A 114329-nucleotide genomic window follows, 5' to 3' on the forward strand; every position below is an offset into this window, starting at 1 on the left:
AGCGCATCAAATTATCACTGGGCTCACGCAGTCCCGTCGAGTATCAAGAAAGCCTTGGCCTAACAGTATAAATTAGTCCAACTTTTTATCCGCATCCCCGAATCCCATGCAAACGGCAAGGGCGCGCCCATCTCCTGGCTGACGGCCTGGGCGATATCCTCGAAACGCTCGTTGTAGCACGCCAGAATCCGCTTCAGGAGCGCCAGGCGCTCTTCCTTCGACGCCAGCGAAAAGCTCTCAAAGGCCTCCTTTGCCGCGGCGACAGCCTTGTTTACATCGGCAGCGGAACCGACAGATATGGCGGTATAGGCCTCCTCGGTGGAGGGGTCGATAACCTCGATCGTCTTCGGCACAACAGGATCGACCCAGGAACCGTCGATGAAGAATTTCAGGTGATTGTTCATGTGTTCTCCATTGTCGTTGGTGAGCTTACGCCGGAAGTATCGGGCAGGAAGTGCCCGGTCGAAGCGAGGCGAAGAAACGGTTGCCGGTCGTCATGGCAGCATGTTCCGATTGCCGGGGTAAGTCGGCCGCCAGGCTATATTTATCCTCTGAAAGAAGGTAGACGCGCAAGCTGCGCCCATGAAAAACGACGCCTTCCACAGTTAGGCCGGCCGAACCTTCGCTGTGTTCATGCGGGACGAAAATATCATCCGCCGGGGCGGTGCCGGAAACTGCCTTCAACAACGTTGGCAAGCGGCCATTTTTGGAATAGCCGAATGGTTTAAGCCGCCTGAACGAGATCCTGCAGGTAAATGCGGGATGTTCATCAAGGATTGAGGGATCGGTATTCCATGGGAGGAAGCAACATGCTGGCACGCGCGGTAATCTGCTTATGTTTGCTATCGACATCAACTGCCGCTGCTGATGGCAAGCTCTATAAAAACTCGAGATTTGGCTACTCGATCGACATCCCGTCCGCATTCAGGATCGTCTCGATTGCCGACAATGGCGACGGTATGAGCCTCGAGTCGGCCTCCGGATCGGCGAAGCTCCTGGTGTGGGGCAACAACATCATGCAGGAGAGCTTCAAGGCAGAGAGCGCCGAGCGACGCAAGTTTTACGTCGAGGAAGGGTGGCAGATCACCTACGAAAAGCGCGCTGCGAAATGGGCAAGCTTTTCCGGAACCCATGGCGAGCGCATCCTCTATGTGAGGCAGATCGGGCTCTGCGATGGCGCCATGGGCAATTTTTCGCTCGAATATCCTCAGAACGATCAAAAGCTTTATGGCGCCATAGTAGATGGTCTCGTGAAGAGCCTTGCAGCCGCTGGACCCTGCGAGTGAAATTGCCTATTCCGCAGCCGCTGTTGCTTCCTTCACCGCCAGTTCGGCCATGGCGAGCGCTGCCTCGCGGGTCTTGGCAGCAGCGATGAAGCGGCCATTGTGGCAGAAGGTTGCGCCCTCCACCCCGCAGGCAGACTCCAGGTCGCCGCCGGTCAGGCCAGCCCAGGCTGCAGGTAGATCAGCCCGCAGCTCAAACCCCTCTTCAGCGCGGCGAATGCCGGTGAGGCACCAGTCCTTCTCACGCGGGTGAACGACGAACAGCAGGTGATCGGCGCGTGCCTTCACGATGGCGGGCCGGAACGGCATTCCCATTGGCAGTTCCAGCACAAGCCCCTCGCCCGTTTTCACGATGGCCTGGTGCACAAGCGCCTCGGCACGCAATTTTGCGGCGCTTTGTCCGATCCTCGCCTCGACGAAACGGCGGGCGATGGCCAGAGCGTCGTGGAAGCTGCGATCCTCGGCCCCAGGGTCGGTTTCGTCGAAAACGGGCTTCAAGGTTTCCAGCAAAGCGGGCAGCGTCAACCCGGCCAGTGGCCCTGCAACGGCGGGGCTGAGCGCGCCATTGTCGACCAGATCGACCGGCAGCACGAACCTCGCATCGAAGGAAGCGTGGACCAACTCAATATCAGCTTTGGGAAGGCCATAGGCGGCAAGATAATCCCGCCCAAAGTGCTTCCAGATCAATCCAAACGAACTGAAGGGCTGACCGTCGTCGCGGAGCGGCGCACCACGCTGATGATGGTCGAAGATGCGCTCGGCTGCGTTATACTTCCCGCCGACGTCGTAGATGATGCGGTCTGCACCCGGCGTGATCCATTCCGGCGCCCTGCTGCGAACGATGCGAGCCTGCGGGAAAAGCCGGGTCAGGATGACGCTCGACAGCAGCTCATCGGCATGGAAGCCACCGGAATGGGTGACGAGGAAATCTGGATTCATGCCGGAACGCACCTTGTTGTTCGCGAAGTACCCTCTTGGGGTCGGCACCAGATAACTGCTGCGGGATGTCAGCTCAACCCACCATTCACTCATTTCGACGCAATAAAGGAATTCCAGCATCGGACGGTGAGTGCGGTGATCTCGGTATGAGCGGCACGAGTGAGCGGCTTTTGGCCTCACCTCCAGCAGGCACAGGCTCCGAGGAATAGCCGGCCTCGATTTGCCGTCGCGGAAGCCTTTACCGTCGACACCGCCATTTTCCAACTTGCTGTCATTTGCCTGTCAAGGAGCTCCTATATTGAACCGTTAAGCGGCGATGCACGGCTGTGCAATGGGGGTTTTCTTGGATCAAGGCGCGTTTTTGGAGCTTGACGGCATTGCGAGCAAGTATGGTTCGACATCCGTTTTGTCGGATATCAACCTGCGTATTGAACGTGGTGAATTCGTCGCTCTTCTCGGTTCTTCGGGATGCGGAAAGACGACATTACTCCGGGTGCTCGCAGGCTTCGTCAATCCATCTGCCGGGCGCGTGGTTGTGCGCCATCGCGATGTGACCGGTCTTGCGCCGGACAAGCGCGGCATGGCGCTGGTTTTCCAGTCCTACGCGTTGTGGCCGCATATGACGGTCGATCAAAACATCGGTTATGGGCTGAAGCTCAAGGGCGTGTCGAAAGCCGGGATTGCCGAGAAAGTTGCCGCGATGGAGACCCTTCTGGGTCTTAAGGGCCTGGGAGCGAGGAAGCCGATAGCGCTTTCCGGCGGTCAGCGGCAGCGCGTGGCGCTCGGGCGGGCGCTTGCGGTCGATCCGGAAATACTTCTGCTCGACGAGCCGCTCTCCAATCTGGACGCCAGAATTCGCCTGACAGTCCGCCATGAGCTGCGCGCGCTGCAGAAGCGCCTCGGCATCACTGCGATCCACGTCACGCATGATCGTGAGGAAGCGATGGTGCTCGCCGACCGGATCATCATTCTCGATGCCGGTCGCATCGCTCAGAACGGCACGCCGGAACAGGTATACAACCAGCCTGGCTCTGCCTTCGTTGCCGCCTTCATGGGTGCGGAGAACTCACTGCCGCTTAGCGGTGTGGTAAAGGCGGATACGTTCGTCATCGCCGAGAGTAAGATCAACGAGACGGCTCAGATTCCAATGCTGTGCTCGCCGCTTTCGGATGGAGAGGTGGAAGCGCGCTTCCGCCCTGAGGCAGCCCGCCTGTTCTCGATCACGGAATCCTGCCCCGATGACGGTATCCGCTTCAGGGGCACGGTCGCCACTGCAACCTATCCCGGCGGCTACTGGCGCCATTCGGTCCGCGTTGGCGAGCACGAAATTCTCGCAGACGGGCATCGCGCTTTCGAACCGGGCGAGGAAGTCATCGTGCATGTGGCGCCACAAGCGCTTTTTCTTTTCCCAAGCCGTGATCGGGCAAAGCCGGCCGATCACCAGCAGTAGATGGGAATATCGACCCCCGCAGCCTTAACCTGAACAATGGAGTAGTGTTCATGAAAAGATTGGCTTATGCAGCGTTCGCGCTGGCGCTTGCAACCATCCCCGTCAAAGCTGAAGAACTGACGGTCGCAACAGCAGGCGACCAGAACATGGTTGATTATATCAACCAGTACCTCGGCCCGTTGTTTGAGAAGACTTACCCCGGCAACACGGTTCGCGCAGTCGGCACTGGCCCTGGCGATGCCGGCTCGCAGAAGATCCTCGAGCGCTTCGATGCTCAGGCTGCCGCCAAAAGCCCTGTCTGGGATGTCGACGTCGCTGTCGTCCATGAAAAGTTCGCCGGCCCGCTGGTCGAAAAGGGCTATCTCGAAAAGTATCGCGGCAGCATCGACACGGGTACGTTCGTCACCCGCGACAACGCCAAGAATGCACTCGGCGCCAATGTCGACGGCTATGTCATGCCGATGTTCAACAGCCAGACGGCGATCGCCTACAATCCGGCCATGGTGCCGAACCCGCCCAAGACCTATTCGGAACTGGCAGACTGGGTAAAGGCGCATCCGAAGCAGTTCGGCTATAACGGCATCAAGGGCGGCGCTTCGGGCGTAAGCTTCGTCATGGGCTGGGTCTACGCATTCGGTGACGGTGATGCTCAGAACCTCATGGTCGGTCCCTACAAGGAAGAAGAGACAAAGAAGTGGGGCGGCGCCTTCAAGAGCCTCGCCGACTTCACGAAGAATGCGACGCTGACGCCGGGCAATGCCGGAACGCTCGATCTCCTGAGCCGTGGCGAGATCGCCATGGGCCCGGTTTGGGTCGACATGTTCTACAGCTGGCAGGCCAGCGGCCAGCTCCCGCCGGATCTGAAGCTCTTCCTCCCCTCGCCCGGCATGCCTGGCCAGCCGATGCACTACATCATCCCGGCAAAGACCGGCCACAAGGAACTGGCCGAAAAGTTCGTGGCGCTCGCGACGAGCCCGAAAGTCCAGGCCGATGGCATCGTCAAGCGCTTCAACTGGTATCCGGGCATCGATGCGACCCGCGTAAAGGCTGAGCTGGACGAGGCCACCTGGAACAAGCTGTTCGTGGACATCTCGCCGGAAGATCTGGCGACCAAGGGCAAGCCCTTCCCGATCGCCAAGTACAACAACGCCATTCTCGAAGCCTATGAGAACTCGGTGAAGTAACCAATGCCGCAAGGCTGGCTCCCCGCTCAACCGGCGGGGAGCTCCACACAAGTCAGACGGGCTGCCGATGCGAAACTATATGATTGGACTGTTGCTTGTGCTGCCGGCGCTGACGGTGATCGCGCTTCTCTTCATCCTGCCCATGGTCATGTCCGGCATCGGCGCCTTTCAGCTTGAAGGCGGCAACTATGGTCTTGGCAATTTCCAAAAGGCATTCGATCTCTACGCCAAGGACATCCTGTTCACAGTCGTGATCGTCAGCCTTTCATCGGCATTGGTCGGGATTATTTCGGTTGCCATCGGCGGCTATCTGACCCTTGGCGGCAATCCCTTGGCGATTGCCATCCTGCGCTGGCTCTATCGGTGGCCCCTGTTCATTCCATTCATCGTCGTGGGGCAAATACTTCGGACCTTTTTGTCGAAGAGCGGGTTGATGAACAGCACCGCCGTCAGTCTTGGATTGATCTCGCCGATCGATACAACGAGCTTTCTCGACTGGCGGGGTATCGTCTTCGCATTCGTTTGGAAACAGACGCCCTTCGTCGCCATGCTGGTCGCTGGCGCCATGGCCTCGATCAACCGCGACAATATCGAGGCGGCGCGCAATCTTGGTGCCGGACGGCTGCGTATCCTAGTCGAGATTCTCGTGCCGCAGGTCGCCGTCACGCTGACCGTCGGGCTTGTTCTCTCCTTTGTGACGATGATGTCCGTACTTTCGGTGCCGATGATGATCAACGCCCAGTCACCGACAATGCTCACCGCCGACATTGCCTTTCGCGTCAATGCCTATGGCGACTATGGCGTCGCCAATGCGCTGGGGATCATCTCGCTCGTGCTCGCATGCTCGGTCGCATGGATTTATCTGCGCCAAAATCTGAAGGCACGCGCATGACCCTCATCAACTCCAATATCCAGGCTCGACTAAGCCTTCTTTGGTGGGTGCCGCGTGGCATCGTCTTCGGCCTGATCGCTTTCCTGATTTTCGGACCGATTGCAAACCTGCTGCTGTGGACGGTGGCGGAGAAATGGTATTTCCCCCACGCCCTCCCCCTCCAATACGGGTTCAGCTCGTGGGTTCGCGTCTTCGCGCCGCGTGGTGGTGCGACGGAGTCGCTGGTCAACTCGCTCATCGTGGCAGTCCTGACCGTGATCGTTTCCCTGTTGCTGGCAATCCCGGCGGGTTACGCGCTGGCGCGCCTGAAGCTGCCGTTGCGGGGGTTGATCCTGCTTGCCTTCCTCATTCCGCAGGCCTTTCCCAATCTGACGATCTACGTCAACGTCGCCCGGATTTTCTACGAGCTTCGCCTGAACGGAACCATTCCCGGCGTGGTGCTGGTCCACGTCTCCCATGGATTGGTCTACGCCGTCTGGATCGCGACGGCCTCTTTCTCTGCGATCGAGATCGAACTCGAGCAGGCGGCGCGCTCCGTCGGCGCAGGCGCATTGAGGGCATTCTGGGATATCACCCTGCCCCTTGCCGCACCGGGTCTGATGGCCAGCGCCATATTCGTGTTTCTGGAAAGTCTGGACGAGTTTACCGGCAGCTATTTCGTCGGCGCCCCCGACGTCAACATGCTGCCATTGCTCCTTTACACGGCCGCATCAGGAGGAAACTATCAGATCGCCTCGATCACAGCCTTGTTGCTGCTCGTTCCTTCCTTGCTGTTCATGCTGATGGTAGAGAGGTTCCTCAAGTCGGACGTCCTTTCACGAGTGGGTCATTGATATTGGGCAGTAGCGAAAGCGAAGAACGGCAGAGGGAGCGGCGCTTTGTCAGCGCCGAGGACGTGGCCAGATTGGCGGGCGTGTCCCGATCGGCAGTCTCCAGAACCTTCACCCCCGGCGCCAGCGTGGCCCCGTTGACCCGTGACAAGGTCATGCGCGCGGCCGAGCATCTCGGATATCAGGTGAACGACCTGGCGAGAGCGGTGCTCAACAACCACAGCCGGTTGGTCGGGATCGTCGCCACCAATCCGGAGCTTGGCTTTCGCGCCCACCTTGCCGCGGCGCTCGCCAAGGCCCTCATTCAGCGGGGCAGCATCCCGATCCTGATCAATACGGGGCAGACCGAAGAAGAACTGCTGGCCGCACAGAAAACCTTGATCGGCCATCGCGCCGAGGCAACGATCATCCTCTCGGGATCGACGCCGAAGAACTTCGTGGACCTTGCCCATCGCAACGGCCAGTCGATCGTGGCGATCGGACGGTCAGAGCCGGGAGCGGATCAGGTGCGCGTCGGCAATACGGCTGCAGCGGCTAAGGCGGCGGAGATGTTTGTGCGGCGCGGTCATCGCCTTCTTGGGATAGCCGGGTCGCATTCCGGCACGCCAAGCATCACCGAGCGTGAGACAGGCTTCGTGCAGGCGGGAAAAGCGCTGGGAGCGACTGTCGTCGTCGCCAAGGGGCAAAATACGGATTACGCGGGCGGACTTGAGGCGGCACGCCAACTGTTGTGCGGCGACGATCGCCTGGAGGCGGTGTTCTGCGTCAATGATCAGATCGCATTTGGGCTGATGGATTTTGCGCGGAGCGAACTGGGATTGAGCATCCCGAACGATCTGGCGGTGATCGGGTTCGACGACGTGCCGGAAGCCAGCTGGCTGAGCTATCGCCTGACGACCTTTCGTCAGGATCCGGTCCTGATGGCCCGGCAGGCGGTTGATCTCATCGACCGAAGATTTGCCAATCCGGACGCGGCGCCGTTCACGGAGAGCGTCGTCCCCGAGCTTGTGACGAGGCTGAGCGCTACTTAATACGCTCCTGTGATTGCAAATGGGCTGATCGCACTCCGTGCGCAACATTGGACGGGAGGTTCGCGATTTCAATCCGCCTACAGCTCTGGGCAAGTCGCAACATATAGGCCTACCCCTGTAAATTGTAGCGGGGGTAGCAATGCAAATCCAATCGGTGTCGACGTCGCCAACGTCGAACAGTCTGATTTCGGCGAATGATGGCATCAAGAAGCAGCGCCAGGATCCGCGCCGGATACTCTTGAGCTCAAGCTCCGATGCCAGAGCCCGTGCTCAAAGCAAGATCGAAGATGCGAAGCAGGAACTTGATTTTCTGAAGCGCTATGGTTTCCCGCCGCAAGTCATCGCCGGGATCGCGGGGGAACTCGCGCGTTCGGTGGGCGCCGCTGCGCAACAATTCTCCCAGGCGATCGGAGCTGCCGGCGCGTCTTCCGCAGTGCCAAGTGCCCCCGTCGCCGACGCGGCGGCCAGCGCGGAAGCAGGCGCGGTGTTATCGGACGATACCGAGTCCAACACCACCAAGGATGCCAGCACGACGAATGACGGCCAGGCGAATGATGCCAAGGCGGACGACCCCGATGGCGTCGATGCAAAGCAGGCCAAGCTCGCCTACCATGCCATGGTCGAGGATGGTAACGCAGGCTCCGGTTTCTCGTCGGGCGATCAGAAGATCGTCGATCAGTTCAATGCGATACTGGCGGAGATCAAGGCGCTTCTCGACAAGGCCAAACGTGACATGCAGGCCGATAAGCAGGCGGCTTCCCAGCCTGCCTCGGCGGAGATGCCTGGTGACGACACAATGATGCAGCCACCGGCCGGCAGTGCAGGCTCGACGGCCCTGTTTATCTGATCCAGCCATCTATTGATGGCTTGGCGCATCGTTTCCAGTCCACAACTTATTGGCATGCCCAACTGGGTGGTTTGCTTGGTGACTCAAACCACCCGTTTGGGTAGCTTAGATATACCTAAAGTAGTGATATAATTCGAGCTACCGGGTTGGATGCCACCCCCGACCCGGCAACTGCAGCGTCCGACGAGGCCGTGCCCCCCGCTGGTTTCGTCGGACACGCTCCAGATGGTTTCCAGCCGATCTGGAAGCCTCGGCAATTGGCCACGGCGCGCTTTCCAAACGTAGAATACAGCCCACACGACATGCTTGCGCTCAGGCGCGTGCTGGTGACCTGACCAGGGCTGCCGTCCGCGAAATGCAGCGTGAAGCCGTTACCTGTCGGCCGGAATGCTCTCCAGAAAGTCACGAGTTTCCGCCACGACGCGATCCTGAAACGCGATTTCCCGCACTTGCGCAGACCCCTGCATCGGCTTTCCGACCTCGTCGAAGTAAACGCCCGTCACCTTTCCCGCATTCAGCAGCACCTTCACCGCTTCGCGGGCCGCCAGCTTCGGAGTGCTCCAGTATTTGATGTAGGGCGCGAGGGGCGAGAGGACGTACTTCATCAGAAGGCGCAGGAAGATATTGGCATCGCGTCCAAGGCCGCTGCCTGGACTGAAACCAGGCTCCAGGGCGTTGACGTAAAGGCGCGGGTTCTCGCGTGCCAGTGTGTAGACGGTTGCGAGGTTGCATTGTTTCGAGGTGGCGTAGGCGTCCGCACCGGGCATCTTCGACCCGTCCGCTTTCCACTCGCCCCGCGCGCTCGCCTCAACCGAAATGTAGCGACCACCTCGAAAACCCGCCACTCTGGCAGGCTTTCGCTCGGGGTCCTCCACGCCCGATGCGATGAAAACGACGTTCGCGCCATCGGGCAGATGCGGCAGAAGCGCTTCGGTGAGTGCAAACGGGCCGAGATGGTTGGTGGAAAAGGTCGTATCCCAGCCTAGTGTGTTCCTCGTCGCCTTTAGCTGCATGATACCCGCATTGTTCAACAGGCCCCCGATCGGAAGATTGAGGGCGATAATCTCCTGAACCGCGCGTTTGACGCTGGCAGGTTCCGACAGGTCGCAGACGATGGATGCGGCCTGTTGTCCTCGCTGTTCGATGAGCTTTTTTACCTCAGACAGCCTTGCGGGGTCGCGTCCGACGAGGACGACGTTTCCATGCCTGGCAAGTTCAAGCGCGGTGTCTCGGCCGATGCCCGAAGTCGGCCCGGTAACAATGTAGGCCCTGTCGTTGGGAAAAGTCATGATGTTCTCTTTTCAAGGTGTCAGATATGAACGCCGCCAGCCACTTCGATGCGCTGTGCGTTCACCCAGCCGAACTCTTCGGACAGCAGCCCGGCGATAACCTGGCCGACATCGTCGGGCAGACCGACGCGCCCGAGCGCCGTATGATCGGCGACCATCTGGTTGACCTGCGGATTATCCCTGACGATGCCGCCGCTGAAGTCGGTGGCGATAGCCCCAGGTGCGACGACATTGACGGTGATCCGGCGCGGGCCTAACTCCAGCGCCATATAGCGGGTGAGAGCCTCCACGGCGGCCTTCATCGGCCCGTAGATGGCGCGTCCATTCAGGGCAAATCGGGCAAGCCCGGATGAGATGTTGATGATCCTGCCGCCGTCATTGATGTGCGGCAGCAATGCCTGGGTGAGCAGGAAGACGCCTTTGAAGTGGACGTTAAACTGCGCATCGATCTCGGCCTCGGTGCCGTTCGCCAGCGTTGCGGCAGAGGAGGTGCCGGCATTGTTGACGAGATAGTCGAAGCGGTCGGCTTCCATTTTCGCGAGAGCGCTCCGGACGCTCTCGACGAAGCCCGCGAATTCAGCGGCGTTGCCGGCATCGAGCTGCAGGGCGATGGCCGTCGCACCCGCTTCGGCGGCAAGTGCTACGACCCTATCGGCTTCTGCCTGATTTGACTTGTAGGTGAATATCGAACGGACGCCGCGTTTTGCGAGGTTCAGCACCGTACTGCGACCGATCCCGCGGCTGCCGCCGGTGATGATGGCGATCTTTTGGGTTGATCCTGTTGAATTCTCAGATGTCATGATGGGCTCCTATATCCGGCCAATGGTCGATTATAGGCAGGAGCGGAGCCTCAGTTGAATGCCGAAACCATCCTGTTTCTTGCCTATTCCTGCTGATGGATCTATGGTGCGAGCTTGCGCGATGAGGATGAAAAAACATGCTCGAGGAATTGGCGGCGGCGATGCTGGACTATACGGATCGTCAGAAAGGCATGAGTCCCTACTTCACGCCGATCGACAGCATGGCCATTCTTCGCTCCGACCATCCGAAGCCGCCAGTCCACCGGATATCGCAGCCGGCCATGTGCATCGTGGCTCAGGGTGCCAAATGGGCGAGCTTCGGCGAGAACAAGCTGGAATATAAGGCAGGCGAAGCCCTGGTCGTCGGGGTGGAGGCACCGTCGATCGGACGCGTCACGGAAGCCAGTCCGGATAAGCCATGTCTCGTTCTGGCGTTCGAGCTTGACCTTGTGATCATGCGAAGCGTCGCCGAAAGCCTGGATGAGCCCCCAAAGGCAAGCGGAGATACTGGACGCGGCGTATTCGTCACCGACTTTCAAGGCCCGCTCGCCGATTGCGCGCTTCGCCTGGTTCGTTTGCTTGATACGCCAAAGGCAATCCCGACGCTTTACCCGGTGATCATGCGCGAGATCTGCTACTGGCTCCTGACCGGGCCTCACGGCGGGGATATCATCCGCATGGCTTTGGCGAACAGTCCCTCGCAGAGGGTGCTGGAGGCCATGCGTCGCCTGCGCGAACGTTTTGCGGAGCCCGTTCGCATCGACGAGCTGGCGGAAATCGCCCAGATCAGCGTCTCTGCCTTCCATCGCCAGTTCAAGGCACTGACATCCGTCTCGCCGCTGCAATACCAAAAGCAGCTTCGGCTTCTGGAGGCGCGCCGCTTGATGGTTTCCCGAGCAGTCAACGTCGAAGCCGCCGCGTTCCAGGTCGGCTACGAAAGCCCATCCCAGTTCAGCCGTGAATATGCGCGCATGTTTGGCGAGCCGCCAAAGCGGGACCTGAAGCGCCTGGCTTCAAGACTTCAGGACGATATCGTCCAAGGAGATCACAAGGCCATGCTTATGGGAGCCGCCTAGGCCGCCCCTATCCTGATGCCTGCCTGCTTGGAGTTGGGCGCCTTTCAGCGCCACTCTTTAGCGCTGATCCAGTCCGACGCTTCCGAACTGATTGCCGGCCGCCGCGAAACCATCGAGACCCGTCGCAACGACCGATACCCTGAACACGCCGTCAAGGTTCCGGTCAAAAATCGCACCGACAACGATATCGGCATCGTCAAGGACTTCATCGCGGATGCGACTGGCGGCCTCGTCGACCTCGAACAGCGTCATGTCCGTGCCGCCGGAGATCGAGATCAGCACGCCGCGAGCGCCCTTCATGCTCATGTCATCCAGAAGCGGGTTGGCAACGGCGGCGTCTGCCGCCTTCAATGCACGGCCCGGACCGCTCGCCTCGCCCGTTCCCATCATCGCCCGGCCCATGCCGCGCATGACGGATTTGACGTCGGCAAAGTCGAGGTTGATAAGGCCTTCCTTGATGATGAGGTCGGTGATGCAGCTGACGCCGGCATAGAGCACCCGGTCAGCCGTCACGAAAGCATTCGCGAAGGTGGTCGTGGCATCCGCAATGCGAAACAGGTTCTGATTGGGAATGACGATGACGGTATCCGTACATTCACGAAGCCGGTCGATACCCGCATCGGCTGTGCGCATGCGCCGGTTGCCTTCGAAGGTGAAGGGCTTGGTGACGACGCCGACCGTAAGGATGCCCGCCTGTCGCGCCACTTGCGCGATGACCGGTGCCGCGCCCGTGCCGGTGCCGCCGCCCATTCCGGCCGTGATGAAACACATATGCGTGCCTTGAAGGTGGTCCATGATTTCATCGATGGATTCCTCGGCGGCTGCACGCCCGATATCTGGCAAGGAACCGGCGCCGAGACCTTCGGTTACCTGCGCACCGAGCTGAATGCGCTTGGCCGCTTTCGAGGTCGCGAGCGCCTGTGCGTCTGTGTTGGCGGCGATGAATTCGACGCCCTGAAGCTCCTCGGCAATCATGTTGTTGATCGCGTTGCCACCGCCGCCGCCGACACCTACGACGGAAATCTTCGGTATCACCCCGGAAAGCGGTGCGCGGATGTCGGCCATGAAGGACTCCAATGGATCAATTTCAACGTCGCTCACGATCGCGTGCCACTATGGGCGGAGACCGTAGCGATTCGCGGAAGCATAGAGATCCTACCGAGGAACGTGTGCGCATTACGGCACGAGCCGGCGACTCTCCACAAGATAATGAGTTTGGCGGGATAACGATTCCAATCGTCATTCGAAACCGCTCGGATTCTAGGCCGGCATCAGCCGCTTTTCCGTTTTCGCATCAAATAGATGTACCTTGCCGAGGTCCGGAGCGATCACGATACTATCGCCAGCCCGCAGATCCAGCCGCTCCCTCACGGTCGCGATGAGGTGGTCCGAGCCGAGCTTGGCCGTCACCTGGGTTTCAGCGCCAGTGGGTTCAATGAGCACGACTTCGGCTGCAACCGGCCCTTGCCCGATGGTGAGATGCTCCGGTCTGATCCCGTAAATGATTTCCGCCCCCGGCTCCAACGCCGCTCCGACGGGTAAGGGCAACTGCCCTCCCCCGTCTGCAATGAAGGTGGGTGCGCCGGCAGTGCCGACTTTGCCGCGAATGAGGTTCATTCCCGGCGAACCGATGAAACCGGCGACGAAGAGATTTGCCGGGTGGTCATAGAGATCCAGGGGTGAGCCGATCTGCTCCACATATCCGTCCCGCATCACCACGATCCGGTCGGCCATGGTCATGGCTTCGATCTGGTCATGCGTGACGTAGACGATCGTTGTCTTCAGCCGCTGATGCAGCTGCTTGATCTCGGAGCGCATCTGAACGCGCAGCTTCGCATCCAGGTTCGACAATGGCTCGTCAAACAGGAATACCTGCGGCTGCCGCACGATTGCCCGACCCATTGCCACGCGCTGGCGCTGGCCGCCGGAAAGGTTTCTCGGATATCTGTCGAGCAGGTGCTCAAGCCCGAGAATCTGAGCGGCCTCCAGCACTCGCTGCCGCGTCTGTTCCTTGGGGGCTTTCGCCAGCCGCAGCGAAAACCCCATATTCGCCTCGACGGTCAAATGCGGGTAAAGCGCGTAGGACTGAAAGACCATGGCGATATCGCGCTCCTTCGGAGCGACATTGTTCACGACCTTGCTGCCGATGGAGATCCTGCCGTCGGAAATCTCCTCCAGCCCGGCGATCATGCGCAACAGGGTCGATTTTCCGCAGCCGGACGGTCCGACGAGGATGACGAATTCGCCGTCCTGGATATCGATATTGACCCCGTGCAGAACTTCGAAGTGACCGTAGCTCTTGCGGGCATTCGCCACGTTTACTGACGCCATAACTCTCTCCGGCTGGAATTCTTAAAGTTCGGTCTGCGGCCCTTCGCTGAAGATGGCCACGCTTCTGTTATCGGGCTGCCGTGGCAGCGGAATAAGGCGCCAGCGCCGCGTCGATCGCAGCAAGGCAGAGTTCTCTCGCCCGTGGGACGATCCGCTTCGACACCACATCGGGATAGAGCCTGGCCAGATATTGGCTGATCAGGGTCTCCGGGATATCACCTCGGAGCCGATCGAACACTGCATCGACGGCGGCGGATGCGCGCGCGTCTGGCCAGTAATAGCGAATACGGTCGCTATAGCTGAAATGTCGCTGCAGCCTCTGTTCCTCGGCTCTGCCGGTGTAGTGGCCGGTCCAATGTGTGGGTTGATCGAGCATAATTGCTTCCATGGTCGCGGCCAGACCGGTGTGCTGTGGCTTTCCGGCCATCACATCCGCGATTGCATCGAGACAGTAGAGCGCTTCCCGCAGGGCAAAGGTCAAGCCGGGTCCCACCTTCAGAATGGCAAAGCCACTGTCGACAAGAGCGGACAGGGCTTCCGTTGGCTGGTAGTCGGTCGAATGCGCTTCAAAAAGCAGCCCCGGCATTTCGTCCAGAGCAGAAATGAGGTTCCGGGCTCTCTCGGGTCTGTAGAGTGCCACATTGGCGTTGCCGAATTCCACGCCCGGCTGGACCACGATGCCGATGACGCGCTCCATTGCCGCCGCGACACCTGCCTCGGCGAAGGAGGAGCGATGAACCGCCAGCGTTTTCAAGGCTGCGTCGGCCCGTGTGATCTCGATCTCTTCGAGCGCATGCGTCGCTCCACCAGGCGGCGGCACTTCGGTTCCGACGACGTAAACTGGCGGACGGAAATCGGAACGCTTCGCCGCGTCTTCCGCGACTTTGGCAAGGCGCGCGGCCCGGGCCGCGGTCAACTCGTCGGCAAGTGCAACAGGCTCGCCGGCGCAGCCCATGGAGGTGTCGAGATGGAGCTTCTCGAATCCCGCCTCGACATAGGCGGCTACCATGGCCTCTGCCCGCGTCATCGCTTCCTCGGCGGGCAGCTTTCTCCACGGATTGGGGCCGAGATGATCGCCCCCGAGAATGATGCGCTCGGCGGGATAGCCGACCTCTGCGGCGATCCCTTCGATGAACCGGCGAAAGTCCGCCGGCTTCATCCCGGTATAGCCGCCCTCCTGATTGACCTGATTGCAGGTGGCTTCGATAAGCACCGCCCGGCCCTCGGCAGCTGCGCGGCGAAGCGCCGCCTCGATGACGAGCGGGTGAGCCGAGCAGACGGAGGTAATGCCGCGCGGCAGGGGCAGATCTCTCGCCCCGAAGAGCTTTCGAAGCGCGATCTGACGGTTCTCTTCGATCGACGTCATGCGAGTTTGACAACCTTGGTCAGGTGGCGCGGGGAAACGGTATCGATCTGATGGGCCTGGGCAACGCGTTCGCCAAGGATCTGCAACGCCGGGAGGACGACGAGACCGGCAAGCGAAAGATCGACATCCGTGGCGAGTTCGAGATCTCCCGGGCCACCAATTCCGATGACAACCGCGCCCTTTTCTCTCAGCTCATCCACCAGCTTCATCTCGGCCTCTTTCTGATCCGAGGTGTAGAGCACCACTGCGGCAGTCTTTTCGTCGACAAGGCTGATGGGCCCGTGGCGATATTCGAGCGGGTGGAAGGCTTGCGTCATCACCTGGCTCATTTCCATGAGCTTGAGCGCGCCTTCCAAGGCAATACCGAACAGCGGGCCACCACCCAGAAATACGAAATGCGAGCGGCCGGCGATAATCTGGGGAAGTGCTGCATCGAGGTCGCCGGCGAGCCGGCGGGCGGAACTGACCGCCGATTGCGGAATTTCCTGCCCGACCATCTGTAAGCCGAGAAGCACCATAAGGCTCGCCGACACCGTCATGACGATGCCTTCTTCCGGATGTGTCGCGGCGGCGATCATCCGATCGCAGTTTTTCGCGAGCGAGCTTTCCGGTTCAACGGTTATGGCCGTTACGAAGGCTCCGGCTGCGCGGCTTGCCTTGGCCGCGGCGACAGTTTCGGTCGTTTCGCCGCTGCGGGAGAGTGCGACCACATGGGTCTTTCGCCATTCGGGCCAGAAGGCCGACGGCCGGTTCTGCCATTCTGCACCAGGCACGGCGATTGCTTTGTATCCGGCCATATTCGAATAGGCAGCCAGCGAGAGCGCAAGATTGAAGGATGTGCCGCAGCCGACAAAGACGAGCAGCTCGGTGCTATCGATGGCTGAATTCGAGCCAATGGCCTTTTCCCAGTAAGGGTATTGCTCGAAAATAACCTTTTCGGTCGTGTTCATGGGGTCTCCGATTATTTGACCGAACCAGCCAGCAAGCCGCTGACGAGGTATCGGTTGAGGAAAATGACGACCAGGGCAGGAATGACGATTGCGATCGAGCCGCTTGCCGTGATCAGGCCATAGTCGATGAAGTTCTTGGTGACGAATTCGGGGATCAGAACCGTCAGAGGCTTCGTCGCCTGCGGCGAGAAGATGAGCGGAACGAGGTATTGTCCCCAGGCACCCAGGAAGGTCAGGATCGCGGCTGCCGTCAGCCCGGGTCCGGCGAGTGGCAGCACGATATTGAAGAAGATGTAGAGCTTGCCCGCGCCGTCGAGCTGCGCAGCCTCCTCCAGGGCGATCGGAAGGGCCTCGAAGACGCTTCTAAGCAGCCACAGCGACAGCGGCAGATAGGCCGAAACATAAATCAGTGCGACACCGACATAGGTATCGACCAGATGCAGCTTGATCATGATCTGGTAGAGCGGGATCAATACGGCATAGGCCGGGATCGCCAGCGTCGCCACGACGGCAATGAAGAGCGTCTTTCGGCCAGGAAATTGAAGCCGCGTAAACGCATAGGCACCGAGCGCGGAGACCGCGACGCAGAGCAGCGTCGCCGCTACCGAGGTCACCACGCTGTTGATCAGGGCTGCCTGAAATTGCTTGAACACTTCCACGCCGCCAATCCGGGCGATGTCGATGCCAAGCAGTCGAGAATAATGATCGAGCGTGAAGTGCTTCGGGAAGAAGTTGATCGGCCGCGTCGAGAAATCGTCTGTGGGTGTGACCGAGCTTGCAATGGTCCAGTAGATCGGCCCCAGGGACCAGATCAACAGGACGGCAACGCCGGTCCAAACCATGATTCTATATGGAATAGTGGTCTTCATCAGTCGAACCGTGTGTTGCGATAAACGCGAAGGACGTAGACGAGCGAGATGAGCAGAGACACCAGCGTGATGACCACCGAGAGCGCCATGCCATAGGAAAAGCGGAGGTTCTGGAACGTCTCGAGGTAGATCTGCACCAGCACGGGCCGCGTCTCCAGGCTTGCACCCGCAAGGACCCAGGCTTCGTCGAAGAGGTTGAAGGCATTCACGGTCGCATTCGTCATGGCGACGGCGATGGCGCTTCGAACGAGCGGAAGGGTGACCAATCCGAACATCTGAAAGCGCGTGGCTCCGTCGATGCGGGCGGCCTCATAGAGATGCGCCGGAATGCTCTGCATCGCCGCCAGAACGATGACAATGGTCAACGGCATCATCCGCCAAACATGAACAACGGTGACGGCTATGATCGCGCTGGTTCGATCGTTGAACCAGACGTGGTTTTCGAAGGGCAGCCCGAGTGCCGAGAGAATGCCGTTCAACAGGCCGGCGCCTGGCTGATAGATCCAGAGCCAGATCACCGAATTGACGACGCCGGGAAGAGCCCAGGGCAGAATTACTGCCGCAAGCACCCATTGCCGCCCGACCTTGATCTGGTTGATCAGCGCAGCCGCAAGGACGCCGAAGATGGTCTCGGCGGCCACGGCCAGAACGACGTAGATGAGCGTGTTGACCCATGTCGTCGCGAGCTGGCCGTCGGTCAGCATGCGGGTGTAATTCTCGAGGCCGACGAATGGAGTGCCCGCCTGCATGGGATTGACCCTGTGCAGGCTGTCCCACAGGGTCCGTCCCATCGGGTAGAAGACCAGGGCAGCCATGGTGATGACGATGGGAGACACCAGCAGCAGGCCCAGTGTGGTGTCGGCGCTGACGCCGACCCCACGCTTGCTCGTAACACCTTCTGACGTAACGGCTGTCATTGCGACATTGCCTGCTTGGCAGCATCAGCGATAGCCTGCATCGCTTGGTCGACTGTCATCTGACCCTTGGCGGCGCTGTTGATCGCCGTGTTCACGCCACTGGAGAATTGCGGATACCAAGGCGGAGTGCCCTGCGGGAACAGCGGTTCGACCGTCTTGGATTGTGCGACGAGGGCATCGCCACTGATCAGCTTTCCGGCCTCGTTCAGCTCGGATAGCGCCGAGGTGCGTGTCGGCAGGAAGCCGTTGGCGGCGTTCTTTTTCTGGAAATCCTTGCTTGTGAACCACTTCACGAAGGCGATCGCCGCCTCCTTGTTGGGGGAAACATTTGGAATGGCAAGGGCTTCCGGCAGGCCGAAACTGCGCGTGTTGCCGCTCGCCGTCGGTACCAGGATGGCTTCGACCTGGCCAGCGACCTTCGACTGCTTGGGGTCATTCATCTGGCTGAGGCGCCCCGGCTCGCCCGCGATCATGATACTGGCGATGCCCTGCGCAAACATGCTCTCATTGATCTGGCTGTCCTTCAGGCCGGTCGAGGCCGGATCGACGAGCCCTTCCTTGAGCAGCATCAGCTCGAAAGCGAGCGCCTTGTAACCCGCCGAATCCGGCGAGGTGAAAAGCGGATTGAAGTCCTTGTCGAAGAGTTCGCCGCCGAATGCCTTGGTCAATAGGTACCAGCTCGTCGACGCACCTTCCGTGGCCGAAACCGGCAGGCCGATCGGATATTGGGCAATGCCCTTTTCCTTGATCTTCTTGGCGGCGGCGACCAGCGCATCCAGCGTCTTCGGCATCTCGGTGATGCCCGCATCCGCAAAATGCTTCTTGTTGACCAGCATGACGCGGAAATCGTTGCTGTAGGGAACGCCGAGCAGCTTGCCGTCAACCGTAAAGATATTCGAAACGCCGATATCCTTGACGGTGTCTGCATCGATTACATCGTTCAGCGGCAGATACCAGCCGGCCGCGCTGAACTGGCCGGTCCACGACCAATCGAACTCGGTAACGTCGGCCGGTGCGGTTCCGGCTACGAGGGCTGTGATCAGCTTGGGGCGGATATCGTCCCAGGACAGCGTCTGCAGGTCGACATGAATGCCGGTTTCGGCTTCAAAATCGGCTGCGATATTTGCGCCTTGCGGCGATGGCATCAGTACGGTGATCGATTGGCCGGCCAGCGGCTTGGCATTCTGAGCGAGAGCGGGCATGGCGATCGCCAGGGCCGCTGAAGCGAGTAGAGGCAAGATGAATTTATGCATGTTCCCATCCTTGATTGTTCTTGAGCTCAATTCACTTGGATGCGCGGTCACCGCCTTTGGCCGTGGCCGCGATTTGCTCGCACCAGCCCTCTTCCAGGGGCCAGTCGAGAAGTTGGGCAGCGGCCAGGAGCGCGCCACCAATAGGGGGAAGTTTCGGCTGAGCCGGCGGCCTGCCAATGCGGCGCTCAAGCGCGCTCAGGAGGATGCGGCTCGAAAAAGTGCCGCCGGCATAGGTCCATTCGGCGCCCGGATCGCAATGTTCGGCAATCGCCCGATGATGTCTGGCGAGCTCGTCGGCTGCCTGTTCAAGCAGCCCCAGAGCGCCCTCGTCGCCACCTTGGGCAACCTCATCGACCAGCGCCGCCAGTGCGGCAATTTCCGCTCGTGGATTGGCAAGCCCGCTGACCCAATCGCCAAGCCCGTTCATCGGATCCGCCGCATCGAGATGAAGCCGGGAGAACAAGGCCTTAGCCAGCGCGGTCGCGGGAGCACGTCCGTCCAGGCTCTGACTGACGAGGTTGAGCGCCTTGCCCCCGATCCAGTGGCTGCTGCCTTCGTCCCCGATCACATCACCCCATCCGCCCGTGCGAGCAGAGGTGCCGGCGGCATTGCGTGCCCATGACATCGAACCCGTGCCGGATAGAATGAGAATGCCCGGTTGGCCAGCAAATGCACCGAGATGCGCTGCGTCAACGTCGTTGAGCACCTGACGGCGGATATGTGGAAATGCCCGTTCGATAGCATCGCGTTGAAGCGCCGATAGGCGCTCGACTTCGCCATAGGCAGGCAGGGCAGCGGCAACAGCCGCTAGTCGTGGTTCATCGCGAAAGGGCTGCAGATGCCGCTCCAGCTCTTGCAGCCAGTTCGGATTGTCCATGGGGTTGACGCCGCTGCCGCGGGATGTCCGCAAGATCCGGCCGGTTCGGTCTGCAAGGGCAACCAGCACCTTGCTTCCACCACCATCGATGCCAAGGATCAGCTCGTCGCTCACTCCTTTGCCCCCGCATCGGCGATTGTCGTATCGACGCCGAAGTTGACCAGTTCGTCGCGCCAGTGGCGCGTCAGCCCGGAGTCGGTGATGACTTTTGCAGCATTCAACGGCGCGACCTTGTAGGTCGCCATGGTCCCGAACTTTGATGAATCGGCCAGAACGAAACGATTGGCCGATCGCGCCAGCATGCGCTGGTTGAGGCTCGCCTCCGCGCTATCCACGCTGTAGATCGCGCCATCGGTGCTGATTGCGCTTGCGCCGAGGAAAAGCTGATCGAACCAAATTGTCTCGAGCATCGCCTCCGCCAGCGGCCCGACGAATGATGCATTCTCGCTGCGCAGTTGACCGCCGAGAAGCACCACTTCGAGGTTAGGAATATTCAGGAATTCCTGTGCAACCGTCAGCCCGTTGGTGAAGATCCTGAGCGGCATGGGGTTGATGCGAATGAGGCGGGCAAGCTGCAGGACGGTTGTTCCCGCATCGAGAAAGATGGCCGTGCGCGGATGCAGCAGCTCATAGGCCGCGGTAGCGATCGCCCGCTTGGCCGACAGATGGCGCTTTTCCCGCTCCTGAAACGCAACTTCGACCGATGATCCCTCGGCAATCCGCGCGCCGCCATGAACCCGGTCGATCGCGCCTTCCTGCTCCAGAATCTGCAGGTCTCTTCGAACTGTGGCAAGCGAAGCCCCGATCGCATCGGCGAGCGCCTGGATGGTCGAAAAGCCGTTCGCATAAAGATGGCTGCGAATAGCATCGAGACGATCGACCTTTACTCCAACTGCCTGGCTCAACGAAGAACTCCCATGGTCTTAGCCTTATTTTCAATCACATTTTCATCCAAAAAGATCATTGTCAATCAGATTTCTGATTTTTTATGATCAATTGGCGATGCGTTAAAACAAAAACGCGCCGTCAAATCGACGGCGCGCTCTGTGACAGGATCGCACTTGATTATGCATTGCCTTGCCGCCCGTTCCCCAGGCGGCTCCGCGTCAATGATAGCTGGGCAGGAGGTCGCCATGCGCCTCGATCAGATCGTCCACGAGCTTCCAGATCTGGTCCGGAGATAGTTCCGCGGAGGTATGCGGATCGAGGAGCGCCGCCTGGTAGATGCGGTCTCGCTTTTTCGTCAAGGCCGCCTCGACGGTCAGTTGCTGCACGGAAACGCTCAAATTCATGACGGCGGCGAGCTGCGAGGGGATGCGTCCGATCCGGATCGGCTGAATGCCGTTTCGATCGACATGACAAGGCACTTCGACGATGCATTCGGTCGGCAGATTGTCGATCAACCCATTGTTCGGCACATTGCCATAGATCAATGCCGGGTTGCCGGTGACTGCGGCATGGATGATGCCGGCGGCATATTCATTACTGCGGCAGACCTCGATCGGCTTGTCGCCTTCCAGTTCCTTCCGCAGAGCGTGCCATTCCTCTATCTGCACTTCGCAACGGCGGATATATTCGTCCAAGGGGATGTTGAGCTGGTCGACAAGATCCGCACGCCCCTCCTTGATGTACCAGGAGGTGTATTCGGAAAAGTGCTCGCTGGATTCGGTCACGAAGTGGCCAAGTCTTTTAAGCACATCGAACCGCACCTGATCGTCCGACGGAACGCGCCCTTCGGCGGCCAGCGCCTTGAGCCGCGGATAAAGATCCTCCCGTCGCCCATCGCCATGCACCTTCTCATACTTCAGGAAAAAGGCGACGTGGTTGATGCCGGCCGAAACATAGTTCACGTCGGCAATAGTCTCGCCGAGGCATTGAGCGAGGTGGGCGGCCGTGTGCTGCACGCTGTGGCAGAGACCGACCGTCCGGATCTCCGGGGCCAGTTCCTTGATGGCCCAGCAATTGATCGCCATCGGGTTGACGTATTGCATGAGGAGCGCTTGCGGGCAGACATCCTGCATGTCGCGGCAGATCGCCTCCAGCACGGGAATGGTTCGCAGCCCGCGGAAAATGCCGCCGATTCCCAGCGTATCGGCGATCGTCTGCCGCAGGCCGTATCTCTTCGGCACATCAAAGTCGGTCACCGTTGCAGGCTTGTAGCCGCCGACCTGCATCATCAGGATCACGAAGTCGGAACCGCGCAGCGCTTCGCGCCGATCGAGCGTCGCTTCGACCCGGACATTTGCAAGCTGGAGCGACGCGCAAATCCGCCGGGCTACGATCTCCGACGTCTTCAGGCGTTCCGGATCGATATCGAACAGGCTGATGACATAGTCACCGCCGCCCTGCGACGACAGGACGTCGCCCAGAATATTCTGCGCAAAAACGGTGCTGCCCGCACCCACCAGACAAATCTTCGGCATTGCAATCTCCCATCAGGTCATCCAATGCTAATGCGCCTTCCAAACCAGAATTTCTTCCTGCTATTGGCCTATTAATTCCGGAATCCGAGTCTGAAGCATAATGAGAAGCAATCACGAGCGCGGAGAATGGATCGGATCCAGAGGCCAGTTCCTGATCGAACGGCACACGGCAGACACGATGGCCGCAGCGCATTGGCACGATCATGTCGAGGTCAATCTGCTCATGGAGGGCGAGATGACCTATCTCTTCAATGGCAGGCAGGAACGGGTCGAGGCCGGGCGATTGGTCCTTTTCTGGGCCGCCATTCCGCATCAGACCATCGCGGTATCAGCCAACGCACCGCTTGTATGCGCCTATCTTCCCCTCGTCGATTTCCTTGCCTTGCCGATCGATGGAGAGGCCCGGCAGGCGATCATGCAGGGTCGGTTTCTGCGCGAGGGGAATCGCGAGACGCCAGACACAATTATGGTCCCGCGATGGGAAAAGGAATGGCGCACGGGTAATGCTGTCAGGCAGAGGCTGATCGTGGAGGAAGTGAGGCTGCGAATGAGGCGCCTTATCCTGGACAATTCAGAAAGGGCCGATTCCACCATATCCATCTCGCCGGTCTCGTCGGGCGGGCAGACGGTTCGTTATGTGGAGACGCTTACCAATCTGATCAATTCTCAATATGCAAACCCGATAAGTGTAACGGATCTCGCAAAGCTTGCGGGCATACACGCAAGCACCGCCAACAAGGCGTTCCGAAGTGTTCTCGGCATGTCGGTGAATGATTACCTCACGCGCTATCGGATCGCGAGGGCAATGCAGCGGCTGACGGATACCAACGATCCGGTGCTGCAGATCGGCTTTGACTGCGGCTTCGGCTCTAGCAGCCGCTTCTACGAAATCTTCAAGGAACGAACGGGGACAACGCCTCGTCAATTTCGAGAATCGATCGGCTCGGTCAGACCTACCTCGCCATGAGAGAGTTCGAGCTTCGGGCAACCATTTTTAGGCAAGCGCGGCAGCTCAATTTTAAACACCTAGCTTGATATCGCTACGCTCTCTATTCCACTTGGCATTGCACGCCCTTATTTTGCCCTCGCTTTGCGCCAGGCACAATGGCTGCATATCCCGCGATTCGATTCTGAAAGTGAAAGGCAAGGAAATGTTCGTAAAATTGGCTACCACCGCGCTGGTCCTGTTGGCCACGACTGCACAATCTTTCGCTTCGAGCGATGATGCCTGGAATGCGCTTTTCGCGAAGGTGAATGGGACGTGTATCGGCATGTCACGCATGAACACGCCTGAAGTTTCCGCCCCGATCGTCTTCGATGACGCAACCGGCAAGGTTGCGCTCCTGCTGCGCGGGTCGCTCGGAAAGGCCAAGGGGCGCGCCCAGACCGTGAACCTCATGTGCCTATACGACAAAAAAACCGGCAAGGCTTCGATTGCCGAATACCATTGGCTCGGGAAATGATTTGGAAAGGCTGAGGGAATGTGGCGGCTTTCGCCGCCACGACCAGCTTGGTTACTTCGGGAGCTGTGCCCCGGCCTGCACCACCGCATTTGCAATGGTTTCGCAGAACTGCTTCTCGGTGACGTTCTGCGCCTTTGCAGAGGCTGCAAGATTCTGAGTGATGCCCATCGCGGAAATCGTGCCTTTCTGGCCCTCTTCTTCCGCTGCATCTCCCTTTGCCTTGTCTGACGGCGGCGGGATGAGGGTGAGCATTTTCTGCTGCACATCAACGGCTGCGCCGTCTATGTGGCCCGAGGTCTGGCAATATTTCAGGATGCCAAGCTGATTGCGAGCCGAATTGTAAGCCATTTCCATCTGATCGGTTGTTGCCTGCGCAAAGGCCGGTGCGGCGAATGCCAGAGCTGCGATGCTTGTTAGGATAATTTTCCTCATATAAAACTCCCGATTGTTTCCACATGGTGCGATGTATCCTCAATCGGGCACAAGGCAATACTCAGAAACATTTCGATAGTCGTCTTTCAAGAAAACCATGGGTCGCTTGCGTTTAATCCGCTTCGTCTTCGAAGTCGCGCGGCGTAGAAGCCAGGGCGACGCGGATCATCCGAGACCTTCGGCGCCCTGCGCCATCGCGGGCAGGAGCGTTCAATGCAATTGGGCTGGATAATCCTCCAGCCCAAGGCAATCAAACGGGATCGATTCAGTCGATGACCCTATATCAGGCCATACTGCCGCGCCTTGTTGCGCAGGAACGGCAGGCCGTTGCCCATGACCTCTTCTTCGTCCTTGGCGACCGGCCGCCAGACCGACAATCCGTAGGCCAGTTCCGGCGGCATGTTGATGAAGCTTTCCATCGCAAGCCCGCCCTTGAAGCCGATCGCCGCAAGGGTCGCGAAGATTTCATCCCAGTCGCAGGTGCCGTAACCAGGCGTGCCGCGATCGCTCTCCGACAGGTGGATGTATTTGAGGTGGTCACGCGCTGCCAGAATGCCGTTGGCGGCGCCCTTCTCCTCGATGTTCATGTGATAGGTATCGAGGTGAACGAAGACATTGTCGGCGCCGACGCGCTCGATCATCTCGACCGCCTGCCAGCCGGTGTTGATCAGATGATTTTCGTAACGGTTGACCGCCTCAACCCCAAGCTCGATGCCAAGACCCTTGGCATGCTTGGCGGCGGCCGTCAGAACCCGGGCGACATTGTCATATTCCTTTTGCGTTGGAGGAACGCCAGTGCGTTCGCCGATACCGCCATAGATGACGCCGGAGAGCGCCTCGCCGCCAAGCTCGGCGGTCTTGTCGATTGCGACGGTGAGATGCTCGATCGCAGCCTCCGGGCGGACCGATGCCCAGGCGGGTTCGGGAAGACCCAGGGAGCAGACTGCCCGCAGCTTGTGTTTTTCAAGCAATGCCTTTGTGTGAGCTGTGTCGACCGCCGGAGGATTGAGCATCGGGATCTCGATGAAGTCGACCTTGTATTTGACAGCGGCGGCAACGGCCCGCTCCGCGCCTGACCGGTCCCAGTTCATCGTCCACATGCTGGTGTGAACACCAAAGCCTTCCATAGCTTTCATCCTTTTCTATTGGTGGGGAATTTGTAGTGCGATGCGACCCAGCGCAGGATCATCACGCCGACGAGGAGCAGGCCCCAAACAGCCGTCGCAAGGTGCTGATTGGCACCCATCAGGTTCAAGCCCGATGACAGGAGCTGCAGGACGACGAGCGCCACGAACACCGGAATGACGCGCCCGAAGCCGCCGAATGGATTGATGCCGCCGAGGAAACAGGCAAGCACCGTGATCAGCAGATAGGATTCGCCGTGGCCGACGCGAACGGAGTTGAAGCGGGCCAGCATGATGATGCCTGCAATCGCACACATGGCGCCTGAAAGGGCATAGACAAGCACCACGACCTTGCGCGTGTTGACGCCGGAGTAGCGAGCGGCCTCGATATTCGAGCCGATCATATAGGTGTTGAAGCCAAGCTTCGTGCGCGTGAGCAACAGATGCCACAGCACCACGCAGACAATGAAAACGATAAGCGGCACGGGTACACCGAGCAGCGTTCCTTGGCCGAGAGGCTGGATGAAGGCCGGAAAACCAGAGACGTCGCCACCGCGCGTCAGGAATTCGCCAAGACCGCGCAGGAAGATCATCATCGACAGGGAGACGAGGATCGGGTGGGCGCGGGTATAGGCGACGACGAAGCCCATCACCAAGCCGCTGGCCGTTCCAACAGCAACCGCCAGCATGCAGCCGAGCGCGAAGGCAAACGGACCGGCATCGGCCCCTCCATTTGCCAGCAGGACCCAGGCGACGGTAAGGCCGGCGATATTCGCCGTAAACGTAATTGCCAGATTGAGCCCGCCTGTCAGGATGGGCAGCAGCATGGCAAGCGTCAGCAGACCCAGCTCCGGAAGCTGGAAGGCAACCGAACCGAAGGTCGCAGCACTCAGGAATTGCGGCGACGCGATCCCAAAGAACAGCATGACCGCAAGGAAGGCGAGCGACGGACCGGCCATTTCGGCGCCAAAGCGCTTCTGGAAACTCTGCATGAGTGCGGTCATCACGCGTCTCCCTCTTTGCGCATAAATGGCATGAGGCGCTCGATCCGCGTATTCGACAGCGTGATGGCAATCAGAATGATGGCACCGATGATCATCTTGAAGGCGAAAGGCGAGACACCCATCAGGTTAAGTCCGTTCTGCGTGATGGAAATCAGGAGCACGCCGAGAACACAGCCGAACACCGATCCCTTGCCGCCGCCGAGGCGTGCGCCGCCAAGGACGACCGCCGCGAGAACATCGAGTTCACGTCCATAGAGCGCGTTCGGAACGACCTCCTGGGCATAGTGAGCCTGCACGAGGCCACCGATCCCGGCCATCAATCCCAGCCATCCGAAGGCGATGAACTGCATGGCGCCAATATTGATGCCGAAACGGCGTGCGCCTTCCGGATTGTCGCCAAAGGCATAGAGTTGCCGACCGATTGTAGTGCAGGTGATGAGTATCCAGGTGGCGACGACGCAGGCCACCATGACGAGGGCCGGAAGCGTGATTTCGATCCAGCTGCCGTCGGGCATTTCATGCTCGAACAGGACCACCTTGGTCGTCAGCCAATCCGGCAGATCATAGATCGAAACGCCCTTGGTGAAGAACATCAGGAGCCCGAAATAGATGTTGAACGTCGAGATCGTCGCGACGATGGAAATGATGCGAAAGCGGTGAATGAGAAAGGCGTTGATCGCTCCGAGCAGGATGCCGATCGACGCTGCGATCAGCAGGCCTGAAACCCAACCTCCCCCGCCGATCCAGCCAAGCGCGATCACGGTCAGATATTGGACGACTGAGGCGGCGACCGCGAAGGAGATATCGATCCCGCCGGCGATCAGGACCACGAGGAGGCCGACCGCGAAGATGATATTGACCGCGCTGGTATTCAGCAGGTCGAAACTGTTGCCGAGCGAGAAGAAAGTGTCGGTTGCGAAGGACAGGAACACGCAGATGACGATGGTCACCGCAAGCAGGGAGCTTTCCGTCGCGTGGGTGCTGATGAAATTACGCATAGACGGCAGCCTCGATATCGTGAAGGGAGCATTGCCGTGGATCGAAGGAGCCGACGATCCGGCCCTGTGCCATGTGCAGAACACGGTCGGCATTGAAGTAGACTTCCGGCACCTCGTCGGAAATCAGGATGATCGCGAGACCGCTCTTGGCAAGTTCTGCGACGATGTCGAAGATGCCTGCGCGTGCCCCGACATCGACGCCAACCGTCGGCGCATCAAGGATCAGCAGCTTCGGATCGGTCGCCAGCCACTTGGCGATGGCGACGCGTTGCTGATTGCCGCCTGATAATGTGGAGATCGCATCCTGCTGCCGGCCGATCTTGACCCCGAGTTCGCGGATCCAGTGGCTGACGAGGCTCTCTTTCTTCGCATCGGAGAGAAAGCCGCCGGCGAGAATTTTCCGCAAGGACGAGATCACCAGATTATCGGCGATCGATTGCGGCTGGATGAGCCCAAGCGACAGGCGATCCTCGGAAAGATAGGCAATGCCGGCCTTTATCGCGTCGCGATTGGACGAAAATTCTACCGGCTTACCATCGAGCGTGATCGTTCCGGAATCCGGTTTCGCCATGCCGAATAGCGCCAGAGCGAATTCCGTTCGCCCGGCTCCGAGCAGGCCGGTGATACCGAGCGTCTCGCCGCTTCGCACCGTCAGGGAAATGTCGTCGAATTGGCCACGGCGGCTAAGCGCTTTGACATCGAGGACAACGGGCTGTTGGTCCTTTGGCGTCGCGCGCACCTGATTGTCGAATGTCTTGCCGGTCATCAATTCGGTAATGCGCGACTGTGTCATGCCCTCGGTCGGATAGACACCGACCAGCGCGCCGTCTCGCAGCACCGTCAACCTGCTCGATATATCAAGCACCTCCGCAAGCCGATGGCTGACGAAGACGACGGCCACGCCGGAGGCGGAAAGATTGCGCACGATCTGAAGAAGATGGTCGGTCTCCGATTGCGTGAGCGATGCCGTCGGCTCGTCCATGAAGACGATCTTCGCTTCGCCAACCAGAGCGCGGGCGATGGCGACGATCTGTCGTTGGGCGATCGCAAACTCCTTGAGGGGCAGATCGACATCAAGCGTGACACCCAGCCGGTTGAGCGCATTGACCGCCAGCCGTCGCATCTGACGGTAATCGACGAGGCGCGGCCAGCGGCCAAGCACGGTCTGAAACGCGATATTTTCCGCAACGCTCATCTCGGGAAACAAGGCAAGATCCTGCCAGATCACCTGAATTCCCTTGGCCTGCGCGGTAACCGGCGACATGTGGCTGTAGACCTGACCGTCATATTCGATGACGGCGCCTGGCGCGGGCTGATAGACACCCGTGATGATCTTGATCAGAGTGCTCTTGCCGGAGCCATTTTCACCGGCAAGGCAATGAACCTCGCCCGGGCGAACCTCGAAGGCCACATTCTTGAGAGCCTTGACGCCACCGAAAGTGATATTGATGTCGCGCAGCGAGAGCAGCGGCTTGCCGCTCGCAATCGCGCTATCGATCTGAGACATCCAGATAATCCGTTCGATGCAAATTTGATTGGTGAACTGGCCGGGCCAGCCGAAGCCAGCCCAGCCTGCCGGGAGGAAATCGTCCCGGAATTAAAGGCCCATTGCGGCCAGGTCGCCCACGGTCTCTTTGTTGATCTGAACCAGCTGATCGACAATGATATTGTGGTTCTTGAAGTCGGGGTGGATCACACCGAGACCCTCGATGGTTTCGCCATCCTTGATCTCCTCACCTTTCATCAGTTTCTGCGCGAGCGTCACGAAGACTTCACCGGCCTGCTTGGGATTCCACATGAAGCCGCCGGATATGGCGTCGGACTTCAGCAGCTTCTGGCCCTGGCCCGGAGAGAAAGGCCCAAGCACGAAGATCTTGCCGATCTTGCGGCGTTCCTCGACGGCACGGCCGGCGCCGATCGGTCCCTGGCTTCCGAATGCAAGGAAGCCCTTGATATCGGGATGCGCCGAAATCAGGTCGAGCGCTGTGCTGCGGCTCTTGTCGACATCCTCGGCAACGCCGTAGCGGTCGCCGACGAGCTTCATATCGGGATAGTTCTTCTTCAGGTAAGCTATGGCAGCATCGGCCCAGGCATTGTGGAGCGGTACCGTCAGCGAACCGACGAACACGGCATATTCGCCCTTGCCGCCCATCTTCTCGGCCAGCAGCTTGCCATAGGCTTCACCGAAGCCGGTCGAGGAGGCCAGCTCGAAATCCCAGTCGGCGCCCTTCTGGCTCGGCGATTCATGGGTGATGACGATGATGCCCTTTTCCCTCGCCTTGCTCAGAACCGGTTCGAGCACCTTGGCATCATTCGGGACGACGCCGATCACCTTGACGCCTTGCGCGATGAGATCCTCGATTGCGCGCACCTGAAGCGCCGGGTCGGCACTCGTCGGGCCAATCATCGATGCATCGACACCGAGTTTCTTGCCCTGCTCCTTGATGCCGGCTTCCATGGCGTTGAACCACGGGATGCCGCCGATCTTGACGACGACGCCAACTTTTCCGGTGTCGGCGGCGTAGGCTGACATGGCGGTGCCAAGCGAAAGCGTTGCTGCAAGTGCAGCCAAAGCGAATATCTTCATGATTTCTCCTCCACTATTGTTGACCAGGAAAATCAACCTCGTCAGGCGCCCTCCTCCAGGGCGTGAAATGGCCTGCGACGCTCGCTCCCGGCGATCACCTTTATTGAACAACCCATCACATGCACAATCGATATTTCTTGTGTGCACAATCGATGGTGCAGAAAACATCGATCATAATTGCCTTTCCGTCAAGGGGGTTTGAAGGCTAAGAAGAATTCAAGGAGATGCGCATGAAGAAAGACAGCAGGAAAAAGGCGACGATCTACGACCTTTCGGTCCTATCCGGCAGCTCAGCGTCCACCGTGAGTGCGGTTTTGAACGGCACCTGGCGCAAGCGCAGGATCAAGGAAAGCACCGCGGATCTGATACGCAATCTGGCGGAAGAACAGCAATACACGACGAACCAGCAAGCAAGAGGTCTTCGCAGCTCCCGCTCCGGCCTTATCGGGCTGATGCTGCCGGTCCATGACAACCGATATTTTTCCTCGATGGCGCAGACATTCGAGGCGCATGTACGCAAGAGAGGGCAGTGCCCGATCGTCGTAAGCTCAAGCCGTGATCCGGAAGAGGAGCGACAGACCGCCGAAACCCTTGTTTCCTACTCGATTGACGAGCTTTTCATCTGCGGAGCGACCGATCCGGACAGCGTGCATGAAATATGCGAGGCAGCCGGATTGAAGCACATAAACATCGACTTGCCGGGAACCAAGGTGCATTCGGTCGTCAGCGACAACTACGAAGGTAGCCGCATCCTTACGGAAGCGATTATTCGTCAATTTCCCGCCGACAACCCCTTGAGCTCGGATGAGCTGTTTCTGTTTGGTGGCCGAAACGACGAAGCCAGCCGCGAGCGCATCCGCGGCTTCAGAGACGTCAAGCGTGAGCTGCTTGGAAGCGATTTCGAAGCGTCAATTCAGCCGACGAACTACTCGCCAAACACGGCGCGCGTCGCATTCGAGAAATTTTTCAACGAGCGGCAACGCTTGCCGCGCGCATTGTTCGTCAATTCGTCCATCAATTTCGAGGGACTTTTGCGATTCATGTCGAACCATCCGCGCGAGCTTTTCGCCGATCTGGTCGTCGGTTGCTTTGACTATGACCCATTCGCGTCTTTTCTGCCCTTCCCGGTGCTGATGATACGGCAGGACGTCGAAGGCATGATCACCAAGGCGTTTGAACTCATCAAGGAGCCATTGTCGACACCGAAGGTGTATTTTCTTCGCCCGGAACTCGTTGCCCCCCGCACCGCGCTGTCCGGACCGTTGGATGGCCTGAAAGACATCGTTTGAAAACGGCGACCGTTTCCCAGCGATCGGTCCAGGCCTGTGTGCAGCAGCGTGACGAAGTGCAGGCCCGTCACATTGCCTGACGGTGTTCGAACCTCCATGAAATCATCCATAACAAATGCACGCTCGTTCCAAGTTAGGAAAGCGTCTACAACCGGCTCATTCGAGAGTCGGGACGCATGCGCGCGATCGAGTCCTCGGCCTCACGGTCGGGCATGATTCGTGTGGACTGCAGAAATCACGGAGCAGATAGTTTCATGTTCGCCAATCGATCCAAAGCCAAGCTTAACCGTGTGATGATGGTGTTGCTGACACTCCTCGCGATAGGTGCCACGACGCCGGCCTGGGCCATCGATTGCAGCAAGGCAACGGATCCCATCGATGTCAGGATATGCGGCAATGCGAGCCTCAAGGCGGCCGATGCGGCAATGGGGCAGGCCTATAATGCGCTTCTGAAGACAGCGCCGGATGCGGATGTCCGGGCAATGCTCATCAGTAGTCAGCGCCGATGGATCGCAGCGCGCAACGCTACTTTGGGTGAAGATTCGCAAGGCAAGCCATTGCCGGTCAGCGAGCTTCGAAAGGCGATTACCGATCGGACCAGCCGCCTCAGCGATCGTTCGGACAAGGGGTTTGTGGCAGAGGCCGCAGCGCAGCGTCGCTTCCTGGCAAAATACAGCGGCGGCACCTTTTCCGGATTTGACGCCGGCTGCGAATTCATTCCGAACGACAAGAGCATGACGAGTTTCTCCTATCAGTGCTACGGCGCCATGCATGTTCAAAACAGGGACCGGCTCTGCAGCGCACAGACGGAATGGGCCACGTGGTCCCTCTACGAATATTATGGGGTCAGCACCGTTCAGGGCGATACCGCGAAGCTTTCGGCCGTGTGCAGCGACCAGTCCGGTGATATCTGCGCTGCGGGCAACGACAAAGGCGAAGATTCGAGCTGGAAGCTCAATCCTGACAAGGATGAGCACTTCTCATCGGCAAATCCGAATCTCCCCAAGCTTGACGTCGAAGGCCTCTGGCCTCTCGAGGAGGCCGATGCCACCTGGTTCGACCAATGCCTGACCAGCCCAACCTATCCGCCGGCACAATAGCAGGGTGTTCGCCGCCGGCGCGGGTGGCCACGATCATCCGCACCAGACAGGCGCACGATCTCTCGCATGCATCGCCAGGCACGGGGACTCTAGTCAAGCGCGGAGGTTGTCGTGCCCCTGATCACCAGATGGGTCTCCAGCACATAACGGACGTCGCGGATGCTGCGGTTATCCAGCATCTCCAGCAGCAACGAGACGGCCAGCTTGCCGGCTTCGTTGGAGCGATTGGACACGGAGGTAAGCCCCGGATAGGTGACGGCGCCGAGCACGTCGTCACAGCCGATCAGGCTGAAGGACACGGGCACAGAGACATGCTGTTCCGACAGTCCGGCCAGAACGCCCTGTGCCGTCAGGTCGTCGAAGGCGATTGCCGCGGTCGCGCCAGATGCGAGGATCGCGCCGACGGCATTGCGGCCGGAATTATAGCTTGCCAGCACGGCCGGTACGATCTCGATTTCCATGTTGAATTTTGATGCGGCGGCGCGGATCGCCGTGCGTCGCTGCTTGTTCGACCAGGAGTTCGACGGGCCGCTCACGTAAACGATCCTGCGGTGGCCGAGTTTTGCGAGGTGCTCCACGGCTTGGCGGACGCCGGAGCCGCTGTCGATCAGCACGCGCGGTATGCCCTCGATATCGCGATTGATGAGCACCAGGGGCAGCTGGGCCGCGTGCGCGCGAATACGTTCGTCGGTGAGGCGCGAGGAGGCGAGCACGAGACCCTCCACCTGACCGGCAAAACGCCCGACCAGCTTGTCTTCCTGCTTGGGATTTTCCTCCGTATTGCCGAGGAAGATGCAGAAATCCGAGCGATCGGCTTCGAGTTGAGCCGCCTGTATCAGCGGGGGGAAGAAGGGGTTGGCAATGTCAGGCACGATGAGCCCGATATTGCCGTGCCGCCCTGTGCTGAGCGCGCGGGCGGTATGGTTCGGCACATAGCCCAACGCTTCTGCCGCCTTCATGATCCGCTCGACGGTTTCCGGCGAGAGCATGTCCGGTCGGGTAAAGGCGCGTGACACGCTGGAACGCGCCACGCCGGCCGCATCCGCGACTTGGCTAATCGTGACGCCCTTGGTCCGCTTGATCATCGTGTCTTGAAACTCGCCCGTTCTGGACCCGCTTACCATAAAGTTCACAGCCTCATCAATCGACGCAGGCAGACTGCCATTCATCCACTTGACATGCAACCGGTTGCATGAAAGTCTCTAGCCAACAAGAACACGGGGAACTGCAACGGATGTGGCCAGGAAACATGGCTTCGCACCGCCGGTTTCCGCATGCCTGAATCTGGAGACCGCATTGACTCTCGCCACTGTCCTTCGCCCCTCGCCGAATACGCGGCGCATCTTTGATCAGCTTGTGGTCGAAAGCTTTGCAACGCGAAGCGATATGGGCGCTGCGGCAGCAGCGGATATCGCGAAGGCCCTTGCAGAGCGGCTTTCCACCCAGCCGAATGTGCGGATGGTCTTCGCCGCCGCCCCCAGCCAGGCGGATATGCTTGGCGTACTCGCTCGCACACCCGGTATCGACTGGAGCCGCGTCACCGCCTTCCATATGGACGAATATATCGGGTTGGACGCCTCCTCCCCGGCGCGTTTCGCCAACTGGCTCGATGCGCATGTTTTCACGCGGCTGCCCTTTGCCGCCGTGCATCGTATAACACCGGAGCCGGATGCCGATGCGGAAGTCACCCGCTATGCTGCATTGCTGGACCATGCGCCGATCGACTTTGTCTGCCTTGGCATCGGCGTCAACGGCCATATCGCCTTCAATGATCCGCCGGTCGCCGATTTTAATGACCCGTTGGACGTCAAGATCGTCGAGCTGGATGATATCTGCCGCCAGCAGCAGGTGGACGATGATTGCTTTCCTGACCTAAGATCCGTACCGCATCATGCGATCACCCTCACCGTACCGAGGCTGATGCGCGCCGACCGTCTGTTCTGTGTCGTGCCGGGCGCCATCAAGCGCGATGCGGTGTCCAAGACGCTCCATGCGCCGCTGAGCACGGAGTGCCCGGCAAGCATCCTGCGCACGCATACTGCCTGCACCCTTTACATCGACAAGGATTCCGATCCCGATGCCTGAGAAAACCGTCATCGATGCCGACGCACTTTGCGAAAGCTATCTCGCTGCCACCCAGGCGCTGATGCGCCGGGTTCTGGAGGAAGAAAAGACACCGTTGGATCTGGCTGCCTCCAGGCTTGCCGACCAGATCGCCGCTGACCGGCTGGTCCATATCTTTGGTCCCGGCGGCCATTCCAATCTTGCCGCGCAGGAAGTGTTTTTCCGCGCCGGCGGCCTGATGCATATCAGTGCGGTTCTTGACGAGGGTACGCTTCTTTCCAACGGTGCATTGCGTTCCATGGCCATCGAGCGCACGCCGGGTTACGGCAAGGTAGTCATCGCCAACCAGCGCATCGGCGCGGATGATCTTCTGATTCTCGTCAACGCCTATGGCATCAACGCAGCACTGATCGATGCCGCGCTGGAAGCAGGCAATCGCGGCGCCTTTCTCATCGGCGTCAGCTCGCGCGAACATGCCACCAATACCTCGCCAGATCACCCTGCCCGCCACTCGACCAAGCAGAACCTGCACGACATCGTCGACATCGCCATCGACTGCAAGGTGCCGATCGGCGACGCCGTTGTCAGTGTTCCCGGCATGGGCGAAAACATTGCGGCGATTTCGACTTTCGCCAACGCATTCGCGCTGAACTGTCTGGTGATCCGCACGGTTGCCAAGCTTGTCGAGCGCGGCATCGAGCCGCCCGTCTGGCGCAGTGGCAATGCACCGGGTGGCGACGAAGCGAACAGCCGTTTCATTGCCAATTTCCAAGGACGGGTAAAGGCGCTCTGATGGTTGTTGTCGACGGCATCGATCCCCGCACAGGCAAAGGTATGGCGATCGAGATCGCCGACGGGGTGATCGCCGCCATCCGGCCGGTGGAAACCACCGCCACCACCTATCTTTCGGCCGGCCTGATCGACCTGCAGGTCAACGGCTTCCGCGGCTTCGACCTCAATGCCGGTGCGGTGACGCCGGACATTCTGCTTTCGCTTTGTGAAGAGCTCCTGAGTGTCGGCGTGACGACATGGTTCCCGACCATCATCACCGCATCCGAGGCATCGATCCTCCAGGCGTTGCGGGCAATCGCCAAGAGCCGCGCTGACCACCTGCTGGTTGCCGAAATGGTGGTGGGTATTCATGTCGAAGGCCCGTCGATTTCCGAAAAGGACGGCCCGCGCGGCGCGCATCCTCTGGCACATGTCCGGCCGCCGTCGATTGCGGAATTCGAACGCTGGCAAGAGGCTTCCGGAAACCTCGTTTCCATGGTGACGCTCGCGCCCGAGCATGACGGTTCGATGGAATATATTCGGGGGCTTGCGGCGCGAGGCGTGCTCGTTGCCCTCGGCCATACGGCGGCCACGCCGGAAGAAGTGTACGCGGCGGCGGAAGCAGGCGCCACGCTCTCCACCCATCTCGGCAATGGTGCGGCATCGATGCTGCCGCGCCATCCGAACGTCATCTGGGCACAGCTCGCCGACGATCGGTTGACGGCAAGCTTTATCGCTGATGGCTGGCATCTGCCGGCCGATACCTTCAAGTCCATGCTGCGCGCCAAGGGCATGGAGCGAGCTATCCTCGTTTCGGATATGGTGGCATTGGCGGGAATGCCGGCCGGGCTCTATCAGCAACCGGTCGGCGGCAGCGTCGAGGTCTCGCCGGAAGGCCGCATCGGTGTTGCCGGCACGCCCTATCTCGCCGGAGCCAGCCTGCCGCTATCTGCCAACGTTGCGATTGCTACGGAAATGGCCGGAATTCCCCTCGCCGACGCTCTGCTGCTTGCCACACGGAATCCCGGCCGTTTTGTTGGCGGGCGCGGGCGACTGGAAGTGGGTGCGCGGGCCGATCTCATTCGTTTCGAATGGTCGCAAGGCGAGCGTGAGATCAAGGTTCGCGAGACCTGGATTGGCGGCGAAAAGGCATTCTGCAAATGATCGAAGCCGGCGCCGCCATCATCGATATCACACCGACGCCCGGGCTTTCGATGTCCGGCTTTGCGGCCCGTAGCCTGCCGGCCAAGGACGCGCATGACCCATTGACGGCGCGGGCGGTGGTGATCGGTGACACCGCGGTGGTCGTGGCTGATGTCATCGGCATCGATGCTGGCATGAGTGCCAGGATACGGCAACGCTGCGCCCTGCCGGCCGACAATATCGTGGTTGCAGCCCTTCACAATCATGGTGGGCCGGTATCCATGGCGGGAAGGCTCAGCCTTACAGCCGATCCAGCCTATCTCGAACGGTTGGAAGACGTCTGCGTTGCGGCGATCGACAAGGCAGTGGCCGCACGCCGGCCGGCAAGGATAGTGGTGAGTCAGGGAAGCGACCCGGACATAGCGCGCAACCGTCGCCATTCCGACGGGCCGGTCGACACCTCATTGACGCTTTTGCGGATCCGCGGCGAAGACGGGGCGATGATCGCCGTGGTGACGGCCTATGCCTGTCATCCGGTGGTGCTGGGCGCCGACAACCTGCTCTGGACTCCGGACTATCCGCATTTCGTGCGACAGTCGCTCGAAGAAACCTATCCCGGCGCGATCGCGCTGTTTATGACCGGCTGCGCCGGCGACGCGAATACCGGACACTCGGCGCATGCCTCGATCACGTTGGCCGCTGATCCCGAGCGAAGCTATGAAGCCGCCCAACGCATCGGTGGCAAGATCGCCGAGGCCGCGCTGACCGCAGACGAGGTACCGATTGCGGACGATATCTCCGCCCGTAACGGCACTGTCATGCTCGCTTTTGAGCGTCGCGAAACCGAAGCGCTGGATCTCCTCGAAGAACGCTGGCGCAATGAGGCTTTGACCGCCGAGCCTGCTCGTAAAAACCTGCTTGGCTATTGGGCCGATTGGGCGAAGAACATCGCGCCGACCGCGCCAGCGCCGCTTGCCGCCCGTGTTACGGTGCTGAATTGGGGCGGCATACCGATCGTGGCCTTGCCTGGCGAGATCTTCACCGAGACTGCGCTTGCGATCCGTGCAGCGCTTGGGCCTAAAAAGCCCGCTTTTGTCATTGGTTTTGCCGATGACAATCCCGGCTATATCCCGCCCGCCAGCGAGTTCGCATACGGTGGTTACGAGGTTGACGAAGCCCACCGCTATTACGGTCTACCGATGACATTCGCGCCGGGTTCGGCCGAAGCGCTGGCCGCCTGCGCCATCAAATTGGCGACTGAGGAGGACCTCGCCGCATGATCCGCACCTTCCTCAACGCCTATCCGATACTTGACACGCAACCGGTTGCATGAGAGCTTTTTACTAACAAGAATAAGGGAACAGAAACGTGAAAAACGCATCAGTGAAATTGAAGATCTCGACGCGCGCTCTGCTTATGAACGCGGCATTTGCTGGCGCACTTCTCTCCGGCATAGCTTCGGCGTCCGCCGAGACGCTGACCGTGTGGAGCGGCTATCCGGAAATGGAGCCGTTCTACCAACATGTCGCCGAAGGCATGAAGGCGTCTCATCCCGATTTGCAGGTAAAGGTCGAGGCTATTGCGCTGCGCGAGCATGAAAAGCGCGTGGCCCTTGGACTGACTGGCGGCGGTCAGGAAGGCGTGACCGTCATCGAGCTTTCCGGCTCCACGGCAACCCGCTACCTCGAAAACGACCTTCTTCCGAAGGCGCCAGACGATATCTCGGCTTTCGTCAAGGACAGCAAGAACTTCGACAAGTTCTTCATCGATAGCGCCAGCTATGACGGTACGGTTTACGGCGTGCCGCTTTTCCGCGGCCAGGGCGCGCTTTACTATAACACCGACATGTTCAAGGCTGCCGGCCTCAGCGCGCCGCCGAAGACCATGGAGGAGTTCTCGACCTATGCCGAGAAGCTCACCAAGCGTGATGCTTCGGGCAAGGCGACCGTCTCGGGCTGGAGCCTGCGCCTTTCCGGCGGCGGCCAGGGCATTGCCGAAAAATTCTGGCTCAACCTGCATCAGTTTGGCGGCGCCATACTGGTTCCGGCCGGTGACGGCAAATGGAAGACCGATTTCGCCAATGAAGCTGGTCGCAAGGCGCTGAAACAGTATCTGGCCAACATCTTCACCACCAAAACCGTGACGCCGGAAATGCCCGCTGATGCCGATGCCTTCGAGCGCGGTCAGACGGCCATGTTCATGCGGGAATCCTGGGTGATAGGTGACATCGCCAAGAAGGCGCCGGACCTGAAATATGCGACTGCGCCGCTGCCGAGGGGCTCGATCGCGCTTCCCACAAACCTGTATGTCACCGGTGACAATGCTGCCATCGGCTGGGAGTTCGCCAAGGCCGCCAATTCTCCGGAAAATCTGGTCTGGCTGCTTCAGAATGTCGGCTGGCTGCCGAACCGTGCCGGCCTCGACTATTCAAGCGTCACCTCGAAACAGCCTGCATTCGCCGCTTTCGTCGACTACCCGAAGAATTATGAGTTCTTCACCTTGCCGTCGATCGGCCCGATCGAGGAAATCCTGACCCGCGTCGCGGCCCAGCTGGTCGTTGCCTTTGCTGATCCGTCGCTCGCCGGCGACGATGCCAAGATCGATGCGTTCCTGAAGGGCAGCAGCGACGAAGTGAACACCATCCTCGATCGCGAAGGCCTGCTGTCAAAATAAGGGCCCTGCGCTCTTGCCGACACCACCGCCCGGGACATCATGGTTCCGGGCATTTCCGAGGACTGAGGTTCCAATCCGCTTTGCGGCCGAACCCGCTTGTCTACAGGCTATGACCGAATGCTGAAGCGCAGACGATTCCTCTTTGCGATCCTCGCGATCCTGCCGACACTGGCGATTTTCGCCTATGTCCGACTTTATCCGATCTTGGACACGTTGAGGCTCAGCCTTTACCAGTGGAACATCCTGTCGAAGAACAAGCCCTTCATCGGGCTTGCGAATTTTCGCGAGCTGATGGGCGATCATCTCTTCCTCGACGCGCTGGTCAACACGACGATCATCGCCTTTGGCGTCCTTCTTCTGACGATCCCCATGGCACTTGTCATCGCGGCGTTGATCTTCCACCGGACGCGGTCGAGGATGGCCGGGTTTTATGAAACCGCCGTCTTCATTCCGCATGTCGTCTCGCTGGTGCCCGCCGCCATGGCCTGGAAATGGATTTTCGATGCGCGCCTGGGGCCGCTCAACGCGCTTCTGGAGTTTTTTGGCATCCCAGCTCAGAACTGGCTATTCGACCCGGTTCTATCGGTCATCTGCATCATCGTTCTCTGCTCGTGGCAGGCGCTCGGCTATGCCGTGCTGATCTACATCGTCGGCTTCAAGAATCTGCCGGTTTCGCTCTATGAGGCGGCCAAGCTCGATGGCGCCTCGGGTCCGCAAAGCTTCTGGTATCTCTCCATCCCGATGCTGAAGCCGATTACGCTCTATGTTTCAGTCGTGACGCTGGTCTCCGGCTTCAACGTCTACGCCCAGGCCTTCGTGCTGGCCTCCGATACGCAGGGTGCGCCCGGACGGCAGGTACGCGTGCTCGTCCTCGACATGCTGGAAAACAGCTTCCGTAACTATCGCGTCGGCTACGCGGCCTCCGAAGCCGTTGTGCTTCTGGTTATCGTGCTGGGGCTGACACTCATCCAGTTTTCGATGCTGCGGGAAAGGGGCAAGGCATGAGGGCCGACACCATGCGCGATAGCGAACTCACATCAGAAGAACTGGCAGATGGCGTGCGCCTGCGCCGCAAGCGACGGCTGACCAACCTTGCGATCGACATCTTCCTGGCGATCGTCTCGATCTTCATGCTGCTGCCGCTGCTCTTTCTGGTCGCGAATGCCTTCAAAACGCCGACGGAAATGCTTGCCTGGCCGCCGACCATCATCCCGCACGACCCGACACTTGCGAATTTCTCGGCAGTGCTCGGCGAGACGCCACTTCTGCGATGGATCGGCAACAGCATCGCCTTCGCCGTCATGTCGACCATCGCCATCGTCGCTACCTCGGCGATCGCGGGCTACGTGTTCGGCAAGTTTCGCTCCCGGACGATGAGCCTCCTCTTTGCCCTGTTCCTGGCGACGGCCATCGTGCCGTTCGAAGTCTATATGATCCCGCTCTATTTCCAGGCAAAGAGCCTCGGTATCCTGAATTCCGTCTGGGGACTGCTGCTCGGTTATCTGGTGATGAGCTTCGGCATCTTCCTGATCCGCCAGAACGTCATCCACTCGATCCCGGACGAACTCCTCGAGGCGGCCCGTATCGACGGCGCCGGCGAATTCTGGATCTTCTTTCGTATCGTTCTGCCGCTATTGCGCGGTGCGCTTGGGGCCCTCGCGGTGCTGGCGTTTTTCCAGGCCTGGACGGCCTTCGCCTGGCCGATGATCGTCGCGACGACGCGCTCCAGCTACACGATCGAGGTGGGGCTCGCGCTCTTCCAGACCGGCTTCACCGTCGATCTCGGGCGTCTGAGTGCTGCTTCCGCGACAGTTCTGATCCCATCCATTCTGCTCTTCGTCATTCTTCGCCGCAACTTCGTGCAGGGCGTTGCCAGCACCGGGCTCAAGGAGTGATGTCGATGCAATTCCTCGAAGAGGCGCGCAGGACCTACGTGGCGGCCAATGCCGGCACGCTCTACTGGATGCTCCAGCGGCCGACGCTTGGCGGCGGGTTCCTCAACACCAAGCAGAACAGCCTGACGCTGCAGGATTATGGTAGCGAGGATGGCGTCCGCGGCCCGGATTTCACCTACGGGTGGATACAGGGTCGCGGGTTGGAGGCGCTGGTTGGCCACGCGGAGTTCTTCGAACGGGAATTGCCGCCGCTTGCCGAAAAGCTGGATGCTGTTGGTCGCCAACTCTATGGCCTTCTGGCGGCCCTGCAGAAGCCAGATGAACACGCTTATTTTTGCTATGATCGCGATATGACACCAGTCTATGCGGATGCTGCTGGCAACATCCATCTTCAGCAGAAGCCGCAGCTGATCTATTCCTACTCGGATGCTTTCGTCGCCAAGGGGCTTGTTGCTGCCGCCAGCCGTTATTGCCCGCCTGCTCTCGCCGACCATTTGGCCTATCTCGACCGGGTCGTTGCATCGATCGAGATCGGCCGCTTCCAGATGGATGAGCGCCGGCCGCTCTCGCTCGACAGCATTGCCGAGCAGGCAGAGGATTTCGGCCCGCGCATGATCCTGCTCGCCGCCGCCGGCATGCTGAAACGCTTCGGCCACACGGCGCATCTTGTCTATGCCCACCGTTTCATCTCCCATGTCATCAACCGGCATTTAGATGCGCTAACCGGCCTGCTGCGCAATGTGCCGGGCGAAGATAGTTGCAATGCCGGCCACGGCATCGAATTCGTTGGTTTTGCGCTTGACTACCTCGATGCCGAAGCCGATCCGGCGCTGATCGAGGCGCTGGAGCGCATTCTCATCTCCTCTTTCGACAAGGGCTTCGTTGGCCCGGGTATCGCAACAACGATTTCTGTCGCCTCAGGTGAGCCGCAAAGTCCTTATTGCCCCTGGTGGTCACTGCCGGAAGTGATCCGCGCCGCAGCACTTGTTCACCAACGCACCGGCAGCGCGGCAAGCCTGCGCATATGGGAGACGGCGCATGCGGCTTTCTTCGAAAATTACTGGCGTGGCACGCCGCCGATTGCCTACCAGACCATGACGAAGGAAGGGCCGGTGGATTTCGTGCCGGCCACCCCCGACCTCGATCCCGGCTATCACACCGGCCTCAGCCTGCTCGCAGCCATTCGCGTCGCCGACCATCTGATCCCGCACAATCAACCAATCTCAGGATAAATCCATGGCTTCCGTTGAAATCCAGAACGTCCGCAAGGCCTATGGCGCACACGAGACCATCAAGGGCGTTTCGGTCGAGGTGCCCGACGGTGCCTTTGTCGTGCTTGTCGGCCCATCGGGTTGCGGCAAGTCCACGCTGCTTCGCATGCTCGCCGGGCTTGAGGAGATCAGCGGCGGCACGATCCGCATCGACGGCCGTGTCATCAACGATGTCGAGCCGAAGAACCGTGACATTGCCATGGTGTTCCAGAACTATGCGCTTTATCCACATATGACGATCGCCGAGAACATGGGTTTCTCGCTGAAGCTGGCGAAAAAGTCCAAGCAGGAGATCGCCTCGCGCGTCACCGATGCCGCACGCATTCTCGGCCTTTCCGATTACCTGACGCGCTATCCGAAGCAGCTTTCCGGCGGCCAGCGCCAGCGTGTCGCCATGGGCCGTGCCATCGTCCGAAACCCCAAGGTCTTTCTCTTCGATGAACCACTATCCAACCTGGATGCGAAGCTGCGCGTGCAGATGCGTGCCGAATTGAAGGATATCCACGCTCGCATCAAGACGACAACCGTCTATGTGACCCACGACCAGATCGAGGCCATGACCATGGCAGATCGTATCGTTGTCATGCGCGATGGCATCGTGGAACAGGTCGGGGCTCCCCTCGACCTCTATGACAAGCCGGCCAATACTTTTGTTGCCAGCTTCATTGGCTCACCCTCCATGAATTTTCTCTCGGCGAAGGTCACAGATGATCGCACGTCCGTCGTGACCGAAAATGGCGTTCGCCTGCCTCTTGCCGGTGCCGCGGCTGCCGCGCCCGGTACAGCTGTAACCTACGGCATCCGGCCGGAACATCTGGCGATCTCGACCGATAGCGACGGCATCGCAATGATGGTCTCCAATGTCGAGCCGACAGGATCCGAAACTTTCATTCAGGGTACGGTCGACGGACAAAAGCTGTCGGCGCAGCTGCATGAGCGCATGTCCACCAGGGTCGGCGATGTCTTGCATCTGAAGCTGCAACCGGCAAACAGTCATCTTTTCGATGCCGGTAGCGGTATGCGCTTCGCCTGATCGGCGGCGCAATCAGGCAGCATAGAGGACCGGGAGGATAGATGGGCACGCGCCTTGCAGACGATACAATCGGCCGGCTTCCGGCAAAAGTCAGTCAACCAGGCCTCGACAGAAGCACCTTGACGCCCGGCATCGTACATCTGGGCGTCGGCGCATTTCATCGCGCCCATCAGGCAATGTATGTCGATCAATGCTTGTCCGCCGGGCAGAGGGACTGGGGCATCATCGCGGCCTCCTTGCGCAGTCCGCAGACACGCGATGCGCTTCAGCCTCAAGACGGCCTTTACACGCTTGCCGTACGGGAGGGAGCAGAGGAACGTCTGCATGTGGTCGGCTCGATCCTTGACCTCCTCGTTGCACCGGAAAATCCGGCGGCCCTGATTGCGGCCATGGTTGATCCGGCGATCCGCATCATCTCGCTGACGGTGACGGAAAAGGCCTATCTGCGCAATGCCGACGGCCATCTCGATCTGAATGATCCGGACATTCGCAACGATCTGTCCGATCCGGAAAATCCCCGCACGATTTACGGATTCATCGTCGAGGCGCTGGTGCGACGGCGGGCAGCCGGAGATGCGCCTTTCACGGTCCTCAGCTGCGACAATCTCCCCGCCAACGGCAAGACCTTGCATCGCCTGCTGACTGAATTCGCAGGGCAACGTTCCCGTGAACTCGCGGAATTCGTGGCTCGGGAAGTCTCCTGCCCGTCCACCATGGTCGATCGGATCGTGCCAGCGACGATGGAGCAGGATAGAGCGCGTATTGCAGATGCAATCGGCATGACGGATGCGTGGCCTGTTGTCACCGAACCCTTTAGCGATTGGGTGATCGAGGATCGTTTCCCGCAAGGCAGGCCCGAATGGGAGCGGTTCGGAGTCACCATGGTCGAAGATGTCGCACCGTTCGAAATCAGAAAGCTGCGGCTGCTGAACGGTGCGCACTCCGCCATTGCCTATATCGGACAATTGCTTGGCCTCAAGACCGTCTCCGACGCCATGGCCGCCACCGATGTCAGGCAGTTCATCGATGGATTGTGGAGGGAGCTGATACCCACTCTTCCGCAAGACAAGGGACTTGAACCTCAGCTCTACACCGCGAAACTCACCGCGCGGTTCTCGAATACGGCCCTGAACCATCTGACGGCGCAGATCGCCAATGACGGCTCGCAGAAGCTGCCGCAGCGGATCATCGAAGCCGCTTGCGAGCGGTTGTCGGCCGGAGCGTCCGCTGAATATCTGTCGTTCGTTGTTGCCGCCTGGATCGCCGCTCTTCAGGCGCGCTCAACAGAGTATGCTTTTTCCGATCCGCTCGACTCGCAATTGGCGAAGATCGATTTCGATGCATCCGATCACACACAAACGGTCGAGGTCATCTTCGACACGACAGGCTTTGCGAAGGCCGCGCAAGAGCGGTCAAAGCTCATTCAGCTCGTTGCCAACCAGCTGAAAACGATCCAAACAATAGGCCCGAAACAGGCCCTCCAGAAACTGACAGGCAAGGCTTAGATAGATGAAACAGACATGGCGTTGGTTCGGACCGGACGACTCGGTCAAGCTCTCTCACGTCAAGCAGGCAGGCGCCACCGGCATCGTCACGGCGCTTCATCAGCTGAATGATGGCCGCGCGTGGCCTGAGGAGGAAATCCTCAAGCGCAAGGCAATGATCGAGGCGGCCGGTCTGACCTGGTCGGTGGTCGAGAGCATCATCGTGCACGAGGATGTCAAGACACGGACCGGGCGTTATCGCGAGCTGATCGACAACTACAAGGCGTCGATCCGGGCGGTCGCCAAGGCGGGCATCCAGACGGTGTGCTACAATTTCATGGCGATCACGGACTGGACCAGAACCGATCTTGACTATGAAATGCCGCATGGCGGGACCGCTCTGCGTTTCGATGTCATCGAATTCTGCGCCTATGATGTGTTCATCCTCCGGCGTCCCGGGGCGGAGGCCGATCATCCGGCTGACCGCATCGAGAAGGCACAGGCCCGCTTGAAGGCGATGAGCGAAAGCGATCTTGCCAGACTGGAGCGCAACCTGATCGAATGGGTTCCGGCCCGTGAATTTGTTTATGACCGCGACAGCCTCAACCGGATGCTGGATGTCTATGGCGAGCTGTCCACCGAAGGCTTTCGGCAGAATCTGTTTGAGTTTCTGGCGGAGATCATGCCGGTTGCCGAGGAAGCCGGCGTCAGGATGGCGATCCATCCGGACGATCCACCCTTCCCGCTGTTCGGGCTGCCGCGCGTGATGTGCATGGCCTCCGACGTGCGGGCCTTGCTGTCCACCATTCGCTCACCGTCGAACGGCATTACCCTGTGCACCGGCTCCTACGGCGCCAATCCCGCAAACGATCTGGTCGCCATGGCAAAGGAATTTGCCTCCGACATTCATTTCGCGCATTTGCGCAACGTCACCAAGGAAGGCGACGGCTCCTTCCATGAGGCCCAGCACCTGGACGGCGATACCGACATGATCGGCGTGGTCAACGCGCTGATGGCCGAGGAACGCCGGCGCCGGGCCGATGGCCGGAAGGATTGGGAAATCCCGATGCGGCCGGACCACGGCCATGCGATCGTCGATGATATCGGCAAGCAGGTGAACCCCGGCTATTCCTGCATCGGTCGGCTCAAGGGTCTTGCCGAACTGCGTGGGGTCATGCGCACCATCGATGCATTGAGAGGGTAGAGATGACACGGCTGCGGGTAGCGATGGTGGGACTGGGCATGGCGGCGGGACATCATGCCCGCAGCCTGATCGATCTCGCCGATCAGGTCGAGGTGGTCGGCGTCTACAGCCCGACGGAAACACGCCGCCTCGCCTTCGCCGCTCAGCATGGCTTTCCAGCCATGAGTGATCTCGAAGAGATATTCGATCGCAATTTCGCCGATGCAGTTCTCATCCTGACGCCGCCCAACACACATCTCGAACTTGTCGAGAAGGCCGCAATGGCCGGCCAGCACATCTTGCTGGAAAAGCCGCTGGACATATCGTTGGATCGTGCAAAGGCGATCGTTTCGGTTGCGAACAAGGCCGGTGTGCTTTTGTCGGTCGTATTGCAGAACCGTTTCCGGTCATCATTCACCGCACTTCAGGATATGCTGCGAACCGAACAGCTGGGTACCATTCTCGAAGCGTCGCTGAGTGTCCGCAACTGGCGCCCGCAGCAATATTATGACCAGCCCGGCAGAGGCACGTTGGCGCGCGACGGCGGCGGCGTCCTGCTGACGCAGGGCATCCATGCGATCGATCTTCTTCTCGGTCTGGCAGGCGTGCCGGCCAAGGTGTCGGCTTTCGCGCGCACCACACCCATTCACCGGATGGAAACCGAGGATCTGGTGAATGCGGTATTCTCCTTCGAGAACGGTGCGACCGGAACACTGAACGCCACGACCTGCGCTTACCCCGGCTATCCGGAGAGGATCGAGCTGATCTGCACGAAGGGCACGGCATTCCTGACGGGCGACAGCTTGCAGGCGACCATGCATGATGGCCGCACGGTCAGCGCCGGCGCCAACATGGCCTCCGGTTTCGGAAGCGACCCCATGGCCTTCGGTCACGAGCTTCATCGGGAGCTCATCGCGAATTTTGTCGGTGCCATCACCAGGGGAGGGCGGCTGATCGTTACCGGTGACGACGCCCTGCGGGCTCATGCGTTCATCGACAAAATGCTAGGATCCACTCCGGCATAACGACAGCCGGTCACTGGATCCTATCCGGCGAGCGCCAAGGGCGCGAATTTTCGATCTCCGCGCGCGCAGTGATGGACATCGACATGTGGCGCGATCATTGGCCGGGACAGACCGCCTGATGTCTCCACGTAACCTCCACATATCGCCGATCAGGCCGCAACACTTTGCGTGTCTTATCCACCATGGCACTTCCTCCAGAACCCATGGGACAAGCGCGCATACATGAGAAGGCTATGACCTCAAACAAACTGCTTCCGCTTCATTTTCAACGAGATACGTCGATGTCTATCAAGAGGACACACCGTCACCCTGCGGCACGATCCTTGCGGCCGCCACAGCATCAATTCTGGCCGGAAAGCCCTCCACCTTCAGCCGGAAGAGGGCGGCGAGTGTTCAAGTTTGTGATGCTGGCGCTACTGGCTGTGATGCTGCTGGCAGCGCTCATGCTGCTTGCCGGAATCGGGGCGCTGACAGGAAACTGGATCAAGCTCGCCATTCCGCTGATCACTCTCGTCGCGACCGTGATTGCAGTGGTGTTCGCTCTGGGCGAACAATTGTGAGCGGCGTGTTCGCGCCGCCGGTGGCGTCGAAAGTCACAATCGGTAAGTCTTTGGTGACGTTTGGCCTGACAGGCCTCTTCTAGATAGGCCGATCACCCTCTCGCGGCTATCTTACGAGAATGTCAAGGAACAGGCTCCAGGTCACCGGAACCTGGAGCCTGCAAGTGGTGGTTCTGCATCTGGGAGGATCTGCTTTGCGGAGGGCGCCTCGATTTCCGGGGCTGTCAGGTAGCTCTTGTCTTGCGCCAAGATAGCTCATATTGAGTAGCGGACCGGCTGCTTAAGAAACGAGTTACCTATGGCTTTCGCCCCTCGCCTGCTCGCCTTTGTTGCCCTCGGTTTCGGTCTTTTTCCCGCGATCTGCCAAGCGCAATCCTTTGATTGCGGCAAGGCGCAGACTGCTATCGAAAAGGCGATTTGTGCCTCTCCGGCCCTGATTTCTCAGGATACGACCCTGGCAGCTTCCTATCGGCAGGCGCTGGTCGATCTTGCTGGCGACCCGGCAAAGCTCAGCGATCTGCGGCAGCAACAGCGCCGCTGGCTGGCAGACCGGAACAAATCCTGTGTCCAGCCGGACTCAATCGGCTTGTCGAAATGCCTCACGACGTCCTATCAGACGCGACTTGCGGCCCTCAAGGCAGCAGCCTCTTCGCCAGACAGCAATACTTCCGCATCTTCCGCCCCGCCTGTCAAACCTGCAGCGTCAACCGTAGTCGAAACGCAGGCGCCTGTGACGCAAGAGCCGGCTGCACCGCCGGCCGTCGTCGCATCTCAACCCGCGCCCGCCAAAGCCTTGCCGCCACCCGTGGCGCAGCCGCATCTGGCCTTGGAGCAACTGCCTGCCGGTCAGGACGGCAGCACCCTGCTGACTGTCGATACCCCCGGCCATATCACCATCCGCACCCAGAGCAGCACGGGGGCAGCACTCCAATTGGTGGACATGATCGCAGGCCCGGGCGACCGAATGGGGGCGCCTGGTGTCAGCGACGGCCGTATCGATGCGCTGCTCGACAAGGGCACCTACAAGATCCGCGTGTTCGGGGCAAAGGGAGCCACCGGGACTGTAAAGCTAACGGCACAGGCCTATCAGGAGCTTGAAAGTCCCGATGCTGCCTTGACCACCAAAGGGGTCGATGGCGAGCTGAGCGATCTCCAGCAAAGATCCTATTGGATCGACATTCCCGATTCCGGACGCGTTGACATCGAGGCGGTCGGGCGCTCGCTTCAGGATCTGCGTTTGTGGCGAAACGGCACCGATATTGCCGACCTCTCGCCGAGGCTGTCGATCTTCGAGCTGAAGCCGGGCGTCCCCATGACACGGGCCACGCTGGCCGGTGCAGTCGAACCGGGCCGCTATCTGGTAACGGCCTATGGCGGCCAGAAGCTTGTCTGGACCAACTCGGACGCCGCCGAGCCATTTCACATCCGCGCCGGCACGCAAATGTCCTTGGCCGCGGGGATTGCCGAAGGCGTGATCGGGCCTTTCGGTTCGGTCCGTTTCGAGGCGCCTGCGGATTTAGATACCTTTCGCCTCGAATTGCCGCAATCCGCACCGGCGGTGCTTCGCGCCGGCCGTATTTCCAGCGCGGCAACCGCGTTTCAAAGTGCCTCGATCGTTAAATCAAGCCGAGAGCCGGTCGCCACGCTTGCGCTTTCGGCAAACGGCCAAGCCGGCATTGTCGAAGTGTCGGGGTATGAGGGCCAGCGCTTTCAGGTTCGGGGACTGCGGTTCAGCAATCAGGCGCAATTCGATGGCTCCGTGCCCAATCTCATCAGTCTCGATGTTGCCGGCGAAGGTGGTGACGAGATCCCCGCTACGGCTCTGCTGCTGCGTCAGGATAGCAGTGGCAAGGCCACCATCGTTGCGTCCGACACGCCGCATTTGAGCCCCGGCCAGGCCTGGCATCGGCGCTTCAATCTGCGCGGACCGACCTCGCTTCTGTTCGAGATGACACAGGCGGGCCAGATCGCGATCAAAACCTCGGGCGTTGCTCTCCACGCCGATATCAGCCCGGTACTGGTCGGCAATGTGCCGCGCGCCGATGGTCGCATCCCCGATCGTTTCGATTTGGACGCCGGCTATTATCTGCTGCGCCTCATGCCCGACAACAATGCGGTTGGCATCGTCGACCTCGCCTTTGGCACGCCGGGTGTCGTGCCGCCGATCCAGCCTGCGGCACCGGCGCGCACCAGCATTTCATTTGGTATCCGGGACGCCGAGCAGGCGACGAGCTACGAGATCATCACCAATGTTGCCCCCGGACTGCTGACCGGGCCACGCGCCGTCGCGCTGCCTGCCGATCTGCAGGCACGGCCATTGGCTCTTTGGCAGCCCACCGATGCTTCGGCGCAGCCGCAGCCCGCACAAGGCCAGCCGATGTCCAATGTGCCGGCACCCGTTCCGCAGGCTCAAAAGGCTGCCGCCGATGATGCGAATGCATTGTCACGGCCCGCATCGCCGGCGGATTTGCGCATCGACGTGCATGTGCCGCGCGGCGGGACGATCACCGCATTTGACATCCATAATGTGCCTGTCGCTTTTGCTGCCAGCAATGAGCGCGCTGATGCAACGGGTCGAACCTTGAGCCTGCGCTTCCCGGCACCTTCGGCTCCCCGGGTCATTGGCGTCAGCTGGCAGCCCGATGCGACTGCAGCGAAACGGAGCGCGCCGGCTGCCCCCGCGGCACCCTTGATTGCCGGCCAACGGCAATTTCTCGATCTCGCCGAGGATATGCAGAAATCCTATCGCCTGGATGTTGCTGAAGGCGGACTTTACCGCATCGAAACCCTCGGCCGTCTTCAGACATCATTGAGCCTTGGCACGTCGTTCCTGCCGAAACTCGGACAAGCGTCTGATAATGGCGATGGGCACAATGCGCTGATGCAGACCTATCTGCGCGCCGGAACCTATCAGGTTGCCGTGTCAGCGCAGAATTCCTCCGGTCATCTCGGTCTCAGCGTTATGCCGGCTTCGCTGCTGACGGCCGCAACGCTGGTTTCCGATGGCACCAGCCGCGGAAGCCTGTCAGGTGGTCGTGGCGCCGTCGTGCCGATCGAAATAGCGAATGCGGGATCCTATCAACTTGATCTTTATTCTCTTGGCGGCGATCTCACAGCCCGTCTGGAGGATTCCGAGGGATGGCCGCTGACTGCGCCCGGGCCGCTCTCCACGCTGAGTCAGGATTTCACCCCCGGTCACTATCGTCTGGTGATCCTGCCTCGCGATGTCGACACTCGTTTTGTCGCCCGGCTGAGGCCGCTCATCGACCCACCGCAGCTGCAGGGCCATGGACCGCATCCATTGGCCTTCAACGAGGCTCAGGCATTTCAATGGCGCGAGCCTCAGAGCAAAAGCGATCCACGCGTTCCCGATAGCTGGACTTTCGACCTTTTCGCCGACGCCGACGTCAGCATCGACCTCACCGAAGGCATGATCGGCACCTTGTTCCGTGACGACAAGGACCAGATCGCCCGGTTTGTCGCCTCTCCCCCGTTTAACGGAGTGCTGAAGGCAGGCCATTATCGGATCGATCTCGTGAGCCTCGCCCATGATGACCGGCTGGACTATCAGATTACCCTGAACACGAAGGCTGTGCAGCCTGGCGAGGCGCGCTTCGTCAATCTCCCGGCCGAGCTTTCATTCAATGTCGACAAGGACCACGTGGTCAGTCTCGGCACATTCGGCCGCAGCGAAATCAAAGGCGTATTGAAGGACGGCCATGGTGCCGTGATCGAACGGCTTGCCGGCCGCAGCGATGATTGGAACATCGCGCTGTCGAGCCGACTGCCGGCCGGATCCTATACGCTGTCCCTTGATGCTGCCGCAACATCCGGCACGGCCAACGGCCAGCAGACCGAGAGTTCGGACAGTCAAGAAACCGATTCAGCCGATGGCGACCAGCAGTCTGACGGCGACGATCAGGCCAGTGCCGGGGATATAGAGGTTCAGTTTGCCTTGCCGCAGGAAGTGTTGCAGCCGGCGCTTGGCCCCAACGGCACGGCCGACGTCACAGGCGCCTCCGTCTTCGCCTTCCCTCTGCCAGCCGGCGTGAAGGATCAACTTGCGCTCGTTGCGGCGCAATCCACCAGCGAGCTGGTTCTCTCACTGGAAAAGCGCGGTACTGATGGCATTTGGAAGTCACAAGCCTTTGCCCGAGGCCGTACGCCGGTCATCGCCTGGCCCGTCTCTGACGGAGAAGCGCAATGGCGCGCCTCGGTCTGGACACTCGACGGCGGGGCTGCACCCATCAAGATCGCCACGCGCGGCATTATCAGTGCCATTCGGGAGCCCGGCGATATTGCCCTGGAGCCCGTAACCATCGATGGCCTTGGTCTCTCGCTGAACGTTGCGCTTGTGCACGCACCATCGGCAGGCCTTGTCGAGCTCGATACCGCCACGGATCTGCTTGCCGGAGCAAGTGGTGATCGACCGCTCGCGACAGTAACATCGGGACTTTTTGCCCCGCAAACGGATCGACTGTGGCTGGTCGCTCGCCAAGACGGCCATGTGCAGGTTAGCCCTGCCGAACCCAATAGCGAGATCGCGCTGACGCTCGCGCCCGGTGACCAGGCGGTTATTCCGGCGACAGCGCCATTGCCGGGCAAAGTCCGGTTGTGGCGTGCGGATTCGGCCTTCGGGCAGCCAGGCCTCAATGCCGGGCGTGGCATGGGCGTCAGCCTCAACAGCGCGGTTGCGCTGGCCGATCATCAGGATTTGCATATCGGAAACGCCGGCAGCGATGAGAGTCTGCAGATGCGGCTTCGGCCTGTCGATGCCGCTGAACTCGAGGCAGTGGCATCGACAGGCAGCTACACCACGACCATACCGGCCCTCAGCGCGCGGCCGGTGAAGCTGGTAGCGGGGGCAAAGCGGCTGACGCTTGACCTGGCACCCGGCATCGCCGTCGTCTCCGCCCCTTCGGCCTCGCAGTTGTTGAATGTGTGGTCCGGCGCGGCGCCTCTTTCACGCAATGTCGCAGCGTCGGCGGAGGAGATCTGGCTCGTCAACCTGACCGATGCCGCCGCATCGGCACGCGTCGGCCTGTCACCGGGACAGGTGATTACGCTGGGTATCGATCAGATCAGGCGTCGGTTCTTCGGCACCGTCGGATCGGAAGAGATCGCGGTCGACGCCCAAAACGGCGATGTCCTGAATGTCTCCGGCGGCGCTGCCACCTTCATCGGGGCTGACGGTCGGGTCTTGCGCGGCAATAGCATTTCTCTATCCGGTCGCGGCCAGCTGATCCTCGACCATGGCGCCGGGTTGGCTGCGCTCTGGCTGGAGCGTGGCGGCAAATCGCCCTGGCCCAAGCCGGAGCCAAAGTCCGTTACCCTGCCGCAAAGCGTGACGCTTGAGGGTGAGGCCATGGCCTTCCGCCTCGATCCGGCCCAACCGATGGTGCTGGACGTCAGCAGCGATGCGCCTGTCATCGTCAGCCTGGAACAGAATGGCCACCGGGACCTGCAACTATTCCCGACTGGAGCCGAATTCCACCGCTATGTTGCGGCGGGCGAGGCAGTGCTGACGCTCTATTCCACCCATGAGGGGCCTTTGTCGGGCAACCTGGATCTGACGGCAACGCCTGTGGTTCCGGTCAGCGATGGCATCGGTGCACCTGTGGTGCTTGCACCAGGCACGACGGCCTTGTTCGGCTTCGAAGTCAAGAACAGCGGCAATATCGGTGCCGGCTTGCGCTCCGATCCGGATCTTGCCATTGGCCGCCTGCTGGATGCCAAGGGCCAATTGCTTGGTGAGGGCGTCAACCAGCTCAAGAAGCTTGATGCCGGCTATTATCTTTTGGAAGCGCGGGCGCCGGCCGACGCGCCGACTCTGGTCGTCAGGCCGACGGTGGTGGGCCTGACGCCACCACCCGCGGGTCCGCCGCCTGAAATTATCAATGATTATCTGCAGCGTGCCGGCTTGAAGCCCACGGGATCGAAGTGAGAGACCAATGAAAAAGATTGTATTTCTCTTTGCCCTTGCTCTCGCCTCTTCAGCGCTGATCTCAAGCGGCTCTGCCCAGCAGGGCGCTCCGTCGCCGACATTGGACGTTCTGCAACGCGCCGATGGCGTCAAGATCGTGCCGGAGAAGTTCCTGCGCGCCTATGATCCCGTGACGATTTTCTTTCCTGCAGATACGGGGCCGGCAACCGGCGGCCCCGAGGATTCCCCGGAGCGTTTTGTGACGATGGAACCGGCCGTTGCCGGCGCCTGGCAATGGCTCGGCCCGCGCGCCCTGCAATTCCGACCCGCCGACAAATGGCAACCGCTGGCCCGCGTCAAGGTGAAGATGCTGGGCCATGACAAGGACGCTGGCGGTCAGACGGAACTGATATCGCTGCTGCCGGTGCCGGTCTCCACGGTTCCGGCTTCAGGCGACGATCCTGTCAATGAACTCGACCAGATCACGCTGACCTTCGCCGAGCCCGTCGATGTTGCGGCGCTCACGCGGCTTCTCTCGATCGAGTTGCGCCCGGCGCCGGGGATCGGCGATGAAGGCGGGTTGATGCTGGGCGCGAAGGATTTCGACATCCAGCCGCTCGAGCGCAACAGCCGCAGCGACCAGCAATCCTATGTGGTGAAGCTGCACACCAGCGTCCCCGATGGTCGCGTCGTGCTTGTGCGGCTGAAACTGGCCGATACGCAGGATTTCAGCGATCAGATCTTTGAATTGCGCGCGCGCACCGCCGTGCCCTTCACCATGACCAATTCCGATTGCGGGCGCGGCTTCGACGCGGCCACGACGGATGGCATCATGCGCTGCACGTCCAACTCGACCGCCGGCTACTCCGGCGGCGCAGTCGATGACAACGGCAATCCGGTCGAGGATGCCGATGCAGGGACGCCAGCTTCTTCGTCGAGCCAGGGCCGTAGTCTGCTTTTCCGGTTCTCCGGCAACCCGTTGGCAGGAGAGCAATTGTCGGTCCGTGATGCGTTGCGCATTACTCCGCCTGTTGACGACCTGACGGCGGAAGCAAGCAGCGGACGTCTCTATGTCCATGGCCGCTTTCTCACGGACAAGGTCTACACGCTCAATGTTGCCGCAGGTGCCCTGAAGGATGATCGGGGAAGACCGCTGGCGACCGGTTTCAGCCAGAAATTCGCCTTTTCGCCGGAGCAGTCCTCACTCGTCTGGGACGCGTCGCAGGGCGTTGTCGAGCGCTTTGGTCCGCAGCTCGTGCCGGTGCGCGGACGTGGCTACGATCGGGCCGATGTGCGCATCCACGCGATCGACCCGCTATCGCGCGATTTCTGGCCGTTCCCACAAGCGGGACTGGATACGAAGGATGATGACGCACCGCCTCTGCCCGGCAAGGAGCCGCAGAAATGGGCGACCAGCGACGACATCTCGGCCGATGCCATCGGAGCGAGGGTAAAGGCACTGGGATCACCCGCCATTTCCCAATTCGTGGATCTCCCCATTCACAAGGGCGGCGTAGACACCAAGTTCGGTCTGGATCTGAAGCCCCTATTTGCCAAGATTGCCGGCGCCGACCAACCCGGCACCTACCTTATCGGCTTGCGCGCGGTGGACAACCAGACCCGCCATTGGCTGCGAGTGCAAGTCACTGACCTGACTTTGAGCGCGGTGGAAGAACAGGACCGGGTGCGCTTTGCGGTCACATCGCTCGGCACCGGCAGTCCGATTAGCGGTGCGCAGATACAACTGGATGGTTTACGGGACGGGAAATACGTAACGCTCGCGACCGGGACGACGGATGCACAGGGCTTCTTTTCCTGGGAGCTCAAGCAACGCGCCGAGGCGAAGATTCGTCGCGTCATCGTGACGAAGGGGCTGGATACTCTCGTGATCGACCCCGATCATGCCCCGGCGCAATATGCCCAGAGTAACTGGACGAAACCGGCGGCTTCGTGGCTGGATTGGACCACCAATCCTGATGAGGATCGTGCCGAGCAGGCGCGTACTCTCTGCCACGTCTTTACCGAGCGGCCGATCTACCGCCCGGAAGAGCCCGTGCATATCAAGGGATATGTCCGCAGCTACCTCGGGGGCCATCTGACGCTGCCGAAACAGGGCCGCCAGATCGTGATCACCGGCCCAGACAAGCAGGAATGGCGCGTGCCGGTGAAGCTGGACGCATCGGGCAGTTTCTATCACAAATTCGACGCCGAAACGCCGGCAACCGGCGATTACAAGGTGCACTTCGAGCCGGGCGACGTGGCTAAGGCGGCGGACCAGACGGCGCCGGAGCAGAAGTCCGGCAATGACGACGAGAACGTCGACGGCCAGACGAGTGACGGTAATACGGATGACGGCAAGGCAGATGATGCCCAGTCCGACACCACCCAGCCGGCAGATGCCGATGGCAACGCGGCCGCCAGCGATGATGCCAGCGATACGGCCGATAACACAGTCCAATGCGGCAGCATCTCCTTCAAGAAGGAGGCCTATCGCCTGCCGACATTCGAAGTCGTGCTCAATAACCCGCAGACCGTACCGCTCGACTCCTCCTTCAATGTCGATCTGATCGCGCGCTATTTTGCCGGCGGCCTGCTGGCGGACCGCCCGATCCGTTGGCGCGCCGTGCAGTATCCCTATAATTGGACGCCGCCTGGCCATGACGGCTTCCTGTTTTCAACGGATTCGCGCTACTCCGGCGGTGACGAGTTCAAGTCTTCGCCCGCGCTCGAGCGCGATGGCAGCACGGATGCCGGTGGCGCCTCGCGCATCAGCTTCGACACGACGATCGAGCCCACAGCACAACCGCGCCGCTACATGATCGAGGCGACCGTTACCGGCGACGACGATCTGCAGGTTCGCAGCATCACCAATGTCTATGCAGTCCCGCCTTTCGTGCTTGGCCTGAAGGTGCCGCGCTACGTGGCAAAGCCCGGTGCAATCGAACCGCAGATCCTGGCTGTCGATGGCAATGGCGATGCCGTCGCTGGGCTCGAGATGACGGCGCGCCTGATCCATCGCAACTGGACATCGACCCTGCAGGCAAGCGACTTCAGCCAGGGTTCGGCGAAATACGTCACCCAGGAGATGGACGAAACCGTGCTGGAGCGAAAGATTACCAGCACGAAGGATATTCAGACCCTTGCGCTCAATGCAACGGACGCCGGCGTCTACATCATCCAGCTTGAGGCCACCGACAAGATCGGTCGTCGCCAGCAAGTGAGCGTGGACTTCTTCGTGGGCGGCAACACGCCGGTCACCTGGTCGCAGGCGCCTGCGCGCACCGCTATCGTGACCACCGACAAGGACAGCTACATCCCCGGTGAAACGGCCAATCTTCTGATCCAATCCCCCTTCCAGGCAGCCCGCGCTCTTGCTGTTATCGAGGAGCCGGAGGGTAAGTTCCGCTATGATTGGGTCGATATCACCGATGGCTACGGTCATTATGCGGTGACGGTCCGCAAGGAATATATGCCTGAGGTCCCTGTGCATTTCCTCATCATGCGCGGGCGGCTGGAGACGAGCACTCCCTCGCCGAACGCACCCTTCGACCAGGGCAAACCCGTGACGATCGCTGCCACGAAGACGGTGACGGTCAAGCCGGTGAAGAACACCGTCACCGTTTCCATGGATTATCCGAAGAAGGCCCGCCCAGGTGACGAGGTGGAGGTGACGCTGCATCTGGCCGATGACCTGGGTCATCCGATCGCGGGTAATGCCACCTTCTGGATGATTGACCAGGCCGTTCTGTCGCTTGCAACCGAGCAGCCGCTAGATCCACTGCCGAATTTCATCGTCAAGCGGCAATCCACCATGGCTCTGCGCGATACTCGCAACATGGCCTTCGGCATCATTCCTCTCGACGAGGTGCCCGGAGGCGATGAGCGCGAGGATTGGGGCACGGACAATAATATTTCCGTCCGCAAGAATTTCACGCCAGTCCCGATCTATCTTCCCGACGTGAAGATTGGCCCGGATGGCACTGCCAAGATCAAGGTGAAGCTGCCGGACTCGCTCACCGTCTTCAAGCTGCGCGCCAAGGCCGTCAGCGGCCCGGATCGCTTTGGCTATGGCACCGGCGAAATGCTGATCCGGCAGGAAATCGTGGCTCAGCCCGCCCTTCCCCGCTTCCTGCGGTCCGGAGACCAGTTCGAGGCGGGCGTCATAGCCCGCGTGGTCGAGGGCGGTGGCGGTGGCGGTGTCGCCGCCATCGCATCCGATGGCCTGACGCTGCAGGGCAGCAAGGATGTTTCTTTCACGTGGGAACAGAACAAGCCGGCTCACATCGGCGTTCTCGCCTCGGTGCCCGAGCCAAAGCCCGGTAAGGAGGATGTGCGACTGCGTTTTGGCGTCGAGCGGCAGGCAGACCATGCTCGCGACAACGTGGAAATCACGCTGCCGGTGAAGCCGGACCGAATCCCGACCAGGCACTACGAGATCGTCGAAATCCCGGCGGGCGGCTCGAAAATACTGTCGGTGCCACAGGAGGATGTTCGTCCCGGATCGTTCCAGCGCGTCATGACTCTGACGTCCGACCCAGCCTTGGCGAAACTGGTTGCCGGGCTCAACGTGCTGGTGGAATCGCCCTATGGTTCCACCGAGCAGCGGATATCGCTGGCCTCCTCCGGCGTCGCCTTCAAGAGCTTCACACCCATCCTGGAGGCAGCGAAGCTGGACAAGCGCATAGATGGCGACGTCCACAACACCGTGCTGGCGATCGGCCAGGCAGTCGATTCCGACGGTCTCGTCGGCTTCTGGCCGCACAGCAAGGGGAATGTCTCGTTGACGGCCTGGGCCTATTCCTTCCTGGTGGCGGCGGACAAGGCAGGCGAGCCCACCGACAAGGCTTTGACGGATCGTCTTGCGAGCGTGCTGAAACTGTCGCTTCGCTCGGATTATCCGCATCTCATTACCGGCGACGAGATCCGCGAACGGGTCGAGGCCCTGACGGCTCTGGCCGAAGGCGGCAAGCTCGATCCGGCCTATACGGCCGAACTGGCCCGTTCGGCGGCCTTGATGCCGAATGTCAGCGTTGCCCGGATGACCGCCGCAGCGGCTGGCGCGCCGGATGCCGACCCGCGTCTGGTTGGTGGCCTGGCCGATGCGATGTGGTCGCGCGTCCGCATCCTCTCCCGAAATGGCGAGCTGGTCTATAATGGTCAGGCGCAGGATGGCGGTAACCCCATCATCCTGCCTTCGGAAGTCCGCAGCCTGGCCGAGATGGTGCGCGCGGCGGCTTTGACCTCCGAGACGGATCCGCGTTATCCCGCTTTGAAAAATGCCTTGCTGCAATTGGGTGAAGGCGACGGATGGGGCTCGACAAACGCCACTTCGGCGGCGATCCGAGCCCTGGCAACGGCGTGGCAGAGGCCAACGACGCCCCTGCCGTTGACCCTCACTCAGAATGGCGTCGTTCAAGCTCGTACACTGGACGCGAATGCGCCTGTGTTGCGGGAGGTCACGTTGGATCCGGGCAGCGTCACCATCAACAATATGGGGACGACATCCGCTCTGGCGCTGGTAGAAACCAGCTATCTCCCCGCTGAAGCTGGCTATAAGGCGCAGGCGCAGAGCCAGGGTTTTGCCCTCACACGCACGCTCTATCGCGTCGCTGCCGGCGATGCGCCGCTGGAGAAGCTGACCCCCGATGCAAACGGCACGATTGCCTTGAAGGTGGGCGATGTATTGGAGGAGCGGGTCGAGCTGGTCGTCTCCGAAGATCGCACCCATGTGGCTCTCACCATGCCGCTTGCAGCGGGACTGGATCCTCTCAATCCCAATATCGCCACGGCTCCGGCCGAAGCGACGCCTGCGGCAACCTCAACCCTGCCCTCTGACTGGGTTTCCTATGGGGACGATCAGGTATTCTCCGCCTCCGACAGGCTGGCGAAGGGCAATTATATCTTTGCCTATCGTATGCGCGCCCTGATCCCCGGCTCCTATACGCAGCCACAAGCGTTAGCGGAGACCATGTACCAAAAGGGCGTGCAGGGAACGAGTGCCGCGGTGCAGATCGTGGTGGCAAAATAAGCCATCACGATACGGACGAATATCAGGCAAGGAGCTGGCCGGCCGGGCTATGACACTATTGAGAAGCCGTCGATCAAAGCTCGTTCTTTTTTTCTCGCTGGTGCTCGTAGCCGGCGCATTGATCTATGGATATCTCATCAATCAGCGTGCACAGCTGATTGCGCCTGCACCGACACCGATACTTTATGACCGTAGCGGTGCTTTCCTTGCGCAGATTGGCCACAGCGATGACGCCAGCGGGCGTGTCGATTACGGCTATTGGCCATTGGAGCAACTGCCTGATCGCTTCGTCAAGGCGACATTGGCCCTCGAAGACAGGCGCTTCTTCGAACATGCCGGCGTTGACCCCTATGCCGTCGGCCGGGCGGCCTGGCAGAATCTCGGCGCTGCCAGACACCGCTCCGGCGCTTCGACGATTGCCATGCAGGTGGCGCGCATGCAGCAGCCGGAATCGCGCAGCTTCGTGCACAAGATCCTGGAGGCCGGCACCGGTATCCTGTTGACCCTGCGCTACGGCCGGGAGGCCGTGCTGGCGCAATATTTGCGGCTGGCGCCCTATGGAAACGGCAGTCACGGCATTGCCCATGCGGCGCGGTTGTATTTCGACAAGCCGGTGGCGGATCTGTCCTGGGCGGAAATTGCCTTGTTGTCGGCGATCCCGCAATCGCCGACGCGGATGAACCCGCTGCGCCCGCAGGGCCTGCGCCGGGCCATTCAGCGCGGCCACCAGATGCTGGACGTCCTGCTGAAGCAGAATGTCATTAATGCCGACGAGGCCGAGATTGCGCATCGTCAGCTTGATAATGTGCAAATGCCCAACCTGCCCCGCCGCCCGGATGCGCTGCACCTGATATTGCGCTATCACGATCTTATCGAAAGCGGCCAGATATCTCCCGCCTCGGCTAGCATGCCGCTCATCCACACGACGATCGATCTCGGTCTCCAGGCCGATGTGACAGCACTTGCGCGGCAACATCTCGATCACTGGCGCTCCGCGGGCGCGCAGCAGGTCGGCGTCATGGTGGTGTCGCGCCAGACGGGCGAGGTTCTGGCCCAAGTGGGATCGCGCAGTTATTACGGTCGTCATGCCGGTGCGTTCGACTATACCCGGACACAACGCTCACCGGGCTCGACCTTGAAACCCTTCATCTATGCGCTGGCGTTCGAACGCGGCCTGCTGAAGCCGACGGACATGTTGCTGGATCTGCAAGAGGGCGCCTCCGGCATTGGCGATGCCGACCGCGAATTCCTCGGGCCGATGCTGCCGCGCCAGGCGCTTGCCAATTCCCGCAATGTGCCCGCCACCAACCTGCTGCGCACGATCGGTCTCGAGACGACCTTCCGCTTCTTGCGCGATCTCGGCCTGCATGATCTGGAAACCCCGGCCGATTATTTCGGCCTGTCGATGGCCATCGGTTCTCTGCCGACGCGCCTGGACAGGTTGATGCGAGCCTATGGCGCGCTTGCCAATGATGGGCAGTTGCAGGATCTGCGCTGGGCGCGTGAGCAGCCGCAGCCGCAATCCGTGCGGATCATGTCTCTCGATACAGCACGGCTCGTGACATCCTTCCTGTCCGATCCCCAGGCCAGATTGCCGAGTTTCCATCGCTATGGTTCGCTGGAATATCCCTTTCCCGTCGCCATCAAGACCGGCACCTCGCAGGGCTATCGGGATGCCTGGGCCATGGCCTATTCGGAGAAAGTGATCGTCGGTGTCTGGGTCGGGCGCGGCGATAACGGCACCATGAACCGGATGACCGGCGCCGGGACTGCCGCGCGTCTCGTGCACGACATCATCGATCGGGTCCATGGCAACAAGCCCGGAGACATCGCCGATGCGCGTTTTCCAACGCCACCGGACCGCAAGCCGGTCGATGTTTGCGTCGTCAATGGACAGGCGAACGACAACACCTGCAGCCAGACGCTGGTCGAATGGTTGAAGCCGGATGAAATGCCGAAGACGGCAGCCATGCAACCTCGTCCGGATGGCAATCTCAAGCCTTTGCCCATCAGCGCTGTGGCAGGGAGAATCAAGGGCTATTCACCCGCCAATGCCGACGCTTCCAGTCCACAGATCCATCTTGCCATTTCGACGCCTGCGCGCAACAGCCAGATCTGGCGTAATCCCGAGCAGCCGGCCGTGTTCAACCGGCTGGCCCTGAAGGCCGATGTTCAGCCGCATGTGCCGCAGATCGTCTGGTATGTCGACGGCGAGCCCTTCGCAATCACTGATCCGGACAAGCCCGTTTTCTGGCCTATCCAGAGCGGCGCACATCGCTTCCAGATCCGTTTGCCCTATCGCGACGAAACCTCGGCTGTCGTTCCGGTCTATGTGCAATGAGAATGCTGCGGTCTAGCGGCCGGCACTTTCAATCTTCTTTCCATGCACTTTCGCCGGGATTGCTTCAGCAGAACACATGGGCAGCATCCGGATCGAATTCCAGGTGGACACGATCGCCACGGCTGAGGCCTGAAATTGCCTCGTGGCCGAAGGGCAGACGCACGGACAAGGTCTCGCCGGCGCTGATCAACGTTGAGACATGGACGTTGTTGCCGAGGAAGGTAATGTCGCCGACGGTGGCGCTGAGGCTATTTTCCGCTCCTGCCTTGCGGCCGAGCCGGATGCGTTCTGGACGCAGCATCAACGCGGCCTTGCCGCCGGCGGCAGCCCGGCCATGAACCGGAATGCGCTCGAAGACCGCCTGCTCTCCAAGCGAGATCGTCGCCTGCCCATTATCGGATGACAGCAGGCGGCAGGAGATGAAATCGCTGTCGCCGATGAATTCGGCGACGAAGCGGGTGCGTGGATTGGCGTAGAGTTCCGGCCCGGTGCCGATTTGATCGATAACGCCTTTCGAGAAGACAGCGATGCGATCTGAAAGCCGCAATGCCTCCTCCTGATCGTGGGTGACGTAGAGGATCGTTACCTCGGTCTGCTGATGGATCCGCTTTATTTCGTGCTGGATCTCCTCGCGAAGCTTCTTGTCGAGCGCCGATAGCGGCTCGTCCATCAAAAGCACCGGCGGATCGTAAGCGAGTGCCCTGGCAAGCGCGACGCGTTGCTGCTGGCCGCCGGACATCTGGGCGGGCTTGCGATCCTCGAAGCCTTCGAGGCGGACAAGACGGAGCATCTCCTTGACCCGGCTATCAACGTCCGCCTTTGACTTGCGCCGTACCCTCAACGGAAAGGCAATGTTTTCTCCCACGGTCAGATGCGGGAACAGCGTGTAGCGCTGGAACACCATGCCGATATTGCGCTTGTGCGATGGCGTCGACAGCAAGGTTTCGCCGTTCAGCAGGATGTCGCCCCTGGTCGGATTCTCGAAGCCGGCCAATATGTAGAGCGTCGTGCTCTTGCCCGAGCCGGAGGGGCCGAGGAAGGTCATGAACTCGCCGCGCCGCACATCGAGATTGACGTCGTGCACGGCGACCACGGGGCCATATTCCTTGCGGATGCCTTTTATTTTCAGAAAGGATTCACTCATGATTTCAGAACCTTGCGTACGATCGCGGCCAGCGCCATCAAAGTGACCGTCAACAGAATGAGAAGTGTGGAGGCGGCGGCGACGACCGGGGTGAGATCCTGCCGCAGCGTCGTCCAGACTTTGACCGGTAGTGTCTGCAGCGTTGGGCTTGCCATGAAGATCGCCACGACCACCTCGTCCCAGGACGTCAAGAACGAGAAGACCGCGGCGGAGAAGAGCCCGTGGCTTATGGCGGGCAATGTGACCCTGATCTTTGCCTCGAGCGGCGAAGCGCCGCAGAGCACAGCCGCATCCTCGATGGACTTGTCAAAACCCTCGAGCGCGCTGGAGATCGACAGGATCGAGAAAGGCAGTGCCAGGACGAGGTGAGAGAGAACGAAGCCGACCAGGGTACCGCCAAGGCCAATGCGCAGGAAGAAGGCATAGAGCGCAACGGCAAAGACTACGACCGGAAGGATCATCGGCGTCAGGAACAGGGCCTTCAGCGCATCGCGAAACAGGAACTTGCCGCGCACGATGCCGAATGAGGTCACCAGTCCCAGCAACACCGAAAGCACCGTGACGAGCACCGCAATCCTGAAGCTCGTCCAGGCCGATTCCAGCCATTGCGGATCGGACAGGAGTTCGCCGTACCAGCGCAGCGTCCAGCCCGGCGGCGGGAAGATCAGCCATTGCGACGAGCCGAATGACAGCGCCGCGATGAAGAGGATCGGCATCAGCAAGAAGGCGGCCGTAAGAACGGTGATAGTGAGAAGAACATACTTCCACCAGCCGAGCTGGCTGAAATTGAGCAGCATCTCAGCGCCCTCCCGCATTCTGCGTGCCGAACAGCCGCAATTGGACTGCGTAGAGCGATAGCGTAACGACGAGCAGGACAAAGGCCGCGGCACCGCCCATCCCCCAGTTGACGAGGGATTGCACGAACTGGGCGATCAGCTCGGCCAGCATCATGTTCGCCGTGCCGCCAAGCAGCGACGGAGTGACATAGTAGCCGAGCGACATGACGAAAACCATCAAGGCGCCCGCCATCATGCCGGGAGCGGCGAGCGGAAGCAGGACGCGGGTGAGGCACTGCCAACGGCTTGCGCCGCAAAGAGCGGCTGCCTGCAGCACCGCCGGATCGATCTTCCTGATGACGCCATAGAGCGGCAGGATGATGAAGGGCAGCATGATATAGGTCATGCCGATGGTGACGCCGGTGAGATTGTTGACGAGCGCGAGCGGCTTGTCGATCAGGCCCATGCCAAGAAGCATTTTGTTGATCAGGCCGGTCCGCTGCAGCAAGACCATCCAGGCATAGGTCCTTGCAAGCAGATTGGTCCACATCGACAGAAGCAGGATCGCGAATATGACCGAAGCCAGTCTCGAAGGCATGATCGCCAGCGTCCAGGCAACCGGGAAGCCGATCAGCAGCGATATCACAGTGACCAGGCCGGAGACGATGAAGGTATTGGCGAAGATTTTCACATAGGTCTCGGAGCCCAGCAGCTCGACATAATTGCCAAGTCCGAACGTCGGTTCCATCACGCTGCGCAGCAGGAGCGCTATGACTGGAAAGACGAAAAAGATCGCGACGAAGATCAGCGCCGGTATCACCTGCCCAAACCCGGTGGGCCTCGCCGCTTTGCGAGTCGGCGCAGCTTCATCCGCAACGTCAATATATGTCGACATGGCAATTCTTTCCCACCGTGAGCTTAGCCTGACAACCTTGGCCACCAGACTGGCCCGCACCTCGCATTGCCGCACCGCGAACGTCGGTCCGCGGTGCTTTTGTCAGCTTCCTGGGGCTTATTGGGCCTGCCAGGCGTACCACTTCTTGCCGATGGCATCGCGGTTTTCGGCCCAGTAATTCATATCGGCGTTGACCTGGCCGGCCGTCTGTTGGTCCGGCAGGGTTTTTGCCGTTTCCGGATCCATCAGCTTGGCCGAACCGAGATTGATTGGGGCGTATCCCGTCGCTTTCGCCATATCGGCCTGCGCCTGCGCCGATGTTGCAAGCGCGATGAACTTCATCGCCGTCTCCAGGTTCGGAGCGCCCTTGGGGATGACGAGGGAATCGGCTGCGGTGATGTTCTGGCTCCACGACGTCTCGGTTTTGACGCCGCTATTGGCAAGCGCGGTCATGCGACCGTTCCAGAGACTGCCGAACGGCGCTTCGGCCGATGCCAGAAGCTGCTGCGATTGCGCGCCGCTCGACCACCAGACGATATCCGATTTGATCGTGTCGAGTTTCTTGAAGGCGCGATCGAGGTCGAGCGGATAGAGCTTGTCTGCGGGGACACCGTCCGCCAGCAAGGCGGCTTCAATCACGCCCGGTGCTGACCACTTGTAGAAGGTGCGCTTGCCCGGAAATTTCTTCGTGTCGAAGAGGTCGGCCCATGTCTTCGGGCAGGCACTGACCGCATCCGCATTACAGCCGATCACGAAGGAATAGTAGAAGCTGCCGACCGAGTAATCGCTGACGAAACGTGGATCGAGCTTGGACTTGTCGATGACGGAAAAGTCCAGCTTTTCCAGAAGCCCGTTCTTGCCGGCCTGAGCCGCGTAATCGCCTTCGACGTCGACCACATCCCAGCTCACGCGGGCAGCCTCCACCATGGCTTTCAGCTTGCCGTAATCCGTCGGTCCGTCCTGCATGACGCCGATGCCGGTCTTTTCGGTAAACTGGTTGGCCCAGGCAACCTTCTGGGCATCCTGCGTTGTTCCTCCCCAGCTCGTGAAGACCATGGTATCGGCCTTCGCAGGCAAGCAGGCGGCCATCATTGCGGCAAAGGCCGCGAGTGCAATTCTTGCTTTCATGTTCCCTTTGTCCTTGTTTTTTGGTCTTTCAGTCGTGCCTTATGCGTCCGTTCGCTCATCCCATGGGAGAAAAGCTAGCCGGCTTCATAATCTTGTTTTCCGCCACTTCGATCAGATCGCGAATCCTGGGCAGGAAAGCCTGCCACTCAGGGTCGGCAGCCAAACGCTGGCGCCGCGCTTCACGATCGTCGAGGCTCACATAGGACCAGATATGGACGATCTCGTTGATCGTTCCGATCTCCGAATAGTAATAGCCGACCAGATTGCCGAGATGCGCCTTCTGGATGGCAATCCCTTCCTCCTCGACAACCCTGAGATATTGCGGGATCGCGCCGTTCTTCAGCCGGTAGGTGCGGATTTCGTAGAACATCGGCCTCACCTCATGACGAAAGGATCGGGGATCGGATCATCTGACGTGCGCAGCCAGATCGTCTTGGTGCGCGTGTAATCGAGTGCCGCGGCAATGCCGCCTTCCCTGCCGTGCCCGGAAAGACCGAAGCCGCCGAAGGGGGCGATCGGCGATACCGCGCGATAGGTGTTGACCCAGACGACGCCGGCGCGGATCCCCTTCATCAGGCGATGAGCGCGCGTAAGATTCTGGGTGAAGACGCCGGAGGCGAGCCCATAGCGGGTATCATTGGCAAGTTTCAGCGCTTCGGCCTCCGTCTCGAACGAGACGACAGACAGAACCGGACCGAAGAACTCCTCGGCCAGCGACGGCGAAGCAACACCGTCGCAGTCCAGGATCGTCGGCGGGAAATAATAGCCATTGCCAGCCGGCCTCTCGCCTCCAACGACAAGACGTGCGCCGCTCCCGACTGATTTTTCGACTAGGGCTGCCACATGATCCTGCTGGCGCTTTGTCGCGAGCGGGCCGACTTCGGTCGCCATGTCGAGCGGCGCGCCGATGCGGATTGCCTCGGCCTTGCGCTTGAGGATGGACAGGAACGCGTCCTTGACGCTGCGCTCGACGATCAGCCGGGAGCCTGCAACACAGCTTTGACCGGTCGCGGCAAAAATGCCGGCGACCTGGGCATTGGCAGCGCTTTCAAAATCGGCGTCGGCAAAGACGATGAAGGGCGACTTGCCGCCGAGTTCCAGCGATGTCGAGGCGAGGTTCTCAGCCGAGTTGCGCACGATGTGGCGTGCGGTTTCCGGGCCGCCGGTAAAGGCGACGTGGGCGACCTTCGGATGCCGCGCCAGAGCCGCGCCACAGGAAGGGCCGAAGCCGGTGAGGATGTTGACGACGCCGGCCGGGAAGCCGGCTTCATGCACCAGACGGGCAAATTCCAGCAGCGGCGCCGGGCCGTCTTCCGAGGCCTTGACGACCATGGTGCAGCCAGCGGCCAATGCCGGGCCAATCTTGACGGCGGAAAGGAAGAGCTGGCTGTTCCACGGCACGACCATGGCAACGACACCAATCGGCTCGCGGCGAAGCCAGACATCCATATCGGGCTTGTCGATCGGAAGGTAGGATCCCTCGATCTTGTCGGCGATCCCTGCATAATAGCGATAATAATCGGCGACATAGGCGATCTGCGCCGAGGTCTCGCGAATGATCTTGCCGGTATCGCGCGTTTCCAGTTCGGCGAGCTTTTGGGCGTTTGTAGCGACGAGATCGGCGAGCTTATAGAGCAGCTTGCCGCGCTGCGTCGCCGTCAACCTGGCCCAAGGGCCCTCGTAAAGCGCGTGCTCGGCGGCATTGACGGCATTATCGACATCGCCCTCGCGCGCTTCCGGCATATCGGCCCAGACATCGCCCGTTGCAGGATCGATACTTTGGAAGCGGGCTTCCCCGTCCAGGAATTCACCGTTGATGTAGGACTGGAAGCGCTGCATGGGTTTACTCCGCAAATGCCGGCATGACCTCGGCAATGAACCGTTCGAGCGAAGCTTTCTTGCGCTCGAACGGCATGCCGGTGTCGATCCAGAAGGAATATTCGTCGTAGCCCATCGCCTGATAGGCCTTTAGCCGCGCGATCACGGTCGCGGCGTCGCCGACGACATTGTTGCTGCGCATGACAGCATCCGAGAGCATGGCATTCGCCCTGATATCCTCGTCGGAAATGCGCTCGATCAGGCCTTGCCGAACAGGCTTCTCGTTCTTGAACCAGGCGAAGAAGTAATTGTAGTAGACGCTGAGTTCGTGAGCGGCCTCAGCGATATCAGCTTCCGACGAGCCGACATAGGTATGGCGCAGCAGCATGATCTTTGGGCGCTCAATGTCAGGGTTCTTGGCGCAGGCATCGTTGAAGCGGCCCATCAGCGCCTCGACCTCGTCATCACCCTGCCAGAGCGGCGTCACCTGGACATTGCAGCCATTGGCGACAGCAAATTCATGCGAGTTCGGATCGCGTGCGGCGACCCAGATCGGAGGGTTCGGCTCCTGCAGCGGCTTCGGCGCCGAGGTCGTCGCGGGGAATTTGAAGAATTCGCCGTCATGGGCATAGTCGCCCTTCCAGATGCCCTTGATCGCGGGGATCAGCTCGCGCATGCGCTGGCCGGCGCCCCAGGCATCAAGACCAGGCAAAAGGCGCTCATATTCGAAGGAATAGGCGCCGCGGGCGATACCAATATCGAGCCTGCCGTCGCAGATGATATCGGCCATGGCCGCTTCGCCGGCAAGCTTGATCGGATGCCAGAAAGGCGCGATCACCGTTCCCGTTCCCAATCTCGCCCGCGAGGTGCGGCGCGCCAGATCGGCGATGGTCACGAAGGGATTGGGCGCAATGGTGAAGTCCATGCCGTGATGCTCGCCGGTCCAGATGGCGTGCATGCCGCCCCTGTCGGCGATCTCGCAAAGAGCGACGAATTCGTCGTAGAGGCTCTTATGGCTCTGGTTCGCGTCGAGCCGTTCCATGTGAACGAAGAGAGAGAATTTCATGCCCGTGCCACCTTCGTCGAGACCGGGCGGACGGTGCCGGAGGTCTCGTCTCCAAAATAAACGCCGAAATTGCCGATCTGGCTTTCGAGTGCGAAACGAGTGACGATATCCGCTGTCGAAGTCGTCTTGAAGCGCGCCCTGCTTAAGGCTTCCGGCTTGAGGAATTTGCCCTGGCGCGGCTCGCCTTGCGAGGCGAAAGCGCGATAGACGATGTGATGCCTGCCATCACTTTTGCCTTCATAGACGGAATAGAGAAAGCCGATCGTCACCGAAAGTTCGGTCAGCTCCTGCAGGTAGCCGCTCAGAATGTCGGTGGGGCTTCCGTCTCTGCCCTCGCAGCTCGGCAAGGAGAGGATATCATCGCCGAGGAGCAGAATTTCTCCTTCATGCTCGACGACGGCGGCAAGTTCGATATTGCCGTCTGTGGCGGCCGACACCGCCTTGCTCGCCAGCATCGGCGTAAAATAACCGCCGCGCGTGTAGCCGAGCCCATTGTGACTGCTGTTCTGGAACGAGGCGATACGTCCCATGAGGATGACATGGTCGCCTGCGTCGATGACCTCTTTCATGGCGCACTCGAACCAGGCGGCGACATCGGCAAGGATCGGACAGCCGTCAGCACCGCCGCTCCATTCGACGGTCGCAAACCTGTCCTCGACCGGACGTGCGAAGGTGTTGGAAATATCCTTCTGGGTTTCCGACAGGACGTTGATCGCGAAATGTGTAGCGCCCGTCATGGTCGCAAAATTGCGCGAGGTCTTTGCCAGGCACACCAGGAGAAGCGGCGGATCGAGCGAGACCGAGGTGAAGGAATTCGCCGTGAAACCGATCGGCAGACCGGCGGCATCGCGCGCGGTTACGACCGTGACGCCGGTCGGAAATGCGCCAAAGGCATCGCGCAAAGCCCTCGCGTCGATCTGTTGCATCGTCATCTCGCGCCCTCCCCATATGAAAGCCACTCGGCAAGCAATTCGTTGACGGTCTCGGGTGCCGTCAGGTTGACCATGTGGCGATGTCCCTCGACGATCCGCACCCAGCCTTTGGGCGTCGCCGCTGCCATTTTCTCTGCCATTTGCGGCGTCGAATTGGGGTCGTCCGAGCCGGTCAGAAACAATGCCGGCGCCTTTACGCTCGGCCAGCGATCGGCATAGGTCTCGTCGCCGCCGGCAAAAGCCGCATAGGCTGTCGCATATCCCTGTGGATCGACAAGGTTCAGCCAGTTACGGGTCAGTTCGCGGGCAACGGAGCTTTGGGCGTCATCACCGAACCAGCGTTGGAGCGGCCCTTGCTTGTCAACGCCGGTCAATGGGATTGCCGCCGCGCGTGCCAGGACCGCCGCTTTCGCCTCTGCATCGCGACAATAGACGCCGTTGAGATAGGCGATGCGCTTGATCCTCTCGCCGAAGGTCGCCGCCGCGCCGCCGGCGATGAGCGCACCCATCGAATGGCCGGCAACATTGACCACGCCGAGCTCCATCTCGTCAAGGAAACCGCCGAACCAGCCGACAAAGGCTGCCAGGCGGCTGCCTGCAGGCAGGGCTCTACTTTCACCATGGCCCGGCATGTCGGCGGCAATGACGCGATGCGTCTTGGAGAATTGAGCGATCTGAGGTGCCCAGGCTTCGAGGCGCATGCCGACTCCGTGGATGAGAACAAGCGGTTCACCCGTGCCCACCTCATGGTAGGCCGTACCGCCTGCCGTGATCTTACGGGGCAATGCTTTCACCTTGGGAGCATCTGCCTTGCCTTGCGCTATGGTGTCCAGGGTCGACATCGTGGCGGCCGCTCTCTCAAACGCCTGCCGGATTGGACACATCCTGTCCCAGATCCTTGAGATCCTGATAACGGTCGCCAATGCGATGATGCGGCCGGCCGCCGACGGAGGCGCCGAGAGCGACGACGATTTCATCCGCGGCGGGTGCATCGGCGATCGACGTCTGGATCGTCAGATAATGTGAGCGCCGGCCTTCATCGTTCTTGTCCATCAGCGGGATCATGATTGGCGCATTGGCCGGGCCGCGCGTGTTGCAGAAAGCGAGGTAGGATTTTGCGCCGACGGCGTGGCGATAATGGTTGCCGAAGCGCAGCGTATGGATCAGCGCCGAAGCATGTTCGATCTCGCCATCGAGGCCGACCACTGCCGACTTGCCATAGGCTTCGACGGCCTCGCCCGATCCGACGGCGTCAATGATCATTTTGGTGAGCAGTTCACCGAGAATCGGTGCCGCAGCGTGAATTTCAGGCTTCAGATCCTCGACAAAGTCGCGGCCGGCCCAGGGGTTTTTTACGATCGCGCAAGCCGAGAACAGTTTCAGCGGCGTCGGCGCGGCCCTGCCCCCTTCAATTAATGTGGTTTCGATCTGCAGGACGGTTTTACGGATTTGGAAGGTCATGATGCCGCTCGCTTTTCTGAAGTCCGTATGATGGTATGCCATAATACATGGCTGTCAAGCAGCTTTGTGCTGGCTGATAAAAAGTCGCGGAGCGGTGAAGAAAATCTAATTATAGCAATTAGTTAGATCGGAATACGATGCGAGGCGCCGTCATGCCTTCGATCAGGCCAGCGTCGCGAGATGGTCTTGGGAACTGGCGGATTGCGGTTGTATCTTAGCTATTTGGCGCTCTGTTTTGCATGATCTATCGCGGCAAATAATCGGATTGGGATAGGCTTATAGCCCGTAGGCTTGGCAGCCCGACAGGCAGCTCGCCGATGAGAGGCAGCCGAAAGATCGCAGATAATAATGCGCCTCACCGCTCCGGTGGAAGGTTGCGCATTAAACGGAGGCAGGGATCAATCGATCCGCTCGTGCCCTGAAAGCACCGCCTGGGCAATCGCGCTCGCGCCGGCGACATGGTCCATGGCGGCCTGATACGCGCCCTCGCCATCTCCACGCCGGATGGCATCGACAATGCGGGCCATCTGCGCCGGTCCTTGGACATCGCGGTTTTGCGTCTTGATCGTCATCGACCGCAGATGATTGATACGCACGGTCAGGAGATTGACCACTCCCCACGCGATATGGCGATCGACCATGCTGAACAGCGTCTGGTAAAAGGATGAGGTGTGGGCGAGCACGCCGGCCATATCCTTGTCGCGGTAGCTGCTTTTTATATCCTCAAGCGATTTGTCCAGGGCGTCGGCAATCGCAGGATTGTTCTGCTCCGCACAGAGACGCGCTGCCATGCCTTCGAGTGCGCCGCGGATCTCGTAGATCTGCTTTGCTTCGTCGTGATTGAGGTGGGCGACGATCGGCCCCTTGTTCGGGAGATTGGCGACAAGGCCCTCGGATTCGAGATGCCGCAGCACCTCGCGCACGATGGTGCGGCTCACGCCGAGCTGCGCGCAGAGATCTCGCTCGACCAGACGATCTCCCGGGCGGAAATAACCATTGACGATAGCCTCTCGCACCTTGTCGAGCGCGAGTTCACGCAATGTCTTGGCCGGGCGCTCCACGCGGATTGCAGCGCTATGTGCATCGTCATTCATGTCCGCACCTCAATTCCTGAATGCCATATTATGGCGTACCAAAATCTTGTACTGCTGGAATGAAGTCAATGCAACTCGGCCAGCATATCAGCGATCGCTGTTTGTGACGACGTCGCCGGTCTGCATCAGAACCCTCCTGGTCAGGGGAATTTGATGAAATCATCAGGCATTCGTGCCCGGCAGGCCGAAAGCCTGCTGAAAGTAGCGCCTGAATGCCAGCATCGGCGGTGTGAACTCGATATTGGCGCGCCATCCGAGGCCGACATCCATCGGCGGCACAGGGTCTTGAATGTTGACCGTTTCGATGCGGCGCCCCTCAAGCGACCAGGGACGATGCACCATGTCCGAGAGGATCGCGACGCCAAGGCTGTTGGCGACCATCGATCGCACCGCCTCGATCGAACTTGTCCGCAGAAGCACTTTCGGCTGGTAGGTGGTCCGGCTCCAGTATTTCAGCGAGGAATGAGCGGCCTCGTCGACGGTCAGCATGATATAGGGCTCTTCGGCGATCTCGCGCAGGCCGACACCATCACGGCGCAGCAGGCCGTGCCCGGCTGGAACCCAGAGCCGACGGACAGAACTCAGCAATGTCTCGGTCGTCAGCATCGGGTTGAGAATGTTCGACGTCAGCAGCACCGAAATATCGTAGCGGTTGGTGAGCAGCCCCTCTTCGATCGACTCGCGATTGACCTCGTAGATCTGGATCCTGAGCTTCGGGTAGAGCCGTCTCATCCGCTCGATATGCAGGGGCAGGAAGTATCCGATCACCGTATAGGTCGCGGCGACGACGAGCTCGCCCTCGATATCGCTGCTGACCAGATTGAGGTGCGTCGCTTCGTCGACCTTGGCCAGAATCTCATAGGCATGCGACAGGAATTGCCGACCGGCCGAGGTCAGTTCCATGCCCTGGGGCGTGCGGCTGAACAAGGAGACGCCGACCGAAAGCTCCAGATCCTTGATGGCGGCGGTCACTGCCGATTGTGATATCGACAGGCTGATGGCCGCATGGGAAATCTGGCCATATTCCGCCGTCGCGACGAAGTAGCGAAGCTGCCGCAGGCTGAGACTCATGATGCTTGTTCCCCATCAATTTATCTGAAAACAACTGTAGCTAATCAGATTCAAAGACCTAAAGGCGATGTAAATTTCGCTTCCTTCTCGCCCAATGTGCTTACTAAATTGATATTACTAGGGAATTACTGGTGCAATTTTAAGCTAGGATATCAATTAATCAGATAATGATCTTTTGAAAATTGTATTTTTCAACATGCGTCTTTCCCTCTAGCGTTTCCATAACGGCCCGATCAGGGCGAGCATGCGAGGGGATGCATTTGAAGGAAGCGGTCGATATCAATTGCGATATGGGAGAGGCATTCGGCCGGTGGCGGATCGGCGATGCTCTGGATGAGGAGCTCATCTCACTCGTCAGCTCGGCCAATATCGCCACGGGTTTTCACGCGGGCGACCCCAACCTGATGGACGAGACCGTCCGTCTGGCGGCGGCCCATGGGGTCGGCGTCGGCGCGCACCCCGGCTATAACGATCTCCAGGGCTTCGGGCGGCGCAAGATCAACGGCACCAGCCGCGAGATCATCAACGACCTGGTCTATCAGGTCGGCGCATTGCGGGAGTTTGCGAGACGCCACGGCGTGCCGGTGCAGCATGTGAAGCCGCATGGCGCGCTCTACATGGAATTGGCGGCGAATGTCGACCTATCGCAGATATTCATCCAGTACATGCGCACTGTGGCACCGAACATGTTCGTCTTCTGCATGGACGGTTCGGCGACCTGCCTTGCCGCGCAAGAGGCAGGTCAGCCGGTCGTTCGCGAGTTCTATGCCGACCGCGATTATGGCGATACGGGCTGGATCGTCTTTACCAGGGATGTCGGCCGCCCGGATCCGAAGGCGATCGCGCGCAAGGTGGTCAGGGCCTGCACCGAGGGCGTGGTCCGCACCGTCAACGGCACGGATATTCCCATTGCCTTCGATTCCATCTGTTTTCATTCCGATACTTTGGGTGCGCTCGATATCGTGCGCCATATGCGCGAGGCCCTTGTTGCCGAGGGTATAAGAATTGCACCTGTTTCGCAGATTTTGAACAATGACGCCGCGCGGAGGTCCCATGAGCAGGCTTGAGATCAGATCACCCCTTCCGGGAACCTTCTACAGGGCCGCGTCGCCGGACGTGCCCCCCTTCAAGGCCGAGGGTGACGCCGTCGCCGCAAGCGATACGATCGGGGTCATCGAGGTCATGAAGACCTTCCAGCAGATCCCAGCCGGTCTGGATGGCAGGAACATCACCTTCCTCGTCGAGAACGAGGAGCCTGTCATGGCCGGACAGGTCATCGCGGAGGTCGATCCATGACAATCCGCTCCGTTCTGGTTGCCAATCGCGGCGAGATTGCCGTCAGGATCATAAAGGCGGCAAAGGCGCTTGGCATTCGCACCGTGCAGGTCTATAGCGCGGCCGACGCTGAGATGCTTGCGGTCAAGCTTGCTGACGAGACGATCAATATCGGTTCGCCAGCGCCGAAGAAGTCCTATCTGAATATCGAGGCGATTATCGCTGCGGCTCGTTCGACCGGCGTCGACGCTGTCCATCCGGGTTATGGCTTCCTGTCAGAGAACGGAGATTTTGCCGATGCCGTCGAGGCGGCGGGCATGATCTTCATCGGGCCAAGCGGCACGGCTATCCGTATGCTTGGTGACAAGGTTGCTGCGCGCGAGATTGCCAAACGAGCCGGTGTGCCGACGGTGCCCGGCAGCGACGGGCGCGTGGCCGATATTGCGGCTGCCGAAGTGGTCGCCGGGCGTACCGGCTTTCCCATGATGATCAAGGCCGCAGCCGGCGGTGGTGGGCGTGGCATCCGCATTGTCCAGTCGCTGGCTGAACTGAAGGAGCAGTTTCCGCTTGCCTCGGCCGAGGCTGCCGCAGCCTTCGGCGACGGCGGCCTTTACATGGAAAAGGTCATCACGCGCGCCCGGCACATCGAGGTGCAGATTTTCGGCGATGGCCGCAACTTCGTGCATTGCTTCGAGCGCGAATGCTCGTTGCAGCGGCGCCGCCAGAAAGTGTGGGAGGAAGCGCAGGCTTTCCTGCTGCCCGACGAGGTGCGACAGCAGCTTTGTGCCAGCGCGGTGGCGCTTGCCGCTGAAGTCGGTTATCGCGGCGCAGGAACCGTCGAATATCTCTACGATGAAGATAGCCGCCAGTTCTATTTCATCGAGGTCAACACACGCATCCAGGTCGAGCATCCGGTCACCGAAATGATCACCGGCATCGATCTCGTGCAGGAGATGTTCAAGGTGGCGGGTGGAGCTCCCCTGTCTCTGTCGCAGCCCGACATTCAGGCGCGGGGCCATGCCATCGAATGCCGGATCAATGCCGAGGACCCGGCGAAAGGCTTTCAGCCGGCGCCGGGCACCGTGACGCGGCTTTCGATCCCAGAGGGTGAAGGCATCCGCTTCGATACGATGCTCTATGCCGGCTACACCGTTCCGCCCTTCTATGATTCCCTGCTCGGCAAGCTGATCGTCTGGGCGGAGGATCGCAATGCCTGCCTCGACAAGCTTGCGGTCGCGCTCTCCGGCCTGACCATCGAAGGCTTGCCGACGACGATCCCGCTGCATCTTGCGCTCGCGAGAGACCCGGCGGTGCGCAAGGGAGCTTTCCATACGCGTTTTCTCGAATCCTGGCTGGAGACCGATTTTAACGCGGTCGACGGCATAGCCACGGAGGTCGCCTGATGCCTGCTCGCTATACATTCGGAGGCGATGAACATCTCTTCATCGAATGCAGCGACGAGATGTCGCTCGAAGCCTTCTTCAAAAGCCTGTCGATGGCCAGAGGGGTGCGAGAAAGCGCCATCAAGGGCATTACGGAAATCTGCCCCGCCAATGCGTCTTTCCAGATCAAGTTCAATCCCGATCTGATCAAGCCCGACGACCTTCTGCGCGAGGTGAAGGCAATCGAGGGTGCGGCCGAAAAGGCAGAGCCCGTCATCACCACCCGCATCGTCGAAATCCCGGTTTTCTATAACGATCCGTGGACGCATGAGACGCTGATGCGCTTTCGCGAGCGCCATCAGGAGCCCACAGGAACCGATCTCGACTATGCCGCGAAAATCAACGGCTATGATGCTGTCGAGGATTTCGTGTCCGCTCATGCCGGCTCGCCATGGTTCGTCTCGATGGTCGGCTTCGTCGCCGGCCTGCCGTTCATGTATCAGATGGTGGAGCGGCAGCGGCAGATCGAGGTGCCGAAATATCTGCGCCCGCGGACCGATACGCCGCGCCTGACCGTCGGCCATGGCGGCTGCTTCGGTTGCATCTATTCGGTGCGCGGCGCAGGCGGCTACCAGATGTTCGGGATTACGCCGATGCCGATCTTCGATCCCACGCAGTCGACGAGCTATCTGCGCGACTTCATGGTGTTCTTCCGCCCCGGCGATATCGTGAAATTCCGGCCGATCGATCGCGGTGGCTACGACCAGGCAGTCGAAGACGTCGACAAGGGCCGGTTCGCTCCGCCGATCCGCGAGGTCAGCTTCGATCTCCGTCAATATCAGGCTGACATAGACGGCTACAATGCCAAGCTGGAGGGCGCGCTGCATGGCCATTAAGGTTCTTCATCACGGCCTTTCGACAACGGTTCAGGATCTCGGCCGCCCCGGCTATTTCCATCTGGGCATTCCGGTCGGTGGCGCCATGGATCGCTATGCCATGCGCGCAGCAAACCTTCTCGTCGGCAATGATGAAGGTGCGGCCGGGCTGGAGGCCGTCTTCATGGGTCCTAAGTTTGAATTTCTCGACGATGCGCTGATTGCGGTCACCGGCGCCGAGATGCCGGTCAGGATTGACGGCGAGCTTCAACCGGGATGGACGGCGCTGAAGGTCAGGGCCGGCCAGACGGTCAGCTTCGACTTCCTGAAGTCTGGCGCGCGCATCTATATCGCCGTGTCGGGCGGCATTGACGTGCCGGAGGCACTCGGCAGCCGATCGACCTATGTGATCGGTGCGCTTGGCGGTTATCAGGGCAGAGCGATTGCTGCCGGTGACGAATTGCCCGTCGGCAAGAGCTCAATGGCGAGCGAGGGACGATCTGTTGCGGAAGAGCTGCGCCGCAAGCCCGGCATGCCGGCTGAGTTGCGGGTGCTGCCTGGCCTCTACTGGGATCGGTTGACAGAGGAAGCCAAGCGCAATTTCTTTGCTGACCAATGGAAGGTGGCGCTGGAAGCCGATCGCATGGGCTACCGCTTCCGTGGCGGCCGCAAGCTTGAATTCGTCGAACGCAAGCAGCCCTTTGGTGCCGGCTCGGACCCCTCGAATATCGTCGACAGCTGCTACCCCTATGGTTCGATCCAGGTGCCGGGCGGCACGGAGCCGATTATCCTGCATCGCGACGCCGTTTCCGGTGGCGGTTACTTCATGGTCGGAACGGTGATTTCAGCCGACATGGATCTTATCGCGCAATTGCAGCCCCATACGCCAACGCAATTCGTCGAGGTGACGATGGATCAGGCGCTTTCGGCTCGTGCGGATCGCCAGGCATTGCTCGAGCGCTTGCGCGCGGCTCTGTCATGAAGGGATAGGCAAATGACGGCCGCTTCGACACCGAGTTTCATTCGGACTGCCGGCCTCTCATTCGAGGACGCGGGTCAGATAGGCGGCCGTTACGCTTGGGCCGGGAATGATGGCGACGATCTTCATCTGCGCGATGGTGCGATTGACCGACGCTTCCAGATGGCTCTCTATCATCGCCGCCGCCGCTTTGACGGCGCCGCGCAGCAGCAGTTCGGTTATCAGGCGCAACTCGGTGATGATGGCCGGGTCGCCAGGCAGGCCGAGTTGCCGGAGCAATCGTTCGGTCGCGGTAACCGGCAGCAGATTGTTTCGGATCGATTCCTTCAGCCGTTCATTCGGCGTGGCAAGGATGCAGATATCGATGAAATCCGCATGGACGGCCTCGATCGCCGAAAGATGATCGGCAGGCTCCAGCCGTTCCAACTCGGAAAGACGCAGGAAGAGGTCGTTCAATTGTTCGCGGTCGACCCTGTTCGCGCCGGCGATCAGCGCCTGCGGCTCAAGCATGCCGCGCAGGCCGTAGTGATCCTTGATCATCTGGGCGGTCAGCGGCCCGGCGATCCAGTGGGACGACTGGTTCTTGCGCACAAGGCCGCGCTCGCGCAGGCGGGTGAGCACATCGCGAACCACCGTGCGGCTGACCTTGAAATGGTCGGCAAGCTCAATCTCGATGATGCGATATTGGCCAAAGACGACGCAGCCGGCGACATCCGCCTCGACGGTGTTGTAGATCCGCTCCCAGGAGGCGCGGCTTTGAAGCGCTTCGTCGGCATGGCGGGGAATGGTGAGGCCCAGCGTCTTGATGTCGGTGCGGTTCGGCTCGATACCCTGGCCGGAGGGACCGACAAGATAGCCGCGCCCGTTGAAGCGGTGCACCAGCCCTTCGCTTTCCAGCGTCTGAAGAGCCCTTTGCACGGGTGCGCGGGAAATCTGCAGGATGTCGGCGATCGGACCTTCAAGCAATACGACGCCAGGCGGCAGCGTGCTGTCGCCGATATTGCTGCGCAGCACATCCTCCGCGATCTCGTAGCGCTTCTGCGCATTGGGGCGCGTATGGCTTTCGGTCATCTGATGCAATGGACTCACGTCGTTCCGATGCCCCACTCTTACGCGTTTTGTAACGCTAACATAGCGCAAAAATAAATGAGCATTGAATACAAAATATGTTTTTAAGTGCAAAATAGATTCTTGCTATCACGACGGTCGATGTCGAAGGTGGGAGATATGGCGGGCGCAAATCGAACATGCGCGCCCGGTAGATAGCTCGTATTTGGCATATTTAACGGATGTTTTGTGCCGAATGGCCGCGAAATTCCTGCGACTTTCCCTTCTTCATCCTTCGTGCCTTGGTCACGATCGCGCTGACCCCTAGACTTTCTGAAAAAGCCTATTGAATACAAAAATCATTTATGTAATGCTTCAATCGTCAAGGCGCTCGTTAGAAGCGCCACAGGTGGAACTCATTGAAACGCCAAGGAACATCTCTTTGACGCGCATGTGATCTTGCGCGAACGCAGACCGACGTCTGGTGTCTGGATTGATGGCAATCCGGCAATGGCGGCGCTTTGCCAAAAGGATGGTCCTTGCCTTGAAACTGGTGGGAATTCGGTGTCGACCGTTATTCAGCTCAAGAAAGTCACCAAGTCCTATGGCGGCGCGGCCGCGCTGGACGCGGTCGATTTTGCCCTGCCCGACAATGCCTATATCTCGCTGCTCGGGCCAAGCGGTTCAGGCAAGACGATGCTACTGCGCGTCATCGCCGGTTTCGAAGAGCCGGATTCCGGCTCGATCCTCTTTCATGGCAACCGCCTGGATGGAGTAGCCCCGCACGACCGTGGCATCGGCTTCGTCTTTCAGAATTTTGCTCTGTTTCCACACCTGTCGGTCGGCGAAAACGTCGCCTTCGGTCTGCGCAATCGCAAGGTCGATCCCGTGACCGATGTGCGCGTCCTGGCGAGGCGGGTTCAGGACATGCTGACGCTGGTTGGTCTCAAGGGATTTGACGATCGCGCCGTCACGCAGATTTCCGGTGGCCAGCGCCAGCGCGTCGCTCTCGCCCGCACGCTGGTGACCGAGCCGAAACTGGTGCTGCTGGACGAACCGCTGGGCGCGCTCGATGCCAATTTGCGCGGCCGCATGCGAACCGAACTCAAAGCTATCCGCGAGCGTTGCGGCGTGACCTTCCTGCATGTCACGGGCAGCGAATCCGAAGCACTGGCGATGGGCGACCTCGTGCTCGTTCTCGATGCCGGTCGCATCGCGCAAGCAGCCTCCTCCGACGCGATCTACAATCGCCCCGCCTCGGCCGCCGTCGCCCGCTATCTCAATTGCTACAATCTGTTTGCAGGTGCTGTTGTCGATGATGCCTTCATAGGGCCTGCCGGCCGCTTTCCCTTAAACGCCTCGCGCAGGAAGGCACCGCAGCCGGCCTATGCCATCCGTTACGACCGCGTTTCGATCCGTCCTCAGGACGCGGCGAAGTTTGACGACGAGGTCCGCATCGAAGCGGATTTCATCGCCAGCGAATATTCCGGCGCGGCGGTCAATTCCTTCTTCGCGCTCGATGACGGTCACGTCTTCGAGGTCGAATCCCATCTGAGCCACGCCCGTCCGCCGGCCCTTGTCGAAAAGGATCGCTATGCACTCGTCTGGAAGAAGGAGGACGCCCTTGTCTTCGGCTGATGTGACCTTCCCGAAAGTTTTTTCCGGATATGCCAAGGGGAGCGAGAGATGACCATGGTTGCCACACGTGAAGAGGCGGTCGAGGAAAGCGTGGCCGCGCGCGGAACGACGGCCAAGACATTCTGGCTGCTGGCGCCGAGCATGATCTGGATGATCGCCTTCCTGGTCCTGCCGATCCTGATGATGGTCTATGTTTCCTTCTGGACGCAGACGACCTTCAAGATCGAGCCGACGCTGACCTTGCAGAGCTGGATCACCTTTCTGACCAGCCCCACCTATCTCGGGGCACTGTGGACGACGATCCGCATCTGGCTGCTCGTGCTGATCTCGACGCTCGTCGTCGGTTATCCGGCTGCGCTCTTTGTCGGGCTCCTCATCAAGAACAAGACGCTGCAGACCGTGCTGCTCGTTCTCTGCGTCATCCCCTTCTGGACCTCGTTCCTGATCCGCGTTCTCGCCTGGCGGCCGATGCTCGGCACCGAAGGCGCCATCAACATGATCCTGATGAAGCTCGGCATCGTGCAGCACCCTATAGAGGTGCTTCTCTTCTCGGAGTTGTCGGTGATCATCGGCATGACGCAGATCTACTGCGTCTTCATGGTCGGGCCGATTGCCTTCATGATGGGCCGGATCGACGCCTCGGTCATCGAGGCCGCGCAGGATCTCGGTGCCGGCTTCTGGCGCATCTTCCGTACCATCATCCTGCCGCTGTCGATGCCCGGTGTGGTGGTCGGTGCGATCTTTGTTTCCGTGATGGTTCTCGGCGAATTCGCAACTGCCGCTGCCCTCTCGGGCCGCAAGGTCAATCTGCTCGGAAATATCATCGTCACCCAGGTCGGTTCGCTCAAATGGGCCTTTGCGGCGGTGGCAGGCGTCATCCTGACGATCGTCATGGGCGCGGTCATCGCGGCGCTGCTCAAGGTCGTCGACCTCAGAAAGGAGCTTTGACCATGAACGCTGGCGGCATTAAGCTCGGCCTGGGTGTTTATACGGCCCTCTTTCTCGTCTTCCTTTACGGCCCTCTCGCAGTTCTGGCGATCCTGTCGTTCCAGACGGGGCCGGAGGGCGGCCCACAATTCCCGATCATCGAATGGTCGACCTATTGGTATCAGCATCTCTTCGGGTTGACGCCGCCCTCGCGCATCGCTCCCCTGCCGATCGATCAGGCGTTGATCCGGTCGCTGGCACTGGCGCTGATGACCATGATCGTCTCGACCGTGCTCGGCGTCATGTCCGCACAGGCGTTCCGCCGCAAGTTCCGTGGCTCCGGCGTGGTCTTCTACCTGATCGTTCTCGGCATGATGGTGCCGGGCGTGCTGGTCGGCCTCGGCATGGCGCTCGTCGCCAATGCCTTCGGTATTGATCGGCACTGGTGGAGCACGGCCTTCGTCCTGCACGTGGTCTATACGTTCCCCTTCGCCTTCCTGGTGATGCTGGCGATCTTCAACCGGTTCGATCCGAGCATGGAGGAGGCGTCCTGGTCGCTCGGCGTCACACCGGCCCGCACCTTCCGCAAGGTGACCTTCCCGCTGATCTTCCCCGGCGTTCTCTCGGCCATGCTCTTTGCCTTCACGCTCTCCTATGACGAATTCTCACGGACGCTGTTTGCCTCCGGCCGCGAGTTGACGCTGCCGCTCGCGATCTACGGCACCTTCTCCGTCGAGGTTCATCCGAACGTCTTTGCCTTCGGTGTGCTCACGACCCTCTTCTCCTTCGCGCTTCTCGGCACCTACGCGATCCTGATGGGGATGTCAGTCCGACGCGCCAAGCGCGTCCGTATCCAGGAGGACGCGTGATGGTGACCAAGCTTTCCGCAATCGTCACTGGGGCTGGCTCCGGTATCGGTCGGGCCATCGCGCTTCGACTTGCGGCTGACGGCTACGCAGTTCTGGTGAACGATCTCTCCGGCGAACGGGCTCAGGCCGTCGCATCCGAGATCGTCTCCGTGGGCGGTACAGCGACCGCAATTGCTGGCGATGTCGCCAAGCCTGAGGACGTGGCTGCGATCCATGCCGCCGCCCAGGCCGCGCACGGTGACGTTGCCCTTCTCGTCAACAATGCCGGCATCGCGCATCAGGCGGCTTTCGAAGATCTCGAGCTTGCGGATTTCGATCGGATGTTTGCCGTGCATGTCCGCGGCACCTTCCTGATGACCAAGGCCGTCATGCCGTCGATGCTCGCGCGTGGTGAGGGCGTGATAGTCAATGTCGCCTCCCAGCTTGGGCAGATCGGCGGCATCGAGCTCGTCCATTACTCCGGCGCCAAGGCCGCCATCATCGGCATGACCAAGGCGCTTGCGCGCGAGGTTTCCAGCCACGGCGTGCGGGTCAATGCCGTCGCCCCTGGGCCTATCAATACGCCGCTGGTGCAGGGGCTTTCCGAAGAATGGCGCGAGCGCAAGAAACGCGAGCTGCCGCTCGGACGCTTCGGCGAGCCGGGGGAAGTGGCCGCGACCGTCGCCTTCCTGGCGTCGCCTGCCGCCAGCCTTTTCGTCGGCCAGACGCTTGGTCCCAATTCCGGCGACGTGATGCTCTGAAGAGGAAAAGCATATGAACAGTCAAAACCAGCGCATTGTCATCGTCACCGGGGCGGGTATCGGCATCGGCCGGGCGGCGGCCAAGGCATTTGCCGCGCTCGGCGATCATGTCGTCGTCACCGATATTCTCGAAAGCGAGGGCGAAAGCGCTGTTCGCGATATTCTGATCGCCGGCGGATCGGCTGAGTTTCGTCTTTATGACGTGCGTTCCACAGAAGCTGCCAACCGGCTGGTCGCGGATGTCGAAGCCCGTTTCGGCAAGATCGACGTCATCGTCGCCAATGCCGGCATCGCCCATCGCACGCCACTCGGCGAGCTCAGCGACGACAAATGGGACCTGACCATGGATGTCGATCTGAAGGGCATCTTCAGGCTGGTGCGTGCCGTCGTTCCTGGCATGCGCGCGCGCAAATCCGGAAGCATCATCGCCCTCTCCTCGATCATGGGCGTCGCCTATGGATGGGACGAGCACGTCCATTATTCGGCGGCGAAATCCGGTGTTGTCGGGCTGGTCAGAGGGTTGGCCGTCGAGCTCGCAAGGGATGGCATCAGGGTCAACGGCATTGCCCCCGGCTATATCCGCACCGCCCAGCTTCTTTCGGAGGAGAACTCGCTCGGTCCCGCCGGTGCGGAGAAGGCAGCCGAATTCATCCCGATGGGCCGGCTCGGCGAGCCGGAAGACATTGCCGATGTGATCGCATTCCTCGCGTCGAAGGGCGCGAGATACATGACCGGCCAGGTTCTGGTCGTGGATGGTGGCCTCCTCGTGGGGCGGTACTGATCGGTAGCGGCGGGTAGCCGCGCGATGCAAGCAATGAAGCAGGCCCAGCAAGGGCACAGGGAACAGCAATCAGCACTGGAGAACATGAGATGTCCAAAATGGAAATGAACAGGCGCTCTCTGTTGAAACATTCGGCCGGCGTCATGGCGCTGGCGATTGGGGGCGGCACGCCGTTCCTGTCGTCGCGGGCGGCTTACGCGCAGGCAAGCGGTCTTGCCAAGGAACAGCTGCGCACGATCGGGCTTTCCGTCACCGTGCAGGAGCGCATCCTGGATGATTTCCGCAAGGTCAGCGGTGTCGGGCAGACGTCCGGCACGGCCGCGACCTTCCCGGACGCGCAGACCAAAATCCTCTCCGGTTCCAAGGATTATGATTGCTGGGAGATCATCGCCGAGCGGCTGCCGTCGATCGTGATGACCAACAATGTCGAGCCGATCCCGGCCGCCTCCTTGAAGAACTGGGCCAATATCCGCGACACCTTCACCACGCCTTCCGACAAGTGGGACCCGAAGCAGCAGATCGTCGGGCAGATCTGGGCCGACGATGCCAAGACGACGCTGAACATGGTGCCTGCCGTCTATAACTACGACTCCATCGGCTACAATCCCGATGTCCTCTCGGCCGAGGAAGCCAATACATGGGCGGCCATCTTCGATCCGAAGTTCAAGGGCAAGTCGGGCCTCAATACCGATCCGCTGATCGCCTTCGGTCAGGCGATTATGGCGATGAACACGCTGGGACTTTCGAACGTCAAGAACCCGGCCAACCCGACGACGGCCGAAATCGACGAGGCTGCGAAGTTCCTCGTGTCGAAGAAGAAAGACGGGCAGTTCCGCGCGCTTTGGGGCGATTTCGGCGAGCTGGTCAACCTGATGGCATCGGGCGAGATGGTGGTCTGCGACGCCTGGCAGCCGGCTGTCATGGCGGTCAAGGCACAGGGCAAGGCGTGCAAATACGCCGTGCCAAAGGAAGGCTATCGCGGCTGGGCGATCGGGCCTTCGATGATCGCTGGCACCTCCAACAAGGAAGCTGTCATCGCCTATGCCGACTACTGGCTGTCCGGCGAGCCCGGCATCACCGTGTCGGAACAGGGCTACTACTCGCCCTCGACCAATATCCAGAAGGTCATGGCGCCGGACAAATATGCCTTCTGGTACGAAGGCAAGCCCTGGGTGGGCGCTGCCGAACGCGGCATCAAGGAAGGCGACCTGCGTGACGGCGGCTCGCTGGCCGAGCGCGCGAAGAACGTCGCCTACTGGCATCAGTGGCCGGATGAATACGACCATCTCGTCCAGAAGTGGGATGAATTCCTCAATGCTTAATCCGGCGACGCAGGCTTCGGCCGTCCGTCTCTTGCTCTGCGGGGAGGCCATTCCGGCCTCTCCGCCCACGACCGGAGATCTCTCATGATTTATGACCTGGAACTCATCAATGCCGGCAAGGTCTATGATAACGGCACGCCCGCCGTCATCGACTTCAATCTGGCCATCGAAAAGGGCGAGTTCATTGCCTTCCTGGGACCGTCGGGCTGCGGCAAGACAACGACGCTGCGCATGATCGCCGGCTTCGAGAGCATTTCCTCCGGCGACATGATGATCAAGGGCGAGCGCATGAACGATGTGCGACCGCAAAACCGGCCGACATCGATGATCTTCCAAAACTATGCGCTGTTTCCGCATATGACTGTTCGGCGCAATGTCGGATACGGCCTCGAAGTCAAAGGCATGCCGAAGGCCGAGCGGGATGCTCGGGTCGACCGTATTCTGGCGACGCTCGGGCTTGAGGATATTGCCGAGCGCAAGCCGGACAAGCTTTCCGGCGGTCAGCGCCAGCGCATTGCGCTTGCACGCGGGCTGGTGGTGGAGCCGGACGTGCTGCTTCTCGACGAACCCCTTGGCGCGCTCGACGCCAATCTGCGCAAGGCGATCCAGAACGAGCTCAAGCTGCTGCAGAAGAGGCTCGGCGTCACCTTCGTCTTCGTCACGCATGCCCAGTCGGAAGCGCTGGCGCTGTCTGACCGGATCGTCGTGATGAACCAGGGTAAGGTCGAGCAGATCAGCCCGCCGCATCAGCTCTATACCCGTCCCGATACGCCATTCGTTGCGCAGTTCATCGGCCGCAACACCATCTTCGAAGGCGAGGTTGCGGGCGTGCAAGCTGACAATACACTCGTCTCGACCTCGTTCGGCATGCTGTCCGGCTGCGCCAATGGCGGCCTTTCGAGCAGGGTCAACATCGTCATTCCCTCGGAAGCGATCGAAGTCCACGCGACTGAAGGCGCTGCGCGAGACAGCCTCGCCGGCGCTTTCGGCGGCAATGTCGTCGGCGCGCGCGTCGATCGTTTCGATGTCGTCGGTCATATCTCGCAGATCGGCGTCAGCCTGCCTGATGGCCGAGGGCTCGCGCTCGAAGCGCATATCGACAAATACCGGCCCGATCTCTTTCCCATCGGCGCCGACGTCATGCTTACCTGGAACCCGGCCGACGCGACCGTCATTCCAGCTCACTGAGAACTAAAAACCTGATCGAAGGAGGTCATCCCATGGCAAAAGAAATCCTGTGCAGTTTCGGTGTCGACGTCGATGCCGTCGCCGGCTGGCTCGGCTCCTATGGCGGCGAGGATTCGCCTGACGATATCTCGCGCGGCCTTTTTGCCGGCGAAGTCGGCAGCCCTCGGCTGGTGAAGCTGTTCGAGCGGTTTGGCATCAAGACCACGTGGTTCATTCCCGGCCATTCAATCGAGACTTTTCCCGAGCAGATGCAGGCCGTCGCCGATGCCGGCCACGAAATCGGCATTCACGGCTATAGCCACGAAAACCCGATCGCCATGACGCGCGAACAGGAAACCGAAATCCTCGACAAGTGCATCGAGCTGGTGACCAAGCTTTCCGGCAAGCGCCCGACCGGGTATGTCGCCCCCTGGTGGGAATTCTCTAATGTCACCAACGAGCTGCTGCTGGAGCGCGGCATCAAGTACGACCACTCGTTGATGCATAAAGACTTCACGCCCTATTATGTGCGGGTCGGCGACAGCTGGACGAAGATCGATTACTCCCGCAAGCCATCGGAATGGATGGTGCCTTTGAAGCGCGGCCAGGAAACCGATCTGATCGAAATTCCGGCATCCTGGTATCTCGACGACCTGCCGCCGATGATGTTCATCAAGAAGTCGCCCAACAGCCACGGCTTCGTCAATCCGCACGATATAGAGCAGATGTGGCGCGATCAGTTCGACTGGGTCTATCGCGAGATGGATTATGCCGTCTTCCCGATCACCATCCATCCCGATGTCGCCGGCAGGCCGCAGGTGCTGATGATGCTGGAGCGGCTCTACGCCTATATGATCAAGCATCCCGGCGTGAAGTTCGTGACGATGAACGAGATCGCCGACGATTTTGCTGCCCGCTTCCCGCGCCAGAAATAGCCGGCTAGTCTGGACAGGGCCAAGCCGTTTTCGGAAGGAATGACCATCATGTGCTCACTGTGCGGTGTTCTCGGTGGCAATGAGCATTGGACCGATGCGGCGGCCCGGCCGGGCGTTTTCACACGCAATCACGCCAGCCCGGAGCGGCGGCGTGAACGCGCCGAACGGGTGCGCGCCGCCAACGAAATGCTTTCCGCCTTCGGGCTCATTCTCTCCGATTGGCAGGGTACGTCATTCGTCCTGTCGACGAGAACGGGCAAAAGCGAGATCATAGAGGATCTGGGTCATCTCTGGCCGGCGGCTGAAAAGCTCGTCGGCCGGCCGTGTGATCCCCTTGATGTCGCGTTCATTTCAAGAATGGAGGCACGTCATGGTGATTGAGCCAGACGGCTTTCTGCCGGTCAATCTTCTCACGGGCTTCCTTGGCTCCGGCAAGACGACGCTCCTGAAGCGGATACTTGCGGATCCGGCATTTGCCGATACGGCCGTGCTGATCAACGAATTCGGCGAGATCGGGCTCGATCACGACCTTGTCGAAAGCGTCGATGGCGAGATGGTGCTTCTCCGGTCGGGCTGCGTTTGCTGCACGGTGCGCGGTGAGCTCGCCGCGGCACTCAAGGACCTCTATTCCAAACGCGAGCGCGGATTGTTGCCGCCGTTCCGCCGCGTCATCATCGAAAGCACGGGCCTTGCCGATCCGTTCCCGGTCTTGTCCACGATCAAGGCCGACCCAGTGCTTCGGCACCATTTCCGCGCCGGCAACGTGATCACGACTGTCGATGCCGTCAACGGAGTGCGCCAGCTCGATACCTATATCGAATCCAACCGGCAGGCGGCGGTTGCCGACCGGCTCGTCATCACCAAGGCCGATCTCGCTGATGATCGTGCAACACAGGCTGTTGAGGCGCGGCTTCGCACCTTGAACCCCGATGCACTGCTCGTGATGGCAACCGACGCCGATCTTGATTTGTCGTCATTGGCCGACATGCGCGGCAACTCCTCGCCAGGCAACAATCTGTCGCCGAGCGGCTTCTACTGCGAAGAGCCGTTGCAGCTGGTTTCGGCTGACGGAGTGCCCTATCAAACAACAATTTCCTCCATTGCGCTGAGGGTCGACCGTCCGGTTGACTGGACCGCATTCGGCCTTTGGCTGACCATGCTTCTCAATCGTCATGGGGATCGGGTGTTGCGCGTGAAGGGCATCCTCAATCTCAAGGGCGAGGAGCGTCCCGTCGCGGTGCATGGGGTTCAACATCTGGTTCACCCGCCGGTGCATATGGAGGCTTGGCCTTCCGAAGATCGCGCCTCGCGTCTGGTCTTCATTCTGGATGGGCTGGATGGCGCGCTATTGAAACGGTCTTTCGAAGCCTTCACACTGGCTCGCATGCCGCCTGCCGTCTCATCCTTGGCAGCGGCGCAATAGGATAGTCGATCCGTTCATGAACAAGCATCAATCGATAGCGAAAACCGCGCCTGCTCCAGCACTGCATCTGGAAGGGCGGCCGCGCCTGCGCATTCTCGGCACCGCGATCTCGCTACTGGAGGAGCTGCGGCTGCGGGCGGAGCAGGACCTTGGGATCGACGTGACGTTCGACAACAATGACTTCCTGACGACGCAGTACAAGGCGGCGCGGGAACCGGAAACCTACGATATTTACGATCAGTGCTTTCACAATCTCGATATCGTCTGGCATTGGCGCGCCATCCAGCCGATCGACACGCAGCGCATAGTGCTGTGGGACGAGGTCAACGATCTGACCAAGACCGGCCATATCGGACCCAATCCGCGGCTGGGGCTCGGTGATGTGCCGGCGCGCAAGCTCTTCGTTCAGCCCAATCTCGCCTTGGGCGATACGCCGTCGCGTTTCATTTCCATGCTGCCGACCACGCATAATTTCGACAGCTTCGCCTATCGGAGCGACCTGGCGAAGAATGATGTCGGCATGCATTCCTGGAGCGCCCTTTTCGACGAGAGATGGGCCGGCCGCGTGGCACTGGTCGACGAGCCCGCCATCGGCATATTCGATGCGGCACTCGCCGCACAGGCAGCCGGCCTGATGTCCTTCGATGATCTCGGCAACATGTCGGTGCAGGAGATCGATCAGCTGATCGATCTTCTCGAAGAGCGCAAGAAGGCCGGGTTCTTCCGTGGGTTCTGGAAGACCGCCGAAGACGCCGCGCGGCTGATGATCGCCGGGGAGACCAGCGTTCAAAGCATGTGGTCGCCGGGCATTGGTATCCTGAATTCCAAGGGCGTCCCGGTCGAGCAGGCCGTGCCCGCAGAGGGCTATCGCGCCTGGCATGGCGGCCTATGCCTGTCGAAACATCTCAACGGTCGCCTTCTGGATGTGGCTTACGACTATCTGAACTGGTGGATATCGGGCTGGCCGGGCGCCGTCGTCGCACGGCAGGGCTATTACATCTCGACGCCGCAACGCTCACGTCAGTTCATGACCCCGGCGGAATGGGGATATTGGTATGATGGAACAGCAGCAACGCAAGACCTGCCAGGCCCGGATGGGCAGACCAGGATAAGGGCGGGCTCGATGCGCAGCGGCGGCTCCTATTGGCAGCGCGCCAATTGCATTGCTGTCTGGAATACGACAATGGATGAGCACAATTATCTTGTGCGCCGCTGGATGCAGCTTGTCGGCGGCAGAGGAGAACAGGGCCTATGACACAGACACATCTCGGCAAATCGATCGCGCAACTGTCAGTCTTGATCCAGTCCGGCTCCCTTGATCCCGTCACGCTTATCGAAGAGACCCTGGATGCGATCCGCGCCCATGAGGATCAAGCGATCTTCACGAGGCTACTGGAGGACCGTGCAAAAGAAGAGGCCGCTGCTTCGTCGAAGCGGCTGCGGGATGGGCGGTCACGCGGGCTGCTCGACGGCATTCCCGTCGCCTGGAAAGATTTGTTCGCCATCGCCGGCCTACCGACTACGGCAGGCTCGATCGTCCTGGCGGACGCCGCGCCCGCGCAGGAGGATGCGGATGTCGTCAAGGCGCTGCATGCTGCGGGCATGATTGCCGTCGGCCGGGTCAATATGAGCGAGTTTGCCTTTTCCGGTCTTGGCCTTAACCCGCATTACGGCACGCCGCTCAATCCACGGGCGTCCGACGTCGCCCGGATACCGGGCGGCTCTTCCTCCGGTTCCGCTGTCGCCGTTGCCGCTGGCTTGGTGCCGGTATCGATCGGCACCGACACCGGCGGCTCCGTACGCATTCCCTCGGCTTTCAACGGCCTTGTCGGGTACAAGGCGAGCCGTGGCCGCTACAGCATGGGCGGCGTCTTTCCTTTGGCGACCAGCCTCGATTCGCTTGGTCCCTTGTGCCGCAGCGTTCAGGATGCCGTCTGGGTCGATGCGGCAATGCGGGGCCGTTTGGTCCCCGAGGTCATCCGGGGAAGTCCTATGGGGCTTTCGGTCGTCGTTCCGGCAAACCTCGTCATGGACGATGTCGAGGATGGCGTGATGCAAGCTTTCGAAGCCGCAATTGCACGGCTGAGCGCAGCGGGGGTGACGGTGCGCCGTGCTGCTTTCCCGGCCTTTGACGCGCTCTTTCAGGTGATGGCCGAGCATGGGCCGCTGGTGACCGCAGAGGCTTTCGCGCTCCATCATCGCCGGCTGGCGGGGTCTGAGGCTGAACGCATGGATCAGCGCGTCGTTGCCCGCACGCGCCTTGGCGAGAAGATTACCCTGGTCGGCTATCTTGAGATTCTGAAGGTGCGGGAGCAACTGATAAGAGACGTGGCGGGCATGCTGGGACCGAATGAGTTTGTGGCCTATCCAAGCGTTGCCCACGTGGCTCCCGCGCTTGCGCCGCTGGAGGCGGATGACGAGCTGTTCGTCAAGGTGAACTTCAAGACGCTGCGCAACACGCTGATCGGCAATTTCCTCGATTGGTGCGGCGTATCCCTGCCCTGCGGCACCGGCGATGCCGGCATGCCGGTCGGGCTGCTGCTGTCGGCTCCCAAGAATCAGGATGAGCGATTGTTGGCAGCGGCTTTGGCTCTGGAAGGCATTGTCGCCGAATAGGGCTGAGCGGCCAGCCGCTTCAAACGAAAAAGGCCGGATCAAATCCGGCCTTTCGAAATATCACTGCACTCGAAGCTCTATCAAGCCTGCAGGTTGTCAGCAGACATCTTGCCGGACTTGCGGTCCTTGACGAGTTCGTAGGAGATCTTCTGGCCATCGTTCAAGCCACGCATGCCGGCTCTCTCTACTGCGGAGATGTGGACGAAAACATCCGTGCTGCCGTCATCTGGTTGGATGAAACCAAATCCTTTCGTTGCATTGAACCATTTTACGGTGCCGGTAGCCATGTTGTCTTCCTTTAATCATTGACTTTGTCGTGACGAGCGCGACGAGCTCGCCCTCAGCAGCAGCAGAGATAGACGGCTCTTGACCGTTAGGAAAGAAGAATTTCAGTTCAATGACATTCTGATTTGTACTTTGCCGGCTTCAGACAATCAGAATGCGAGTGTGGTCATTGGAAATGGAGGTGCCTGCAGCGGGCACTCGCCAAGGCCGACCTCTCCTAGGCTAAATGGAAATGCCCCGGCGTCTAAATCAGGCACCGGGGCATTCCGCGCATTAGAATGGGAATTAGCGTTGCGATATTCGCGAACGAAGCATCTTCACGATGCCTGCGGTGCCGGCAGCATTCCGATGGGGAAAGCACGGTCATAGGCGATGTTGAAGAAGAAGGCATATACCAGGTAGAACGCGACGATTGCGATATCCATCGCGAGTGCCGTCATCAGGCTGATGCCGAGATACCAGGCGATGAATGGAATGAGCACCACGATCAAACCGGCCTCGAACAGGGCGGTGTGGGCGATGCGGATGGGTATGGTCTTCTGCACGCTGCCTCTGAGTTGCATCATGGCCCTGTCGAAACCAATGTTGAAAACGAAATTCCACACCGTTGCCGCCGTGGCGGAGATAATGCCGACAATGCCCATATGTTCGAGGGGCTGGTCGAATAGCAAAGCGGCGCCAGGTGTAAAGATTGCCAGGCCGATAAGTTCGAACATGACCGCGTGTCGGACGCGGTCCTTAAAGCTACGCATTTCACTTCCTCTGTTGTTGTCGACCTCACTCCTATCTGATATTGGCGTTAGATAAAGTTAGATACTATCTGGAATATTGATAGATGACGGTTTCGCTCGAGCAATTGGAGGCTTTCGCCACCGCCGCGGATGCAGGCTCATTTTCGGCCGCCGCCCGGCATCTGCGCAAAGCGCAGTCTGCGGTAAGCCTGCTCGTCTGCTCATTGGAGGACGATCTCGGGATCAAGCTCTTCAGCAGAGCAACACGAAATCCGACATTGACCGAAGCGGGCAAGCGGCTGCTTCCCGAAGCCAAATTGCTTCTCGACCGACGCGAACATCTGATCGGTGTGGCGCGAAGCTTCGAAGAACATGTCGAGACGAGGCTTGTGGTCGCGATCGACGAACTTTACCCGGAGCCTTCAACGGGAGCGCTGTTTGCAGCCTTTGCCGAGCGTTTCCCGCATGTCGAACTGGAGTTGCTGTTCCCCGCGACCAAGGATGTCGTCGGACTGGTTCTCGGCGGCAAGGCCGATCTCGGTGTCATGTGGCGCGAAGAGGATCTCCCGCCGATGTTGGGTTTCCACACCATTGGCTGGGTTCCCCTCATCCTGGTCTGTGGCCGCGATCATCCTTTGGCGCAGTCGCCGGTTACATGGGAAGAGCTCAAGCGTCACCGCCAGATCATGGTGACCAAGCGAAGCGATGGCGCGGAAAAGCATCGCCTGCGGGTTGCCGCCGAGGTCTGGTGGGTCGAAAGCCATTGGGTCATCCTGCAGATTTTGCAGCAGGGTGTCGGGTGGTCGCTGATCCCGGCACACATCCTCGAAAACTCTCCCTTGGCTTCCAAACTGGCGACGCCACTGCTCCAGTTCGACGAAGGTACGCATCCGGTGCCGCTTGAACTGGTCTGGCACAAGCAACGGCCCGCCGGGCCGGCGGTGAAGTGGCTTCGCGAACAGTTTGCGGCAAGTGGGATCGACTATCGCAAAGCGATACCCGACCCCTGAGGTGGACGGCGTTGCGGCCATCCACCTCGAGAAGCGTTTGGCGGCTTCTAAACCACCGCCTCGTCCAGCTCCGTCCAGAAGCTCTCGGGAATCGCCGTTTTTGCCCAGGCCAGATTTTGCTCAATGCGCTCGACGCGGCTCATGCCGAGCACCGCCGCAGAGACGAGGGGATTGCGGAACGGAAACTGGATCGCCGCCGCCTGCAACGGAACATTGTGGCGCTTGCAGATTGCCTCGATCTTCTTTGCCCTTTCGACGATCTCAGGCGGAGGTGCGCCATAGTCGTAGGTTGCCGCCGAGCTGCCGGTGCCCGTTGCCAGAATGCCGGAGTTGAAGACGCCGACGGCCACGATCTCCACACCCTGCTTTTGCGCTTCCGGCAAGAGATCCGCCTCGGCGCTGCGATCGAGAAGCGTATAGCGGCCGGCCATCATGACGGCATCAAGGGAGCAAGCCTTGATGAACCGTGTCGCGACATCGCTCTCGTTGACACCAACGCCGATGGCCTTGATGTGGCCGGCCTTGCGCAAGTCGTCGAGTGCGCGGTAGCAGCCCTCGATGGCTTCGTTGAATCGCCGCTCATAGGCATCGCCATGCGTGAAACGGTCTACATCGTGGATGTAGACCAGATCGAAGTCGGCTATTCCAAGCCGGCTTGCCGATTGCTCCAGCGACCGCATTGTGCCGGCATAAGTATAGTCGAACACCGGCTTTAGACGGAGCGGTGACGCCCAGAGCCCATAGTCGACGGTCTCTCCATAAGGCGGCACCATATAGCGGCCGGCCTTGGTGGAAACGGTGACTGTCTTGCGATCGATGGTTCGAAGGAAACGGCCGAGGCGCAATTCGCTCAGGCCGTGCCCATAAAGGGGCGCGGTATCGAAGTAACGCATCCCACCTTCATACGCCTTGTCGAGAACGTCGGCCGCCTGCGCTTCCGTTACGTCACGATAAAGCGTGCCGATGCCGCTCGCGCCAAAACCGAGGCGCGAGGCAAAGCCGATACGGCTCCCCGAGGAATCGCTGGTCATGCAGCTCTCTCCTGGAATCCCGGCAACCGATAGGCTTCGATGGCGTTCAGCCCGAAGATCTTCCTTCTCTCGGCATCGGTCAGATCCTTGATGCACTCCTGCAGGACCTCGACCACCCTGTCATAGCTTGCAGCGACAAGGCAGACCGGCCAGTCAGTGCCGAACATGCAGCGATCGGTTCCGAAGACCTCAAGCACTTCGTGCACATAGGGTTTCAGATCATCGGAGGTCCATGTCTGCCAATTGGCCTCCGTGACCATGCCCGACAGTTTGCACCAGACATGATCGCGCTGGCCGCGAAATTTGCGGATCAAACCGGCCCATTCCTCAAAGCCGTTGTTGCGGATCTCCGGCTTGGAAATATGATCCAGCACGAAGCGCGTATCGGGAAATGCTTCGACTGTGCTGATGCATGACGGCAGTTGCGGCAGGTTCGGCACGAGATCGTAGACAAGGCCCGCCTCTGCAACAGCACCAAGGCCTTTCTTGACATCAGGGCGCAGCAGCCAGTTCGGATCGCTCTCCGTCTGGATCAGATGCCGGACGCCGACAAGCCATTTGCCATAGGGTGATGCCTGCAGGTCGGCGAGTGTCTGGGCGAGCTTGTCGTCGGTCAGATCAACCCAGCCGAGGACGCCGGCGACGAAGTCGGTCTCGCCGGCGGTTTTTATGAAATCCCAGGTCTCGCCGAGATCGTTCCATGTCTGGACGAGGACCGTCCCCGTGATGCCGTTCTTCTCAAGGCTTGGCCTGAGATCAGCCGGCTCGAAGATCCTGTTGAGCGGCTCGAAGGGGCCGCTCAGCCAGCCATAATCGCCGCCGCTGGCGGGATCCCAGAAGTGATGGTGGGAATCGATGATTGGACTTGTCATGGATCAAATTCTCCTACCAGCGCTGATGCACATATTGCTTGATGTAGGTGTCGTAGATCGACTTGATCTCCCGCATCGCGCCTGCGGAAATTGCCGGAAGGCTTGCGGCTTCGGCGTTCGAACTGGCCTGCTGGGGATTGCGGGCGCCGGGAATGGCAACGGTGACGGCATCGAACATCAGGATCCAGCGAAGGGCAAATTTCGCCATGGTGGTGTCGCTCGACACCAGCGGCCGCACCCTCTCCACGGCTTCCAGGCCGACCTCGTAAGGCACGCCCGAGAAGGTCTCGCCGACATCGAAGGCCTCGCCATTGCGGTTGAACAGGCGATGATCGTTGGCTTCGAACTTGCTGTCCTTCTTGAACTTGCCGGAGAGCAGCCCGCTTGCGAGCGGTACGCGAGCGATGATCGCGACCTTCTTTTCCTCGGCCTGCTTGAAGAAATGTTCGATCGGGCGCTGGCGGAAGGCATTGAAGATGATCTGCACGCTGACGACGCCGGGATATTCTATCGCCTTCAGAGCTTCCTCGATCCGCTCGACGCTGACGCCGTAATTGCGGATCTTGCCCTGATCCACCAGGCGGTCGAGGCGCTCGAACACTTCAGGGTGATAGTAGAGGTCGGTTGGCGGGCAATGCAGCTGCACCAGATCGAGGCAATCCGTCTCGAGGTTCTTGAGGCTGCGTTCGATCCAGTCGTTGAGATTTTCGCTGCTGTACCCTTCGACCGATTGCGCGGGAAGGCGTCGGCCAGCCTTTGTAGCGATATACGGGCGCTCACCGCCCCGCTCCCGCATGACCTTCGCAATCAGGCGCTCTGAATGGCCGTCGCCATAAACGTCGGCCGTATCGATGAAGGTAACACCCGTATCAAGTGCTGCATGAAGCGCGGCCAGCGCCTCTTCGTCATTGACTTCACCCCAGGCGGCGCCAATGGCCCAGGCGCCGAAACCGATTTCGCTCACCTTGCGGCCGGTCCGGCCGAATTCCCTCGTTCGCATCTCTCACTCCCTCGTTTGCTATAGCCGGCACCGCCGGTTTTCGTCCGGTTGGACTTGCTTGACATTCACAGTCGATCTAATTATCAGAAAACAGGGTTGTACGACAACCCGGTAAGTACGCAAAATCTACACTGGGAGGATGGGATCGTGCGATCAGCGATATTGGGAGGCATTTCTCTAGCGCTTGGCCTCGGCGCGTCTGCGCATCTGGCGCTGGCGGAAGACACAATCAAGATCGGCGTCGTCGCCGCCGAATCGGGCGCTTTCGTCTCGGCGGGCCATACGCTGCCCGCAGGTGTCGGGCTTGCGGTGAAGGAGATCAACGACGCCGGCGGCGTCAAGGTCGGTGACAAGACCTACAAGATCGAGCTGCTGAAGCGCGACGACCGCACAGACATTTCGACGGCGATCGCGGCAACGCAGGAACTGGTGCGCGACGACAAGGTCGTGGCCATCTTCGGCTCTGAAACGCATGACTTCACGCTTGCGATGACCAAGATCACGCAGCCTGCGAAAGTGCTGCAGATCGCCGGCAACAGCACGCTTGCAAAAATCCTGAACCCACAGTCCGTCGCGCCTGGCGGCGAGGATCATTATCTCTTCCAGTCCGAGCCGCAGGAATTCCAGCGCTCCGGCTCGACCGCCCGCGGTGTGTTGAGCCTGCTCACGCCGCTGGTCGGCCACCCGTTGAAGAAATCCGTCGTCATCGTCGGCAACGACGCGACGGGACAGTTCCTGACGTCCTACTACGTCAAGGCTTTGAAAGCCGAGGGCCAGGAAGTGCCCGAAGTCATCTCCTATCCGCCTGACACGACCGACTTCTCGCCATTCCTGACGCGCGCCAAGAGCCTCAATCCGGATGTGGTGCACTTCTGGTACAATGGCGACTCGACCCTTGCCGCTCTGCCGCAGGCTTTGGAACTCGGTGTTGCCCCGAGCTACTTCCTGTTCGGTGTCGATCCCGGCATCTGGAAGCAGCGTGGTCTCAGCGCCGATGTTCCGGTCGCCATGAGCTGCGTGCCGATCTGCTGGGGTGAATCCTCGAATGCCAACGCGAAGACCTATTTCAAGAACTACTTCGCAGCCGGCGCGCCCCAGGGTGTGACCTCTTCGGTCTCCTTGCTCTACTACGACTACGTCCACATGCTGGCCGAAGCCTGGGAGAAGGCCGGTTCGCTTGATCCGGATAAGACGGTCGCGGCCATGGAGACGATCCACCACAAGGGTGTAGTTTCCGACGACCTTTCCTTCAACAAGAGCCATCAGGTGACCCACGCCACGGAAGTCTGCGCGGCGGCACCTGGCGGCGACATCTCCTGCGCCATGCAGCAGCCACCCGCTGAGGCGCCTGCTGAGTAAACTGCCAATGCACTCCCGCCGGTGAGAGGTCACCGGCGGGAGTTTCGTCACAGAAACGGACGGGCATGCAAGGCCTGCGCAACAGCGAGACAGAGCTGTGGACATTCTCTTTCAGCAAATCCTCAACGGTCTATCGATCGCAAGCGTCATTACGCTTATCGCCGTTGGGGTCACCTTGATCTTCGGGCTGACCGGCATCATCAATTTCGCGCATGGCGAATTCCTGATGGTGGGCAGCATCGTGACGTGGCTTGCGGTGCAGGCAGGGCTCGGGTTTTTCATCGCACTTGTGCTGGCCGTCGTCGCTGTCGGAGCCATGGGGTTCGTTCTCGAGCGCGGGCTCTTCCGCTTCACGCTCACGCGACCGACCAATGGCTTCATCGTCTCGCTCGGCCTGATCGTCGTGCTGCAGCACATCGTCATTTTCTTCTACGACCCGAACCAGAAAAGCATTCCGCGTCCGCTGGCGGGCATCTGGAGTGTCGGAGGCGTGCGCATCGCCTCGGTTCGCGTCATGGTCATTCTCGTCACGATCGCTGTGGTCGCGCTGACCTTCGCCATGGTAACCCGCAGCCGCTATGGCCGCGCGCTTCGCGCCGCGGTCGATGATCGCGACACAGCTGCGCTCATGGGTATTCCGGTGCGCCGCTATATCACCGGTGTCTTCGTTCTCGGCAGCGCGCTTGCGGGGCTTGGCGGCGCCCTGCTGATCGCTCTCTTCCCCATCACACCATTCACCGGCGGCACAATGGTCATGAAGGGCTTTGCCGTGGCGCTCATCGGCGGCCTCGGAAACCTGACGGGTGCGGTTGTCGCCGGCCTCATCCTCGGCATCGTCGAGGGCTTCAGCGCCGGCTACGGCTTTTCCGAATGGACTGATGCCTACTCCTTCGCCTTGATGATCCTGGTGCTGCTCTTCCGCCCGAACGGTCTCTTCGGCGGCACGAGCGGCCCAAAGATGGCCTGAGGCACGAAAGACAAGATCATGAACAATTCGCTTTCGCCCTTTCGTTCCCTCATCCCGGCCCTGATCGTACTTGCGCTGCTGGCGCTGATGCCTGTTCTCGGCCCCAGCAACCGAATGCTGTCGCTTGCCATTTCCGCCGGCATCAACATCGTCGCCCTTTACGGCCTTTCGGTCCTTTTCGGGCAGACCGGTATTCTCTCGATGGGCCATGCAGCGCTCGTCGGTGTGGGAGCTTACGCAGCGGCCATCTTTGCACGTGACGCCGGTATCGGCTTCTGGGTAGCGCTTCCGCTCGGCGGGATCTTCGCCGCGATCGCAGCCGTCGTCATCGGCATACCGTCGCTACGCGTCAGCGGCCACCACTTCGTCATCATGACCTTTGCCTTCGGGCAGTTGCTGACGATCGTCTTGACCAATGGCGGTGATTATACCGGGGCAGCAACGGGTCTCGACCTGCAGCTACCAGTCAATGTCTTCGGCACGCGCGCCGACGATCTCCTGCCCTATTATTTCATCGTGCTGGCTTTCGTGACGCTGAGTGCGGTCGCGAGCTGGGCCATCATAAACTCGCGCTATGGCCGGACACTTCGCGCGATCCGTGAGAACGAGAAGCTTGCAGCTTCGCTCGGCATCAATATCGGTCGTCACAAGATCGGCGCCTTCGTCGTCAGCGGCGTCTTTGCGGGCGTATCGGGCGTCCTGCTCGCCTACTTCCTGCGCCATATCTCGCCCACCCAGTTTGCCTCCTTCCCGAGTATCTATCTGGCGCTCATGGTCATGATCGGCGGGGCAAGGCTGCTGCTTGGTCCGATTGCCGGCGGCATCCTCGTTTCCTTCCTTCCGGAGGTGCTCAATCTCGACCCGGTCGAATCCCGCATTCTCTATGGCGTCTGCCTGATCGCGGTAATCCTGCTCCTGCCGAACGGCCTGATTGCCGGCCTCATCGATGGCTGGCAGCGACTTCTTCGCGGTTCGGGTCGAAAGCAGGCCGTGAGCGGCAACCATGCATCGGAGGCTGGCCGATGAACGCCATTCTCGATATCAAGGGCCTGAAGAAGCAGTTCGGCGGTCTGACAGCCCTTTCGGGCGTCGACATTTCGATCGAGGAAGGCGAGATCCTTGGGATCGTCGGTCCGAACGGCTCCGGCAAGACGACGCTCTTCAACGTCATCACCGGCGTGTACAAGCCGACGGATGGCAAGGTCAGCTGGCGCGGCCGCGATATTACCAGCCTCGCCGCCCACGAAATATCCGGCGCCGGCATCGGCTATACGTTTCAGCAGGCGATGGCTTTTCCCGGCCTGAGCGTGCACGAGAATGTTCAGATCGCCTGCGAGCACGCCCGCAATACCGGCCGCCCCTACCCTTGGACGACACCGGCCGCCCTGCTCGCTTTCGTTGGTCTCACCGCGCTGGCGGACGAAAGAGCCGGCGTGCTGCCCTTCGGCAGCCTGCGCCTTCTCGGCATTGCGCTTGCACTGGCCACACGCCCGTCGCTCATCCTGCTCGACGAACCCGCGGCCGGCCTCAACGACAAGGAGACTGCGACGCTGGTCGGTCTCGTCAAACAGTTTCCCGGCCATGGCATCAGCGTCTGCGTCATCGATCACGACATGAAGCTGATGCAGATGCTCTGCAAGCGCCTCGTGGTTCTCGACTTCGGCTCGAAGATCGCGGACGGGCCGACACAGGCCGTGCTTGCGGATCCTAAAGTCCTGGAAGTCTACCTGGGAGGCGCGCTGTGAGCCTGTTGACTGTATCGAATGTCACCACGGGATATGGCGCAACGGTCGTCAACCGCGAGGTTTCGCTGACGCTCGACGAAGGCGAGGTGATCACCATTCTTGGCCCCAACGGCGCTGGAAAATCGACGCTGCTGCGCACCATCGTCGGCCTCGTCAAGCCGAGGGCCGGAAGCGTCACGTTCGCAGGCGAAGATCTGACGGGCCGCACGCCGGATATCATGGCCAAGCGCGGCGTGGTGCTGGTGCCGGAGGGACGGCGCATCTTCGCCGACATGACGGTGGAGGAAAATCTTCGCCTCGGCGCCTATGCGCGCCGCGATGCCGATGCGGTCGAAGTCGACGTGAAGACGATGGAGACCTTTTTTCCCATCCTTGCGGCAAAGCGCCAGCAGAAGGGCGGCTCGCTCAGCGGCGGCCAGCAGCAGATGCTCGCTATTGCTCGTGGCCTGATGGCACGACCGCGCGTTCTGCTTCTCGATGAGCCGTCGCTCGGCCTCTCGCCATTGCTCGTCAAGGAGATCCGGGCAATCATCCTCGATATCGGTAGGACTTTCGGCGCTTCGGTGCTGCTTGTCGAGCAGAATGCCGGGCTGGCGCTATCCGTCGCAACGCGGGGCTATCTCATGCAGAATGGCCGTATCGCAACCTCAGGCCCCATCGAGGAGCTGAAGAACATGTCCCTCATGCGCGAGCTTTATCTCGGCGGTGTTGCGGAGCAGGTGTCACCATGAGTGCAATTGCGCTTTCCTACGGCCGCGGCCATCTCGACATCACCCTTCCGGCCGCAGCGCAGCCGACGCTGATCCGCAAACAGGCACTGCCGAAGCTTGGAGATCCCCGCGCTTCGATCGTTGCAGCCCTGGAGCACCCGATCGGTTCAGTGCCGCTTGCGGAACTGGCCAGGGGAAGGACGAGTGCCTGCATCCTGATCTGCGACATCACGCGCCCCGTGCCGAACGGGTTGTTCCTGCGCCCGATGATCGAAACCATGATCGCCTCCGGCATCGCAAAGGATAAAATCTCGGTGCTTGTCGCAACCGGCCTGCACCGACCGAACCTTGACGAGGAGCTTGCCGAACTCGTCGGCGACCCCTGGGTGCTCGCGAATGTGAGGGTGGAGAACCATTACGCCCGGGACGAGGCTGCCCATATCGATCTCGGCTTCACGAAAACTCGCCATACGCCAGTAAAGCTCGACCGGCTCTTCGTGGAGGCCGACCTGCGCATTGCGACCGGTCTTGTCGAGCCGCATTTCATGGCTGGCTGGTCTGGCGGCCGCAAGGTGATCGCGCCCGGTGTCGCCCACCATGAGACCATCCGCACCTTCCATTCCGCCCGTTTCATGGAAGACCCGCTGGCCGTACAGTGCAACCTCGTCGGCAATCCGCTGCATGAGGAACAGCTGGAGATCGTCCGCATGCTGGGCGATGTCTACGCGCTGAATACCGTTCTGGACGAGGAGCGGGATCTTGTCTGTGTCACCTTCGGCGAGATCATCGCCAGCCATCAGGCCGCGGTCGATTTCGTCAGCGCGGCCACCAGTATTGCGTTTCCTCGCAAATTCTCCACGGTCGTCACATCCTCCGCCGGCTATCCGCTCGACAAGACCTATTATCAGACGATCAAGGGCATGGTGACGCCGCTCGATATTTTGAAGCCCGGCGGCACACTGATCATTGCATCCCAATGCTCGGAAGGCTTCGGCTCGGAGGAGTTTCGCGAGGCGCAGTCAAGACTGGTCGAACTGGGTCCCGAACGCTTCCTTGCAACGCTGATGGCCAAGAGCCTTGCCGAGATCGACGAATGGCAGACGGAGATGCAGCTGAAGTCCATGCGGCTCGGCAAGGTCGAGCTCTATACGACCGGCCTTAGCGGTGATGATCGCCGGCTAACGGGCGTGGACATGATCGACGATCTCACCGGTGCCATAGAGCGCAGCATTGCCAGAAGCGGCGATCCCCACGTCGCCATCATTCCGGAGGGACCCTATGTCGTGCCTCGCTTTGCCGCCTGAGCAATCATTGATGCAGATTGGCGTCGCGGAGCTCTTCGAAGCGGGCCGTGCTCTTCGACAGATGATTGCGCAGCGCCTTGCGGGCTGCCGCTTCGTTGCCGTCCCGGATCGCGTTGAAGATGGCGTGGTGCTCCCGGCGCATGCGCGTGGCGTGCCGCTGTCGCTCGGAGGCGGTCATCCTGTCGAGGCGTGCCCATTGGCGCGGCACCATGGCCGTGCCGAACGTATCGAAAAGCCGGCTGTAGTAGGAATTTTGCGTCGCGACCAGAATGGTGCGATGGAAGGCAAAATCCTCTTCGGCACCATAGCCACCCTCTTCGATTGCCCGGTCAAGCGCATCGAGCCGATCCTGCATGCGGACAATATCCTCCGGCGTGCGCCGCAATGCGGCCAGGCCGGCAGCCTCGTGTTCGATGCCCAGGCGCAGCTCGAGAACCCTGAGAACTTCGTCGATCGATTCCAGGTCATTCGGGATGATGGAGAAGGAGCGCGGCATCGGATCGTTGGAGACGAAGGCGCCGAGCCCCTGGCGGGTGGTGATAAGCCCCTTTGCGCGCAACGTGGCGAGCGCCTCACGGACGATGGTTCTGCTGACGCCCGTCGCTTCCATGATCGCCTGCTCGGTCGGCAGCCGTTGACCTGGCTTCAAGTCGCCGGATTCTATCTGGACGATCAGGCTGTCGGCAAGGCCGCTACGCAGATTGGGCGTCTGCGCAATGGTGGTGAAAACGGCGTTTTCCCTATCCTTCATGCTGTTTCGAAGTCCATTCTCGCTGTTCTGCGGTCGGCAATTAATGTCGTCGTTGCTAACCCATACGGATGGGAAAAGCAAAAACCCGTCTGACGGTACAACTAAAGCTAACCGGGAGGAAAGAATGAAAGAGAAAATCGGATTCATCGGTGTCGGCGCCATGGGCTCCGGCATGGCAGCGAACCTGCTCGCCAAGGGTTGGCCGGTCACCGTGCTTGCATATCGGAAACGCGAAGCCGTCGATCGGCTGAAGACGCTCGGTGCAAGCGAGGTCGCAACGGCACGAGAACTGGCCGAGGCTTCGGATGTCATCGTGCTTTGCGTTACCGGATCGGATCAGGTCCAGCAGCTTCTGTCCGGTCGGGACGGGATTTGCGCCGCCGAAAAGCCGCTGCTCCTGATCGACTGCTCGACCTCTAACCCGGCGATAACGACCAAGCTCGCCGAGGAGCTATCGCAATCGGGGATCATCCTCGTCGATGCGCCCCTGGCACGAACGCCGAAGGAAGCCGCTGAGGGAACGCTTGATGTCATGGTCGGCGGCTCGCCGGAAGCAGTTGCCCGCGCCCGCCCCATCCTTGAGGCCTTCTCTGCCCGCATCGTTCAGACCGGCGGCGTCGGCACCGCCCACACGATGAAGCTTCTCAACAATTTCGTTTCAATGGGTTATTCGGCGATCTATTCGGAAGCGCTGATGCTCGCCGCCAAGGCTGGCCTTACGCCACAGGTTTTCGACAGCGTGCTGCGTGGCAGCCGCATGGACTGCGGCTTCTATCAAGCGTTCTTTGAGTTCGTGCTGAACCGCAACGAAAACGCCCAGCGGTTTGCGATGGTCAATGCCCTGAAGGACATGAGCTACCTCGCCTCCTTCGCGCAATCCGTTCAGGCCGCCAATCCGGTCGGGGCGGCCGTCCGCAACAGTTTTGCGGCGGCAGTGTCCGCCGGCAAGGGCGAATCCTTTGTGCCTGCCTTGTCAGACGTCGTTGCCGCCTTGAACGGCGTCTCGCTGACGGACAAGAACGGGCCTGCGGAATAGGTGAGGATCTGCCATGCTTGAAGTGCATCTCGATCCGGTCGGAGGCATTGCCGGCGACATGTTCGTCGCGGCACTTCTGGATGTGAGGCCGGATCTCGCGGCAGCGCTGATGGAGGCCCTGTCGCTCTGCCCGCTGCTCGATAAAGTCGGGTTCGAGCTGTCCGATCATAATGATGGCATCCTCACGGGCCGGCGCTTCATCGTTCGTCGAGATGGCCGACGCGCAGAACTCGATGATAACAATGCGGGACACCATCATCATGACGGTCACGACCACCACCATCATCACCATGATTATGGCCACGAACATCATCATCACGATCATTCGAGCCACCACTCTCACGCCGACTGGCATGTGATCCGCGAGGCTCTGTTGACTTCAAGGCTCGACCGGGAAACCGTGAAGCATGCGGTCGGCATCTTCTCTCGTCTGGCCGAAGCGGAAGCACAAGTGCATGGAGTCGATCCGGAGCAGGTGCGTTTCCACGAGGTCGGTGCATGGGATTCCATTGCCGACATCGTCGCTGCCGCATGGCTGATCGCCCGGATCGATGCTGTAAACTGGACCGTGGGCGCCTTGCCGCTCGGCTCCGGCCGTGTGCGCAGCGCCCATGGGCTGCTGCCCGTGCCTGCCCCTGCGACGGCCCTTCTCATGAAAGGCTTCGTGACCATCGACGACGGCATCGCCGGTGAGCGGGTGACACCAACCGGCGCGGCGATCCTGCACTATCTCTGTGATCCCACTGACACGGTCCGCAGACCTCGGAGGCTGACCGCCTCCGGCCATGGTTTCGGCACCAAGCGGCTGCCGGGCCTGAGCAACTGCCTCCGCGTGCTCACCTTCGAGACGGTAGAAACGTCCACGGCGCACGATCAGGTGGCCGTTCTCGAATGCGAAATCGACGACCAGACCGGCGAAGACCTGGCACAGGCGATCGATAATCTGCGTGCTCGCAAGGGCGTGCTCGATGTCGTGCAGATGCCCGTGTTTGGCAAGAAGGGCAGGATGATGACCCATCTTCGCATCCTTGCCGACCCTGCCGCCCGCGACGATATCATCCACACTGTTTTCGATGAGACGACGACGATCGGCATCCGGCATTCGCTCGCCGACCGCAGAGTTTTGCCGCGCGAGGTGAGAAATACTGAATTGGATGGACGGTCGCTTCGCCTCAAGCTCGTCGACCGTCCCGCTGGCCGCACTGTCAAACTGGAAGCCGACGACCTCACCGACATTGTGGGAAGTGCCGCGCGCACCCGGCTGCGCCGGAGAGCCGAGGCCAGCCTCCTGGAGGACGAGCAGTGAGGCGGAGACTGGAAAATATACTCGCTTCGCTGGAAACATTGGCTATCGCGGTCAGCGGCGGAGTCGATTCCATGACGCTTGCCATCATCGCCCACCGGCTGCTCGGCAGTGCGCGCGTAACGATGATGCATGCCGTTTCACCTGCAGTGCCGCCGGAGGCTACGGAGCGCGTGCGTGGCTTTGCTAAGAGCGAGGGCTGGGATCTTCGCATTCTCGATGCCGGCGAATTTGCCGACGAGAACTACGTCAGCAATCCCGTCAATCGCTGCTTCTTCTGCAAGGGCAATCTCTACGGTGCCATCAGCCGCCTTTCGGATCGGCAAGTCTTGTCCGGCGCGAATACAGACGATCTCGGGGAATATCGGCCGGGGCTCGATGCCGCCCGTAATCATCACGTCCGCCATCCCTATCTTGAAGCGGAGATCGACAAACAGGGCGTGCGCGCGCTTGCCCGCGAACTCGGCCTTGGTGAGCTCGCTGAGCTGCCAGCATCACCTTGTCTTTCCAGCCGTGTCGAGACGACGATTGCCATCGACCCTGAGGCGCTGAAGGCAATCCATGCCATCGAGCGCCTGATCGGCGCCGCACTGACACCCCAGACGGTACGCTGTCGCGTGCGGCGGGCTGGCGTCGTCATCGAACTCGATCCGCAAAGCCTCGATCGGATAACAACTGACAGGCAGTCAGACCTCTCTAAAGCGATCGTCGCATTGTTGCCCACAACGCTTGCTGGCCGCAGGATCGGCTTCGAAGCCTATCGCAATGGCAGCGCTTTCGTCGGAGCAAAGCAATGAGCGGTTCCGATGTCGTCTTCGATTTTGGCCGCTCGGCCCGCATCGGGCTCGATGAGGCTGTGTTCAGCGAAGGCAAGAGCGTCGGGCAGATCGTTTCCATCCTCGCGGATGCACGCGAGCGGAAGGTCGGTCTGCTGCTGACGCGCCTTGATGCGGGTAAGTTCTCAAGCCTGCCGGCGGAGCTCGCCGCCGATATCGACTATTGCCCCCTCTCCCGAATAGCTTTCTTCGGGCCGCTGCGGCCGGTCGTCGTCACCGGCAAGGTTGCGATTGTCGCTGCCGGCACGTCTGATGCCGGCGTCGCGCGGGAGGCCGCGCGCACACTCCGTCACGCCGGCGTCGAGGCGAGCCTCATCACCGATGTCGGCGTAGCCGGTCTCTGGCGGCTCATGGACAGGATCGAGGAAATCCGGTGCCATCCGATCGTCATTGCCGTCGCCGGCATGGATGCCGCACTTGCCAGTGTACTCGGAGGGCTCGTCCCCGGCGTGCTGATCGCCGTCCCGACCTCCGTTGGCTATGGAGCGTCCGAAAGCGGCCGCACGGCTCTCAATGCGATGTTGGCAAGCTGTGCCCCAGGGGTGACCGTTTGCAATATCGACAACGGTTACGGCGCGGCCTCGGCTGCCCTGCGCACGCTTTCCATTATGGCAACACATTAGAAGTGGGAGGCGCTTCACCGCCTCCCATCATTCAATCAGGCTGCATCGACAGTCAGCTGCGTCTGCTCGCCAAGCCCATCGATTCCGAGCTTGATCGTCTGCCCTGCCGTCAGGAAAAGCGGCGGCTTCATGCCGAGGCCGACGCCGGGCGGCGTGCCGGTGGAGATGATATCGCCTGGCTGCAGGCTCATGAATTGCGAGATGTAGTGGACGAGGAAGGCAACGCCGAAGATCATTGTCTTGGTGGAGCCGTTCTGGCGCATCGTACCGTCGACCGAAAGCCACATCTTCAGGTTCTGCGGATCGGCGATCTCGTCGCGCGTGACCACCCAGGGGCCGATCGGCCCGAAACTATCGGCCGATTTGCCCTTGGTCCATTGGCCGCCGCGCTCGGCCTGGAATTCACGCTCGGACACGTCATTGATGAGGCAATAGCCGGCAACGTGCTTCAAGGCATCGGCCTCGGAGACATAGCGGGCTTCATCGCCGATCACGATGCCGAGTTCGACTTCCCAGTCGGTCTTTTTCGACTTGCGCGGAATGATGACGTTGTCGTTCGGGCCGGTGATGGCGCTCGTCGCCTTCATGAAGAGGATCGGCTCTTCGGGAATAGCTGCACCCGTCTCGGCAGCATGGTCGGCATAATTCAGGCCAACGCAGATGAATTTGCCGGTTCGGGCGACACATGGGCCGAGGCGACCGGGCTCGGCAACCACGGGCAGGCTCTCGACGTCGATTGCGGCGATCTTTGCCAGGCCGGCCACAGTGAGATTGACGCCGGCAATGTCATCGATCTGACCGCTAAGGTCCCTGACCTTGCCGTTCTTGTCGAGGATGCCGGGCTTTTCGTGGCCGCGCTGGCCGTATCGGAGAAGCTTCATATTGATTGTCCGCTATCTTGAGTTGGTGTTTTAAGCGTTCGCCCAGCCGCCATCGATGACGACGGCGTTGCCGGTCATGAAGGCAGACTCGTTGCTGGCGAGGTAAACGACGAGTTCGGCGACTTCTTCCGCCGTTCCGAGCCTACCCATCGGCTGACGGGCGATAAAGCCGGCTCTGGCCTGATCATAGTCGCCAAGTGCGCGCATACGATCCTGCAGCGAGGGGCTTTCCACCGTGCCGGGGCAGATGGCATTGGCGCGGATGCCCTGGCCGACATAATCGAGTGCGACCGATTTCGTCAGCCCGATGACCGCAGCCTTGGTGGTCCCATAGATGAAACGGTTCGGCGCGGCGATAACGGTCGACGCGACCGATGCCATATTGACGATCGATCCGCCACCCCGTGCGATCATGCCGGGCAGGAAGGCGCGGATCATGCGGTACATCGCGCGGATATTCAGGTTGACGGAAAAATCGAAAGCATCCTCGTCGCAATCGAGGATCGAACCGTTATGGACGAAGCCGGCGCAGTTGAAAAGAATATCCGGCGCATCGATGTCGGCCGCGAAATCCTTGATCTCTTCTGCCTTCAAAACGTCGAGCCTCCGCACCGTGACGCCGGCATGGTCGCGAAGCGTGTCCAGCTTTGCTGCGTCGATGTCCGTTGCCCAGACACGGGCGCCCTCCCGCAAAAAGGCCAGCACGGTGGCGCGCCCCATCCCTTGTCCGGCCGCCGTGACGACGGCCGTCTTTCCTTCAAGTCTTCCTGTCATTTCAGATCCTCAGCACATTATTCGGATTGCTCTTCGGCAAGGCCAACACGGCTTGCCGCGCCATGGAGGTGGGCACGCATCGCCTCCTGAGCTTCGTCCGCATCCCCGGCCTCGATGGCATCGAGAATACGCTGGTGCTCTCCGAGCGTGACGGCGGCGAGATCCTCGGAGCGCTGTTGATTGCCTGACGCGAGAATGCTCTCGCGTACCTTCTCCGAGACGAACATCAAAAACTGAACCATGTAGGCATTGTCGGTGGCGGCGGCGACCGTCTTGTGAAATTCGAGGTCGGTCTTCAGCCACATCACGCTTCCATAGGGCGCGGCCCGCATCGTTGCGAGAGCATCCTTCATGGCGAGAAGATCGTCACCTGTACGACGCTTTGCGGCGAGAGCCGCCGCCTGGACTTCGAGAATGCCGCGCAGTTCGAAGAGCGACTGGAAGGCACTTGCCTGCTGCAGGGCCTCGAAATCGATCGTCAGCACCGTAGCATTGGGCTCGTCCGCAACAAATGCGCCTCGGCCCTGCTGCGACCAGATGCGGCCTTCGGAACGCAGCCGCGCGATTGCTTCGCGGACGACATTGCGGCTGACGCCGAATGTCTGGGCCAGTTGCTGTTCGGTCGGCAACTGGTCGCCGGGCCGCAGCCGCCCCTGTGCGATCTCCCGCGAAATCGAACTCGCGACCAATGTCGAGAGATGCGGTCCCCGATTGACCTTGTCGAGCTTCAGCGTCATTCCCTACCCCCGTACTTCGCTTTCCACGCTTGCCAGTATTCGGCCCTCGCTTAACAGATGCTTCGGATCGAACGCATCCTTGATCCGGCTGGAAAGCTCCAGCGTCAAGGGGTCGGCGCGTTTGAGGAATGCCGCCTGCTTGACGCGGCCGATACCATGCTCCGCGCTGATCGAGCCGCCATGCCTGTCCACGACATCGAAAATCACCTCTTCCGTCGCATGGAACAGGTGGTCGAACTCGGCAGCCGGCATGCCCACCGGCGGAACGATGTTCAGATGAATATTGCCGTCGCCGACATGGCCATAGGTTACGGCAATCGCTTCGGGGTGTTTTTTCGAGAGAGCGTCGAGCGTATCGGAAACGAAGGCGGCCAGGCTTGATATCGAGACCGAAACATCCGTCCTGAGGTAGCGTCCCCCACGACCCTGCGCCTCGACCATCATCTCCCGCAGCAGCCACAATTTGTCGCTCTGCGCCTTGCTGCTGGCGATGACGCCATCGAGAATGAGATCGGAGGCATCCGCGAGAAAGCCTTCCAGCAACGCCCTCAGATCGACCCGTCCGGCCGCCGACGCTTCGATGAGAACGTAGACGGGATAGGCCTCGCTCAATGGATCGGGGAGATCGTTTCGTGAATTGATGGCGATCTCGATACCCCCACGCAGAATGAGCTCGAAAGCGGTGAGCAGATCGCTGCATTGGCGGCGCGCCCGCGCGTAAAGCTGCATGGCCGCTTCAACGGATTCGAGGCCGACCAGCGCCGTCTCCACCTGTTCCGGCTTCGGGAAAACCTTGAGTGCAACGGCGGTCACGATGCCGAGCGTGCCTTCGCTGCCGATGAAGAGCTGCTTCAGGTCATAGCCGCGATTGTCCTTGCGCAACGTACGCAGGCCATTCCAGATGCGGCCATCGGCAAGCACGACCTCCAGGCCGAGCACGAGATCGCGCGTCATGCCGTAGCGCAGCACATTGAAGCCGCCGGCATTGGTGGAGACGTTGCCACCGATCCGGCAAGTACCCTGCGCACCGAAGGTGATGGGGAGAATACAATCCGCCGCCTCGGCATGCTGCTTGGCCTCTTCAAGAATACAGCCAGCCTCGACAACCATCGCAAAATCGATGGGATTGACGGAACGCACCTTGTTCATCCGCTCCAGCGAAACAACGACTTCCCCGCCGGGATAGCTCGGCACGGCTCCACCGACCAGCCCCGTCAATCCGCCCTGTGGCACGACGTGGATCTGATGCTCATGGCAGCACTTCATAAGCTGGCTTACTTCCGCCGTCGATCGTGGCCGCGCGACCGCCAATGGCCGGCCGTAGTGATCGCCGGACCAATCCCGGCTGTAGCGTCCCATGGCATCCGCATCCGTCAGGAGCATCTCTGCCGGCATCGCTGCCGCAAGGGCTGCGAGCGCGCTTTCCTGATGGGGCGAAAGGGCATTCATTCGGTTGCTCCGGGTTAGGTTCGAAAACATCTGGACAACTAGGTCGCTTGCATGGTTATCATACAACATCGGTTTTGAACATCAAGTGCGGGGGCCTCTTCAGCTGCTCCCATTTCACCGAAAACCGATGTGAAAACGATAACTTGCAGGAGGATCCGTATTATGACCGCCACGTCCGGCCAATTTAGAATGATGCACACCATGATCCGCGTGTTCGATCTCGACAGGTCGATCAAATTCTACACCGAACTGCTTGGGATGAAGCTTCTGCGCAAGGATGACTACCCGGGCGGCAAGTTCACCAACGCCTTCGTCGGCTATGGTCCGGAGGAGACGGATACCGTCGTCGAGCTGACCTACAACTGGGGTCGTGAAGAGCCCTACGAACTCGGCACGGGCTTCGGCCATCTTGCGCTTGGCGTCAACGATATCTACGCCGTCTGCGCTGCTCTGGAAAAGGAAGGGGCAAAGATCCCGCGTCCCCCCGGCCCGATGCTGCACGGCACGACGCATATCGCCTTCATCGAAGATCCCGATGGCTACAAGATCGAGTTGGTCGGCCTCGACACGATGTAAGGATTGTTTGGTTCTTAGAGGGCCGCGTCGACCGACGCGGCCTTTTTCATACGCGAATGCCGCCCCCGAACGCCCTGTCATTTGATGATCGCAATCTTGCTGCGGTCGATGGTGATGGCAACGGCGAGGATGAGGACGGCGCCGAAGACGACATTTTCCGCAAAGATGTTGATCCCGACGAATGTCATGCCGATGCGGACGATGGAGATGATCAGCGCACCGACGGCGGTGCGTGCCACACCGCCAAGACCACCGGTGATCGCCGTGCCGCCGACGATGACGGCGGCGATGGCGGGGAGAAGCAGCTGGTTGGCGAGATTGGGCGAGCCGCTTGAAAGACGTGCTCCAAGGATGATGCCGGCGATTGCGGCCAACATTCCCGATATTGCGAATGCGACGATCTTCGTCCGCTCGACATTGATCCCGGCCGCGATCGCTGCCGGTTCGCCTGCGCCGACCGCCAGACTGTGGCGGCCGAAGCGCGTATATCTGAGGCCGATATAGGCCAGGATGCCGATAACGGCGGCGATCCAGATGACGGTCGGCAGGCCGGCGAGCGTGCCGTTGATCCAGGCGGTTTTCTCGCGCCCGCCTTCCTCGATGGTGATTGCCCGGCCAGCCGCCGCCCAAAGGGCAATGCCGGCCACGACGCCGCCGGTCGCAAGCGTCGCCACGAAGGACGGCACTTTCAGGCGGACATGGACGTAGCCGCTGAGGATGCCGAAGACGAGGCCTGACAGGATTGCAACGGCGAAAGCGAGAATGCCGATCTGCGGCAGGAGCTGAGCGAGGATAACGCTTGCCAGCGATGCGACCGACTGGATCGAGAGATCAATGCCGCCGATGAGGATGACGAAGGTGACGCCGGCCGCCAGAATGAACAGAACGGCCGTGTTCGACAGCAGCAGGATCAGCGTATCGCCCGTCAGGAAGCCTGGCGCCGCCACCTCGATGGCGAGCACCAGCACAACAAGCAATGCGGGCGGTATCGCGCCTTGAATCCAGCCGGCGGCAAGGAGAGTTTTGATGTCTCTGAAGCTCTTCATGATGCTCTCCTCAAACCATGGCCCGGACCAGGTCGACCTGATCCGGTTTGTGACCTGGCGCCGCGTCGAAATGCGCTGTCACTGCGCCGTCACGCATGACGAGCACGCGGTGTGAAAGCCCGATCGTCTCCTCCAGCGTGTCGGAGATCAGCAGGATGGCGATGCCCTGCGACGACAATTCGCGAACCAGCTCATAGACTTCCTCCTTCGCACCGACATCGAGCCCGCGCGTCGGATGGTCGAGAACGAGAATACGGGAGCCGGCTGTCATCCAGCGGGCCAACACCACCTTCTGCTGATTGCCGCCGGACAGCTTGCGGCAGGCAATATCAGGCCCGGGAGCCTTGATGCGCAGCCGCTTGATCCAGTCCGTGGCGAGGCGGCGTTCGCGGCCATAGTCGATCGCGCCCCTGCGCATGACGGAGGAAAGGTCCGCAAGCGAGATGTTCTCGGCGATTGAGAGAAACATCACCAGGCCCTCCACGCGCCTTTCGCGCGGGATATAGCCGATGCTCTTGCGAACGGCCTGTTCCGGAGAGCGAAAATGCACGGCCTCTCCGTTGATTTTCAAGGTGCCGCCCGTATGCGCCAGGAAGCCACCAATCGTGCGGGTCACTTCTTCACGGCCCGAACCGACGACGCCGGCAATGCCGACAATCTCGCCGGCGCGGATCTGCAGGTCGACATCGTGAAATGCGCCATCGATCGCCAGCCGGCTGGCATCGACGACGATCTCGCTGCGCGGTGGCAGCTGCTTGTCTTCCTTGTAATAGGTCGCCTGCAGGCCGCGCCCGACCATGATTTCATGCAGTTCCGGCCCGGTGACATCGGCTGCCCTGTGCTCGGCAACCACCTGCCCGTCCTTCATCGTATAGACGCGGTCGGAGATGCGCAGCACCTCATCCAGCCGATGCGAGACGAAGACGAAGCTTGCGCGGGATTTGAGCGACCGCACACGCTTGAACAGCACATCGATATCGCTGCCGCTGAGCACAGATGTCGGTTCGTCGAGCAGGATCACGAGTGGCCGTGCCACGGTTTCCTCGAGCGTCAGAGCCTTTGCGAGCTCGACCATCTGGCGCGCCGCGAATGTCAGCTCCGAGGTCCGTGCCGTCACATCGATATCGACGCCGATCTTCTCGAGTTGGCGCCGCGCAGCCGCCCGCATTCCCTTCCAGTCCATGATGCCGAAGCGGACGAACTGGTCTTCCTGGCCGAGATAGATGTTTTCGGCCACGGAGATATTGAGCAGCAGCGACTGCTCCTGAAAGACCATGCCGATGCCATGCACCGCGCCGTCGCGCGCATTGCGCAGCTTCAGCGGCTGGCCGTCAAGCATCAGCGTGCCGCTGTCAGGCTGATGCGTTCCCGCAAGGATGCGCATCAGCGTCGACTTGCCAGCGCCGTTTTCGCCGATCAGCCCAACCACTTCATTGGGTCTGATCTCGATCGAGACATTGCGTAGAGCGGGGACGCCTGCGAAGGATTTACCGATTTCTTTGGCTGACAACATGGCGGTCACTTCACGATCTGGAGGCGCAGGCGGTCGAGGGAAAGCGCGACGGCGGCGATGATCATCAACCCCTGCACGGTCTGCTGCACATAGGGCGAGACACCGAGGAGGATCATGCCATTGCTGAGCACGGTGACAATCAAAACGCCGACCAGAGTATTGATGACGCCGCCTTCCCCACCGGTGAGCGCCGTGCCGCCAACGACGACGGCCGTGACCGCCGCAAACAGGCGGCCATCTGCGATGACGGCGTCGGACCGGCCAAGCTGGGCGGCTGAAAGAACACCCGCCACGCCGAAGAAGAAACCGGCAAGCCCGAATGCCATGATGCGCACGCGCCGCAGGTTGATGCCGGAAAGCTCGGCGACATCCTCACCGCCGCCGATCGCCAGGATATGACGGCCAAGGCGGGTGTAATATTGAACCACACA

At 60.5% G+C, this 114329-nt stretch carries 103 protein-coding genes and 2 pseudogenes (1 of these 105 running past the window's edge); 57 read left to right on the forward strand and 48 right to left on the reverse strand.

The features are described 5' to 3' along the window. Positions 1-98: 98 nt before the first annotated feature. Together A6U86_RS08810 and A6U86_RS35580 are read right to left on the reverse strand one after the other, a co-directional pair. Positions 99-404 (reverse strand): annotated as a pseudogene (locus tag A6U86_RS08810) (aldehyde dehydrogenase family protein); the annotation flags it as partial. 25 nt (positions 405-429) lie between these two features. Continuing rightward, on the reverse strand, positions 430-852 hold the full coding sequence (locus tag A6U86_RS35580; RefSeq protein ID WP_198929039.1) for a hypothetical protein: 423 nt from the start codon (positions 850-852) through the stop codon (positions 430-432). A gap of 107 nt (positions 853-959) precedes the next feature. Between A6U86_RS35580 and A6U86_RS08820 the strand changes: the two genes are divergently transcribed. Beyond that, a complete protein-coding gene (locus tag A6U86_RS08820; RefSeq protein ID WP_244509853.1) occupies positions 960-1286 on the forward strand; it encodes a hypothetical protein in 327 nt (108 codons plus the stop codon). Between the two features lie 6 nt (positions 1287-1292). On the opposite strand, the gene A6U86_RS08825 is transcribed toward A6U86_RS08820, so the two are convergent. After that, positions 1293-2222, reverse strand: coding sequence for an MYG1 family protein (locus A6U86_RS08825; RefSeq protein WP_068389675.1), 930 nt, complete (start codon positions 2220-2222; stop codon positions 1293-1295). Positions 2223-2565: 343 nt separating this feature from the next. On the opposite strand from A6U86_RS08825, the gene A6U86_RS08830 reads away from it, so the two are divergent. From A6U86_RS08830 to A6U86_RS08855, 6 genes are all read left to right on the forward strand, one after another. Further along, positions 2566-3672, forward strand: a complete 1107-nt coding sequence (locus tag A6U86_RS08830) for an ABC transporter ATP-binding protein (protein ID WP_244509854.1) — start codon at positions 2566-2568, stop codon at positions 3670-3672. A 50-nt stretch (positions 3673-3722) separates the two neighbouring features. Then, complete coding sequence (locus tag A6U86_RS08835) at positions 3723-4856, forward strand: extracellular solute-binding protein (protein WP_068389680.1); 1134 nt, start codon at positions 3723-3725, stop codon at positions 4854-4856. A 67-nt stretch (positions 4857-4923) separates the two neighbouring features. Further along, a complete protein-coding gene (locus A6U86_RS08840; RefSeq protein ID WP_068389278.1) occupies positions 4924-5748 on the forward strand; it encodes an ABC transporter permease in 825 nt (274 codons plus the stop codon). Then, the gene (locus A6U86_RS35140) at positions 5745-6581 is read left to right on the forward strand and encodes an ABC transporter permease (protein WP_068389281.1); all 837 of its coding nucleotides are present in this window, start codon (positions 5745-5747) and stop codon (positions 6579-6581) included. The genes A6U86_RS08840 and A6U86_RS35140 overlap by 4 nt, the downstream gene beginning before the upstream one ends. After that, positions 6578-7609 (forward strand): LacI family DNA-binding transcriptional regulator, encoded by a 1032-nt coding sequence (locus A6U86_RS35145; protein WP_068389284.1) that lies wholly within the window; start codon positions 6578-6580, stop codon positions 7607-7609. The genes A6U86_RS35140 and A6U86_RS35145 overlap by 4 nt, the downstream gene beginning before the upstream one ends. A gap of 139 nt (positions 7610-7748) precedes the next feature. Beyond that, entirely contained in the window at positions 7749-8456 is a 708-nt protein-coding gene (locus A6U86_RS08855) for a hypothetical protein (RefSeq protein ID WP_068389286.1), read from the forward strand. A 371-nt stretch (positions 8457-8827) separates the two neighbouring features. Here A6U86_RS08855 and A6U86_RS08860 read toward each other — a convergent pair whose 3' ends face one another. Further along, entirely contained in the window at positions 8828-9745 is a 918-nt protein-coding gene (locus A6U86_RS08860) for an SDR family NAD(P)-dependent oxidoreductase (RefSeq protein WP_068389289.1), read from the reverse strand. Positions 9746-9765: 20 nt separating this feature from the next. Beyond that, positions 9766-10545 carry an SDR family NAD(P)-dependent oxidoreductase gene (locus A6U86_RS08865; RefSeq protein WP_068389292.1) on the reverse strand — a complete coding sequence of 260 codons (780 nt, stop codon included), beginning with the start codon at positions 10543-10545 and terminating at the stop codon, positions 9766-9768. 137 nt (positions 10546-10682) lie between these two features. Between A6U86_RS08865 and A6U86_RS08870 the strand changes: the two genes are divergently transcribed. After that, positions 10683-11621, forward strand: a complete 939-nt coding sequence (locus tag A6U86_RS08870) for an AraC family transcriptional regulator (RefSeq protein WP_068389295.1) — start codon at positions 10683-10685, stop codon at positions 11619-11621. 57 nt (positions 11622-11678) lie between these two features. Here the strand turns inward: A6U86_RS08870 and ftsZ are convergent, their stop codons facing one another. The 10 genes from ftsZ to A6U86_RS08920 all read right to left on the reverse strand — a co-directional run bounded on the left by ftsZ (position 11679) and on the right by A6U86_RS08920 (position 22607). Beyond that, positions 11679-12686, reverse strand: coding sequence for a cell division protein FtsZ (ftsZ, locus tag A6U86_RS08875; protein WP_068389296.1), 1008 nt, complete (start codon positions 12684-12686; stop codon positions 11679-11681). A 195-nt stretch (positions 12687-12881) separates the two neighbouring features. After that, the gene (locus A6U86_RS08880; protein ID WP_068389297.1) at positions 12882-13952 is read right to left on the reverse strand and encodes an ABC transporter ATP-binding protein; all 1071 of its coding nucleotides are present in this window, start codon (positions 13950-13952) and stop codon (positions 12882-12884) included. Positions 13953-14019: 67 nt separating this feature from the next. Then, a complete protein-coding gene (locus tag A6U86_RS08885) occupies positions 14020-15318 on the reverse strand; it encodes a D-tagatose-bisphosphate aldolase, class II, non-catalytic subunit (protein ID WP_068389301.1) in 1299 nt (432 codons plus the stop codon). Then, positions 15315-16268, reverse strand: a complete 954-nt coding sequence (locus A6U86_RS08890) for an SIS domain-containing protein (RefSeq protein WP_068389303.1) — start codon at positions 16266-16268, stop codon at positions 15315-15317. Before A6U86_RS08890 ends, A6U86_RS08885 begins: the two co-directional genes overlap by 4 nt. Before the next feature lie 11 nt (positions 16269-16279). After that, positions 16280-17137, reverse strand: a complete 858-nt coding sequence (locus tag A6U86_RS08895; RefSeq protein ID WP_068389306.1) for a carbohydrate ABC transporter permease — start codon at positions 17135-17137, stop codon at positions 16280-16282. After that, on the reverse strand, positions 17137-18054 hold the full coding sequence (locus A6U86_RS08900; protein ID WP_068389309.1) for a carbohydrate ABC transporter permease: 918 nt from the start codon (positions 18052-18054) through the stop codon (positions 17137-17139). The genes A6U86_RS08895 and A6U86_RS08900 overlap by 1 nt, the downstream gene beginning before the upstream one ends. Further along, positions 18051-19307 (reverse strand): sugar ABC transporter substrate-binding protein, encoded by a 1257-nt coding sequence (locus A6U86_RS08905; RefSeq protein ID WP_068389311.1) that lies wholly within the window; start codon positions 19305-19307, stop codon positions 18051-18053. The genes A6U86_RS08900 and A6U86_RS08905 overlap by 4 nt, the downstream gene beginning before the upstream one ends. Before the next feature lie 31 nt (positions 19308-19338). After that, positions 19339-20298 carry an N-acetylglucosamine kinase gene (locus tag A6U86_RS08910; protein ID WP_068389314.1) on the reverse strand — a complete coding sequence of 320 codons (960 nt, stop codon included), beginning with the start codon at positions 20296-20298 and terminating at the stop codon, positions 19339-19341. Beyond that, positions 20295-21089, reverse strand: coding sequence for a DeoR/GlpR family DNA-binding transcription regulator (locus A6U86_RS08915; RefSeq protein WP_068389317.1), 795 nt, complete (start codon positions 21087-21089; stop codon positions 20295-20297). The genes A6U86_RS08910 and A6U86_RS08915 overlap by 4 nt, the downstream gene beginning before the upstream one ends. A gap of 201 nt (positions 21090-21290) precedes the next feature. Next, positions 21291-22607: an alpha-glucosidase/alpha-galactosidase gene (locus tag A6U86_RS08920; RefSeq protein ID WP_068389320.1), complete on the reverse strand. Its 1317-nt coding sequence runs from the start codon at positions 22605-22607 to the stop codon at positions 21291-21293. A gap of 100 nt (positions 22608-22707) precedes the next feature. Here A6U86_RS08920 and A6U86_RS08925 point away from each other — a divergent pair, with 100 nt between their 5' ends. Further along, entirely contained in the window at positions 22708-23574 is an 867-nt protein-coding gene (locus A6U86_RS08925; protein ID WP_068389323.1) for a helix-turn-helix domain-containing protein, read from the forward strand. A gap of 304 nt (positions 23575-23878) precedes the next feature. Further along, the gene (locus A6U86_RS35815) at positions 23879-24070 is read left to right on the forward strand and encodes a hypothetical protein (RefSeq protein ID WP_244509855.1); all 192 of its coding nucleotides are present in this window, start codon (positions 23879-23881) and stop codon (positions 24068-24070) included. Positions 24071-24121: 51 nt separating this feature from the next. Here A6U86_RS35815 and A6U86_RS08935 read toward each other — a convergent pair whose 3' ends face one another. The 6 genes from A6U86_RS08935 to A6U86_RS08960 form a co-directional block, all read right to left on the reverse strand. Beyond that, complete coding sequence (locus A6U86_RS08935) at positions 24122-24502, reverse strand: pore-forming ESAT-6 family protein (protein WP_068389326.1); 381 nt, start codon at positions 24500-24502, stop codon at positions 24122-24124. 278 nt (positions 24503-24780) lie between these two features. Then, the gene (locus A6U86_RS08940; RefSeq protein WP_068389329.1) at positions 24781-25629 is read right to left on the reverse strand and encodes a sugar phosphate isomerase/epimerase; all 849 of its coding nucleotides are present in this window, start codon (positions 25627-25629) and stop codon (positions 24781-24783) included. A 5-nt stretch (positions 25630-25634) separates the two neighbouring features. Next, a complete protein-coding gene (locus A6U86_RS08945; RefSeq protein ID WP_068389332.1) occupies positions 25635-26630 on the reverse strand; it encodes an ABC transporter permease in 996 nt (331 codons plus the stop codon). Further along, a complete protein-coding gene (locus A6U86_RS08950) occupies positions 26630-27628 on the reverse strand; it encodes an ABC transporter permease (protein ID WP_068389335.1) in 999 nt (332 codons plus the stop codon). Before A6U86_RS08950 ends, A6U86_RS08945 begins: the two co-directional genes overlap by 1 nt. Beyond that, complete coding sequence (locus A6U86_RS08955) at positions 27621-29135, reverse strand: sugar ABC transporter ATP-binding protein (RefSeq protein ID WP_068389339.1); 1515 nt, start codon at positions 29133-29135, stop codon at positions 27621-27623. Before A6U86_RS08955 ends, A6U86_RS08950 begins: the two co-directional genes overlap by 8 nt. 90 nt (positions 29136-29225) lie before the next feature. Then, the gene (locus A6U86_RS08960; protein ID WP_068389342.1) at positions 29226-30215 is read right to left on the reverse strand and encodes an autoinducer 2 ABC transporter substrate-binding protein; all 990 of its coding nucleotides are present in this window, start codon (positions 30213-30215) and stop codon (positions 29226-29228) included. Between the two features lie 230 nt (positions 30216-30445). Between A6U86_RS08960 and A6U86_RS08965 the strand changes: the two genes are divergently transcribed. Together A6U86_RS08965 and A6U86_RS08970 are read left to right on the forward strand one after the other, a co-directional pair. Next, positions 30446-31504 (forward strand): LacI family DNA-binding transcriptional regulator, encoded by a 1059-nt coding sequence (locus A6U86_RS08965; protein ID WP_068389693.1) that lies wholly within the window; start codon positions 30446-30448, stop codon positions 31502-31504. 254 nt (positions 31505-31758) lie between these two features. Further along, on the forward strand, positions 31759-32604 hold the full coding sequence (locus A6U86_RS08970; RefSeq protein WP_068389345.1) for a lysozyme inhibitor LprI family protein: 846 nt from the start codon (positions 31759-31761) through the stop codon (positions 32602-32604). Positions 32605-32693: 89 nt separating this feature from the next. Here A6U86_RS08970 and A6U86_RS08975 read toward each other — a convergent pair whose 3' ends face one another. Then, the gene (locus A6U86_RS08975; RefSeq protein WP_068389696.1) at positions 32694-33689 is read right to left on the reverse strand and encodes a LacI family DNA-binding transcriptional regulator; all 996 of its coding nucleotides are present in this window, start codon (positions 33687-33689) and stop codon (positions 32694-32696) included. A gap of 301 nt (positions 33690-33990) precedes the next feature. Between A6U86_RS08975 and A6U86_RS08980 the strand changes: the two genes are divergently transcribed. The 16 genes from A6U86_RS08980 (at position 33991) to A6U86_RS09050 (ending at position 61998) form a co-directional block, all read left to right on the forward strand. Further along, complete coding sequence (locus A6U86_RS08980; RefSeq protein ID WP_068389699.1) at positions 33991-34689, forward strand: 6-phosphogluconolactonase; 699 nt, start codon at positions 33991-33993, stop codon at positions 34687-34689. Then, on the forward strand, positions 34682-35461 hold the full coding sequence (locus tag A6U86_RS08985) for a sugar isomerase domain-containing protein (RefSeq protein WP_068389346.1): 780 nt from the start codon (positions 34682-34684) through the stop codon (positions 35459-35461). Before A6U86_RS08980 ends, A6U86_RS08985 begins: the two co-directional genes overlap by 8 nt. Next, a complete protein-coding gene (locus A6U86_RS08990; RefSeq protein ID WP_068389347.1) occupies positions 35461-36603 on the forward strand; it encodes an N-acetylglucosamine-6-phosphate deacetylase in 1143 nt (380 codons plus the stop codon). The genes A6U86_RS08985 and A6U86_RS08990 overlap by 1 nt, the downstream gene beginning before the upstream one ends. Then, the gene (locus tag A6U86_RS08995; protein ID WP_068389350.1) at positions 36600-37862 is read left to right on the forward strand and encodes a neutral/alkaline non-lysosomal ceramidase N-terminal domain-containing protein; all 1263 of its coding nucleotides are present in this window, start codon (positions 36600-36602) and stop codon (positions 37860-37862) included. Before A6U86_RS08990 ends, A6U86_RS08995 begins: the two co-directional genes overlap by 4 nt. Before the next feature lie 88 nt (positions 37863-37950). Continuing rightward, positions 37951-39255: an ABC transporter substrate-binding protein gene (locus A6U86_RS09000; RefSeq protein WP_068389352.1), complete on the forward strand. Its 1305-nt coding sequence runs from the start codon at positions 37951-37953 to the stop codon at positions 39253-39255. Between the two features lie 117 nt (positions 39256-39372). Beyond that, positions 39373-40260 (forward strand): carbohydrate ABC transporter permease, encoded by an 888-nt coding sequence (locus A6U86_RS09005; RefSeq protein WP_068389354.1) that lies wholly within the window; start codon positions 39373-39375, stop codon positions 40258-40260. After that, positions 40257-41150, forward strand: a complete 894-nt coding sequence (locus A6U86_RS09010; protein WP_083196768.1) for a carbohydrate ABC transporter permease — start codon at positions 40257-40259, stop codon at positions 41148-41150. Before A6U86_RS09005 ends, A6U86_RS09010 begins: the two co-directional genes overlap by 4 nt. Before the next feature lie 5 nt (positions 41151-41155). Continuing rightward, positions 41156-42382: an AGE family epimerase/isomerase gene (locus tag A6U86_RS09015; RefSeq protein WP_068389704.1), complete on the forward strand. Its 1227-nt coding sequence runs from the start codon at positions 41156-41158 to the stop codon at positions 42380-42382. A gap of 4 nt (positions 42383-42386) precedes the next feature. Next, positions 42387-43454 carry an ABC transporter ATP-binding protein gene (locus tag A6U86_RS09020; RefSeq protein ID WP_068389357.1) on the forward strand — a complete coding sequence of 356 codons (1068 nt, stop codon included), beginning with the start codon at positions 42387-42389 and terminating at the stop codon, positions 43452-43454. 41 nt (positions 43455-43495) lie between these two features. Further along, positions 43496-44959 carry a mannitol dehydrogenase family protein gene (locus A6U86_RS09025; protein ID WP_068389359.1) on the forward strand — a complete coding sequence of 488 codons (1464 nt, stop codon included), beginning with the start codon at positions 43496-43498 and terminating at the stop codon, positions 44957-44959. Between the two features lie 4 nt (positions 44960-44963). Beyond that, complete coding sequence (gene uxuA, locus A6U86_RS09030) at positions 44964-46142, forward strand: mannonate dehydratase (RefSeq protein ID WP_068389363.1); 1179 nt, start codon at positions 44964-44966, stop codon at positions 46140-46142. Between the two features lie 2 nt (positions 46143-46144). Further along, positions 46145-47146, forward strand: a complete 1002-nt coding sequence (locus A6U86_RS09035; protein ID WP_068389366.1) for a Gfo/Idh/MocA family protein — start codon at positions 46145-46147, stop codon at positions 47144-47146. 389 nt (positions 47147-47535) lie between these two features. After that, positions 47536-47706 carry a hypothetical protein gene (locus A6U86_RS35425; protein ID WP_158008739.1) on the forward strand — a complete coding sequence of 57 codons (171 nt, stop codon included), beginning with the start codon at positions 47536-47538 and terminating at the stop codon, positions 47704-47706. Positions 47707-48004: 298 nt separating this feature from the next. Beyond that, positions 48005-53650, forward strand: coding sequence for a lysozyme inhibitor LprI family protein (locus tag A6U86_RS09040; RefSeq protein WP_068389370.1), 5646 nt, complete (start codon positions 48005-48007; stop codon positions 53648-53650). 7 nt (positions 53651-53657) lie between these two features. Continuing rightward, the gene (locus A6U86_RS09045) at positions 53658-59657 is read left to right on the forward strand and encodes an MG2 domain-containing protein (protein ID WP_068389372.1); all 6000 of its coding nucleotides are present in this window, start codon (positions 53658-53660) and stop codon (positions 59655-59657) included. A gap of 49 nt (positions 59658-59706) precedes the next feature. Next, positions 59707-61998, forward strand: coding sequence for a transglycosylase domain-containing protein (locus tag A6U86_RS09050; RefSeq protein WP_068389375.1), 2292 nt, complete (start codon positions 59707-59709; stop codon positions 61996-61998). Between the two features lie 64 nt (positions 61999-62062). Here A6U86_RS09050 and A6U86_RS09055 read toward each other — a convergent pair whose 3' ends face one another. The 12 genes from A6U86_RS09055 to A6U86_RS09110 all read right to left on the reverse strand — a co-directional run bounded on the left by A6U86_RS09055 (position 62063) and on the right by A6U86_RS09110 (position 73383). Beyond that, the gene (locus A6U86_RS09055; RefSeq protein ID WP_068389378.1) at positions 62063-63142 is read right to left on the reverse strand and encodes an ABC transporter ATP-binding protein; all 1080 of its coding nucleotides are present in this window, start codon (positions 63140-63142) and stop codon (positions 62063-62065) included. Next, entirely contained in the window at positions 63139-63939 is an 801-nt protein-coding gene (locus tag A6U86_RS09060) for an ABC transporter permease (RefSeq protein ID WP_068389707.1), read from the reverse strand. Before A6U86_RS09060 ends, A6U86_RS09055 begins: the two co-directional genes overlap by 4 nt. Position 63940: 1 nt before the next feature. Continuing rightward, positions 63941-64813: an ABC transporter permease gene (locus A6U86_RS09065; protein ID WP_068389381.1), complete on the reverse strand. Its 873-nt coding sequence runs from the start codon at positions 64811-64813 to the stop codon at positions 63941-63943. Between the two features lie 117 nt (positions 64814-64930). Beyond that, positions 64931-65941, reverse strand: coding sequence for a polyamine ABC transporter substrate-binding protein (locus A6U86_RS09070; protein ID WP_068389383.1), 1011 nt, complete (start codon positions 65939-65941; stop codon positions 64931-64933). Positions 65942-65996: 55 nt separating this feature from the next. After that, on the reverse strand, positions 65997-66311 hold the full coding sequence (locus A6U86_RS09075; protein WP_068389386.1) for an NIPSNAP family protein: 315 nt from the start codon (positions 66309-66311) through the stop codon (positions 65997-65999). Positions 66312-66316: 5 nt separating this feature from the next. Continuing rightward, positions 66317-67780, reverse strand: a complete 1464-nt coding sequence (locus A6U86_RS09080; protein WP_068389389.1) for an aldehyde dehydrogenase — start codon at positions 67778-67780, stop codon at positions 66317-66319. Positions 67781-67784: 4 nt separating this feature from the next. Continuing rightward, complete coding sequence (locus A6U86_RS09085) at positions 67785-68825, reverse strand: LLM class flavin-dependent oxidoreductase (protein WP_068389392.1); 1041 nt, start codon at positions 68823-68825, stop codon at positions 67785-67787. Next, positions 68822-69757 carry a flavin reductase family protein gene (locus tag A6U86_RS09090; RefSeq protein ID WP_068389398.1) on the reverse strand — a complete coding sequence of 312 codons (936 nt, stop codon included), beginning with the start codon at positions 69755-69757 and terminating at the stop codon, positions 68822-68824. The genes A6U86_RS09085 and A6U86_RS09090 overlap by 4 nt, the downstream gene beginning before the upstream one ends. After that, positions 69754-70599 carry an alpha/beta fold hydrolase gene (locus A6U86_RS09095; protein ID WP_068389400.1) on the reverse strand — a complete coding sequence of 282 codons (846 nt, stop codon included), beginning with the start codon at positions 70597-70599 and terminating at the stop codon, positions 69754-69756. Before A6U86_RS09095 ends, A6U86_RS09090 begins: the two co-directional genes overlap by 4 nt. Before the next feature lie 16 nt (positions 70600-70615). Then, entirely contained in the window at positions 70616-71218 is a 603-nt protein-coding gene (locus A6U86_RS09100; RefSeq protein WP_068389710.1) for an amino acid synthesis family protein, read from the reverse strand. A gap of 398 nt (positions 71219-71616) precedes the next feature. Beyond that, complete coding sequence (locus tag A6U86_RS09105) at positions 71617-72312, reverse strand: GntR family transcriptional regulator (protein WP_068389404.1); 696 nt, start codon at positions 72310-72312, stop codon at positions 71617-71619. 162 nt (positions 72313-72474) lie between these two features. Beyond that, complete coding sequence (locus A6U86_RS09110; protein ID WP_068389406.1) at positions 72475-73383, reverse strand: LysR family transcriptional regulator; 909 nt, start codon at positions 73381-73383, stop codon at positions 72475-72477. Between the two features lie 260 nt (positions 73384-73643). Between A6U86_RS09110 and A6U86_RS09115 the strand changes: the two genes are divergently transcribed. Genes A6U86_RS09115 through A6U86_RS09135 form a run of 5 tightly spaced genes read left to right on the forward strand, consistent with a single transcriptional unit; the run spans position 73644 to position 77897 of the window. Beyond that, entirely contained in the window at positions 73644-74450 is an 807-nt protein-coding gene (locus A6U86_RS09115; protein ID WP_068389712.1) for a 5-oxoprolinase subunit PxpA, read from the forward strand. Continuing rightward, a complete protein-coding gene (locus A6U86_RS09120; protein ID WP_068389409.1) occupies positions 74437-74679 on the forward strand; it encodes an acetyl-CoA carboxylase in 243 nt (80 codons plus the stop codon). The genes A6U86_RS09115 and A6U86_RS09120 overlap by 14 nt, the downstream gene beginning before the upstream one ends. Further along, positions 74676-76061 carry an acetyl-CoA carboxylase biotin carboxylase subunit gene (locus A6U86_RS09125; protein ID WP_068389411.1) on the forward strand — a complete coding sequence of 462 codons (1386 nt, stop codon included), beginning with the start codon at positions 74676-74678 and terminating at the stop codon, positions 76059-76061. The genes A6U86_RS09120 and A6U86_RS09125 overlap by 4 nt, the downstream gene beginning before the upstream one ends. Next, positions 76061-76936: an allophanate hydrolase subunit 1 gene (locus A6U86_RS09130; RefSeq protein WP_068389415.1), complete on the forward strand. Its 876-nt coding sequence runs from the start codon at positions 76061-76063 to the stop codon at positions 76934-76936. The genes A6U86_RS09125 and A6U86_RS09130 overlap by 1 nt, the downstream gene beginning before the upstream one ends. Next, positions 76926-77897, forward strand: a complete 972-nt coding sequence (locus tag A6U86_RS09135) for a biotin-dependent carboxyltransferase family protein (RefSeq protein WP_068389417.1) — start codon at positions 76926-76928, stop codon at positions 77895-77897. Before A6U86_RS09130 ends, A6U86_RS09135 begins: the two co-directional genes overlap by 11 nt. A gap of 57 nt (positions 77898-77954) precedes the next feature. Here the strand turns inward: A6U86_RS09135 and A6U86_RS09140 are convergent, their stop codons facing one another. Next, positions 77955-78965 carry a GntR family transcriptional regulator gene (locus A6U86_RS09140; RefSeq protein WP_068389420.1) on the reverse strand — a complete coding sequence of 337 codons (1011 nt, stop codon included), beginning with the start codon at positions 78963-78965 and terminating at the stop codon, positions 77955-77957. A 540-nt stretch (positions 78966-79505) separates the two neighbouring features. Here A6U86_RS09140 and A6U86_RS09145 point away from each other — a divergent pair. The 12 genes from A6U86_RS09145 (at position 79506) to A6U86_RS09200 (ending at position 91359) form a co-directional block, all read left to right on the forward strand. After that, positions 79506-80579 carry an ABC transporter ATP-binding protein gene (locus A6U86_RS09145; RefSeq protein ID WP_068389715.1) on the forward strand — a complete coding sequence of 358 codons (1074 nt, stop codon included), beginning with the start codon at positions 79506-79508 and terminating at the stop codon, positions 80577-80579. A 48-nt stretch (positions 80580-80627) separates the two neighbouring features. Then, positions 80628-81527: an ABC transporter permease gene (locus A6U86_RS09150; RefSeq protein WP_068389425.1), complete on the forward strand. Its 900-nt coding sequence runs from the start codon at positions 80628-80630 to the stop codon at positions 81525-81527. A 2-nt stretch (positions 81528-81529) separates the two neighbouring features. Further along, positions 81530-82375, forward strand: coding sequence for an ABC transporter permease (locus A6U86_RS09155; RefSeq protein ID WP_068389426.1), 846 nt, complete (start codon positions 81530-81532; stop codon positions 82373-82375). Beyond that, positions 82375-83115 (forward strand): SDR family NAD(P)-dependent oxidoreductase, encoded by a 741-nt coding sequence (locus A6U86_RS09160; RefSeq protein WP_068389427.1) that lies wholly within the window; start codon positions 82375-82377, stop codon positions 83113-83115. Before A6U86_RS09155 ends, A6U86_RS09160 begins: the two co-directional genes overlap by 1 nt. Positions 83116-83128: 13 nt before the next feature. Next, positions 83129-83896: an SDR family NAD(P)-dependent oxidoreductase gene (locus tag A6U86_RS09165; RefSeq protein WP_068389429.1), complete on the forward strand. Its 768-nt coding sequence runs from the start codon at positions 83129-83131 to the stop codon at positions 83894-83896. Between the two features lie 89 nt (positions 83897-83985). Continuing rightward, positions 83986-85218: a PotD/PotF family extracellular solute-binding protein gene (locus A6U86_RS09170; RefSeq protein WP_068389431.1), complete on the forward strand. Its 1233-nt coding sequence runs from the start codon at positions 83986-83988 to the stop codon at positions 85216-85218. A gap of 84 nt (positions 85219-85302) precedes the next feature. Next, complete coding sequence (locus A6U86_RS09175; RefSeq protein WP_068389435.1) at positions 85303-86406, forward strand: ABC transporter ATP-binding protein; 1104 nt, start codon at positions 85303-85305, stop codon at positions 86404-86406. Between the two features lie 32 nt (positions 86407-86438). Then, positions 86439-87320, forward strand: coding sequence for a polysaccharide deacetylase (locus A6U86_RS09180; protein WP_068389438.1), 882 nt, complete (start codon positions 86439-86441; stop codon positions 87318-87320). Positions 87321-87368: 48 nt separating this feature from the next. Then, the gene (locus tag A6U86_RS09185; protein ID WP_068389718.1) at positions 87369-87701 is read left to right on the forward strand and encodes a hypothetical protein; all 333 of its coding nucleotides are present in this window, start codon (positions 87369-87371) and stop codon (positions 87699-87701) included. After that, a complete protein-coding gene (locus A6U86_RS09190; RefSeq protein ID WP_068389445.1) occupies positions 87691-88743 on the forward strand; it encodes a GTP-binding protein in 1053 nt (350 codons plus the stop codon). Before A6U86_RS09185 ends, A6U86_RS09190 begins: the two co-directional genes overlap by 11 nt. A 16-nt stretch (positions 88744-88759) precedes the next feature. Further along, positions 88760-89998 (forward strand): PotD/PotF family extracellular solute-binding protein, encoded by a 1239-nt coding sequence (locus A6U86_RS09195; protein WP_068389449.1) that lies wholly within the window; start codon positions 88760-88762, stop codon positions 89996-89998. After that, positions 89995-91359 carry an amidase gene (locus tag A6U86_RS09200; protein ID WP_068389461.1) on the forward strand — a complete coding sequence of 455 codons (1365 nt, stop codon included), beginning with the start codon at positions 89995-89997 and terminating at the stop codon, positions 91357-91359. The genes A6U86_RS09195 and A6U86_RS09200 overlap by 4 nt, the downstream gene beginning before the upstream one ends. A gap of 80 nt (positions 91360-91439) precedes the next feature. Here A6U86_RS09200 and A6U86_RS09205 read toward each other — a convergent pair whose 3' ends face one another. Both A6U86_RS09205 and A6U86_RS09210 read right to left on the reverse strand, forming a co-directional pair. Then, a complete protein-coding gene (locus A6U86_RS09205) occupies positions 91440-91646 on the reverse strand; it encodes a cold-shock protein (protein WP_068389465.1) in 207 nt (68 codons plus the stop codon). Positions 91647-91961: 315 nt separating this feature from the next. After that, positions 91962-92396: a PACE efflux transporter gene (locus A6U86_RS09210; protein WP_068389468.1), complete on the reverse strand. Its 435-nt coding sequence runs from the start codon at positions 92394-92396 to the stop codon at positions 91962-91964. Between the two features lie 83 nt (positions 92397-92479). Here A6U86_RS09210 and A6U86_RS09215 point away from each other — a divergent pair, with 83 nt between their 5' ends. After that, the gene (locus A6U86_RS09215) at positions 92480-93385 is read left to right on the forward strand and encodes a LysR family transcriptional regulator (RefSeq protein WP_068389471.1); all 906 of its coding nucleotides are present in this window, start codon (positions 92480-92482) and stop codon (positions 93383-93385) included. Between the two features lie 47 nt (positions 93386-93432). Here the strand turns inward: A6U86_RS09215 and A6U86_RS09220 are convergent, their stop codons facing one another. Genes A6U86_RS09220 through A6U86_RS09230 form a run of 3 tightly spaced genes read right to left on the reverse strand, consistent with a single transcriptional unit; the run spans position 93433 to position 96288 of the window. Further along, positions 93433-94416, reverse strand: a complete 984-nt coding sequence (locus A6U86_RS09220) for an aldo/keto reductase (RefSeq protein ID WP_068389475.1) — start codon at positions 94414-94416, stop codon at positions 93433-93435. Next, positions 94413-95288, reverse strand: coding sequence for an amidohydrolase (locus A6U86_RS09225; protein WP_068389479.1), 876 nt, complete (start codon positions 95286-95288; stop codon positions 94413-94415). Before A6U86_RS09225 ends, A6U86_RS09220 begins: the two co-directional genes overlap by 4 nt. Before the next feature lie 13 nt (positions 95289-95301). Next, the gene (locus A6U86_RS09230) at positions 95302-96288 is read right to left on the reverse strand and encodes an aldo/keto reductase (RefSeq protein ID WP_068389482.1); all 987 of its coding nucleotides are present in this window, start codon (positions 96286-96288) and stop codon (positions 95302-95304) included. Positions 96289-96435: 147 nt separating this feature from the next. On the opposite strand from A6U86_RS09230, the gene A6U86_RS09235 reads away from it, so the two are divergent. The 6 genes from A6U86_RS09235 to larA all read left to right on the forward strand — a co-directional run bounded on the left by A6U86_RS09235 (position 96436) and on the right by larA (position 102373). Then, the gene (locus tag A6U86_RS09235) at positions 96436-97647 is read left to right on the forward strand and encodes an ABC transporter substrate-binding protein (RefSeq protein WP_068389485.1); all 1212 of its coding nucleotides are present in this window, start codon (positions 96436-96438) and stop codon (positions 97645-97647) included. Positions 97648-97744: 97 nt separating this feature from the next. After that, positions 97745-98614, forward strand: coding sequence for a branched-chain amino acid ABC transporter permease (locus A6U86_RS09240; RefSeq protein ID WP_068389487.1), 870 nt, complete (start codon positions 97745-97747; stop codon positions 98612-98614). Between the two features lie 18 nt (positions 98615-98632). Then, the gene (locus A6U86_RS09245; protein WP_068389490.1) at positions 98633-99640 is read left to right on the forward strand and encodes a branched-chain amino acid ABC transporter permease; all 1008 of its coding nucleotides are present in this window, start codon (positions 98633-98635) and stop codon (positions 99638-99640) included. Beyond that, positions 99637-100359 carry an ABC transporter ATP-binding protein gene (locus tag A6U86_RS09250; RefSeq protein WP_068389493.1) on the forward strand — a complete coding sequence of 241 codons (723 nt, stop codon included), beginning with the start codon at positions 99637-99639 and terminating at the stop codon, positions 100357-100359. Before A6U86_RS09245 ends, A6U86_RS09250 begins: the two co-directional genes overlap by 4 nt. Then, positions 100356-101090: an ABC transporter ATP-binding protein gene (locus A6U86_RS09255; RefSeq protein ID WP_068389494.1), complete on the forward strand. Its 735-nt coding sequence runs from the start codon at positions 100356-100358 to the stop codon at positions 101088-101090. The genes A6U86_RS09250 and A6U86_RS09255 overlap by 4 nt, the downstream gene beginning before the upstream one ends. After that, the gene (gene larA / locus A6U86_RS09260; RefSeq protein WP_068389497.1) at positions 101087-102373 is read left to right on the forward strand and encodes a nickel-dependent lactate racemase; all 1287 of its coding nucleotides are present in this window, start codon (positions 101087-101089) and stop codon (positions 102371-102373) included. Before A6U86_RS09255 ends, larA begins: the two co-directional genes overlap by 4 nt. Positions 102374-102377: 4 nt before the next feature. Here the strand turns inward: larA and A6U86_RS09265 are convergent, their stop codons facing one another. Beyond that, the gene (locus A6U86_RS09265) at positions 102378-103124 is read right to left on the reverse strand and encodes a FadR/GntR family transcriptional regulator (RefSeq protein WP_068389500.1); all 747 of its coding nucleotides are present in this window, start codon (positions 103122-103124) and stop codon (positions 102378-102380) included. 115 nt (positions 103125-103239) lie between these two features. Here A6U86_RS09265 and A6U86_RS09270 point away from each other — a divergent pair. From A6U86_RS09270 to larB, 4 genes and pseudogenes are all read left to right on the forward strand, one after another. Beyond that, positions 103240-104160 (forward strand): annotated as a pseudogene (locus A6U86_RS09270) (NAD(P)-dependent oxidoreductase); the annotation flags it as partial. A 13-nt stretch (positions 104161-104173) separates the two neighbouring features. Beyond that, positions 104174-105466 carry a LarC family nickel insertion protein gene (locus A6U86_RS09275; protein WP_068389506.1) on the forward strand — a complete coding sequence of 431 codons (1293 nt, stop codon included), beginning with the start codon at positions 104174-104176 and terminating at the stop codon, positions 105464-105466. A gap of 71 nt (positions 105467-105537) precedes the next feature. Then, positions 105538-106260, forward strand: coding sequence for an adenine nucleotide alpha hydrolase (locus A6U86_RS09280; protein ID WP_244509856.1), 723 nt, complete (start codon positions 105538-105540; stop codon positions 106258-106260). Beyond that, complete coding sequence (gene larB, locus A6U86_RS09285; protein ID WP_068389511.1) at positions 106257-106922, forward strand: nickel pincer cofactor biosynthesis protein LarB; 666 nt, start codon at positions 106257-106259, stop codon at positions 106920-106922. Before A6U86_RS09280 ends, larB begins: the two co-directional genes overlap by 4 nt. Positions 106923-106957: 35 nt before the next feature. On the opposite strand, the gene A6U86_RS09290 is transcribed toward larB, so the two are convergent. From A6U86_RS09290 to A6U86_RS09305, 4 genes are read right to left on the reverse strand one after another with little or no spacing between them, the layout of a single operon-like run. Then, entirely contained in the window at positions 106958-107803 is an 846-nt protein-coding gene (locus tag A6U86_RS09290) for a fumarylacetoacetate hydrolase family protein (protein WP_068389514.1), read from the reverse strand. A gap of 30 nt (positions 107804-107833) precedes the next feature. Continuing rightward, on the reverse strand, positions 107834-108577 hold the full coding sequence (locus A6U86_RS09295) for an SDR family oxidoreductase (RefSeq protein ID WP_068389516.1): 744 nt from the start codon (positions 108575-108577) through the stop codon (positions 107834-107836). A gap of 17 nt (positions 108578-108594) precedes the next feature. Then, positions 108595-109314 carry a FadR/GntR family transcriptional regulator gene (locus A6U86_RS09300; protein ID WP_068389517.1) on the reverse strand — a complete coding sequence of 240 codons (720 nt, stop codon included), beginning with the start codon at positions 109312-109314 and terminating at the stop codon, positions 108595-108597. A gap of 3 nt (positions 109315-109317) precedes the next feature. Then, positions 109318-110763 carry an FAD-binding oxidoreductase gene (locus A6U86_RS09305; RefSeq protein ID WP_068389522.1) on the reverse strand — a complete coding sequence of 482 codons (1446 nt, stop codon included), beginning with the start codon at positions 110761-110763 and terminating at the stop codon, positions 109318-109320. Between the two features lie 162 nt (positions 110764-110925). Here A6U86_RS09305 and gloA point away from each other — a divergent pair, with 162 nt between their 5' ends. Further along, a complete protein-coding gene (gene gloA / locus A6U86_RS09310) occupies positions 110926-111339 on the forward strand; it encodes a lactoylglutathione lyase (protein ID WP_068389524.1) in 414 nt (137 codons plus the stop codon). A 77-nt stretch (positions 111340-111416) separates the two neighbouring features. Here the strand turns inward: gloA and A6U86_RS09315 are convergent, their stop codons facing one another. The 3 genes in view from A6U86_RS09315 to A6U86_RS09325 are tightly spaced (at most 10 nt apart) and all read right to left on the reverse strand, a layout consistent with a single transcriptional unit that may run on beyond the window. After that, positions 111417-112385, reverse strand: coding sequence for an ABC transporter permease (locus tag A6U86_RS09315; protein WP_068389527.1), 969 nt, complete (start codon positions 112383-112385; stop codon positions 111417-111419). Positions 112386-112395: 10 nt separating this feature from the next. Continuing rightward, on the reverse strand, positions 112396-113898 hold the full coding sequence (locus tag A6U86_RS09320; protein ID WP_068389721.1) for a sugar ABC transporter ATP-binding protein: 1503 nt from the start codon (positions 113896-113898) through the stop codon (positions 112396-112398). Positions 113899-113903: 5 nt separating this feature from the next. Continuing rightward, positions 113904-114329 carry the final stretch of an ABC transporter permease gene (locus A6U86_RS09325; RefSeq protein WP_244509857.1) on the reverse strand. 585 nt of this gene lie beyond the right edge of the window, so 426 of the gene's 1011 nt are visible here — the last part of the coding sequence; the start codon falls outside the window, past its right edge; the stop codon is at positions 113904-113906.

It is taken from the genome of Rhizobium sp. AC27/96, from assembly GCF_001692325.1.
GTDB lineage: Bacteria > Pseudomonadota > Alphaproteobacteria > Rhizobiales > Rhizobiaceae > Rhizobium.

What these genes read in the sequence shown, in the direction of transcription:
- A6U86_RS09160 (WP_068389427.1), top strand. Translation starts at nt 82,375, where the DNA reads ATGGTGACCAAGCTTTCCGCAATCGTCACTGGGGCTGGCTCCGGTATC.
- A6U86_RS09280 (WP_244509856.1), top strand. Translation starts at nt 105,538, where the DNA reads ATGACGCTTGCCATCATCGCCCACCGGCTGCTCGGCAGTGCGCGCGTA.
- A6U86_RS09135 (WP_068389417.1), top strand. Translation starts at nt 76,926, where the DNA reads ATGGCCATTAAGGTTCTTCATCACGGCCTTTCGACAACGGTTCAGGAT.
- A6U86_RS09180 (WP_068389438.1), top strand. Translation starts at nt 86,439, where the DNA reads ATGGCAAAAGAAATCCTGTGCAGTTTCGGTGTCGACGTCGATGCCGTC.
- A6U86_RS08940 (WP_068389329.1), bottom strand. Translation starts at nt 25,629, where the DNA reads ATGGAAGGCTTTGGTGTTCACACCAGCATGTGGACGATGAACTGGGAC.
- A6U86_RS09230 (WP_068389482.1), bottom strand. Translation starts at nt 96,288, where the DNA reads ATGCGAACGAGGGAATTCGGCCGGACCGGCCGCAAGGTGAGCGAAATC.
- A6U86_RS35580 (WP_198929039.1), bottom strand. Translation starts at nt 852, where the DNA reads ATGTCGATAGCAAACATAAGCAGATTACCGCGCGTGCCAGCATGTTGC.
- A6U86_RS09305 (WP_068389522.1), bottom strand. Translation starts at nt 110,763, where the DNA reads ATGAATGCCCTTTCGCCCCATCAGGAAAGCGCGCTCGCAGCCCTTGCG.
- A6U86_RS08965 (WP_068389693.1), top strand. Translation starts at nt 30,446, where the DNA reads ATGAAGAAAGACAGCAGGAAAAAGGCGACGATCTACGACCTTTCGGTC.
- gloA (WP_068389524.1), top strand. Translation starts at nt 110,926, where the DNA reads ATGACCGCCACGTCCGGCCAATTTAGAATGATGCACACCATGATCCGC.
- A6U86_RS09195 (WP_068389449.1), top strand. Translation starts at nt 88,760, where the DNA reads ATGAACAAGCATCAATCGATAGCGAAAACCGCGCCTGCTCCAGCACTG.
- A6U86_RS08980 (WP_068389699.1), top strand. Translation starts at nt 33,991, where the DNA reads ATGGGCGCTGCGGCAGCAGCGGATATCGCGAAGGCCCTTGCAGAGCGG.
- A6U86_RS09065 (WP_068389381.1), bottom strand. Translation starts at nt 64,813, where the DNA reads ATGTCGACATATATTGACGTTGCGGATGAAGCTGCGCCGACTCGCAAA.
- A6U86_RS08835 (WP_068389680.1), top strand. Translation starts at nt 3,723, where the DNA reads ATGAAAAGATTGGCTTATGCAGCGTTCGCGCTGGCGCTTGCAACCATC.
- A6U86_RS09090 (WP_068389398.1), bottom strand. Translation starts at nt 69,757, where the DNA reads ATGACGATGCAACAGATCGACGCGAGGGCTTTGCGCGATGCCTTTGGC.
- A6U86_RS09095 (WP_068389400.1), bottom strand. Translation starts at nt 70,599, where the DNA reads ATGTCGACCCTGGACACCATAGCGCAAGGCAAGGCAGATGCTCCCAAG.
- A6U86_RS09295 (WP_068389516.1), bottom strand. Translation starts at nt 108,577, where the DNA reads ATGACAGGAAGACTTGAAGGAAAGACGGCCGTCGTCACGGCGGCCGGA.
- A6U86_RS09245 (WP_068389490.1), top strand. Translation starts at nt 98,633, where the DNA reads ATGAACAATTCGCTTTCGCCCTTTCGTTCCCTCATCCCGGCCCTGATC.
- A6U86_RS09050 (WP_068389375.1), top strand. Translation starts at nt 59,707, where the DNA reads ATGACACTATTGAGAAGCCGTCGATCAAAGCTCGTTCTTTTTTTCTCG.
- A6U86_RS09290 (WP_068389514.1), bottom strand. Translation starts at nt 107,803, where the DNA reads ATGAAGCTTCTCCGATACGGCCAGCGCGGCCACGAAAAGCCCGGCATC.
- A6U86_RS09200 (WP_068389461.1), top strand. Translation starts at nt 89,995, where the DNA reads ATGACACAGACACATCTCGGCAAATCGATCGCGCAACTGTCAGTCTTG.
- A6U86_RS08925 (WP_068389323.1), top strand. Translation starts at nt 22,708, where the DNA reads ATGAGAAGCAATCACGAGCGCGGAGAATGGATCGGATCCAGAGGCCAG.
- A6U86_RS09205 (WP_068389465.1), bottom strand. Translation starts at nt 91,646, where the DNA reads ATGGCTACCGGCACCGTAAAATGGTTCAATGCAACGAAAGGATTTGGT.
- A6U86_RS09125 (WP_068389411.1), top strand. Translation starts at nt 74,676, where the DNA reads ATGACAATCCGCTCCGTTCTGGTTGCCAATCGCGGCGAGATTGCCGTC.
- A6U86_RS09045 (WP_068389372.1), top strand. Translation starts at nt 53,658, where the DNA reads ATGAAAAAGATTGTATTTCTCTTTGCCCTTGCTCTCGCCTCTTCAGCG.
- A6U86_RS35815 (WP_244509855.1), top strand. Translation starts at nt 23,879, where the DNA reads ATGTCACGCATGAACACGCCTGAAGTTTCCGCCCCGATCGTCTTCGAT.
- A6U86_RS08825 (WP_068389675.1), bottom strand. Translation starts at nt 2,222, where the DNA reads ATGAATCCAGATTTCCTCGTCACCCATTCCGGTGGCTTCCATGCCGAT.
- A6U86_RS09035 (WP_068389366.1), top strand. Translation starts at nt 46,145, where the DNA reads ATGACACGGCTGCGGGTAGCGATGGTGGGACTGGGCATGGCGGCGGGA.
- A6U86_RS09110 (WP_068389406.1), bottom strand. Translation starts at nt 73,383, where the DNA reads ATGAGTCTCAGCCTGCGGCAGCTTCGCTACTTCGTCGCGACGGCGGAA.
- A6U86_RS08880 (WP_068389297.1), bottom strand. Translation starts at nt 13,952, where the DNA reads ATGGCGTCAGTAAACGTGGCGAATGCCCGCAAGAGCTACGGTCACTTC.
- A6U86_RS09080 (WP_068389389.1), bottom strand. Translation starts at nt 67,780, where the DNA reads ATGCAGCGCTTCCAGTCCTACATCAACGGTGAATTCCTGGACGGGGAA.
- A6U86_RS09210 (WP_068389468.1), bottom strand. Translation starts at nt 92,396, where the DNA reads ATGCGTAGCTTTAAGGACCGCGTCCGACACGCGGTCATGTTCGAACTT.
- A6U86_RS09275 (WP_068389506.1), top strand. Translation starts at nt 104,174, where the DNA reads ATGCTTGAAGTGCATCTCGATCCGGTCGGAGGCATTGCCGGCGACATG.
- A6U86_RS09155 (WP_068389426.1), top strand. Translation starts at nt 81,530, where the DNA reads ATGAACGCTGGCGGCATTAAGCTCGGCCTGGGTGTTTATACGGCCCTC.
- A6U86_RS09215 (WP_068389471.1), top strand. Translation starts at nt 92,480, where the DNA reads ATGACGGTTTCGCTCGAGCAATTGGAGGCTTTCGCCACCGCCGCGGAT.
- A6U86_RS09265 (WP_068389500.1), bottom strand. Translation starts at nt 103,124, where the DNA reads ATGAAGGATAGGGAAAACGCCGTTTTCACCACCATTGCGCAGACGCCC.
- A6U86_RS09120 (WP_068389409.1), top strand. Translation starts at nt 74,437, where the DNA reads ATGAGCAGGCTTGAGATCAGATCACCCCTTCCGGGAACCTTCTACAGG.
- A6U86_RS09250 (WP_068389493.1), top strand. Translation starts at nt 99,637, where the DNA reads ATGAACGCCATTCTCGATATCAAGGGCCTGAAGAAGCAGTTCGGCGGT.
- A6U86_RS08995 (WP_068389350.1), top strand. Translation starts at nt 36,600, where the DNA reads ATGATCGAAGCCGGCGCCGCCATCATCGATATCACACCGACGCCCGGG.
- A6U86_RS08985 (WP_068389346.1), top strand. Translation starts at nt 34,682, where the DNA reads ATGCCTGAGAAAACCGTCATCGATGCCGACGCACTTTGCGAAAGCTAT.
- A6U86_RS08990 (WP_068389347.1), top strand. Translation starts at nt 35,461, where the DNA reads ATGGTTGTTGTCGACGGCATCGATCCCCGCACAGGCAAAGGTATGGCG.
- A6U86_RS09010 (WP_083196768.1), top strand. Translation starts at nt 40,257, where the DNA reads ATGAGGGCCGACACCATGCGCGATAGCGAACTCACATCAGAAGAACTG.
- A6U86_RS08865 (WP_068389292.1), bottom strand. Translation starts at nt 10,545, where the DNA reads ATGACATCTGAGAATTCAACAGGATCAACCCAAAAGATCGCCATCATC.
- larB (WP_068389511.1), top strand. Translation starts at nt 106,257, where the DNA reads ATGAGCGGTTCCGATGTCGTCTTCGATTTTGGCCGCTCGGCCCGCATC.
- A6U86_RS09140 (WP_068389420.1), bottom strand. Translation starts at nt 78,965, where the DNA reads ATGACCGAAAGCCATACGCGCCCCAATGCGCAGAAGCGCTACGAGATC.
- A6U86_RS09015 (WP_068389704.1), top strand. Translation starts at nt 41,156, where the DNA reads ATGCAATTCCTCGAAGAGGCGCGCAGGACCTACGTGGCGGCCAATGCC.
- A6U86_RS08905 (WP_068389311.1), bottom strand. Translation starts at nt 19,307, where the DNA reads ATGCATAAATTCATCTTGCCTCTACTCGCTTCAGCGGCCCTGGCGATC.
- A6U86_RS09170 (WP_068389431.1), top strand. Translation starts at nt 83,986, where the DNA reads ATGTCCAAAATGGAAATGAACAGGCGCTCTCTGTTGAAACATTCGGCC.
- A6U86_RS09075 (WP_068389386.1), bottom strand. Translation starts at nt 66,311, where the DNA reads ATGTTCTACGAAATCCGCACCTACCGGCTGAAGAACGGCGCGATCCCG.
- A6U86_RS08970 (WP_068389345.1), top strand. Translation starts at nt 31,759, where the DNA reads ATGTTCGCCAATCGATCCAAAGCCAAGCTTAACCGTGTGATGATGGTG.
- A6U86_RS09185 (WP_068389718.1), top strand. Translation starts at nt 87,369, where the DNA reads ATGTGCTCACTGTGCGGTGTTCTCGGTGGCAATGAGCATTGGACCGAT.
- A6U86_RS08820 (WP_244509853.1), top strand. Translation starts at nt 960, where the DNA reads ATGAGCCTCGAGTCGGCCTCCGGATCGGCGAAGCTCCTGGTGTGGGGC.
- A6U86_RS08975 (WP_068389696.1), bottom strand. Translation starts at nt 33,689, where the DNA reads ATGATCAAGCGGACCAAGGGCGTCACGATTAGCCAAGTCGCGGATGCG.
- A6U86_RS08950 (WP_068389335.1), bottom strand. Translation starts at nt 27,628, where the DNA reads ATGCGTAATTTCATCAGCACCCACGCGACGGAAAGCTCCCTGCTTGCG.
- larA (WP_068389497.1), top strand. Translation starts at nt 101,087, where the DNA reads ATGAGTGCAATTGCGCTTTCCTACGGCCGCGGCCATCTCGACATCACC.
- A6U86_RS09315 (WP_068389527.1), bottom strand. Translation starts at nt 112,385, where the DNA reads ATGAAGAGCTTCAGAGACATCAAAACTCTCCTTGCCGCCGGCTGGATT.
- uxuA (WP_068389363.1), top strand. Translation starts at nt 44,964, where the DNA reads ATGAAACAGACATGGCGTTGGTTCGGACCGGACGACTCGGTCAAGCTC.
- A6U86_RS08885 (WP_068389301.1), bottom strand. Translation starts at nt 15,318, where the DNA reads ATGACGTCGATCGAAGAGAACCGTCAGATCGCGCTTCGAAAGCTCTTC.
- A6U86_RS08935 (WP_068389326.1), bottom strand. Translation starts at nt 24,502, where the DNA reads ATGAGGAAAATTATCCTAACAAGCATCGCAGCTCTGGCATTCGCCGCA.
- A6U86_RS08955 (WP_068389339.1), bottom strand. Translation starts at nt 29,135, where the DNA reads ATGTCTCAGATCGATAGCGCGATTGCGAGCGGCAAGCCGCTGCTCTCG.
- A6U86_RS09300 (WP_068389517.1), bottom strand. Translation starts at nt 109,314, where the DNA reads ATGACGCTGAAGCTCGACAAGGTCAATCGGGGACCGCATCTCTCGACA.
- A6U86_RS09165 (WP_068389429.1), top strand. Translation starts at nt 83,129, where the DNA reads ATGAACAGTCAAAACCAGCGCATTGTCATCGTCACCGGGGCGGGTATC.
- A6U86_RS09150 (WP_068389425.1), top strand. Translation starts at nt 80,628, where the DNA reads ATGACCATGGTTGCCACACGTGAAGAGGCGGTCGAGGAAAGCGTGGCC.
- A6U86_RS09320 (WP_068389721.1), bottom strand. Translation starts at nt 113,898, where the DNA reads ATGTTGTCAGCCAAAGAAATCGGTAAATCCTTCGCAGGCGTCCCCGCT.
- A6U86_RS09100 (WP_068389710.1), bottom strand. Translation starts at nt 71,218, where the DNA reads ATGACCTTCCAAATCCGTAAAACCGTCCTGCAGATCGAAACCACATTA.
- A6U86_RS35140 (WP_068389281.1), top strand. Translation starts at nt 5,745, where the DNA reads ATGACCCTCATCAACTCCAATATCCAGGCTCGACTAAGCCTTCTTTGG.
- A6U86_RS08890 (WP_068389303.1), bottom strand. Translation starts at nt 16,268, where the DNA reads ATGAACACGACCGAAAAGGTTATTTTCGAGCAATACCCTTACTGGGAA.
- A6U86_RS09085 (WP_068389392.1), bottom strand. Translation starts at nt 68,825, where the DNA reads ATGAAATTCTCTCTCTTCGTTCACATGGAACGGCTCGACGCGAACCAG.
- A6U86_RS09190 (WP_068389445.1), top strand. Translation starts at nt 87,691, where the DNA reads ATGGTGATTGAGCCAGACGGCTTTCTGCCGGTCAATCTTCTCACGGGC.
- A6U86_RS08920 (WP_068389320.1), bottom strand. Translation starts at nt 22,607, where the DNA reads ATGCCGAAGATTTGTCTGGTGGGTGCGGGCAGCACCGTTTTTGCGCAG.
- A6U86_RS09105 (WP_068389404.1), bottom strand. Translation starts at nt 72,312, where the DNA reads ATGAATGACGATGCACATAGCGCTGCAATCCGCGTGGAGCGCCCGGCC.
- A6U86_RS09225 (WP_068389479.1), bottom strand. Translation starts at nt 95,288, where the DNA reads ATGACAAGTCCAATCATCGATTCCCACCATCACTTCTGGGATCCCGCC.
- A6U86_RS09020 (WP_068389357.1), top strand. Translation starts at nt 42,387, where the DNA reads ATGGCTTCCGTTGAAATCCAGAACGTCCGCAAGGCCTATGGCGCACAC.
- A6U86_RS09130 (WP_068389415.1), top strand. Translation starts at nt 76,061, where the DNA reads ATGCCTGCTCGCTATACATTCGGAGGCGATGAACATCTCTTCATCGAA.
- A6U86_RS08960 (WP_068389342.1), bottom strand. Translation starts at nt 30,215, where the DNA reads ATGAAGATATTCGCTTTGGCTGCACTTGCAGCAACGCTTTCGCTTGGC.
- A6U86_RS08895 (WP_068389306.1), bottom strand. Translation starts at nt 17,137, where the DNA reads ATGAAGACCACTATTCCATATAGAATCATGGTTTGGACCGGCGTTGCC.
- A6U86_RS08900 (WP_068389309.1), bottom strand. Translation starts at nt 18,054, where the DNA reads ATGACAGCCGTTACGTCAGAAGGTGTTACGAGCAAGCGTGGGGTCGGC.
- ftsZ (WP_068389296.1), bottom strand. Translation starts at nt 12,686, where the DNA reads ATGGCCGACATCCGCGCACCGCTTTCCGGGGTGATACCGAAGATTTCC.
- A6U86_RS09175 (WP_068389435.1), top strand. Translation starts at nt 85,303, where the DNA reads ATGATTTATGACCTGGAACTCATCAATGCCGGCAAGGTCTATGATAAC.
- A6U86_RS09055 (WP_068389378.1), bottom strand. Translation starts at nt 63,142, where the DNA reads ATGAGTGAATCCTTTCTGAAAATAAAAGGCATCCGCAAGGAATATGGC.
- A6U86_RS08945 (WP_068389332.1), bottom strand. Translation starts at nt 26,630, where the DNA reads ATGACCGCACTCATGCAGAGTTTCCAGAAGCGCTTTGGCGCCGAAATG.
- A6U86_RS09025 (WP_068389359.1), top strand. Translation starts at nt 43,496, where the DNA reads ATGGGCACGCGCCTTGCAGACGATACAATCGGCCGGCTTCCGGCAAAA.
- A6U86_RS09060 (WP_068389707.1), bottom strand. Translation starts at nt 63,939, where the DNA reads ATGCTGCTCAATTTCAGCCAGCTCGGCTGGTGGAAGTATGTTCTTCTC.
- A6U86_RS09040 (WP_068389370.1), top strand. Translation starts at nt 48,005, where the DNA reads ATGGCTTTCGCCCCTCGCCTGCTCGCCTTTGTTGCCCTCGGTTTCGGT.
- A6U86_RS09220 (WP_068389475.1), bottom strand. Translation starts at nt 94,416, where the DNA reads ATGACCAGCGATTCCTCGGGGAGCCGTATCGGCTTTGCCTCGCGCCTC.
- A6U86_RS09005 (WP_068389354.1), top strand. Translation starts at nt 39,373, where the DNA reads ATGCTGAAGCGCAGACGATTCCTCTTTGCGATCCTCGCGATCCTGCCG.
- A6U86_RS08860 (WP_068389289.1), bottom strand. Translation starts at nt 9,745, where the DNA reads ATGACTTTTCCCAACGACAGGGCCTACATTGTTACCGGGCCGACTTCG.
- A6U86_RS09070 (WP_068389383.1), bottom strand. Translation starts at nt 65,941, where the DNA reads ATGAAAGCAAGAATTGCACTCGCGGCCTTTGCCGCAATGATGGCCGCC.
- A6U86_RS08855 (WP_068389286.1), top strand. Translation starts at nt 7,749, where the DNA reads ATGCAAATCCAATCGGTGTCGACGTCGCCAACGTCGAACAGTCTGATT.
- A6U86_RS08870 (WP_068389295.1), top strand. Translation starts at nt 10,683, where the DNA reads ATGCTCGAGGAATTGGCGGCGGCGATGCTGGACTATACGGATCGTCAG.
- A6U86_RS08840 (WP_068389278.1), top strand. Translation starts at nt 4,924, where the DNA reads ATGCGAAACTATATGATTGGACTGTTGCTTGTGCTGCCGGCGCTGACG.